The sequence below is a fragment of the Corallococcus sp. EGB genome (assembly GCF_019968905.1).
Taxonomy (GTDB): Bacteria; Myxococcota; Myxococcia; order Myxococcales; family Myxococcaceae; genus Corallococcus.
This window is the reverse complement of record NZ_CP079946.1, coordinates 510,909-626,251: the sequence shown is the minus strand read 5'-3', so window position 1 is coordinate 626,251 and position 115,343 is coordinate 510,909. Positions and strand designations below refer to the sequence as shown.

Here is a 115,343-nt window from a genome sequence, read left to right as displayed (position 1 = left end):
CTTAGGGCCTTCGCGCCCCCGGCCCCATCCGTTCCCCTCGGGGCCCGCCCGGTCCGGCTCCTGGAATTCCGACAAGGCACGGTTCAAAGCGTCTCGACCCGGGGGCGGGCATGCGAAAGAGTCCGCTTCTCTTATGCGCTGCTGCCACCGCCACGCCCCCGCCGCCACCGGGTCCTCCGACCCGCATCCGTTCAGCCTCCCCGGCGCCACCGAGCACTACGCCGCGCCCCGCCCCGTGCGCGCCGAGCACGTGCGCATCGAGCTGGACCTGGACTTCCCCCAGCGCACCCTGTCCGGCACCTGCACCACCCGCGTGTCCGCCGTCCGCGCCGTGTCCACCGTCACCTTCGACGCCGTGGACCTGGACGTCACCGACGCGCGCGTCGACGGCCGCTCCGTCTCCTTCTCCAACTCCGGCGCCCATGTGCGCGTGGAGCTGCCGCGCGCGCTCGACGCGGGCCAGGCGTGCGACATCGCGCTCACCTACCGCGCCCGCCCGCGCCGCGGGCTCTACTTCTGGGGTCCCGACGCGGGCTACCCGGACCGCCCGCTCCAGGCGTGGACGCAGGGGCAGGACACCGACGCGCGCTGCTGGTTCCCCTGCCTGGACGCGCCCGCGCAGAAGGCCACGTCGGAGGTCATCGCCACCTTCCCGGCGCACATGACGTCGCTGTCCAACGGCGCGCTCGTCAGCGACGTCACCACCGGCGGCCGGCGCACGCAGCACCACCGCATGGCGCAGCCGCACGCGCCCTACCTCGTCACGCTGGTGGTGGGCGAGTTCGACGAGGCCACCGACACCGCCGGCACCACGCCGCTGCGCTACCTGTTCCCCAAGGGCCGCCGCGAGGACGCGCTCCGGTGCGTATCGCGCACGCCCCAGATGATCGCCGCGTATGAGTCCCTCACCGGCGAGCCCTTCCCGTGGAGCGGCTACGCGCAGGTGTTCGTCACGGAGTTCATCCTGGGCGGCATGGAGCACACCACCGCCACCACGCTGGTGGACACCGTGCTGCACGACGCGCGGGCGCACCAGGACTACAACCCGGAGCCGCTCATCTCCCACGAGCTGGCGCACCAGTGGTTCGGCGACCTGCTCACCTGCCGCGACTGGCCCCACGGCTGGCTCAACGAGGGCTTCGCCACCTACTTCGAGGTGCTCTGGAAGGAGCGCGGGGACAATCGGGACGAGGCCGACCACCACCGGGCGCTCGACCTGGAGGCCTACCTCTCCGAGACGCGCGAGCGCTACGCGCGCCCCATCGTCGCGCGGAAGTTCCACGCGCCCATGGACCTGTTCGACCGCCACCTCTACGAGAAGGGCGGCCTGGTGCTCCACGAGCTGCGCCGCCGCGTGGGGGATGAGCTCTTCGTGCGCGCCCTGCGCCACTACGTCGCCTCCCACCGCCACGGCGTGGTGGAGACGGTGGACCTGGCGCGCGCCTTCGAGGAGGCCACCGGCCACAACCTGGACCCCGTCTTCGACCAGTACGTCTTCTCCCCCGGCCACCCGGAGCTGAAGGTGGAGGTCCGCTACGAGGCGGACGACGCGCGCCTGCGCATCGCCGTGCGCCAGACGCAGCGCACGGACTCGGGCACGCCCGTCTTCCGCCTGCCGCTGGAGGTGGTCGTCACGGTGAACGGCGAGGACACGCGCCACCGGCTGGACATCACGGACGCGGAGCACCGCTTCCACCTGCCCTGCCCCACCGCGCCCACGCAGGTGCGCGTGGATCCGCGCCGCGACGTGCTGGGCACGCTGGACGTGGACAAGGCCGTGGGGCTGTGGCGCGAGGAGCTGGAGAACGCGCCGGAGGCCCGCGCGAGCACGGAGGCGGCGCACGCGCTGGGGAAGGACGGAGGCCTGAGGTCGGTGGAGGCGCTGGGCCGAGCGCTGAAGGACGTGAAGCGCTTCTGGGCCACCCGCGCCGCGTGCGCGAAGGCGCTGGGCCGCATCCGCACGCCGGAGGCCCGCGCGCTGCTCCTGGGCGCGGTCGCCACGGAGCACCCGCGCGTGCGCCGCGCCGTCGTCGCCGCGCTGGGCGAGTTCCGCCACGACCTGGAGGTGGCCGGGAGCCTGCGCGCGCTGCTGGGGGCCGGGGACCCCAGCTACTTCGTGGAGGCGGAGGCCGCGCGGAGCCTGGGCCGCGTGCGCGCGCCGGACGCGCTGCCCCTGCTGGAGGCCGCGGCCTCGAGGCCGTCGTTCCAGGACGTCATCGGCGCGGCCGCGATGGACGGGCTCTCGGAGACGCAGGACGCGGCGGCGTTCCCGGTGGCCGTGGCGCGCACGGCGTATGGCCAGCCTCCGTTCCTGCGCCGCGCGGCCGTGGGCGCGGTGGCGAAGCTGGCGGAGGTGGCGAACCGCAAGCGCGAGGCGGTGGACCTCTTCGCCCACCTGCTGCGCGACCCGCAGTTCCGCATGCAGCTGGCGGTCTGCGACGCGGCCACCACGCTGGGCGACCGGCGCCTGCTGCCCGCACTGGAGGGCACGACCTTCAGCGACCCGCGCACGCGCCGCTTCGCCCGTGAAGCCGTGCGCGCCCTGCGCGAAGGCGCCCCCCAGGCCCGCGAGGTCGCGTCCCTGCGCGAGGAGCTGGACGCGCTCAAGCAGGAGACGCGCACGCTGCGCGAGAAGCTGGAGGCGCTCACGCTCAACATGCGCCCCGCCGCCCCCGACGCGAAGCCCGCGCGCAAGCGCGCGGCGAAGCGCGCCCGCCCGACGCCTCCCAAGCGCCGGCGCTAGGCCTCCCGCCCTGCCTCCAGGGGGGCTGGCGGCTTCCGGACTTCCGGCTTCCACGCGCCGTTCCGGCCCACAGTGTGTATTTGTAGGCAAAGGGGACGCGCACGGGCGCCAAGACGCGCGCCCGCCAATGCCGGGCAGCCCCCGCTCCCGGCCGCGCCGGCCCACGCAACGGGAAGGTGCGTGCCGGCCCCATCAGGAGCGAGGCATGGCCGGAGGAGCCGCACGGGAGCTGGAAGCCATCTTGGACGCCGCGGTGGACCCCATCATCGCGTGCGGTCCGGACGAGCACATCCTGCATGTCAACGCGGCGACGGAGCGGCTGCTGGGCTGGGACCGCGAGCAGCTGCTGGGCAGGCCCGTCACCGACCTCTTCCCGCTTCGCCTGCACCGCTTCCACGGCCTCAGCCTGCCGCGCTACCTGCTGTCGCGCCGGAGGGCGCTCGGCGGGCGGCCCACGCGCGTCTTCGCCAGGCGGCGCGACGGCGTGGAGCTGCTGGTGGAGATGACCGTGGGCGCTTCCGGCACGGATGGCTGGGAGCGCATCGTGCTCACGCTGCGCCGGCTGCACGAGGTCATTGACTCGCTGGAGGAGCCGGTGGAGCACATCCCCGGCGGCCCGGACGTGGCCTCGCCCCCGGAGACGGCGGACCGGCTCTACCGGCTGCTCGTGGAGAACGCGCCCCTGGGCATCTTCCACTTCGACCGCATGCCCATCATCACCGCGTGCAACGAGCGCTTCGCGGGCGTCATCGGCACGTCGAAGCGCAACCTGGTGGGCCTGAACCTCCTCACGCTCCAGGACGAGCGCATCATGGCCTGCGTGCGCGAGTCCCTGGCCGGCCGGCCCTGCGACTACGAAGGCAACTACCGCTCGGTCACCTCCGGCAAGGAGACGCCCGTGCGCGTGCGCTTCGCCCCCTGCTACGCCGAGGACGGCTCCGTGGAGGGCGGCGTCGGCATCGTGGAGGACATCACCGAGCGCCGCCGTGTGGAGGCCGAGCGCGAGGAGAACCTGGCCCAGCTGGACCTGCTCTTCCGCGGCGCGCCGGTGGGCATCGGCTTCCTGGACACGCGCCTGCGCTACGTGCGCGTCAACGAGACGCTCGCCCGCATCAACGGCATCCCAGCGGAGGCGCACGTCGGCCACACGCTGCCGGAGCTGCTCGGCGAGCCTGGCGCCATCGCGGTGCAGGGGCCCGCGTACGTGCTGCGCACCGGCGAGCCCCTGGTGGACCAGGAGTCCACCTCCGACGACGACCTGGGCGCCCCCGGCCCCCGGCGCTGGTTCCGCGGCAACTTCTATCCCGTGCGCACCCCCGACGGCCGCGTGCTGGGCGTGGGCGTGCTCGTGGAGGACATCACCGAGCGCCGGCGCGCGGAGGAGGAGCGCGCGCAGCTGTACCGCGAGGCCCGCGAGGCCGTCCGCGTGCGCGACGACTTCCTCTCCATCGCGAGCCATGAACTGAAGACGCCGCTGACGCCGCTGAGCCTGCGCCTGGCCACGCTGGAGCGCCGCCTGGAGCGCGGCGAGCAGTTGGAACCCAGCGTGCTGCGCCACGCGCGCCACCAGCTCACGCGCCTCACCGGTCTCATCAACGACCTGCTGGACGCGTCGCGCATCGAGGCCGGCCGGCTGGCGCTGCACCCCGAGGCCACGCGCTTCGACCTGCTGGTGGAGCACATGCTCGGCAGCCTGGAGGCCCAGAAGGGCAACCACACCTTCGAGTTCGAACGTCCCCCGGAGCCCATCTCCGTCCATGGCGACACGTTCCGGCTGGAGCAGGTGGTTTCCAACCTGCTGGAGAACGCGCTCAAGTACAGCCCGGACGGCGGCACCATCCGCGTGCGTCTGTCATTGAGCGACGACCTCGCGTTGCTGTCCGTGACGGACCCGGGCATCGGCATCCCGGAGGACCAGCAGCAGCAGCTCTTCGACCGCTACTTCCGCGCGCGCAACGCGTCCACCCGCTCCTACGGCGGGCTGGGCCTGGGCCTCTACATCAGCCGCGACATCGTGGAGCGCCACGGCGGCCGCATCTGGGTGGAGAGCACGCCGGGACGCGGGTCGACGTTCTACGTCGCGCTGCCGACACTCTCCGCCGCGAGGCCCGCCCTGCCGCAGGTGTGGCCGGATCGCCACCTCCACTGAAGGTGCGCCCGCGCCCTCGCTGAAAGAACTTCAGCCCTGCCCCGCCGCCCCCGCCGGGGGCTCGATGCAAAGGGCTGGAATCCCACGCTTCCCGGCCCTGGCACGCCCCCTGCTCTCCCCCGCTTCACGGGAGGGAAGGCACCCATGGAGAACATGACGATGACGAGCGAGTCGCCGGTCACGCTCGACAACGAGGGATGGCTTGTGCGGGTGAAGGTGGGTGGGCGCATCCAGGAGGTGCGCTGCACGTCGGAGAACCAGGCGCGCTACTTCGCCGCCGTGCTGGCCTTCAACGCGGCCCGCCCCTCGCGCCTGCGCAACTAGCGCGCGAGGCGCCACGGCCCGGCGTCAGGCATCGAGCCGGGCCACACGGCTCAAGCATTGAGCCGCGCGATATCCGTCGACAGCACGTTGGCGAAGGACACCCAGCCCAGATACGGGGCCATGAACCAGGGCGCCTTGCGGTCCACGCGGCTGGCGGCGGCGGTATACGCCGCGATGCTGCCCAGCAGCACCCAGTTCTCCACCGCCGCGGCCTTGAGCTGGCGCTTGCGGAAGAACAGGTGGGACCAGGCGACATTGAGTCCCAGCTGCACGAACCACAGCCCCAGCGCGCGCGAGCGCTGCGCGCCCGCCGGCGAGCCCCAGATGCGCCAGCCAGAGACGGCGATGAGCCCGTAGAGCGCCGTCCACACCGGCCCGAACGCCTGTCGCGGCGGCTGGAACGACGGCTTCTTCAGCCGCTTGTACCAGCGCCCCTCCACGGCCTCGCGGGTGGTGCGCGCGTTGAGGAAGACCGCGCCCGCGGTGAGCGCGCCGAAGGCGCCCAGCGCCACCAGTGATTCACGGTTGAGCGTGGCGTTGCGTTCCAGGCCCTCGGAGCCTCCCAGCTCGCTGAGCTGCATGTCATTCCTCCTGGACGTGATGAAGCCGTGGTGCGAGCCCACAAGCTGTGTCCTCGCGCCACGGCCCGCCAGGTCCGGCCTGCCCGGCTGTCTGCTCAGGGCTGCACGGGAACGGACGCGGACTCCATGGGCGCGCGCGCCTCCGTGGCCACGCCCGCCGCCAGCCAGCCCTTCACCAGCGCCAGGTGTTCGGCCTCCGCGTCCAGCGCCTGCTGGAAGCGGTCCGTCAGCTCCGCCACCAGCAGCGCCTGCGTGGCCTGCCGCAGGTTGGTGCGCGCGTCGGAGATGGCCGCCGGGACCCCCATGGAGATGACCGACGTGAGGTCCGCGGAGGGCGTCATCACCGTGGGGTCCGCGCCCAGCTTCTCCAGGGCCTCCTTCAGGAGCGCGAAGTGGCTCAGCTCGTCCTCGAGGCTCTTCGTGAGCAGCTCACGCGACGGGCCTCCGTCCCAGCTTCCGAAGACGTCCAGCTTGGAGAGCGCGCCCTCGTGGAGCATCCACTGCTCCAGCAGGGACTGGTCCGGGTCGACGAGCGAGCCGCACTGGGTGACGTGCGGCTCCTCGATGGAGGTGATCTCCGTGTAGAGCTGCCGCGCGACGGGGTCCGTGAACGTGGGGCCTACGGTCATGTAGCAGTCGTGCGTCATGAACTCGGACGCGGTGATGGTCATCGCGTGCAGCTTGGACAGCGGATGCGCCGCCTTGCGGTCATACGCGCGGCGCACGTCGTCCAGCGGATGGCGGTGCTCCACGGCGGTGGGGCGGCCCGGGATGATGTCGGTATAGGACTGGGTGAAGTTGTTGGGGTCGCTGCCCTCCAGCCGGTCATAGAGCGCGAAGCTGTGCTTCATGCGCACGGCATCCGCCTCGATGCCGTTCATCAGGATGACGCGCGTCCGGGTGAACGCGTCGTCATCCAACTTGCTATAGGGCCGCCGCACGAGGTCCTTCCAGGTGAAGGCCTGGCGCTCCACGGGGACGCCTCTTTCTTTGAACAGGCCCAGGGCCAAGGGGTGACTCCTTTGGGCTGGGACGGGGCGTTGAAGCGCGGGGATGGAAGTCATCGCCTCGGGTCCCATGGGCTCAAGGTTGGGGGCCTGCCACCATTGGCAACAGGCAGGCGGCCGTACGGCGCGAGGGACTGTGAAGGCTCGCAGGGCCCCTTGCTTCGCGGACCTCTCTGGATCCTCTTGGAGGCGGGTGCGCTTCCATGACGAAGCGCACGTGCCGAGGGGGCGCGTCTCGGAGTAGCGTACCGTCACCGACCTCGCGGGGAGGGGCCGTGGCGGGTGAGACGTGGAAGACCATCCAGGAACGTTGGCGCCATCACGGGCTCCTGATGCTGGGGGTCGCGGTGGCGGCCACCCTCGTCGCGTGGGCGTTCGAGTCGAGCCCCTTGATGGAGGACGCGGAGCACAGCGCGTATGACCACGCGCTGCGCACGTATACGGCCGGGCGCGCCCGGTCCGACCAGGTGGTCGTGGTGGCCATCGACCAGAGCACCATCGATGCCATCAGCCAGGACGCGCAGCTCCAGGCCAACTTCGGCAACTGGCCGTACACGCGCACGCTCTGGGCGCGCGTCGCGCAGGAGCTGAAGGCCGCGGGCGCGAGGGCCGTGCTGTTCGACGCGGTGATGGACGAGCGGGCGTCCGACGAGTCCTCCGACCTGGGCTTCGCGCAGGTGCTGCGCGAGACGGGCCTGCCCTTCTACGTGGGAGTGGTGAGCAGCGGCGCCGCGAAGCCGCTCGTCCGCGCGGACTTCCAGGCCCCCGTGCCGCTGACCGCGCCAGAGGCCCCGCCCCCGGCCGAGCCTCCCGGCGACACGTTCCCGGAGGAGTTCGAGGACGCCCCGGCTCCCGCCACGCCCGCGCTGACGCCCGAGGTCCTGGCGCGGGCGCTCGCCTTCCCGGTGAGCAGGGAGGGAGGGGGGCCGCTGCGCCCGCTCCAGACGGCGTCATCACCGCCCCGCCATCCGGTGCCCCCGACGCCCGCGCTGGTGGGAGCGGTGAACGGGTTCGGGCTGGTGGACACGGAGGCGGATCCGGACGGCTTCATGCGCCGCACGTTCTTCGCGTACACGGACGGCATCAACACCTACACGACGCTGCCGGTGCGCATGATGGCGGACCTGCTGGGCGCGAAGGAGGTCACGTTCTCCGGCCGCACGCTCCGCCTGGGCGGGCGCACGTGGCCCGTGGACGCGGACGGCAGCGCCGCGCTGGACTACGGCGGCGCGCTGCATGAGCGCTTCCAGCTGGTGCCCCTCATCTCCGTGCTGAACGATTGGATCCACCGCGCCCACGGTGAGCGCGTGAAGCTGCCCGCGGACACGTTCCAGGGGAAGGTCGTCGTCATCGGGGGCACGGCGGTAGGCGTCAACGACATCAAGGCCACGCCCTTCTCCGCCACACAGCCGGGCCTCGTGAAGCAGGCCACGGTGGTGGACACGCTGTTGTCGGGGACGTTCATCACCCGCGCGCCCCCGGCCGTGAACCTGGCCCTGACGTTCCTCATGGCGCTGGTGTCCGTGGTGCTGCTGATGACGGCGCGCTGGACGCTGCTGGAGGTGGTCTGGCCGCTGGCGCTGGTGCAGGGGCTGCTCGTGCTCACGGGCCTGCTGCTCAAGACCGCGCACACGCACGTGCTGATGGCGATGCCGGCGCTGGCGGGCGTGGGCGCCAGCGTGGCGGCGCTGGCGTTCAACCACCTGGTGGCCAACCGCGAGACGCAGTTCATCCGGCAGGCGTTCCACCGCTTCATGGAGCCCAAGCTGGTGGAGCAGATGATCCGCTCGCGGCAGCTGCCGCGCCTGGATGGGGAGAACAAGGAGATCACCGCGTTCTTCAGCGACATCCGCGGCTTCTCCACCTTCAGCGAGCGCTTCAAGGAGGACCCGCGCCAGCTGGTGCGCATCCTCAACACGTACCTCACGACGGTGAGCGGGGCGCTGCTGCGCGAGGGCGGGTGCCTGGACAAGTACATCGGCGACGCGGTGGTGTGCCTCTTCGGCGCGCCCATGGCCCAGGAGGACCACGCCGTGCGCGCGTGCCGGGGGGCGTTGGCGGCGAAGGCGGCGGTGGACGCGCTGCGCGAGGACTTCCGCCAGAAGGGGTTCCCGGACGTGTTCACGCGCATCGGCGTGAACAGCGCGGTGAACTTCGTGGGCAACTTCGGCAGCGACCAGCTCTTCAGCTACACGGCCATTGGCGACGGCATGAACCTGGCCGCGCGCCTGGAGGGCGCGAACAAGGCCTACGGGTCCGTCATCATGATTGGCCCACGCACCTACGAGCTGGCGAAGGAGCACATCGAGGTGCGCGAGCTGGACCGGGTGCGCGTGGCGGGCAAGACGGAGGCCGTCACGGTGTACGAGCTGCTCGCGCTCAAGGGCCAGCTGGACGCGGCCACCCGGCACACGGTGGCGCGCTACCACGAGGCCTTGGGGCTGTACCGCGAGGCGCGCTTCGCGGAGGCGGCGGCGGTGCTGGAGGCGGAGGCCGCGCGGTCGCCGGAGGACGGTCCCACGGCGAAGCTGCTGGAGCGCTGCCGCGAGTACCGGGAGGCGCCTCCGGAGAATTTCGACGGCGTCGCGAATCTGGAGAAGTGACGGCGTATCAGGTCAGGGGAGCACGACGATGAGACGATGGACCTGGGGCATCCTGCTGTTGGCGCTGGGGGTGCCGGCGACGGCCGCGTGGGCGGTGAAGAAGGACGAGAAGCTCTACGTGAAGGCACGCAACACGCGCGTGCTCAAGAGCGCCGCGCCCACCGCGGACGTGGTGGCGGTGCTCCAGCCCGGCCAGCAGGTGACGTGGAAGGGCGCGGATCCGAAGAACGCGCAGTGGCACCAGGTGACGGAGCCCGGAGGCAAGGCCGGCTACGTGTTCCAGACGAACCTGTCCACGAAGCCGCCCGACATGGAGCTGGTGGCCAAGGACGGCCAGACGCGCGCCATCGACCCGGCGTCCTTCGTGTCCAGCGGCGCGGCGGTGAAGGCGCTGAGCCCGGGCGCGGAGAAGTACGGCAAGGAGAAGGGCGGCGACTACGCGACCGCCGTGTCCCAGCTCCAGAAGCTGGAGGGCCTGGCGCTCAAGGTCACCCCGGTGGAGATCGACGAGCACGTGCGGCAGGCCGGGTTGTTTCCCGTGGTGGCCCCCAACACGAAGCTGGGTCCCCAGGCGAAGAAGGGGGTGAAGTGATGCGCTCGCGACTGGGAGTGCTGGTGGCGGCGGGCCTGGGCCTCACGTCGTGCGCCCAGGTGACGAAGGGCCTGAAGGCCGCGAACCTGGGCGGTGACGTGAACCGGGTGGTGGCGGCGTCGGAGAAGGTGCAGTCCTGCGACAAGCTGAAGGTCGAGCCGGCCGTCCAGGAGGAGTACGCGCTGGGCAGCGCGCTGGCCATCCACTGGGCCCAGCAGGGCGACGGGCTGATGCTGTCGAACACCGCCGAGGAGGGGCTGAACACCTACGTCAACACGGTGGGCCGCAACCTGGCGATGCAGTCCCCCCGCCCGGAGCTGCGTTGGACGTTCGGCGTGCTCAAGGACGCGAAGAACTTCAACGCCCTGTCCGCGCCCGGGGGCTACGTGTTCGTCACGCGCCGGCTGCTCCAGGGTGTGGACAACGAGGCGCAGCTCGCGGGCGTGCTGGCGCATGAGATTGCGCACGTCGTGCTCAAGCACTCGCTGCACCAGTACGTCTCCGTGAAGGTGAACACCTGCAAGACCGCCGCGGTGACAGGCGCCGTGGTGACGGCGGTGGCTTCGAAGGTGGTGGGCGCGAGCCGGCTGGACGGCCGGCTGGACCTGGACTCGGACACGGGGCTGATGGGGGAGATGGTCGAAGGCACCGTGGAGCTCGCCGGCAAGGGCCACCGCAAGGACGAGGAGCTGGCGGCGGACGCGCTCGCGGTGGAGCTGATGTTGTCCGCGGGCTACGACCCGGGGGAGTACTCGCGGCTGCTCGGACAGACGACCGGGGGCGGCGGACTCTGGGCGAACCACCCCAGCGCGAAGGACCGCCAGGCTCAGATTGCCGACCTCGTCCAGGCGCGGCGGAACGAAGCGGATCCGCTCGCGCGGGTGGACGTGGCGTCGCTCCACCGGCCGGCCCTGCCCGCGGCCTTCGCCATCGTGGGCCCCCCGAAGAAGCCCACGAACCTGGCGAAGGACGCGAAGTAGGCGCCGGGCTTCAGCGCACCGTGGCCTGGCTGAGGGCGCGGTGCACGGACTCCAGGGCCTTGCGCGCCTCCAGCAGCTCGGCGCGCTCGGCGGTGAGGGACGCGACCTGCTGGGCCAGCACGTCGCGCTCGCCCTGGAGCGTCTCCACGGCGCGGCGCAGGGAGGCGGACTCGTCCTTGGCGCCCTCCAGCTCCACCGCGAGGCGCTCCTCTTCCGCGAGGCTGTCGGCCAGGGCCAGCTTGCCCTTGGCCACCACCTGCTCCAGCGCCTCGTGCTCCCGGGCGGCGGCCTGGAGGGCCTGGCGCGCCTCCTGGAGGGAGAGGAGCGCTTCGTCGCGCTCACCTTCCAGCGACGCCAGTTCGCGCTCCAGGTCCGCGAGCAGCTTCACGCGGCCCTCCATCTCCGCGGACAGGCGGCGGGCCTCGTCCATGCGCAGGCGGGCTTCCTCGGTGGCCTTCTCCGCCTGACGGCGGGCGACCTCCAGGTCCTGCGTGAGGGTGAGGTTGAGCGCCTTGATCTTGGTGAGTTCCGCCTGGAGGTGGGTGATGCGCTCCACGGCGCGCTGACCGGCCTCGGCGACGGTGGCGGGCAGCGGCTCCGGGCGCGGGTTCTCGCGCACGGCCTTGAGGCGGGCCTTGAGCTTCTCGCGGCGGGATTCGGAGTCATCCTCGCGAGGAGGCGCGGGCGTCTGGACCTCGACGGGGGCGGGGGCGGCTTCCTGTCGGGCCACCGTCTCGGTGGTGGTGACAGTGGGGGCCTGGACGGCAGCGTACGTCGTCATGGGCTCTGCCTCGGAAGGCATGCGGAGGGCCTGAACGCCCATCCGTCCATCGAACTGTACTCCGGGAGGCGGGCCCGCGAAGGTGACCGGGGCGCCCCGAGGGGCCTCCGCCTGTGCCATCGCCGGAGGCGGCGAGGCGAACGTGACCGGAGGCCCCCGCGTGTCCATGCGAGGGGCCTCGACCGGGGCCTGATGCGTCGCGAACGTGGCGCGAGCGGCTTCCGCGTGCGTCGCCGGGCCGGCGACCGCCGCACGCGCGTCGGCCTGGGGCGGCACCGGCGCGGGAGCGGCTTCCACGGGCGGCGCGGCCGGACGCTCCATGCGGGCCACCTCGGCGCGCAGCGCCTCCGTGTGCGTCACCGAGTGGGCCAGGGGCGCCACGCGCGTCGCGTCCACGTGCGCCGCGGCTTCCGGACGCGCCGTCAGCGCATCCCACCGCGCGGCGGCGGGCGCGGGCGGCTCCAGGTGCGTGGGCGTCGGCTCGGCGCCCAAAGGCTCCCGGCCGAAGGCCTCGACCGCGGACTCCCGCTGCTGCGCGACGGACACGTTCCACGCGGACGCGGCCACGGCCTCCGCCACTTCACGGTGCGACACCGGCGGCACGGCGTCCGCGTCCCAGACGGACTCCTCGGGCGCGGGCGCCTGCGCCACGTTCCAATCGGACGCGGTCTCCTGCGAGTCCGTCTCCAGCCACGGCGCGGGCGGCGCCTCTTCCTCCTCGCGGCGCGCCTCCGGGGACACCAGCGCGGACAGCGCGTGCGACACCGGCGAGAACGAAGGCGCCGTCACCGCCGGCAGTCCCTGCGCGGCCGGGGGCGGCGCGGTGTGCCTGGGCGGTGCGTTGAGCGCGGCCTCCATCGCCTCGGCGGCGGTGGGGCGCGGGCCGGCGCGGCGCTCGATGCGCGAGCGCACCTCGGAGGACAGGTCCGGCGCCTCCGCGGCGGGCGGCGGCGCCTCCGGCGCGGCGGGCTCCGGCTGCGCGGCGGTCCCCGTGGGGTCGGCCGGGTCGAGGGCACCCGTCAGCGCCCCCAGACGGAGGCGCGGCTTCGCGCGGGACACGTTCTGTTCGAAGGCTTTCTTCATGGGGAAATCTCAGCCGGCTTTCGTCGCGGTGCCGGCCTTCACCGCCGCGGCGTGCGCGGCCACCAGGCGCGGCAGCACGTTGTCCAGCATGGCCTGGATGTCGCTGGCCCCCTTGGACGTGGGGTCCGCCACGAAGACCGGGCGGCCCTCGCTGGAGGCCTGCGCGAACTTGGTGCACTGCCGGATGATGGTGGGCAGCAGGTACTCGGGGTAGTGCGTCTGGAGCGCCTCCAGCGCCTCCTTGGCCAGCTTGAAGGTGGCGTTGAAGGAGTTCACCACGATGAACACGTGGTCCAGCACGTGGTTCAGGTCCTCCTCCAGGCTCTGCACCGTTTCGAACAGCAGCTTGAGGCCGTGGAAGGACAGGAAGTCCGCGAGCACCGGCACGAACAGGTCGTTCGCGGCCATCAGCGCGTTCAGGTTGAGCAGACCGAAGGACGGAGGCGCGTCGAAGACGATGAAGTCGTACTGCGCCTCCACGTCCTTGAGCGCGTTGCGCAGCTTGAACTCACGGCCGGCCATGGGCATCAGCGCCAGGTCCACCGTGGACATGCTCAGGTTGGACGGGATGAAGTCCAGGTTGGGCAGGGTGGACTTCTGCACCACCTGCGCGAGCGGCGTCTTGCGCACCAGCACGTCCAGCAGCGTCTTCTCGAAATCCTCGCCCTCGTAGCCCAGGCACTTGGTGGCGTGGCCCTGGCTGTCCAGGTCGATGAGGAGGACCGCGTAGCCCAGCTCCGCCAGGCGCCAGGCGTAGGACGTGGACAGGGACGTCTTGCCGGTGCCGCCCTTGAAGTTGAGGAAGAGCTGCTTGCGCAGGCCCGCGGTGGGCGGGAACTTGTTGAGCGTCGTGCGCAGCTCCCACACGTCCTCCGGGCCGTAGGCGTCCTTGCGCAGCTCCGCGGGGATGCCCTTCGGAGTCACGCCGAGCATCTCGGCCACCTGCTTCGAGCTGTACGTCGGCGCTTCCATGAACGACCCTTCGGATGACGTGTGAGGCCTGGGTGCGTTTGCACCTTGCCTCAAGCGGCGAAGTATTTGTGCCCCCTTCGCACGATGGCCCCTCGGGCCACCAGCAGGGCGACGGCCTCCTGGGCCAGTTCCGCGGGGGCGGACAGCCCGGACGTCAGCTCAGCGAGCGAGCGTCCGCGAACGGCGACCCGCACCTCCTGCAACATCGCCCCACACAGCGCTTCCACGGGAGAGGGGCCGCGCTGGGGAGGAACCGGCGGCGGGGTGGCGGGCGCGGGAGCCCGGGCGGGAGGCGGCGCGCCCATGGCGACCAGCGCGGCCTGCACGGGCGTCCGCCGCGCGGCGGGAGGCGGCACGGGCGCGGCAGGAGGAACAGGGGCCACCGGGCGCGACGGCGGCGCGGAGGGCCCCGAGGCGAAGGACACGGGCCCGCCATTCGCGACCCGGGCGGGCGCCGCGCCCTGCATCGAGACCTGGGCAGGCGCCGGGGCCGCACCACCGTGCATCGCGACGGGGGCGGAGCGCGCACCGCCCCCGGTTGCGACGGCGAGCGCGGGGGCGGCCATGGGGACGGCGGTCCACTGCGAGGTGTTCGCGGCCACGTCCGCGAGCGACACCGGTACGGCGGCGTGCGCGGGAATCGACGGGATGGCCTGCGGCGCCGCGACTGGAGCGCTCGCCTGCTGCGCGGCATTCATCGTCATCGGCTGCACGGCCTGCGCGGGCGCGGAGACAGGCTGAGCGCCCTGCCCCACCGGCTGCGCGGCATTCACCGCGGCGGGCTGAGCCTCCGCGACCGCGGGGGCCGGGCGGGCGGGCTTCACCTCCAGCGTCGCGCGCACGGGCTTCACGGGCAGCGTCGCCAGCCGGCGGATCTCCCGCCGCCGGTGCGCATCATCCAGCGCGACCACCGCGGACACGTCGTGGCCCAGGATGCGCGACAGGCTCTGCGCCGCCGCCTTGCGCACGCGCGCCTCGCCGTCATCCAGCGCGCCCAACAGCAGCGTCCGCGCGTTCTCGCCCCGGCCCGCGCCCAGCGCCAGCGCCGCCAGCGCGCGCACTTCCGGGTCCGCGTCGTGGATGGCGTCCTCGCCCAGCCGCCGCGCCGTCTCCCCCTCCAACCCCAGGGCCAGCAGCGACGCGCGCCGGCGCACCGACCGGTCCGCGTCCTTCATCGCCTGCGCCAGATGAGGCGCCGCGTCCTTCGGCGCCAGCACCAGCAGCGCCTTCAGCGCCGCGATGCGCACCTCCGGCACCGGCGACGACAGGAGCGGCGACACCACCGACGCGCCCTCCTCCCGGCACAGCCCCGCGAACGCCTGCACCAGCGCCACCTGCGCCGTCGGGTCCGTCTCCGCGTGCAGCGCCGCCGCCAGCGCGGGCGCCGCCGCCGGATGCGCCAGCGCCTTCAGCCGCTCCGCCGCCCGCACGCGCGCCGCCGCGTCCGCCGCGGACAGCTCCCGCACGGAGAACCCGAACAGCGTCTCATCCGTGGGGCTGCCGGCGTGCCCCGACAGCTCCGCCATCTGCTCCGCGCTCACCTTCAGCCGGCCCTCGCTCTGCAGCCGCTGCGCCTCGCGCGCCACCGGCGACAGCCCCGACTCCACCACGGCCGCCGGGGCCCGCTGCGGAATGGGCGGCGCGGGCTTCTCCGTCCACGGCACGCTCGGCTCGGAGGCCTTCAGGGGCACCGCCGGACCGCTGAACGGCGCGCGCACCGCGGGCACGTCCCCGCGGAGGATGACCTCGCTGCGCAGCTGCGAGATGAACGACGCCAGGTCGAACCCCAGCTCGTCGTCATCGTCCTGCGCCACCGCGCGCGGCTGGCCCGACGAGTGGATCCGGCTCGCGTCCAGCAGCTTCGCCATCAGCTGGTCGCGCTCCAGCCGCAGCGCCTGGTTGAGCCGCGACAGCTCCTCGCGCTCGGCCTGGGCGCGGGCGCTCTTCACCTCCAGCCCGGCCAGCTCCCGGCGCAGCTCCAGCTCGCGCTGACGCGCCTCCGACAGGTCCTCCTTGAGGTGCGAAAGCTCGTCGCGCGCGGACGCCAGCTCGCCATGCAACTGCTGCGCACGGGCCTCGAAGTAGACGATCTTTTCGAGTGCGCTCTTGAGCAGCGCGTCCGGACGCTCGTCACTCACGACTGGCTCTGGCCTCCCCGCGAAGGCGCTCGGCGGCGCTCCCCGGTTCGCGTCACCGAAGGGACTCCCCGGTTTCCCGGCCTGGCGCCGGGGCAGGCACCTTATGTCAGCCCTACGTGCTACGTAAACCACGGAAACACCAGGGGTTTTCCCCCGCCGGGACACGCCGTGATTGACAACGCCGCCCAGGCCGATTTTTCGGCCTCGCGCTCGCGTGCACGCATGCTCCAATGGCCGGCATGGCTCCTACGCGCATCGACACCGCGGTGACCCGGATGTTGGGGATCCGCTATCCCATCGTCGCAGCCCCCATGTTCCTGGTGTCCAACGCGGCGCTCCTGGAGGCGGCCGGGCGCGCGGGCGCCATCGGGGCGGTGCCGTCGCTCAACTTCCGCACCGCGCAGGCGTACCGGGACTTCCTCCACACGTTCCCCCAGGAGGTGCCCTTCGGCGTGAACCTCATCCTCAAGTGGGCCGAGCGCCTGGAGGAGGACGTGGCCGCGACGGTGGAGCGCAAGGTGCCGCTGGTCATCACCAGCCTGGGCGACCCCACGCCCATCGTGGAGCGCGTGCACGCGTACGGCGGCAAGGTGTGGAGCGACGTGATTTCGCTGCGCCACGCGGAGAAGGCCGTGAAGGCCGGCGTGGACGCGCTCGTCGCCGTGGGCAGCGGCGCGGGCGGCCACGCGGGCAACCTGAGCCCCATGGTGCTGGGGCCGTGGCTCAAGGAGGAGCTGGGCGTGCCGGTGGTGCTCGCGGGCGCGCTGTCCACGGGCCGCCACCTGGCCGCGACGCTCGCGCTGGGCATGGACGGCGCGTACGTGGGCACGCGCTTCCTGGCCACGGAGGAAGCCGGCGCCGCGCCCGACTACAAGCAGGCGCTGGTGGATGCCAACCCCGAGGACCTGGAGTACACGAAGGAAGTGACGGGCGTGCACGGCAACTTCCTCAAGGCCGCGCTGGAGCGCTTCCGCGCGGGCCAGGGCAAGGCGTGGAAGGACACCTGGAGCGCGGGCCAGGGCGTGGCCTTCGTGAAGGACGTGCTGCCCGCCGCCACCGTCGTGGAGCGCATGGTGCGCGAGTACTCCGAAGCCCGCGCCACGCTGCCGTCCGAATCCTGAAGCAGCCCGGGTGACGTGCCCCGCTTCCGGCCCCCTCCGGCCGCAAGCGCGCGGTCTCCCCGGACCCTCGCGAACCGTCTCCCAGCCCACGGAGCAACCCGCCACGTCGGGCGACCTCGCACGGCCTTCCCCTGACGTCATGGGAGGGGCGGAGCCGCGCGCGCCTACCACCCCGGTTCGACGCGCGTCGCACGCGCGAAAAAATCACCTGGAAAGCCTTGCCAAACGCGCGCGCCAGAACGGCGGAAACGGCGGATTGTCGCGGGTTTGCGGGCCCTGTCCGCACGCCCGGAGATGTCAGACCCCACTCGTAATCTGTGTCTCACGAGGTCACGCAAGGCAGCGACTTCTCCCCGGTACCTCTCCGTCTGGAATGCGGGGGGAGAAGCTCCTCTTTCGACAGGTTTTCCACGCCATGGAACAGCGACTGGCAACCCTCATTGGAAACGCGGTGCGAGTGGCCCGGCAGCGGCTGGAGCTGACGCAGGCCGACGTCGCCGAGCGCGTCGGCATCGCCACCGAGGTGTACGGCCGTTTGGAGCGCGGGCACATGCTGCCCAGCGTGCGGACGTTGCGGAAGTTGTGCCTGGTGCTCAACTGCTCGTCGGACGTGTTGCTCGGGTTGAGCGCGACGGCGGCGGTGACGGAGGACGGCGCGCCGCAGCTCGCGGAAGATCCGCCGGAGTACCGCGAGCGTCCCGAGGTGCGGCGCCTCCTGCGCACCGTGCGCAAGCTGGACTCGCCGCGCCTGCGGCTGTTGGGGCAGGTGGCGCACGCGCTGGAGCGCTGAAGGGGCCGCTACTTGGCCGCGGGCTCCGCGTCCACGGACGCGGGGGGCTCGCGGTGGACAGGGGGGGATGAAGTCCCGGCGACGGGCAGCCGGAGGATGAAGCGCGCACCGCCTTCCGCGCGGTTCTCCACATCCAGGGTGCCGCCCGCGCGCGCCACGTAGTCGCGGCAGAGCGCCAGGCCCAGGCCGGTGCCCTTGCCGGGCGGCTTCGTGGTGAAGAAGGGCTCGAAGAGGCGTGGCAGCGCGGCCTCCGGGATGCCCGGCCCGTTGTCCTCCACCTCCACCCGCACGCGGCCGTCCTCCATGCGCGCGCGCAGCACCACGTGCGCGGGCTTGCTGGAGCGGGCGGCCTCCAGCGCGTCCGCGGCGTTGAGCAGCAGGTTCACCAGCACCTGCACCAGGTGGCGGGGCGTGACGCGCGCGGGGGAGAGCCCCGGCGCCACGTCGCGCTCCACCACGCCCAGGCTCCTCAGGCGCACCGAGGCCAGCCGCTGCGCCTCGGCCAGCGTCTCCGCCACGTCGCAGGACTCCGCGCCGTCGGGGGCCTCGCGGGAGAACAGGCGCAGGTCGGTGACGATCTGCTGGATGCGCAGCACGCCCTGCTGCGTCTCCTCCAGCACGCGGCGCACGTCGTCCAGGTCCTCGGGGACGCCTTGCGCCCATTCCTCCTGGAGGTAGTGCAGGTTCGATTTCACGTACGCGAGCGGGTTGTTCACCTCGTGGGCCACGCCCGCGGCCAGCTGCCCCACCACCACCAGCCGCTCCACCTCCGCGCGCTGCCGCTCCACGCGCGCGCGGCGCGACTCGCTCTCCGCCAGCTGGCGCAGGGCCTCCATTCGCTCCAGGTGCGCGTTGCGCTCGGCCGCGCGCAGCTTGCGGAAGGCCTCCGCGCCGTGCGCGGACACCGCGAACACGAAGAGGAGGCTGAAGCACTGGCTGACCATGCCCGTCCACGGCACGTGCGCCCACCCCATCATCAGCAGCACCGCCAGCAGCGTCCCGGCCATGGCGAACCACACCGGGAGCCGCTGCCCTGGGACGAAGACGGTGACGAAGAGGGGCACCGTGTAGAACGAGGGGAACAGCGGGCTCGACTGGCCGCCGGTGAGCTCGATGCATACCGCGAGCGCGGTCAGGCTGACGGTGCCCGCCGCGATGCCGCTGAACGGCGGGCGCAGCCACCCCGCGCCGACGACGCCCCCCAGCACGAGGAACGTGCCGGCCCACGCCAGGTGCACGGCGAGGAAGTCCGCGTGGAAGCGGCCCAGAACCACCGGGTGCGCCAGCGAGCCCAGCGTGATGATCAGCGAGCACCACCAATACGTGCGCCGCCGGACCCGACGACGGGCCCGGACGTCCGCGTCCGCGTCATCCCATGCGCTGGCAGCTGGAGGCTTCACCCCGCGCGGGTCCGCCCGGACGCGCTGCGCGGCGTGCGAGGCGCGAAGTACAGCTTCATGTCGAGTCCTCCCGAGGACGGCGCAGGCGGCGGGATTTCCCCAAGCGAACCCCGTCCCGCCCCCGTTTCTTCGCCTGTCCGGCGCCGGAGGGCAAGATGGGGTCCGGACAGACCGAGCGGAGCCGACATCCGCGGCACTCGGCGCCGCTCCACACCGCCTCGAAGAGGGCGCACGTCCGGTCGATGGTGTCGAAGTCCTCGGTCACGAAGCCCAGCTCGAAGTTGCGGACGTCCTCGCCCTTGGCGCCCAGTCCCGCGCCGGTGAGGTTCGCGCTCCCCAGGTAGACCCACGCACCATCCACCACCACCGCCTTGAAGTGGACGCGCGGGCACACCTTCAGTTCCAGCCCCCCCTTCACCAGCCGCGAGCGGGCGTCGAACGCGGCCCGGAACGGCCGGCTGGGCAGCTCCGCGTGCAACAGCCGCAGCGCCACGCCCCGGGCGGCCAGCCCATCCAGCACCTCCAGGAGCGGCACGAACGCCCCCTTCGAGCGCTCCACGTACATGGCCTTCACGTTGGCGGTGGCCATCCACACCGACTCGCGCGCGTGGGCCAGCTTGCGCAGCACCACCTCCTGGTACAGCGCGCTCCCCGACAGCAGCTCCGCGTCGATGGGTCTCATCATGTCACCCAGCGTCGCACACAGGATTACACCATTCCACCCCCCGCCCCACCTGCTCCGTCGGCCGGTGGATGGAAGGATGCCCCGGCGGCTTGACCGATGACCTGGGGTCATTTAACTCCGGGTCATGGCGGGAGCACTGGCCGCGAAGCGGGAGGTCCCCCTGCGGGCGCGGCGGGACGAGGACAAGGAAGCGCGGCGGCGGGAGCTGCTGGACGCGGCGCGGGCGCTGTTCGAGGCCACGTCGTTCGCCGAGGTGAAGATGGCGGACGTCGCGGCGCGCACGGGCCTGGCGAAGGGGACGGTGTTCCTCTACTTCCCGACGAAGGAGGCGCTGTTCCTGGCGCTCCTGGACGACCTGCTCACCGCGTGGTTCGCGAAGCTGAACGGGCGCCTGGCGGAGGGCGGCGCGTGGACGGGCCCCCAGCTTGCGCGCGCGGTGGCCGGGTCGCTGGAGGGCGAGGAGACCTTCACGCGGCTGTTGGCGCTGGCGCAGACGGTGCTGGAGCAGAACGTGACGGTGGCGCAGGCGCGCGCGTTCAAGGAGCGCGTGCTGGTGGCCATGGGCACGACGTCGGCGCTGCTCCAGGCGCGGCTGCCCTCGCTCACGCCGGCGACGGCGGGCCAGTTCATCCGCCACGTGCACGCGCTGATGACGGGGCTGCGGCAGATGGCGGACATCGCGCCCGTGTCGCGCGAGGTGCTGACGCTGCCGCACATGGCGCCCCTGCGCGTGGACTTCACCGCCGAGCTGACGGCGGCCATCACCACCCTTCTTCGCGGGCTCGAGGTCCGCTGATCCTCTTTCACAGTTTCTAGAAACGGAGCCTTGTCATGCTGGAAGCCGTCGCGTCCCTCCTTCCCCAGGCCTCGGTCGAGGTGGACCGCATCCGCGCGGTGTTCGAGTCGCAGCGCGCGAACCGCTGGAACCTGTCGCGCAGCACCGCCGCGGAGCGCATCGCGCGGCTGCGCAAGCTGCGCGAGGCCATCATCGCGCGGCGCGAGCAGTTGGCGGAGGCCATCCACCAGGACTTCCGCAAGCCGGCGATGGAGGTGGAGCTGACGGAGATCCACCCGACGCTGGAGGAGCTGAACCACACGGTGAAGCACCTGAAGTCGTGGATGAAGCCCAAGCGGGTGGCGACGCCGCTGACGCTCAAGGGCGCGTCCAGCCATGTGCGCTTCGAGGCGAAGGGCGTGGTGGTCATCCTGTCGCCGTGGAACTACCCGTTCCAGCTGCTGGCGGCGCCGCTCATCGCGGCCATCGCCGCTGGCAACGCGGTGATGCTCAAGCCCAGCGAGAAGACGCCGCACACGTCGCGCTTCCTGGCGAAGCTGGTGCGGGACGTGTACCCGGAGAACGAGGTGGCGGTGTTCGAGGGTGGCGCGGAGGTGGCGGAGGCGCTCCTGCAGCACCCGTTCGACCACTTCTTCTTCACGGGCAACCCGAACATCGGCCGCAAGGTGATGGCGGCGGCGACGAAGTTCCTCTCCAGCGTGACGCTGGAGCTGGGCGGCAAGTCGCCGGTCATCATCGACGCGTCGGCGAACCTGAAGGCGGCGGCGGAGGCGCTGGCGTGGGGCAAGTTCGTCAACGCGGGGCAAACGTGCGTGGCGCCGGACTACATCTACGTTCCGGCGTCGAAGCAGCAGGCGTTCCTGGAGGCGCTCAAGGCGGCGCTGACGCGCTTCTACGGTGAGACGGAGGCGGAGCGGCAGGCGAGCCCGGACTTCGCTCGGGTGGTGGACCCGGCGGCGTGGAGGCGGCTCAAGGAGGTGCTCGACCGCACGGTCGCCGCGGGGGCGAAGGTGGAGGCGGGCGGCACGGCGGACGGGCCGTCGCGGTACGTGGCGCCCACCGTGCTGTCCGGGGTGACGACGACGATGCCCATCATGGAGGCCGAAATCTTCGGGCCGCTGTTGCCGGTACTGACCTACGAGCGGCGTGAAGAGGTCTACGCGCACATCAACGAAGGCGGGAAGCCGCTGGCGCTGTACGTGTTCTCGCAGGACTCGCGGATGGTGGAGGAGGTGCTCCAGCACACGACGTCCGGCGGGGTGGTGGTGAACAACGTGCTCATCCACGTGGCGAACCCGAACCTGCCGTTTGGCGGGGTGGGGATGAGCGGCCTGGGGAACTACCACGGGCACTACGGCTTCAAGACGTTCAGCCACGAGCGGGCGGTGATGGTCCAGTGGATGAAGTCGCTGGCTGCGGTGTTCTTCCCGCCGTATCGGGGAAAGGCCCAGGAATGGGCCTCCCGCGCGACCCGGATGCTGGAGTAGGTCCCGGGGTTGGAGAGAGGAACCGGAATGCGCGTGGTGTCAGTGGAGGAGGCCCTGGTCCCGGGAGACCTGCAGGCGGTGTTCGACCGCCTCCAGGCGCGCCGCTGGGAGCTGGCGAAGAGGGGGCCCAAGGAGCGCCTCGCGCGGCTGGAGAAGCTCAAGGCGCTGCTCCTGGAGCGGCGCGAGGAGCTGGCGGACGCGCTGCACGAGGACTTCCACAAGCCGCCCGCGGAGGTGGAGGCGACGGAGATCCTCCCGGTGCTGCTGGAATTGGCGCACGTGCAGAAGCACCTGAAGGCGTGGATGAGGCCGCGCAGGGTGGGGGCGCCGCTGCTGCTCGCGGGCACGAAGAGCGAGGTGCACCCGGAGCCCAAGGGCGTGGTGCTCATCCTGGCGCCATGGAACTACCCGTTCCACCTGCTGGTGTCGCCGCTGGTGGCGGCGGTGGCCGCGGGCAACGCGGTGCTGTGCAAGCCCAGTGAGAAGACGCCGGGCACGGCGCGCTTCCTGGCGCAGCTGCTGCGGGACGTGTTCCCGGAGGATGAGGTGGCGCTGGTGGAGGGCGGGCCGGAGGTGGGCGAGGCGTTGTTGCGGCTGCCGTTCGACCACTTCTTCTTCACGGGTGGGCCGCGCGTGGGCCGGCGGGTGATGGAGGCGGCGGCGAGGCACCTGGCGGGGGTGACGCTGGAGCTGGGCGGGAAGTCGCCGGTCATCGTGGATGCGTCCGCGGACGTGGACGCGGCGGCGGAGCGCATTGTCTGGGGGAAGTTCCTGAACGCGGGGCAGACGTGCATCGCGCCGGACCACGTCTGGGTGCACGCGTCGAAGGAGGAGGCGCTGCTCACGGGGCTGAAGTCCGCGCTGGAGCGCTTCTACGGGAAGACGGAGGAGGCGCGGCGGGCGACGCCGGACTTCTGCCGGATGGTGGATGACGGCGCGTTCAAGCGCGTGTGCCGGCTGCTGGATGAGTCCGTGGCGGGGGGCGCGCGGGTGGTGGCGGGCGGCGGCGTGCACGCGGAGACGCGCTACATCGCGCCGACGGTGCTGGCGGACGTGACGCCGGAGACCGCGGTGATGGACGAGGAGATCTTCGGCCCGCTGCTGCCGGTGCTGCGCTTCGAGTCCCTGGATGAAGTGGTGACGCAGGTGCGCGCGGGCGGCAAGCCCTTGGCGATGTATGTCTTCAGTCAGGAGGAGGCGACGGTGGAGCGCCTGCTGAAGGAGACGAGCGCGGGCGGCACGGTGGTGAACAACGTGGTGTTGCACAACGTGAACCCGCATCTGCCGTTTGGAGGCGTGGGACAGAGCGGCCTGGGCGCGTACCACGGCGAGGCGGGCTTCAAGGCCTTCAGCCACGAGCGCGCGGTGGTGCGCCAGGGCCGCACGTCCTTCACGAACCTGTTCTTTCCGCCGTATCGGGGCAAGGCCCAGCGCCTGGCCCGGCTCGCGAGCAAGCTGTTCGAATAGGCTGACCGCCGAAACAGAGCATCTCTCAGCTCCTGGCACTCCGGCCCTCGCTTTTCTGCGCGGTGAGAGCCGAAGTGTCGGGCCCTTGAAGGAACGACGTACGGTGCGACTGGCGGACAGGTTGAGTCGCTTCGCAAGGACATACAACCCATCCCATCCCCTCGTTGACCTGCCTGGCTGACGACCGACAGGCTAGAGGCCGACTCTGCCTTTCGGGGGGATGAATGCAAAAGCGACCTCGGTCCGGACCAATGCCATGGCATTGCTTCCTGCTGTTGCTGGCAGGGGCGCCATGGGGATGCTCCGGACAGGATGCTCCCTCCCATCCCGACGAGACCTGCCTATCCGCTCCTTGTGGCGGTGAGGATGGCGGCCTCTCAGGGGATGCGGGCGGAGTGCAGTCACCCTCGGCCATCGCCCCCACCGTCCCGACGGACTTCGGCGCATCCATCGAGTTTCTCTACCAAGGCCCGAACCCCGTGCAGGTGGACGTGGACCAAGGAGCCCTGGAGCCGCGCCGCATTGCCGTCATTCGCGGGAAGGTGCTGGGAAGGAATGGACAGCCCATCGAGGCTGCTCGCATCGATGTTCTCGCGCACCCCGAGCAAGGCCATACCCTCACGAATGCCCAAGGTGAGTACTCGCTTGCCGTGAATGGCGGTGGGGCCCTGACGATCGAAGTGGAGAAGCCAGGGTTCCTCCCCGTCCAGCGACAAGTGAATGCGCCATGGCGCGAATTCGTTCCACTCCCAGAGGTGGTGCTGACCGCCCTGGACTCCAACGTCACGGCCATCACGCCGGGAGCCGCGGAGTTCCAGGTCGCGCGGGGCAGCGTGGTGGAGGACAGCGCCGGCAGCCGACAGGCCACCCTGCTGTTCTCACCCGGAACCCAGGCGGAGGTGTTCCTGCGCGATGGGACCCGGGTTCCCCTGACGGGACCGTTTCACGTGCGCGCGACCGAATACACCGTGGGGCCAGAGGGCCCCGCGGCCATGCCCGGCGTGCTGCCCTCCACCAGCGGCTACACCTACGCCGTGGAACTGAGCGTGGACGAAGCGCTGGAGACGGGCGCCACCGAGGTTCGCTTCAGCCCGCCCGTCCAGGGCTACGTGGACAACTTCCTGGCCTTTCCAGCGGGTCTCGTCGTGCCCTCCGGCTACTACGACCGGCGGCAGGGACGCTGGCGCGCCTCGGACAATGGGCGGATCATCGCGCTCGTTGGGAAACGCGACGGGCTCGCTCAAATCGATGCGGATGGGGACGGCGCGCCTGACGACCGCGAGCACCTGACCGCCCTGGGCATCACCGATGCGGAGCGTGCGCGCCTGGCATCCCTGTATGCCGTGGGCAAGAGCCTGTGGCGGGTGCCCGTCACGCACTTCACGCCGTTTGACTACAACTGGCCCTTCGGGCCGCCACCGGATGCGCAAGAGCCCGAGCAGCCCGAGCCACGGCCGGAGACTCCCGAGGCCCAGCCCGACTGTGAGAGCGGCAGCATCATCGAATGCCAGAACCAGACGCTGGGCGAGGTCCTGTCCATTCCCGGGACACCCTTCCAGCTCCACTACCGCAGTGACCGGGCCACGGCCCGCAGCGCCAACCGGGCCCTCCGGATTCCGCTGAGCGGAAGCCACGTCCCCGCGAGCTTGAAGAGCATCGTCCTCATCGTGAACGTCGCGGGACAGTCCTTCGCCCGCGCCTTCCCCGCGCGTCCGAACCAGAGCTATCGCTTCGTATGGGATGGCCTGGATGCCTTTGGCCGGCAGGTCTGGGGAGAGCAGACCGCCCGCATCCGGGTCGGCTATGTCTATGAATTGAGCTACTACCCGAGCCCGGATGATCAATCCCAGGCCTGGGCCCGGTATGGGAATCGAAGCACCCGGTTCGAGGGACCTGACGGCAGGGACATGACGCTGTGGCAGTTCCACACCGCCACGCTCGTCTCCCTGCCGGATTTCAGCCAGCTGGGAGGCTGGAGCCTGGACGCGCATCACGCCTACGACCCGTGGCGCAGCACCCTCTACCCGGGCCAGGGAGGAGCCCTTCCCGGGCGGGAATCCCTGGGCAAGACGCCTCGGGTGCTGGCCACCGCGACGCCGACCTTCAGCGGAGACCACGGACCGGCGAAGCACGCGCGCCTCGCCGCGCCCCAGGGGGTCGCGGTCGCGGCGGACGGGACGGTCTACATCGCGGACACGGGCAACCACCGCGTCCGCCAGGTGAAGCCCCATGGCGTCATCGCCACGGTGGCAGGCAACGGAGTGAAGGGCGCGGCGGGAGACGGCGGCAGGGCGCTCATCGCCAGCCTGGACACTCCCCAGGCGGTGGCCGTTGGGCCGGAGGGAACCCTCTACATCGCGGACACGGGCAACCACCGCATCCGGCGCGTCACTCCGGACGGCATCATCTCCACGGTGGCGGGCACGGGACTCGCGGCGGATGGCGGGGACGGAGGTCCCGCGACCCTGGCGAACCTGAATGCTCCCGCGGGCGTCGCGGTGGGGCCAGACGGCAGCGTCTACCTCGCGGACACGGGCAACCACCGCATCCGGCGCGTCACGCCCGACGGCATCATCTCCACGGTGGCCGGCACGGGAGCCCGTGGCAACGCGGGAGAAGGCGGGCTCGCGACCGGGGCGAACCTGGATACGCCCCGTGCACTGGTCGTGGGCCCCGAAGGCTTCATCTCCTTCGTGGACTCAGGCAACCGCCGCCTGCGCCGTGTCGATACGGAAGGCAGGCTCTTCACGCTGCTCACTTCACCGGACGAGGAGGAGCTGCGCACCGGCAGGACCCGCGGGCGGCAGCTGTACGACGAATCGCCGCGAGGCTGGCTCTGGGGCCTTGCCCTCGGCCCTGACGGCAGCCTCTACACGTCGTCTTCTCACCGATGCCTCCTGCACCGCCTCTTCCCGGATGGAAGTGTCTGGGCCATCAACAACGGCGGATGCGGAGGAGATCCCTTGGAGGAAGGCACCTCCGCGAGCCTCACCGCCCCCAAGGGGCTCGCCTTGGCGCTCGATGGCAGCCTCCTCGTGGCGGACGCGTCCCAGTTCGTCGTCCGCAGGGTGTCGCTGGACGGCGGCCTCTTTGTCTTCGCCGGAGGGGAACCGGAGGCACCGGTCGTCACCTCCCCCGCGCCCCCTCAGTACCCGGTGGGGACCCTGGAGACGCCCTGTGGACAGGTCGATGACCTCGTCCCCTCCCCCGACGGCAGCGAGCTGTATGGCTTTGGTTGGCAGGGCCGGCACCTCTGCACCCTGGAGGCATGGACGCTCGCGGTCCGGTATCGCTTCTCCTACGACGAGGACGCGCGGTTGGTTGCCATCACGGACGGGACTGGCCTCACCACCCGGATTGAACGGGACGCGGCAGGGGCACCGACCGCCATCCTCGCGCCCCACGGTCAGCGCACCGGATTGAAGGTAGGGATTGATGGATGGCTCGCATTCGTCGCCCGGCCGGGCAGGGAGCGCTTGACGTTGACCTACCAGGATGGGGGACTGCTCTCGTCCCTGCGAGACGAGCGCGGCGGGCTGCACCTGTTCGAATACAGTCCGGAAGGCTGGCTGACGAAGGACTCGCAACCTTCGGGAGGATTCAAGGCCCTAACGCGGGCGCAGGAGGAGACGGGCTATTCGGTGACGCTCGCCACCGCGATGGGGCGCACCCGGAAATACTTGCTGGAAGACCTGGAGTCTGGCGTCCAGCGGCGCATCACCACCGCGGCGGATGGGACGGCGTGGACGACGCTGCGTTCACCCAATGGCACCACGGTCTACACCGCACCGGATGGCACGGTCACCACGGTGGTGGAGACGCCGGAGCCCCGCCTGGGCATGCAGTCACCGCTCGTGGCATCGCGCACCGTGAAGCTGCCGAGCGGCTTGACCTCCACGTCCACCCACCAGCGCGAGGTGACCCTCCTGCCCCAGGGAACGCTGATGGACGTGGGGACCCAGACGGACACGATGACGGTGAATGGCCGGGCCACCACCGTCCGCTATGAAGCCTCTGGCCGGAGGCTCCTCTCCACCAGCCCCATGGGCAGGGTGTCCATCCTCACGCTGGACGCACAGGGGCGCCTCTACAAGGCCGAGGCGTCCGGCCTGCTTCCGGTGGAGTTCACCTACGACGAGGAAGGCCGCCCCGGCTCCGTCGTCCAGGGGAGCCGGCGAAGGGCCTTCACGTATGGAGCGGATGGCACGCTGCGCTCGGTGACGGATGGGATGGGCCGCGCCACCGTCCTCACGCGGGACGAGGCTGGCCGCATCACCTCCAGCACGCTTCCTGGAGACCGTGTCACGGGCTTCACCTACGTGACGGGGAACGGGCCCGCTTCCATGACTCCACCGGGGCGGCCCTCCCACGCGTTCCAGTACACGGCGACAGAGGCACTGGCGTCCTATACGCCTCCTGGAGGGAGCGCCTTTTCGTCGGGCTACAGCTACGACCTGGATGACGCCCTCACCGAGTTCCGCCCGCCCGGCGGCACCGTGTCATTCGCCTATGACGCCGCGGGGCGACTCCTCACCCTGAACATCCCGGGCACGCGCGTCACGACTGGCTATGACAGTGCGGGACGTCTCCGCTCGCTCGCGAGCACCTCCGGGGTGGGGCTCGAATTCAGCCACGACGGTCCGCTGGTGACCGGTGTGTCCTGGAAGGGAGCCGTGGCAGGGACGCTCCGGTACAGTCACGACACGGACCTCCGGGTCGCGGCGGTGTCTGTCAATGGCGAGACGCCCGTGGCGTATACCTATGACCTGGATGGACTGCTCGTCTCTGCGGGAGCGCTGACGCTGTCACGGCGCGACGACAGCGGCCTGCTTGAGGGAACACGGCTCGGCTCGGTCTCCACCGTTGAAGCCTCCAACGCCTATGGAGAGCTGGAGTCCTGGTCCGCAGCTTCCGGAGACGCTCCGCTGCTGTCCTACCAACTCGAGCGCGACGTGCCGGGCCGCATCGTCCGGCGGACCGAAACCGAGGGGACCACCGTCCATACGGACGTCTTCACCCATGACGAGGCTGGACGGCTGGCGTCCGTCACTCGCGACGGGGTCCTGCTGGAGACGAACACCTACGATGCCAATGGCAACCGCACTTCCATCCTTCGGGACACGCTGCGAACAGCCACCCATGATCCCCAGGACCGGCTCCTGTCTTTTGGGAACAAGACCTACGGCTACGGACCTGGTGGGGACCTCCAGACGCGCACGGAGGGAACGCGCACCACCCAGTACGCATATGACGCGCTTGGCGCGCTGGTACACGTCGAACTCCCGGAGGGCACGCAGGTCGAGTACGTGCTCGACGCTGCGTCGAGGCGGGTCGGCAAGAGGGTGGATGGCACGCTCATCCAGGGCTTCCTCTACGAGGGGCGGCGGGTCATCGCGGAGCTCGATGGCGCGGGGAATGTCGTCAGCCGATTTGTCCATGCGACGCGGGGGCATGCGCCTGACTTCATGCTCAAGGGAGGCATCACCTACCGCATCCTCACGGACCCACTGGGGAGCCCGCGGCTCGTGGTCGACACCCGGAATGGCGCGGTGGTGCAGCGCATGGAGTACGACGTCTGGGGCAACGTCGTCGCGGACTCGAACCCCGGCTTCCAGCCCTTCGGCTTCGCGGGAGGCCTCTATGACCGGGACACGAAGCTGACCCGCTTCGGGGCGCGGGACTACGACGCCGAGACGGGGCGATGGACGGCCAAGGACCCGATTCGATTCGCGGGCGGGGACTCCAACCTCTATGCCTACGTGGGCAACGATCCGGTCAACCTGATTGACCCAAGTGGGCGTTTCGCGGGTCCTACGCCCGTCGTGACGGTCGCGACAGGCGTGTCCCTCAACTGGGTGGCAGGAGCAGGACTCGCTTTCTCAGGCGGATGGCTCGCGGGTACCTGGCTCAATGAGAACTTCCTGGAGGCGCCCATCCAGGCCTTTCTCTGGAGGCACTTCGGCGACGGCGGGCTGGATGGGGGCATGTGCCATGTCGCCATCAAGCCGCATGGAAACTCTGCCAGCAGCCCACGCACGACGTTTCTCTATCGACTCGCGGATCGAGACACGGGAGAACACTTGAAGTGGGGCGTCAGCCAGAATCCTGAAGGCCGCTACCCTTCGAAGTTCATGAAAGACAAATTTCTCTTCATCGAAGACCAAGGACCGCGCCGACTGATGCTCGACATTGAACGTGACATGGTGGAACTCGATCCCGGACCACTCAACCATGAGCCCTGGGCAGGCAAGGGACTCCCATGATGTACATTGGCGCCGTCTTTGGCGGTCCTGAACTCGCCGACGCCCCCATTGAAAATGCGATCCGTCTGATCGGGAAGGCGCGAGGCCCGATAGAAAAGAGCGATTCCGGAGCATTGGACATCGTCTTCCATGTGCCAGGCTCTCTTCTCAAGCCAGAGTTCACGGGAGTCCGCACGGCAAAATTCTCGCGCAAGGAACGAACGCTCATGCTTCAGATCGCCGTTCCGGATGAACAAGTCCACTCACCGGACATCCATTGGCTACTGGATGAAATACGAGATGCCGTTCGACTTGCTCGCCCCAAGTTCGAGCGGGCCGGAATCGAATACCCGGAACAGGAGCATCTCGCCACCGTGGATAGGATCCAAATGCAACTACTGAAGTAGCTCAGAACGCAACAACCGTCTTCTTCAATACTGAGGTTAGCGATGCCACCCCATAGGACGTCCTGGATTCTCCTGGCGGGAGTCACAGGATGTTTTTTGACTGTGCATGGAATGAACTCGACGAGTCCAGTCCCGCAGGAGGCATTGGTACCCGATGCGTCGCTCAACGCCACTCCTCAATCGCAGTCTATTCAGTCCATTTCCCTATTGACTCGACTGCGCCAGGGCATGCCACGAGCCGAAGCGGAAGCGTTCGGGCAAACCGTCCCCCTGGGTGGATACCCGGCGAAGGTGACCTAGGCTCTCCCACCTCCGCCAGCCGCGAGGTGGAAGGAAAGCAGTGCGAAGACTGGACCCTCAGTGACTCAGTGCTTCGCATCTGCTGCAGACAAATCGGCCCATCGGACGGAGGAACCAGCTGGATGCTCCTGATGGCGATCAAGTCCTTCAATCCCCACGAGAAGTTCGACATCCAAGACGGGTTCCATTGAGAGCTGTCGCTGCCTACGCCTCATCCGAATGCAGGTCGTCGTAGGGCGGATCCGCGTGCTCCCACTGGACGCCCTGCTCGATGAGGTAGCGCGTCATCTCCTCGAGCCGGACCTCCGGGGGCACATCGATGGACAGCAGCTTGGGCTGAAAACCCTCGTAGCTGCATCCGCGCTGCTTCACCCCATCCAGGAAAGGAGTTGCCTTCGGCGACTCAACGTCCTCCAGGATGACCCGCACCGTCCGGTGGCCTGACTTCTCCACGACGCGCAGGAACTCCAGCCGTCCGCCCGCGTCCGGCCGGGCCTCCACCACGTCCAGCCAGGAAACGCGGTACGCGAAGAACGGGCTGTTCTCCAGGCGGTACCTCTCCTGGCCCAGCGGGGTCGCCCAGAGCGTCTCCACGCTCTGGGTGTCCTCGTCCCAGAACCCCACCTTCACCATGCCGGTGGAGTTCGTCACGTCAGCTGCGCAGGCCCGGCGCTTCGTGGCCCGTGCGCGCGACGTACTCCGTGTAGCCGCCGCCGTACTTGTGGATGCCGTCCGGCGTCAGCTCCAACACCCGGTTCGACAGCGCGCCCAGGAAGTGCCGGTCGTGGGACACGAACAACATCGTGCCCTCGTAGCGCGACAGCGCCTTGATCAGCATCTCCTTCGTGCCCATGTCCAGGTGGTTCGTGGGCTCGTCCAGCACCAGGAAGTTCGGCGGGTCGTAGAGCATCTGCGCCATCACCAGACGCGCCTTCTCTCCACCCGACAGCACCCGGCACTTCTTCTCCACCTCGTCGCCGCTGAACCCGAAGCAGCCCGCCAGCGCCCTCAACGAGCCCTGCCCCGCCCGGGGGAACGCGTCCGACAGCTGCTCGAAGACCGTCTTCTCTCCGTCCAGCAGGTCCATCGCGTGCTGCGCGAAGTAGCCCATCTTCACGCTGCCACCCAGCGCCACCGTGCCTTCATCCGGCTGCGTCGTGCCCGTCACCAGCTTCAGCAACGTGGACTTGCCCGCGCCGTTCACGCCCATCACGCACCAGCGCTCCGAACGACGCACCAGGAAGTCCAGGCCGTCGTAGATGGTCCGCTTGCCGTAGCCCTTGCACACGTTCTTCAGGCTCACCACGTCGTCACCCGAGCGCGGCGGCGGCTGGAACTCGAAGAGCACCGTGGTGCGGCGCTTCGGCGGCTCCACCTTTTCAATCTTCTCCAGCTTCTTCACCCGGCTCTGCACCTGCGCCGCGTGCGACGCGCGGGCCTTGAACCGCTCGATGAACTTGATCTCCTTCGCGAGCATCGCCTGCTGCCGCTCGTACTGCGCCTGCTGCTGCGCCTCGTTCTGCGCGCGCTGGCCCTCGTAGAAGTCGTAGTTGCCCGAGTACGTCGTCAGCGAACCGCCGTCGATCTCCACCACCTTCGTCACGATGCGGTTCATGAACTCGCGATCGTGCGACGTCATCAGGAGCGCGCCCTCGTACCCCTTGAGGAAGCCCTCCAGCCAGATGAGCGACTCCAGGTCCAGGTGGTTGGAGGGCTCGTCCAGGAACATCGCGTCCGGCCGCATCAGGAGGATGCGCGCCAGCGCCACGCGCATCTTCCAACCGCCGGACAGCTTGCCCACGTCGCCGTCCATCATCTCCTCGCTGAAGCCCAGGCCCGCGAGGATCTCCCGCGCGCGGCCCTCCAGCGCGTAGCCGCCCAGCTCCTCGAAGCGGCCCTGCACGATGCCATAGCGCTCGACGAGCTTCTCCATGTTGTCCGCCTGGTCCGGATCCCCCATGTCGGCTTCGAGCTGCTTCATCTCCGCCGCCACGGTGCTCACCGGGCCCGCGCCGTCCATGACCTCGGACACGGCGCTGCGGCCGTTCATCTCACCGACGTCCTGGCTGAAGTAGCCAATGGTGACGCCGCGGTCGATGGAGACCTGTCCCTCGTCCGGGTACTCCTGGCCGGTCATCATCCGGAACAGCGTCGTCTTGCCCGCGCCGTTCGGGCCCACCAGGCCCACCTTCTCGCCCTTGTGGAGCGCGGCGGACGCCTCCACGAAGAGGATCTGCTGACCGTGCTGCTTGCCGATGTTGTCGAGACGGATCATGTGCGTACCGAAGAGGCCCGGGGAATCAGGCGGCGCGCCCTTATGCCACGAGCCGCCCGCCAGAGGGATGCTTCCGAACCCCCAACGGCCTCGGAGCCATCCACGCGGCCGGGCAGGCAGGCCCCCGCCCGGGATTCCGCCCGGCTTGGAACCTGGACCGTGACGGTCAGGCGTCCCGGTGCACCGTGCCGGGGGAGAACGCCGGGGTGCAGATGGCCACGTACTCGGCGCCCTCCTCCTCGGGGGTGCTGTAGCGGACCCACTCGCCGGGTTCGCACACCACGGTCTGGCCGGCGTGCACGTCCATCACCCCGCCCTTGTGCTCCACGCGCAGCGTGCCCGCGAGCACCAGGGTGATTTCGCGGAACTCGGGCGTCTGGCCCGGCTCCTCCCACCCGCCCGGGCTGCGCATGTGGGCCACGCTGATGTTGGACGTCTTGGAGTTCACCCGGCCCACGTACTCGTCGATGAGCTTCGGCTTGTTGCCCACCGCCGTCACGCGGATGGGCTTCGGGATGAGCGTGGGCATGCGGAGGCTCCGGGAGGGGACGGGGGGAACAGCAGACATCCCTACCCTACCAGCGCGTGGCGTAGAGTGCCGCCGTGCTGACCGTCGACAACCACCCGCTCCTGGACCTCATCGCCTTCACGTCCTCCTGGGCCGCTCCCCTGGGGGACCTGCCCGCGCCCGACTGGCTGCAGGCCCTGCTGAAGCCCGGCGCCACCGCGCCGCTCCAGAGTGACGACGCGGTCCGGGGCGCCGTGCGGGACCTGCTCCGTCACGGCGGCTACAAGCCCACGGGCCGGGGCAAGCCCGCGTCGGAGTACCTGGTGCGCGCCTCCGGCGACGGCACGCTGGGCACCATCAACGCCGCGGTGGACGCGTGCAATGCCGTATCGCTGCACAGCGGCCTGCCCATCAGCGTCGTGGACCTGGACAAGGCCCGCGAGCCATTCCGCGTCGCCATCGCCATCCAGGGCGACCACTACGTCTTCAACGCCTCCGGGCAGACCATCGACCTGGAGGGCCTGCTGTGCCTCTTCGACGCGCAGGGCCCGTGCGCCAACGCGGTGAAGGATGCCCAGCGCACCAAGACGGACGCCACCACGCGCCGCACGCTCACGCTGCTGTGGGGCACGAAGGAGCTGAAGGGCCACACCGAGCGCGCCTTCACGTGGTACCGCGAGCTGCTGGAGCGCCTGGGCACCACCGCCGAGCGCGTGCGCTGAAGGGCCTTACGCCCGGGACGCATCCCCGGGGGCTTTCAACTCCAACCCGTCCATGATGCGCTGGACCACGTCGCCCGACGGTGGCGTCACGTCCACGGTGAACGCTTCGTCGGGCACCTCCAGGGCCTCCAGCTGGCTGTCGAGCAGCGACGCCGGCATGAAGTGCCCCAGGCGCTGCTGGAGCCGCTCGCGGATGAGGGACGCGGGCGCGTGCAGGTACACCCAGCGCTCGCGCGCGGGGTCCACGGTGAGGCGCTCGCGGTAGAGGCGCTTGAGCCCGGAGAACGCCAGCACCAGGTCCTCGTCCGCGTTCAGCGCCTTCTCCATCCGCGCGTGCAACAGCTCCAGCCACGGCCGCCGGTCCACGTCCGTCAGCGGCGTGCCCGAGGCCATCTTCCGGCGGTTCTCCACCGAGTGCAGGTCGTCCGCGTCCACGAACGTCCACCCCAGCCGCTCCGCGAGCTCCCGGCCCACCGTGGACTTCCCGCTGCCTGACACGCCCATGACGATGACCACCATGCCGTTGCCGCCTCCCTCGGTCTCTCTCGCGCTCCCCCATGCTGCGGCCTTCCCACTCCGGGCGCCACGCGAGAAGTACGTCCGGTAACACACCCGGCAGCCCGGGACGCCCGAGGGTGAGCGTCCGCTGCCCAACGCCATTGGCCCCAAGTCCACCATGCCCTCCACTTCACGACGGAGGGGCCGCTACCCTCGTTCACCATCATGACTTCCGTGGGAGCCCCCTCCAGCCGGGCGCTCGTCCGACTCCTCCTGTCCTGCACCCTCCTGGGTTCGGTGGCGCTGGCCTCCTGCCGCGACCCCGCCGCCGCTTCCGGCACCGCGCTCTTCGTCACCGCGGACTTCGACCCCGCGCTCGACCTCACCCAACTGCGCGTCACCACCACGGTGGCGGACGGCACCCCCGTGCCGGAAGGGCTGCTGCCCGAGGACCCCAGCCGCCTCCTGCGCAGCGGCGAGACGTTCCGCGTCCTCCTCGCGGGCGCCAGCGACGGCACCCAGGCCACCGTCCGCGTGGACGGCCTGCGCGAGGACGGCACCGTCGCCGCCACGGGCGAGACGACCGCCAACGTGCGCGGCGGCTACGAGGTGGAGGCCAGCGTACGTCTGGCCAGCAGCGGCGCTGGCACCTTCTGCCTGGACTGCCCGGACGGCTGCTGCCGCGGCGGGTTCTGCACGGCGCGCACGTTCCGCACCTGCGGCGTGGGCGGCGTCGCCTGCGAGTCCTGCGACGAGAAGCGCGCCGACACCTGCACCCACCGGGGCACCTGCGGCTGCGGCACCGGCAACGTGTGCGGCGCCAACGCCGACAGCTGCAACCAGGGCCGGTGCGTCTGCGGGTCGAGCAGCGCGTGCGGCGCGGGGCAGGCGTGCATCAGCGGCCAGTGCCGCTGCGACCCGTCCACCTGCGGCGGTTGCTGCAACGGCAACACCTGCGTCACCCGCACCGACAAGAACGCGTGCGGCATCAACGGCCAGAACTGCAAGAAGTGCGACAAGCGGTGCAACCCCGACGGCAGCTGCGACTGACGCCGGGCCCTACCGCACCGTGAATGGGCGAGAGCTTCCCGAGTACGGGTGCACGCGCCCGTCCCAGCCGGACTTCCAGTTCCCCTCGTGCACCAGCCGGTAGGTGCCCGGCGGCGTGTCCTTGGAGATGGGCCAGGTGATGCGCACCAGCGAGCACGCGAGCGTGGGCACGCAGTACTCGCGCTGCCAGTGGTACAGCGCCACGCCGTCCCCGTCGTTCGCCACGTCCATCCACGTGCCATCCGGCTGCCGCCGCTGCACGCGCAGGAAGGTGCCCCCCAGCTTCAGGTCGTTGCGCGGGTGGCCGCCCCAGAAGGTGACGCTCGCCGTGTCGCCGCGCGAATACGACGCCTTCGCCTCCTCCGCGACGGAGCCGAAGTCCACCCAGAGCAGCTTGTCGTCGAACACCACGCCGGGCTGCAGCCCCACCACCGCCTTGCGCAGGTCGCGCGGCGTGGGCCCGGGCGGCACGGACGTCCCGTCGCGAAGGGAGGTCGCCAGCCCCGCGAAGGACTGCTGCAGCGCCGCCAGCGTCCACGGGCCGAAGTGCGTGGACGCGCCCTCGTAGTCCTGCTTCGCGTACTCCTCGCGCGTGGCCACGTAGCCCGAGTACGCGTTGGACAGCCCGGCGATGACCACCTCCGTCACGCCCGCGCCCTGGAGGTTCGCGCGCACCGTGTCGCGCAGCCGCCGGCCCGCCATGGTGGTCAACTCGAAGGGCACCGCCACCAGGGCCAGCGGCCCCACCGTCACCAGTTGCAGGGGCAGCACCTCCGGAGACCACGGGTAGGGCCTCATGGTGCCCATCTCCAGGACGATGGGCTTCTCCCCCTGGCAGGGCGTGGTGACCGCGGCGCAGGTGAACTGGCTCCACACGTCGTGCACGGACTCGCACGTGGCCCCTTCCGAACCGAAGCCGGGCCCGTCCTCGGCGCCGGCGATCATGGACAGGCCGATGGCCGCGGGGCAGGTGCGGTGCGCGCTGCCGTCCGCGAACGCGGGCGCGACGTCCACCGCGTCCATCTTCACGTAGGTGTGCCGGTAGTCCACGCCGCCCATCACGGGCATCCCGGCGGTGTCCCACAGGTGCGCGGCGAAGTCGTATTGCTTCTTCGCGGAGATGGCCGCGTCCTCGAAGTCGTTCGCGCCGCCGCCGTTCGTGCCGCCCAGGATGTTGGGCGTGACATCGCCTTCGTTCGAGTTCGCGAACGCCGCGACGAAGGTGTCCGGGCCTCCGGGCGTGCGGCCCCCCTTCTCCACCTCGAAGGTGTGCGACGCGATCCCCTTGTTGTCCCCGCTGATGTACGGGTTCGTGTTGCCAAAGGACGTGCCGTGCACCGCGAACCAGTCGATGAGCCCCAGCTCGCGCCCGTCCGCGGCCGTCATCCGCAGCACCGTCATGCGCGTGTCCACGTTGTCGGGGTAGCGGGCGCGCTCGGCCTCGGGGTTTCGCAGGTAGGCGTCCGGTGAGCGGTTGGCGCTGGCGCCGTGCAGGTCTCCGGAGGACAGGCGCAGCGAGCCCTCGGTCAGGCGGGCGTTGGCGCGGAGGATGGAGTCCGTGATGCCGGAGACGATGGCCTCGAAGTTCTGGGGCACGAAGCCGAAGGTGGTCAGGTTGTAGAGCGTGTAGTGGCTGAAGCCGCCCGGCCCGGAGTGCGTGTGCGTGCCGCTGAGCAGCACGTTCTCGTCGGAGAAGGTGTCGCCCAGCTTCGCGCGCAGCCGCTCCACCACCTGCTGCTTCACCGCCTGGAACACCATGCCCAGGTCCGCGCTGACGAAGGCCACCCGGCGGCCGTTGCAGGGCGACCCGATGACGAACGCGCGCGAGTACAGCCGCATGTGGATGCCCTCTGTCTTCTGGCCCACCTGCCCGTAGCCCATCATCCCCACCTCCGCCGCGGGGCCGGTGATGTCCGAGCGCGCCGAGCCGATGAGGAAGTTCGCGGAGCCCGCGCAGGCGTTCCCCGGCGCCTCCCCAGCCCGCTCCTCCGCGCGCGCCGAGGGCAGCCCCGGACGGGCGCCCGGCCCCAGCGCCAGCACGCAGCCCAGGAGCAACCCGAGCACGGGGGCGAAGCGGGCGTTCAGCGTGCGCATGACATCCTCCATGGCCTCCGGAAGAAGAAGGCCCGGCGGCGGCGGTTCCCAGGGTGCCGCCACCTCCCCTGGGAGGGCAGCGCACACGAGGGCAGGCCGTCCGACGCCCCACACTCGAACACAGGAGCGCGGCGGATTCAGTCCATTTCGCGGCAGCGGACGGACGGCACGCTCCGCCGCACGGATGCGAAACGCGCAGGGCCGGTCAGGCCACGCGAGCAGCCTGCGCGGCGGCGTGCAGGCTGACGCGGAAGGTGGCGCCGTGGCCCGGCGAGGACTCCACGGTGATGGTGCCGCCGAGCGCGCGCACGATGGTGTCGCAGATGGACAGGCCCAGGCCGGTGCCCTGCCCCGGCGCCTTGGTGGTGAAGAAGGGGTCGAAGATGCGGCGCAACAGCTCCGGCGCGATGCCCCGGCCCGTGTCCCGCACGTCCACCACCACCCGGCCGTCCTCGTCCGTGCGGGTGATGAGGCGGATCTCGTGCTCGTCCGTGGAGCCCTCTGGAATCGCGTGCGCGGCGTTGATGACCAGGTTGAGGAACACCTGGAACAGCTTGCCCTCGTTGGCGCGCACCGTCGGCACGACGCCGTACTGCTTCACCAGCCGGGCGCGCGGGCGGATTTCGCTGGCCGCCATCTGCGCGACGGAGTCCAGCACGCGGTGCAGGTCCACCGCCTCCTCGTGCGCGTCGTCCACCCGGGAGAAGACCTTGAGCTGGCGGACGATCTGCCGCATCCGCTCGGAGCCCTCGCGCGCGTCGTCCAGCACCTGCTGGTACTCCAGGAGCTCCTCCGCGCCCAGGGGCCGGGGCATGGGGCCCAGCGCGCGGTGCAGGAACTCCAGGTTGGAGAGCACGTAGGACAGCGGGTTGTTCAACTCGTGCGCGATGCCCGCGGCCAGCATGCCCATGGAGGCCAGCCGGTCCCCCAGCATGAGCTGCGCCTGCATGTGCTTGCGCTCGGTGAAGTCGCGCGCCACCGTCACGCGCGCGGGCACGCCGTCGAAGAGCACGCCCAGCGTCACCAGGTCCGCGCTCACCACCTGCCCGTCGCGGCGCACCAGCGGCACCTCGTGCGAGCGGGCCGCCAGCGCCCCGTCCTGCGCCTCCTCCAGGTGGCGGCGCGCCACCTCCTGGTCCTCGCGCCGCACCAGGCCCAACAGGTGCCGGCCCAGCAGCTCCGCCGGATCCTGGTAGCCCAGGTAGTTGGCCATGGCCGGGTTCACCGTCAGGAGCATCCCGTCCGTCGTGTGCACCACCACGGGGTCCGGGAAGCCCTCGATGAGCAGGTGGAAGCCGGCCTCCGTGCGGCGCAGCGCCGTCTCCGTGCGCATGCGCAGCGCGTCCGTGGTGTGCTGCTCCAGCGCCAGGGACAGCGCGCCGGCCGCGCCGGACAGCAGCTTCACCTCCACGTGCGACCAGGGGCGCGCGTCGTCGCAGTTGTCGAAGCCGATGAAGCCGAACGGCTCGCCATGCACCAGCAGCGGCAGCACCAGCAGCGACTGGATGCCCTGCCCCAGGAGCACCGGCGCGTTGTGCGCGCCGAAGTCCACCGGGCCGCCCTGCACGGGCTCGCCCCGGTGGAGCTGCTCCAGTTGCTGCCGCTCGAAGGCCTGGTCCACCGGCCACGCCTGCGTGTCCGGGTTGTCCAGCTCGCGCGAGACGCCGGGCGCGCACCACTCCGCGCGCTGGGACTGGAGCATCCGGCCGGAGGCGTCGCGGTGGAACTCGAAGACGTAGGCGCGGCTGGCGTTCGCGACGCGGCCCAGCGGCTCCAGGATGGAGTTGTACAAGTCCCCGGCGGACTCTGGAGACAGGAGCCGCCGCTGCACCTCCACCATCGCGCCCAGATAGCGCTCGCGCGTGGCGGCGGCCTCCTCCGCCAGCCGTCGCGGGGTGACGTCCACCAGCGTGCCGAGCACGCCGCCCAGGTGCTCCGGGTCGCCCACCGCGGACAGCTCCACCCAGCGCGGCTGCGTGCCGCCCGCGAGCCGCAGCTCCAGCCGCGTGGGCGTGTCCGTGCGTGAAAGCGCCGTGCGCAGGAGCGCCCGCGCCTGGTCCCGGTCCTCCGGATGGAACAACTCCACCAGCGCGCGGCCCGTCCACGCGAGCACGGGGGCACCGACCAGGCGCTCCCACGCGGGGCTCGCCAGGACGAGCCGGCCCGCGGCGTCCAGCTCGAAGAGCACCTCGCGCAGCAGCGACCCGGCGCGCTGGAAGCGACGCGTGTCCACGAGGTCGCTCGCCACGGACGATTGCCCCGGAGCAACAGCGCTCCCCGTCTCGCGTTGCTCCTGCGACACCGCGGCCTCCTTCATCGCGAATGAAACGGGATGAAACCCGAATTGGAGGGAAACCCACCCGGTGCGTCCGAGCCCGAGCCCTCTCTCCGTCTCATCGCGGCCCGAAGCATAGGGCGCTCGAATGTTTCAAAGTCAATGGACCCGCCTGGGTCTCAAGGGTTTCCCTCGGAGTCTGGAGGCTCCCACCCCCCGGGGATTCCGGAGCGGGGGCGTTGACGGCGGTCGCCGAGCAGGCGTGCAGGCACGCCGCCGACGATGGCCCAGGGGGGCACGTCGCGCGTGACGACGGCGCCCATGCCAATCACCGCGTGGTCGCCCACGGTGACACCGTCGGTGATGCCCGCGTTGGCGCCCACCCAGACGTCCTGGCCGATCACGATGCCCCTGGAGGTGACGGGCTGTTCGCGCACGGGGCGGTCCGGCGCGAGCCCGTGGTCGAAGGCGTAGAGCGTGGCGCCGGTGGCGATGCGGCTGCCCTCGCCGATGCGGATGCCGCACGCGCCGCCATCCAGGCTGACGCGCGCGTTGAGGCTGACGCGCGGCCCCAGCACCACCGGCCCGTGCACGAACGCGTCCGCGCCGATGCTGCACCCCGGCCCGATGCGCACGGTGCGGCCGGGCTCCGCGAAGATGCGCGCCTCCGGGGCGATGAAACAGCCCTCGGCGATTTCGACGGTCTCCAGCGCGCGCAGGCGGTCCTGCACCTGGCGCTGCCAGGCCTCCGCCCACTCGCGGTGGCGCGGCTTGAGGCTGAAGTAGAGCCACGGCATCCACGACAGGCGCAGCTTGTGTTGTTCACGGCGTTGCGCGTCCAGGTCCACGCCGTCCTGACTACCACGGGCCGGGCTTGCGCCGCGGCTCCGGTGTCACGGGGGCTCGGCCTTCACGGGCGGTGCCGTGACGCGCGCCGGCGTCGCGGCGGGCTCCACGGAGAAGCGGCACTGCTCGCGCTCCTTCGCCACGGCCTCCGCGTCCAGGGGCACGGGCGTCAGGCGGCAGAGCATGTCGTCCGGCTCCCACCGGTACGGCTGGCCGTCCAGGCGCACGCGCCCTTCAGCCACGGCGTGCGTGGCCTCCACGAGCGACAGCGTGGACAGGTCGCGCATCAGCGCCTCGAAGCGGCCCTGGCGCTCCGGGGTGGCGAAGCGGAAGCGGCCTCGCGCGACGACGGCCAGGTGGTACCACATGGGACGGAAGGCCACGCCGGACAGGCCCAGGCGCTGGGCCATGGCGAGCAGCACCTCCGTCGTCTCGCGCGACAGGCCCAGGCCGGGCACCTCCTGGCCGGGCAGCTGCGGGCGCGTGTCGCTGAAGCGCGCGCGCGGGTGGCGCAGGGACAGCCAGTTGGCGAAGAGGAAGGTCTCGCCCTGGAGGACGCGCCGCTCCAGCACGGCGTCCGACAGCAGGTGCTCGCGGCCTCCCGCGTGGCCCAGCACCATGATGCGGTCGCCGGTGCCGCCGGTGGAGGCCACCTGCACGCGCAGGCGGCTGTAGCCCAGGCGCTCCACGTACGACAGCAGGCCGTAGCGGAAGAGGGCGTACTCGATGCCCTGCGCGGTGTAGTGCCCCAGCACGCGCGGCTGCACCTCCGGCCCCAGCCGCAGCGGGCCCTCCAGGTCCTCCAGCGAGAAGGGCTCCCAGTCCGGCGCCGTCCCGGCGGTGCTCGCCTTCTCCGGATCCAGCAGGTGCGCGATGCGCTGGAAGCGCGCGCTCAGCGGATCATAGCGCGCGGTGATGCGCTGATGGCCCAGGCCCGCGAGCACCAGCACGGTGCCCGCGAACAGCTTCCAGGACTCCGCGTGGTAGCCGCCGCCGGGCAGCCACACGCTGGCCCTGCCTCGCAGCGCGGCGGCGATGGCCACGTCGCGTTCGCGCGCGCCCTGGAGCGTGATGCCCACGCGCCCGAAGCGGTCTCCGGACAGCACGTCCCCGCCGGCGATGACGAAGGTGATGTCCGAGCGGGGCATGCGCGCAAGCAGGTCCCGCACCTTCTGCACGTAGGTGCCGTCGTCGCAGCCGTCGGGCACGCGCGTCTCGTCCACGCCGGGGGGCAGCGCGCCCCAGTCGCTGCCGGACACGGAGCCGATCCACACCTTCGGCTGGCCGGCGAGGCACGCGGCGGTGCCATCCGGCGGGTGCGCGTCCAGGTCCAGCACGGCCACGGAGCCGTCGAAGCCGGCGGCGCGCAGGTCCGCCACGGCCACCGCGATGTCGTTGACGGTGCAGAAGCCGCCGCCCCTGTCCGGGCGCGCGTGGTGGAAGCCGCCGGCCATGTTGACCACGGGCGTCTGCCGCGCGAGCGCCAGCCGGGCCGCGCCGAGCGTCCCGCCGCACACGAGCCGCACGCTGTCCAGGAGCGCGTCCACCGGGACCTCCGACGGGTCGGTGGCGTAGATGCGCGCGAGGGTCGCGGGGTCGGAGAGGGATTCGAGATAGCGGGCGTCGTGCACGCGCGCGAGCTGCGCGTAGGACACGGGCACGGGGTGGCGCACGTCCGCGGCGCGCACCACGCCGGACTCCAGCAGGTACCAGGTGGTGAAGTCGGTGCCGCGCGGCTCGATGCCCACGGAGGACTCGATGCCGGAGAGCGGCAGGCGGTAGGCCTCGTCGTAGAAGACGTGCACGCGGCCGCGTCCCAGGCCCAGCTTCCAGAGCCACGCCTGAATCATCCGCGCCTCGCGGGCGGCTGGGGGTGGCGGGCGTTCACGGAGAGAAGGGACACGGGAGAAGGGCGCGGGCTGGGAGGGCGGGAGCCCCTTCATCCTGCGAGGGGGCGGGGGGCGCAAGGCTCATTCCACGGGGCGATGGGCCTCCTCGCGCAGGGCGGGGCTGCGGCGGCGCATGAAGCGGGCGGCGACGGTGACAAGGAGGGCCCACGCCAGCCCGGCCACCCAGCCGCCGAGCACGTCCGTGGGGTAGTGCACGCCCAGGTACACGCGGGTGCAGCCCACGAGGCCGGACAGGACCAGGGCGACGACGAGGAGGTACACCTTCACGCGGCGGTGCTCGGAGAACTGGGCCAGCAGCGCGCCCAGCGTGAGGTAGGTGATGGCGGACAGCATGGCGTGTCCGCTGGGGAAGCTGGTGGAGAGCGTCTCCGTGAGGTGGGGCACCACGGAGGGGCGCGGCCGGTTGAAGACGTTCTTGAGCGCCGCGTTGAGCATCCATCCGCCGACGATGGCGAACAGGACGAAGAGGCTGGTGCGGTAGCGGCGGGCCATCGCCAGGAAGCCGCACACGGCCACGGTGATGAGCGACAGCACGGGGAAGCCGCCCAGGGACGTCACGTCGCGCGCGGTCTCCGCGAGCCACCACGGGCCGCGAGGAAGCGCGGGGTCCTCGGGGCGGCGGAGGGAGCGCACGATGCGCTCGTCGATGTCCTGCGTCTCGCCTTCGGTGACCTCGTCGGACAGGTAGACGAAGCCCAGGACGCAGGCGACCACGAGCAACAGCAGCCCCAGCGGCCGCGTCACCATCACGTCCCAACCCGACACCCACCGCCATGGCCCTCGTGACATGGGCGTGACTTAGGCCAGCGGGTGCGGGCCAGGCACGGTCTTTTCGCGGCGAGTGTCGGACAGGCTCCAGGGCGCTCAGGGGCTCTGGATGGACAGGCCCAGGGTCTCGGCGCCGGCGGCCTTCGCGCCGTCCAGCGCGCTGATGAGCCGTGGATACGGGGCCTGTGCGTCGGGCTGGAAGTACAGGCCGCGTTGGCCCTTGGGGCGGGCGTTCAGGAAGGCACGCAGGCGCGGCACGTAGTCCGCTTCGCTCACGGGCTCGCCGTCGATGAGCAGCGAACCGTCCGAGGTGAGGCGCACGAGGCCTGGGGGCAGGTCCTCGGATGACATGGGGTACGCGCCGGGGTCCCCCGCGGAGGGGAGCTGGAGCGCGAACTCGCCGCGCATCAGCGGGGTCACGACCATGAAGATGATCAGCAGCACCAGCACCACGTCCACCAGCGGGGTGACGTTGATGTCCGCCTTCACTCCGCCCCTGCCTCCCACGGCCATTCCCATGCACAGCCTCCGCGCGAGCTCCTGCGAGTCGGACGCCATGGGACCACGGGACCAGGGAGGCGTTGGCCGAGGGCTCCCGGTCGTTCGGTCATGGTTCGGTCATCGGCCGGGCGTGCGCCCCTGGACGCTCCAGCTCCGGAAGCATTGTCACGGGAGTGCGGCCTGTTATCACCCGGGGACGTTCGCACCGGGAGGCACCCGCACATGGCCATCGCCACCATCAGCCCCACCACGGGCAAGACGCTGCGCACCTTCGACGTGCTCTCGTCCGAGCAACTGGAGCGCAAGCTGCAAAAGGCCGCGGACACGTTCCGCGCCTACCGCGAGACGTCCTTCGCCGACCGCGCCCGCTGGATGCGCCGCGCCGCTGAAATCCTCGAAGTCGAGGCCGACCGCTTCGGCCGCATGATGACGGAGGAGATGGGCAAGCCCCTGGAGGCCGCCAAGGCCGAGTCCCGCAAGAGCGCCACCGCGTGCCGCTACTACGTCACCCGCGCGGAGAAGCTCCTGCGCGACACGCCCATCGACGTGGATGGCGACACCGCCTTCGTGCGCTACCAGCCGCTGGGCCCCGTGCTCGCCATCATGCCGTGGAACTTCCCCTTCTGGCAGGTCGTGCGCTTCGCCGCCCCTGCCCTCATGGCCGGCAACGTGGGCCTGCTCAAGCACGCCAGCAACGTGCCCCAGTGCGCCCTCGCGCTGGAAGAAATCTTCCGCACCGCCGGCTTCCCCGAAGGCGCCTTCCAATCCCTGTTCATCGAGACGTCGGAGGTGAACCGCGTCATCGAGGATCCGCGCGTGAAGGCCGTCACGCTCACCGGCAGCGAGGGCGCCGGCCGGGCCGTGGGCGCCGCGGCGGGCCGCGCCATCAAGAAGGTCGTCCTGGAGCTGGGCGGCAGCGACCCGTTCATCGTCATGCCCAGCGCGGACCTGGACAAGGCCGTGCACACCGCCGTGTCCGCGCGCCTCATCAACAACGGCCAGTCCTGCATCGCCGCCAAGCGCTTCATCATCGCCGAGCCCATCGCCCAGGAGTTCGAACGCCGCTTCGTCGAACGCATGAAGACCATGGTGGTCGGCGACCCCATGGATCCGAAGACCGACGTCGGCCCGCTCGCCACGCCCGGCATCCTCGAAGGGCTGCACGCCCAGGTGCAGGAGAGCATCAAGGCCGGCACCCGGCTGCTGCTCGGCGGCAGGCCCCAGGGCGGCCCCGGCAACTTCTACCCGCCCACCGTCCTCGCGGATCCACCGCCCAGGGCCCCCGCCTTCCACGACGAGCTCTTCGGCCCCGTGGCCACCCTGCTGCGCGCCCGCGACCTGGAGCACGCCATCGAGCTGGCCAACGCGACGCCCTTCGGCCTGGGCGCCAGCGTGTGGACCCAGGACCCGAACGAGCAGCGCCGGCTCATCGACGGCATCGAGGCCGGCATGGTGTTCGTCAACGCGCTCGTCGCGTCCGACGCGCGCCTGCCCTTCGGCGGCGTGAAGCACTCCGGCCACGGCCGCGAGCTGGCCGACCTGGGCATCCGCGAGTTCGTCAACGCCAAGACCGTCCGCATCACCGGCCCGTCCGGCGCCCCGCCGCCGTCGAAGCACGCGGGTGAATAGGGGCGCTCAGCGCGTGCGCACCCGGCCATCCACGGGCGCGCCGTGCACCTCTTCCAGCGCGGACGTCACCGCGTCCACCTCCGCGCCCAGCTGCTCCACGCTGAGGCGCAGGCCCGCGCCGGCCACGTCCGCGTCCGCCGCGTCCGCCGAGCGCACCCGCAGCACCTGCGCGTAGAGGTTCTCCAGCGTGTAGGCCAGGCGCGTGTACTCGGCCTCCAGCCGGTCCGCGGCCTTCGTCAGCTCCGCGCGCTGGCGCACCTGCTCATCCAACACCTGCAACGCCGCGCGCAGCCGGTCGCGCACCACCGCGTCCTCCTCCGCGGCCCAGCGCGTCTCCAGCTTCTTGCGCTCGTCCGCCAGCCGCTGCACGTCCTCCGGCGGCGCCACCGTGCGCAGCTCGCGCTCGCGGCGGATGAGCTCGTGGCAGCTCTTGCGCAGGTCCTGCACGGTGCGCTCCGGCGAGCGCACCATCTCCTGCAACACGCCCGGCCCCGCGCTCAGCTCCGCGAGCAGCTTCTCGCAGACGGCGTCCACGCGCGCCAGGCGCGGATCCGCCGGCGCCGGAGTCACCTTCGCCTGCGGCAGCACCGGCGCGGTCGGCTCCTCCACGCGCGTCAGCAGGGGGTTGTTGGCCGCGCGCAGGTGCTTCGCGGCCCCCTTGAAGAAGCCGAGCGCCACGAACAGCAGCCACCAGTACTGGTTCGGGAACCGCACCACCGTGGCCACGCACGCCAGCGCGACGATGAGCTGCCCCACGCCCACCAGCGGGTTGCGTGAGGCCTCTTCCTTCGCCGCCTTCTCCGCGCGCTTCGCCTGGCGGTGCGCCTGCTGTTGGGCGATGTACGCGTCGCGCTTGGCCTGCCGCTCCGCGCGGCGCAGGGCCTCCTTCGACTCGCGCTCCCACTGCTTCTCCCACCGCTGGCGCTCCCGCTCCGCGCCGCGCTCCCACTCCCGCTCCCAGCGGTCCCGCTCCTTCTCGGTGGGCAGGCGGCCCATCCGGCGCACCCACGCCTCCAGGGCCGCGTCCTTGCGCGCGCGCCCTTCCTCGATGGCCGCTTCCAGCCGGCGCAGGCGCTCGGCCGCATCGTGAGGGGACGAGGAGACAGGGGGCGCTTCGCGGTCTCGGGGCACGGGGTGACGCTAACAACTTCCCCGGGGGTTGGGGACTGCCGCGGGAGGCCCCATAAGCGCAGGTGTTGAGCCACTGGCGCGCGGCGGCCGGGCGGACTCGGACGCGCGGTGGTTCGCTGGGAACGGATGCGGTACTGGGAGGGCACGATGACCCTTCCCACCGCCGCCACCCGCCGCTTCCAGTGGTTCAGCCAGGGCGTGCTCCTCTACAGCCTGGGCGTCATCCTCTGGGGCGCGTTCGTGCGCGCCACCGGCTCCGGCGCCGGCTGCGGCGACCACTGGCCGGTCTGCAACGGCGAGGTGCTCCCCCGCGCGCCCTCCCTCCAGACCCTCATCGAGTACACCCACCGGCTCACCAGCGGCCTGGCCACGGTGCTCGCCGTGGCCCTCTACGTGTGGGGCCGCCGCGAGTTCCCCAAGGGCCACCCCGGCCGCCGCGCGGCGTTCTGGGCGCTGGTGTTCATGCTCACCGAAGGGCTGGTGGGCGCGGGCATCGTGCTGCTCAAGTACGTGGCGCAGGACGCGCGCCTGGGCCGCGCGGTGTGGATGGGCCTGCACCTGACCAACACCTTCCTCCTGGTGGGCGCGCAGACGCTGGTGGTGTGGGCGTCCAGGGGCCGCGCGCCCATGGCGTTCCGCGGCCAGGGCACGGTGGGCGCGGTGCTGGGCGCGAGCATCGTGGGCATGCTGGTGCTGGGCATCAGCGGCGCGGTGGCCGCGCTGGGCGACACGCTCTTCCCCGCGTCCAGCCTCACGCACGGCTTCGAGCAGGACCTGTCGGAGACGGCGCACGTGCTCTTGCGCCTGCGCGTGTTCCACCCGGCCATCGCGGTGGGCATGGGCGCGCTGCTGGTGTTCGGCGGCCGCTGGGTGGCGCGGCTGCGGCCCTCGCCGGACGTGCGGCGCGCGTCCGCGTGGCTCACCGGCGTCTACGCCGCGCAGCTGTGCGCGGGCGTCATCAACCTGGTGCTGCTGGCGCCGGTGACGATGCAGCTCATCCACCTGCTGCTCGCGGACTGCGTGTGGATGTGCGTGGTGCGGCTGTGCGCGGCGGGGCTCGCGGAGGACGCGCCGCGCCTGGAGCCCGCCTCCGAGCCTGCGTCCCGCGTGGAGCCGGTGTAGCGCTCAGCCGCGCAGGCCCCGGGGCACCAGCGCGCGCTCCACCGCCTCGAAGAGGCCGCTGACCACGAGCGCCAGCACCGCCGCGGGCACCGCGCCCTCCAGGATGAGCCCCACGTCGTCCAGGCGGATGCCGGTGAGGATGGGCTGCCCGTAGCCGCCCGCGCCCACCAGCGCGCCCAGCGTGGCGGTGCCCACGTTGATGACCGCCGCCGTCTGGATGCCCGCGAGGATGGACGCCGCCGCCATGGGCAGCTCGATGCGCCACAGCCGGGCGCCGGACGGCAGGCCCAGCGCCTCCGCGGACTCGCGCACCTCCCACGGGATGCCCTGAAGCCCCGCCGCCGTGTTCCTCACGATGGGCAGCAGGCTGTAGAGGAACAGCGCCGCGATGGCCGGCTTCGAGCCGATGCCCAACAGCGGAATCATGAACACCAGCAGCGCCAGCGACGGCACCGTCTGGATGACGCTCGACAGGCCCAGCACGCCCTGCCCCAAACGCGGACGGCGCGCGGCCACCACGCCCAGCGGAATGGCCAGCGCGATGGCCGCCGCCAGCGACAGCCCCACCAGGAACAGGTGCTCGCGCGTGCGCTGCCAGAGGCGCGCACCCCGCCCGTCCGTGCGCACCTCCGTCGTCAGGCCCAGCGACGCCTGGAGGAAGTCCGCCGCCACCCGCGCCTCCGGCACTCGCTCCAGCCGCGCGCGGGCGTTGAGCTGGACCATTGTCGCCTCCGACAGCGAGCCCTCCAGCCGGCGCATCGCCTGGACCACTCGGGGCGCGCGCGTCTCCAGGTCCGCGCGGTAGAGGAGCACGGCGTCGTACGCGGGGAAGTGGTGCCGGTCGTCCTCCAGCACGCGCAGCCCGTAGGCGGCCACCTCCGCGTCCGTGGAGTACAGGTCCGTGAGCTGGATGGCGCCGCTCTCCATGCCCCGGTAGGCCAGGTCGTGGTCCAGGCCGCGCACGTCGCGCTGGGGCAGGCCGTACGCGTCGCGCAGCGCGGGCCAGCCGTCGCCCCGCTGCATGAACTCGTTGCTGAAGCCCACGCGCAGCTCCGGGTGCGCCTTCAGGTCGGAGATGCGCCGGATGCCCAGCCGCTCCGCCTCCGCTTCCTTCATGCCCAGCGCGTAGGTGTTGTTGAAGCCCAGCGACGCGCTCATCCGCAGGCCCTCGCCCTCGAGCGCCTGGCGCAGCGCCGCGTCGTCCGGCAGCGCGCGCCCCACGAGCAGCTCCTGCCGCAGCGTGCCGGTGTACTCGGGATAGACGTCCAGCTCGCCCCGGCGCAGCGCCTCCCACAGCACCGTGGTGCCGCCCAGCTCGCGCCGGTGCGAGGCCCGCGCGCCCGCGTCGTTCGCCACCTGCGCCACCATCTCCCCGAGGATGACGGACTCGGTGAACTTCTTGGAGCCCACGCGCACCTGGGGTCCGCCACCGCCAGTGCCCGTGCACGCGACGCCGCACAGCAGCAGCCACGCGAGCGACAGCGCGCGCATCATGCCGGCCTCCCCAGCGGCAGCGGACGCTGTGCCTGGATGAACCGCGTGACGAACGGCTCCGCGGGCCGCGCCTCCAGGTCCTCCAGCGCGCCCTGCTGCACCACCTGGCCCTCGCGCATCAGCACGATGCCGTTGCCCAGGAAGGCCGCCTCCGCCAGGTCGTGCGTGACGAGCACCACCGTCTTGCCCAGCCGCTCGAAGATGCCGCGCAGGTCCGCCTGGAGGTCATGGCGCACCAGCGGATCCAACGCGCCCAGGGGCTCATCCAGCAGCAGCACGTCCGGGTCCAGCATCAGCGCGCGCATCAGCGCCACGCGCTGCCGCTGGCCCCCGGAGAGCTCGCCCGGGAAGCGCTCCAGCGCGTCCGCCGGGAAGCGCGTCAGGTCCATCAACCCGGCCAGCCGCTCGCGGATCCGCGCCTCCGGCCAGCGCAGGTGCCGCGCCATCAGCGTGACGTTGCTCGCGCCGGTGAGGTGCGGGAACAGCCCTCCGCCCTGGAGCGCGTAGCCCACGCGGCGGCGCACGGCGAGCAGCGCGCCCGCGTCCTCCGGCAGGGGCTGCCCGTCGAAGAGCACGCGCCCCGTGTCGGGCCGCAAGAGGCCGTTGAGCAGGCGCAGGAGCGTGGACTTCCCGCAGCCACTGGGACCGATGAGCACCGTGGTGGCCCCCTTCGGCAGGTTCAGGTTCAGCGGGTGCAGGGCCTGCGCGGCACCGAAGCGCTTGGACACCCCTTGCAGTTGGAACACGAACGCCACGTCCCTTCAGCGCGGAGCGAACACGCCGTTGCAGGCGGCCGGAAAGGGGAAGGACGCGCTCGCCGGAAGGCTGCACGCCGCGAACAGGCCCCAGTCGCCCTGGTCCACGCCGCCGGCCCAGACCTGGACATCGCCGCTTCCGTCCGGAGAGGGCGCGGTGAACCGGGCGCAGCGCGTGGCCATGCCCTCCACGTAGCAGTCGCGCAACGCCACCGGACGGGCTCCCGGGAGCGCATCGCGCAGCTCCTCCACGCTCCGGTCGCGCCAGCGCTCCACCTGGTCCGCGCCGGGCCACGCCGGCAGGAAGACGCTCCAGGAGAAGGTGGACCCGGCGCAGCGGATCCTCCCCGCGCGCGTCGTCGAGTCCGCGAGCTCGCAGCCCTCCGGCAGGTACAGCACCCGCCACGGCAGCCGGGGCGGCGTGACGAGCGCGGACGGAGACAGCGTGTCGCCCTCCGGGTTGCCCCGCGTGGCCAGGTACGCGAACAACTCCAGACACCGGCCCAGCCCCGCGCGGACGTCGTCGCGCGCCACGCAGCCCAGCTGCCGCACGTGGCCCGCCAGGGGCGTCACCGCCGTGACGTAGCCGCCCACCGGGCAGCCTCCCTCGCCGTCCGCACCGGAGCACTGCTCGAAGCGCAAGGAGGGGTGCGGCTGTCCGCCGAGCGGCAGCTCGCCCCGGGCCTCCGTGAGGTCCGGGCCCAGCCGTGCGTGGACGCGGGCGCGCCCGGAGTCCACGGCCTGCGCCTCGCTCAGGCCGGGCTGTTCGTGCAGCCACACGGAGAGCGCGCCGCAGCGGTACGTGCGCGACGTGGCGCTGTCCGGGACCGGGACGCAGCCGTCGAAGAGGGTGCGCGCGTCGCCGGCGAAGGGGCCGGCGGGCGTCGCGCCCACGAGCGGGACCGCGGGGGAGGCCGGCACGGACGCGTGACACGCGCCCAGCAGCGCCCCCCATGCCACCCCCACCGCCACGCGTGCCGTGCGCATCTGGAAGGGGATAGGCGCCGGACCTGGCCGAGTCAACCGGCCCGGCGGCCCGGCGCCCACCGCGCTACACACGCGGGCACGGCTACTTCACGTGCTTCATCTGCTTCTCGAGTTCCTTCGCCTGCGTCTCGTTGCCGCGGACCATGCGCTCTTCCTGGCCCAGGAGCGCCAGGAAGGTGGCGTCGTTCTTGTACTCCTTGTGGCCCTCCTCGAGCAGGGACATGCCCTTCTTCTGGTCCTCCGCGATGCGCGTCACGAAGGCCTTGTCGAACTCGGGGCCCTGCTTCGCCTGGAGCGTGTTGATCTCCTCGGTCGTCTTGTCGTGAGCCCGGCCCAGCTTCTCACCGGTGCCCTGCATCTTCTCCTGGTAGCCCTGCTGCACGCCGGAGCCGCCCGTTCCCATCATCTCCTCTGAGGTGATGTTGTTGTCGGTGAGCGCGCTGACCTCGATCTGCTTCTGCTGGGCCCAGTCGCGCAGGCGGCTCTGGCTCTGCTCATGCTCCTCGCGCAGCTTGGTGGCGAACTGCTTGACCTGCGGGTCCGACGCCTGCTGCTCCGCGAGCTGCGCCAGCTTGATCTGCCGGTTGTTGAAGACGGCCAGCTTGCCCACGTACTGCACGCGCTTGGCGGCCGCCTTGCCCACGGCCTTGCCCCGCTCCATCTCGTGCTTCTGCTGCTTGGTCTGGTCCTGGGCATGAGCCGCGGAGCCCATCAGACCCGTCATGACCGCCGCCGCCACCGCCTGCGTCTTCCAGTTCGCCTTGCCCATGGGCCCTGCCTCCCCCGCCTTCAAGCGGATGAATGTTTTGACGTAGGCAAGGTGTGGACACGTTTGCCGGTTGCCAGGGCCGCCTGGCCGAGCGCCCCACCCCAGGGGGCGAGGCCCCATGGATGGAACGGATGAGGCGGCGTCACTCCACGGACAGCAGGCCGCGGACCACCGCGCCGCGCCGCTGCGCCGTGGCCTGGGCCCAGCCGCGCAGCACCAACAGCACCTCCGGGGAGAAGACGGGCGTGTCGAACAGCGTGACGGTGGTGGCCGCCCCGCCCGTCTGCGCCTGCTCGAAGCGCGCGGTGAGCCAGCACGCCCCGGCGCCCGCGTCCTCGGGCACCGCGCGCGACACCTCCAGCTCCAGCAGCGCGGAGGGCGTCAGCCACGCGTCCGCCCAGCGCAGCCGCCGCTCCAGCAGCGCGCCCACCGATTCGCTCGCGGCCGTGGCCTCCGGCGACGAGGGCGCGCCGTCACCCGCGGGCAGATACACCTCGCGCAGGAAGGGCGCCTCACGGGTCAGCGCGTGCGCCGTCGCGCGCAGCCACAGGCGGCAGTCGCGCAGCACGTCCGCGGAGGACACCTCGAAGGCTGGCAGCGGATGGCGGGTCGCGGAGCTCCGGCTGCACTTCTTGCGGTCCGCCTCCACCTCCACGAAGGGGGACACGCGCGCGCATCCCTCCACCACGCCCTCCACCTCCAGCACCAGCCGCTCCAGCCGTGCGCCCCGGCCCAGGCCGCGCCACAGGTCCACGAAGCCCGCCGCCAGCGGCGCCGCGTTCGCGACCGAGTACGGCCGCCACTCCACGCGCTGACACACCACGCGCGCCGACGGCACCCGCGCCCCAGGGGGCCCCAGCCCCAGCGTCAGGTCGTCGCCGCACACCGCCACGCGCGCGGCCAGCACGTGCCGCACCGGGCCCTCCAGCAGCCACACCCGCAGGGCGCCTCGCGGCACCGCGCCCTCCACGTAGCGGGCCCCCAACAGCCACAGCTCGCCCTGGATGAGCACCTCCTCGCCCCGGGGCGCGTGCAGGTTCGGCCTCGAGTCCTGACAGCCCAGGACCCAGGCCCCGCGGCCCTCCTGGACCCAGCGCACCCGAAGGCCCTCCGGCAACGCCTCCAACGCGCGCCGCGTGGCCTCCGCCTCGCTCATTCCCTCCGCCATTGGGCCCCTCGCACCAAACAGCGCTACGGTATTCTTCCGTAATAGCTGTTATCAGGAGCCCGTGTCAGCTCGTATTTCGTGGTTTCCCGTGTGGGTGACAGAGAGCCCACGGGGTTCAGGTGGGGGCGGCGGCGGGAGGACTCAGGGGGTGGGCGGCGGGGGGCCCCGGGCTCCAAAGGCGCGCTCCAGGAGGGCGTCGCTGGAGAGGCCGGGGCTGGCCTTGGCGGCTTCGACGTCCAGGCCCTCGCCGTGGCCGCGGCCCTGGCCCTCGAAGCGGACCTGGGGTCCGTCGAAGGAGGCGCGCTGGGGACAGGAGGGGAGCCTGAGGCCGGCGCGCAGCGTGTCGCACGGGAGGGAGCGCGCGTCCTCGTAGGGAGCGGCGGGGGTGCCTTCGGTGCACAGGTAGCGCACGCGGCCGGAGTCGAAGCGCAGGGAGACGAGGTTCGTGCCCAGCAGGGCCTCCACCTCCGCGCGGGGGCGGACCTCGCTCCACGGGGTGTCGCCGCCTTGCGAGAAGGTGAGCCACGCGTCCCACTTCAGCGGCTTGCGCTGGAGGGCGCGGGAGTCTTCCGGGCGGACGCGCACGGTGCCCCGGAAGGCCTGGCAGTGGGTGGTGTCGCAGACGGCGCGGCCGGGGTGGCGGGTGTCGGCGTGGCGTTCGTTGTGCGCGGCCACGCGGGCCAGGGCGACGCGGGCTTCGCCCTGGAGCGTGACGTCCTCGGCGGCGATGACGCCGGCGGTGTACTGCACGCGCGTGGTGCGGAAGACGAAGTCGGAGCCGCGCCGCGCCTTGAGGGCGCTGGGCGTGGTGGGCACGCCGGGGGGTTGGCGGTACGGAGGGGGCGTGGACCAGGTGAAGACGCCCGCGTAGTCGCGGCCTCCGTCGGGGCCGTCCGGGAAGCGCACGCGCCAGGGGCCGCCCAGGCAGACGGCGGGCCCCTTCGCGGTGAGCGCGTCCAGGCGCGAGAAGTCCGCGGGTGCGGCGCGCGGGGTGCCGTCATCGAGAAAGAAGCCCGCGCCCGCGCAGCGGGCCTCCACGGTCGCGGACGGCAGCAGGCCGAGCACCTGCACGCGCGCGGCGTCCAGCCCCGCCTGCTGGCGCACGCGGGCGAGGAGCGCGGGGAGCTCGTCCACGAAGTGCCGGGGCATCTTGCCGGGCCGCACGAGGACGGCGACGAGGTCCGCGTCCACGGCGGCGATCCACCCGAGCTGGGGGCGGCTCGCGGCGTCGCGCACCGTGCCCGTCTTGGTGGCGACGCCCTTCAGCGCCTTCGACGTGGCGAGGCCACTGAGCGTGCCTTCGTCCACGTTGCCGGTGAGCAGCGCGAGCACGTCCGGCCGCGCCTCCGCGAGCAGCCGGTACGCCTGCGCCATGCCCCACGGGGACAGCCCGTGCGCGGAGCGAAGCCCGATGGCCTCCGTCATGTCCGCGGGCAGGCCGGTGAGCCCCACGGAGGACAGCACGGGGCCCCAGACGCCGAAGTCCCCGGGCGCGCGGCCCGTGGCCTCCCAGTCCAGGAACCAGCCGTTGCAGGAGCGCAGGAGCGCGAGCCGTGCATCCACCTTCGCAGGAAGCCCCGCGCCGCAGGCCCACTCCTGCACGCCCGGGCGCGGCGGGAGCAGCGGAGGCGCGTGGGCCTCTGGAGCACCAGCGGCCGCGCCCTGGACCGGGGGACTCGCTCCGGCAGCCGTGACAGCTCCTCCGGGGTCGCTGGCGCCGCGAGGTGAAGCCCCTGCGTCCGCTCGCGCGAGGGCGGTCCCCGCGGCGTACAGGAACGGCTTGAGCGAGGAGCCATAGGGCACCGCGCGGCGGACATCGCCCTCGGCGAACAGCACCTCTCCCGAGTGCCGGCTCACCACCACCGTGGCCGGCTCCGGCGCGAGCACCGCCACGTCCGCCAGCTCCTCCACCGTCAGGGGCGCGGCCCATCGCGCGCCGTCATGACACTGGCGCAGCCTGCGCGTCAGCGCGGCGGGGAACCCCGCGTGCTCTCCCAGGATGCGCGCCAGTCCCCTCCTCGCTCGCGGCGTGTCCACCGACGGAGCGCTCGCCACCGCCTGCGCCGCGCTCGTCAGGGATTGGTACGGGCCGTCGCGCCAGGCGGGCAGCTCGCCACTCACCGTCAGGGCGAAGGCCTCGTGGAACAGCCGGTCCTCGCTGGACGCGGGACAGGCCCACCACAGCAACTGGTGCGCCAGCTCATGCCGCAGCGCCGTGCGCGTCCTCGCGTCCAGCACGCCGGGCGTGTTCTGCCGCAGCTCCACCACGCCAGGCCGCCCCTGCGCGTTGCGCTCGGGCGCGAGCGACGTGCCCCCCTGGAGTGACACGGTGGCGGGGGCCCTCTTGGGAAGCCCTCCCGCCTGCGCCGCGTACTGCGCCTCCAGCGACGTCCAGGCGGCCTGGGCCTCTCGGCGCAGGTCCGCCTCCGGGGTCACGTCCCCCCGCGTGACGAAGGTGGGCGAGGCCGACAACAACACGGCGACGGCGACGGCCCACCCCATGGGCTACAGGTCGCTCACGGACGTCTTCGAGGGCACCACCTTCAACACGGCTGACGCCGTGCGGCCCCGGATGCGCGCCGAGTACATGTCCTCGATGGTCGCGGGCGGCGCCGCGAACGTGCCCGCGAACTGCGCGCGCATCACGTAGCCCACCGTGCGCGGGCTGTCGCTCCACCACGCCGGCTCCTCGAAGAAGAACGTCGCGTGCGAGGGGTCCAGCTGCCGGCGCTTGAGCGCCTCCGGCGCCAGCGGCAGCGAGTGCGGCGGCCCCCGGAAGACCTTGTCCTCCTGGAGCGGAACGAAGCCCGCCGGCACCGCGTCCTCCACCACGTAGTACGCCGAGCGCGCCCGGTTCTCCCCGCGCGCGTCCAGCTTCAGCTCCACGTAGACCTCCTCGCCCTGCGTCACGGACGCGCCCGCCTCCAGCTTCACCTTCCCGCCCTCGCGCAGCACGTAGTACGCGCGCTCCACGGACATGCCGTTCACGCGCGGCTGCACGTCCTTGAGCGGCGTCGCCGCGGCGGCGCGCAGCGTGGCCACGCCGTCGAAGCCGCCCACGTCCACCGTGCGCGTGCCCGCCGGCAGCGTGGCGACCAGGCCCATGCCGCGCGGCGAGAACCTCACCGGCGCCGACGCGCCCTTCACCTCCGGCGGCGCCATGCCCTTGAAGGCCTTCGCGTCGCGCTCCACCAGCCAGAGCGAGTGCAACAGCGCCGTGCTCCGGTCGAAGGTGGACAGGCCCGGCTCGCTCAGCATCTCCAGGATGCGCTTGCGCGCGCGCGTGATGTCCAGCGTGCCGAACGACGCCGCGTGCGCGGTGATGGCGGTGAGGCCCACGCGCCGCAGCGGGTAGCGGTAGAACGCCTCGGACGTCTCCGCGTCCCCCTTGAGCCCCGCGAGCTTCGCGAAGCCCTCGTTGCTCTCCTTCACCAGCCCCTGGATGCGCTCCTGGAGGCCGGGCTCCTTCATCACGCCCGCCTTCTCCGCGGCCAGCACCGCGAGCGCCAGCGGGTACAAATCCCCCGGCTTCGCGGCCTCCACCAGCGCGCGCACCCGCGCCGCCTGACGCGGCCCCTGCAGGCGCGCCAGCACGTAGGCGCGCGTCGCGTCGTACTCCGGCGGCAGGTTCGCCTGCGCCTCCAGCCACTTCGCGCTCTCCTGGATGCGCGCGTCGTCGCGGTCCACCAGCCCCGCCTCGGACGCGTACGCCAGGCCGTCCAGCGCGATGAGCGTGAGCGGCAGGCTCGGCTCGTTGTAGCCGCCGAACCAGGTGAAGCCGCCGCCCTTCACCGCGAGCCCGAGGATGCGCGCCGTGCCCTGCACGGAGCGGCTGCGCGCCTCCGCCAGCAGCGCCTGCGACTCCGGGTCCAGCTTGTCCAGCGCGCCGGCCTTCTGGAGCACCTGGTACACCGCCACGTTGGGCACCGTCGTGGAGACCAGCTGCTCCAGGCACCCGTATGGATACGTGAGCAGCTCGCGCACGTTGGTGAGCGCCGCGTCCACCGTGGAGGGCTGGAGCACCAGCTCCACGCGCGTCAGCGTGGCCGCCTCCGGCGCCTCCAGCGCCAGCGCGCCGCCGCCCCACGCGCTCACCTGCACCGGATCCTCCACCGCGGCCGGCGCCACGTCGAAGCGCTTCAGGTCGCGCAACGGGTCCTTGCCGCCCGCCACGTCCACCGCGAGCTGCGCCGGACCCGTCTTCGCCGCGCGCAGCGTCACCGGCACCACCTGCTCGCCGCCCTCGCCCAGCTCCAGCTTGCGCTGCAGCGCCTCCGCCTGGAGCGCGCCGCCCGGGCGCAGGCTGACGTCCAACATCTGGCTGCCCTTGGACTTCTCACCCGCGGCCAGCCGCACGGACGCGAGCGCCTCGTCGCCCTCGCGCAGGAACTGCGGCAGCGCCGCGTAGACGTTCAGCCCGCCGCGCGTGGCGAACTCCGCCGTGCCTTCACCGAAGCGGCCGGACGTGTCCGCCGCCACCGCCGTCACCACCCACAGCGTCTGGTTGGAGGGCAGCGTGAAGCGCACCGTCGCGCGCCCGTCGCGGTCCGTCACCACGGCCGGGTCCCAGTGCGCCGTGTCCTTCTCCAGGTCCTTCGCGTTGCGGTTGGGCGGCTTGATGGACGCGAACGCATGGTCGGGCAGCCCCGCCATCTTGCGCGCCAGCTGCTCGCCGTAGCCGTAGCCCTGGAACTCCGCCGAGTAGAAGCTCGTCACGTTGTCGCGCGCCGGCGGGTAGAAGAAGTCGAGCACGCCGGGGCGGAACTCGGACTGGATGGCGTACACGGCCTTGTCCACCACGCCCACGGACAGCTGCGCGGACACGCCGTTGCCGTCGCTGTCGGTGACGCGCACGTCGATGGCCTGCTCCGTGAGCGGCAGCGCCTCCGAGCGGCGCGGCTGCAGCGCCACCGTGAGCGTGCGCTCCTTCGGGACGATGCGGAAGGCCACCGTGCGCTCCTCCCAGCGGCCCGTCGCCGTGGGGTACGCCACGGACGCGTACACCGCGCTGCCGAAGCGCTTCTCCACCGGGAAGTCGTGCACCAGCGTGCGGCCCTTCAGCTGCACCATCGAGGTGCCATACAGGCCCGCGCCCGTCAGCGTCACCCACACCGGCCCCGCGTCCCGGCCGCCCGGCCCCCAGGCGTCCGGCATCAGCGCCACCAGCTTCGCGCTGTCACCCGGCGCCAGCGAGCCGGACAGCGACGCGAGCGTGAGGTTGGGCACCTGCGCCACGGGCTCGTCCGCGCCGCCGATGACGAGCAGCGACTCCTCGCCCGTCCACGCCTCGCCCTTCTTGTCCTTCACCGTCACGCGCGCGAGCACCGTGCCCACGTCGGCCGTGGGCACCTTCTGCCGGGACGTGCCGTCCTGCTGCGTGGTGAAGGCCTGCGTGCCCAGCGTCTTCTCGCTGCCGTCCGCGCGGCGCAGCACGAAGGCCACCTCGCCCGTGGTGACGCCGTAGGGCTTCCCGGACAGCGTGGTGGCGCGCACGGCCAGCTGCGCCTCCGCGCCCTTCCGCACCACCGCGTCCGAGTACCGCGCCAGGCCCAGCACCTCCACCTTCGACAGGAAGAAGGCGGCGGTGCCGTTGGCGAACGTCTCCTGATCATCCCGCGCGCGCACGGTGAGGCTGTAGCGGTACGGCAGCCGCTCCTCGCCCGGCTGGAGCGCGGGCACGGCGACCTCCACCTCGGCCTCGCCGTCCGCGTTGAACGCGCTCGCGCTGGACCACGGGTCGTCCGTGGCCTGGCGCTCCGCGACGGAGGAGTAGAGCCGCTCCGGCACGCTCAGCTTGCCCTCGCTGCTGGAGGCGGTGCCGTACGTCACCGCGCTGCCCTGGCCCCCGCGGCCGGAGTCGTCCACCCACGCGGGCGCGTCCAGCAGGCTGCGGTAGAGGAACACCTCGTACTTCGCGCCCTTGGGCACGCCGCCCGCGTAGCGGCGCGCGCGCACCGTCACGGCCACCGTCTGGCCCGGCACCACCGTCTCCGACCTGGGCTGCACCTCCAGGTAGAACGTGGGCTTCACGTAGTCCTGCACGCGCGCCTCGCCCTGGTGGGGGTGCTCGTCCAGGTCCGCCTCGATGCGCAGCACGCCCGTGCCCAGGTCGTCCGGCACCTTGAGCGTGCCGTTGAACGCGCCGAACTCGTCCACCGCCGCGCGGGTGACGACCTCCCGGCCCTCCTGCGACACCAGCTTCACGCGCACGTCGCGCTTCTTCGGCGTGAAGAGGCGCGCGAGGAACGTGTCCGGCTGGCGCACGAGCCCGCGGAACTTCACCTCATTGCCCGGCTTGTAGATGGGCCTGTCGCTGTAGATGAACACATCCGGCGCCACCGCCAGCGCGGAGTAGAAGTCCGTGTCCACGATGGCCGTGTCCTTCCCGGCCGTCACCGTCGCGATGATGCGCGGCTCCGTCACCGCGAGCGTCACCTCGCCCTTGTCGTCCGTGGTGCCCGAGGGGCCCTTGCCCGCGGGCAGGTACACCTGCACCTGCGCGCCGGCGCGCGGCTGCTGGTCGCGCCCCGCCACGCGCACCAGCACCTGGCCGTCCGTCTGCTTGAGCTGCACGGTGACGTCGCTGACGACGAGCACCACCTGCCCCTCCACCCGGCCCTGCACCAACTGGAGCACGTAGGTGCCCGCGGGCAGCGGCGCGAGCAGCACGCGGCGCTCCTGGAAGCCGCTGCCGCTGTCGCCCGTGTCGAAGCCCGGCACGTTGAAGTCCCGGTTCGCGCCGCCCAGGTCCAGGTTGAGCCACTGGCTGCGCACCACGGAGAAGCCCGGCGGCGTGCCCACCAGCTTCTCCGGCCCTTCGGCCACCTTCGCCAGCGGCGCGCCGGACGAGGACGCGTCCGGCGCGGGCGGCAGCGAGTCCGACACCTCCTGGCGGAAGGCGGGCGACAGCGCCTCCATCAGCGTGATGCCCGGCGAGCGCACCGCGTTGAGGCCACGGCTCAGGCCCCGGCCCGGGTTGAGCAGCGTGGGCGGCGTCTCGTACGCGCGCCGCAGGTCGCCCTGCGCGCGGATGAACGCGTCCAGGTTCGCGGGCTGGAGCACGCGCAGCTCGACGGGGCCCTTGTCCTCGAAGGCGACGTCCACCGCCACCGGCTCACTGCTGCCGTAGGAGCGCGGAACGGTGATGTAGAGCGGCTTGGCCAGCGCCACGCCGGACACCAGGAGCGCGGCCAGCGCCGCGAAACGCACGGAGGTCTTCATGTCCCGAACCCTTCCGACAGCATGACGTCGCCCTGCGCGCGGCCGCGGAAGCCCAGGTACGGCAGGGCCTCCAGGTCGCGGCGGGCTGCTTCGATTTCAGGGGGCGCCGCCTTGGGCAGGGGCGACGAGCGGTCCACGCGCGCCTCGGACGTGTAGCCGTCCATGGCGAGCCCGCTGAACAGCCGCCCCATGTTGACGCCCAGCACCACCGTGGAGGGCGCGCGCAGCCCCGTCACCACCGGGCCCGCGGCGTTGAGCATGTTGGGCGCGCGGCCGTCGCACGCCTTCTGGAGCCGCTCCACCTCCGCCTGGCTCGTGGCCAGCACCACGTGCTTGCACAGCGTGGAGCGCACCAGCGTCCGCGCGCCGCCGGAGAACAGCGCGGAGAGTCCCTCCGCGTCCTTCTCATCACCCCACAGGAGCGCCAGCTCCGGCTCCAGCGACGTGCTGCCGCGCGGCGTCCACACCAGGGCCACCTGACGCGTGCGCGTGCGCGGCGGGCCTTCCTTCTTCCAGAAGGCCTTGAGCTGCGCGGGCTCCAGCGACTCCGGCAGCGTGAGCTGGAACGCGAACAGCACCGGCGTGTCCTCGGGCACGAGCTTCAGCAGGTCGTCGGACAGGGGCTTGCCGTCGGCGGCGCTCGCGTCCGGCCGGAGCTTCCCGGCGATGCCCTTCGCTACCAGCCGGTCACCGTCCACGGCCAGCTGCAGCCGCGTGTCTTCGCCCAGGCCCAACACGTGGGTGAAGAGCTGCGCCTCGCGGCCGTAGGCGTTGGCGTCGAAGCCCACCTCCACGTCCACGCCGTCCTCCGCGTCCAGCTCCGGCAGCGGGCCGCACAGCGCCTGGAGCACCACCACCGGGTGCCGCGAGAGCACCAGCCGGTCCGCCGTGCGCGCCGCCCACACCGTCTGCTCGGCGACGAGCCAGCGCGACAGGTGGAAGCCGCCGTCCGGCACCTGCACCCTACCCTCCGCGTTGCCGGGGCAGCTGTCCGCGACCATCTCCCCGCGCTTCGCCACGGCGTCCAGCGCATCCCACGCCGCCCGCGACGCCTTGCTCGCCTGGGGGACGAGGAGGGCGGGCGTGCCCACGCGCGCGTCGCCGGTGAACCACACCGTGCGGAAGGGCGTGTCCAGGAGCGGCCCGGCGATGACGTCCAGCACCGCGCCCTTGAAGGACGCCTTGAGGTCGGTGCCGGTGGAGCCCAGGAACGCGGCCCAGCCGCCCGTGAAGCCCTGGCCCAGGGGCTTGTCCCACTGAGACTTCAGCCACGCGTTGCGCGCCAGCGCGTCGCGCACCTTCGCGGGCGAGTGCACGTCCACCCAGACGGCGGGCGTGGCCGACGCGCCGGGCACCTCCATCTTCGTGGGCTCGGAGGGCACCTCCGGCATGCCCTCCACGGAGGCGCCCGCGGACGGCGGGCCCTTGGGCTCACCGGACGAGAAGGCGGGGCCGGAGCTGCCCGAGCCGCCGCTCCTGCGGCCGATGACGAAGGCCCCCACGCCCACCCCCACGACGAGGGCGCCGATGAGCGCGATGCGCACGGCGGACGAGGGGCCCTTGCCTCCGCCTCCAGCGGGGGGCGGCGGGCTCACGGGAGACGTCATGACATCCACTCCTTGAAGCGGAAGAAGCCGAGGAAGGCGGCGTTGGCCGGCACGGGGCGCCACTCCAGCGGCGCCTCGGTGGCGAGCGAATCCAGGATGCCGGTGCGCACCCGCGCGCCGGCCTCACCGGGGTGGTAGACGACGCGCGCGGGCGCGTGGGCCCGGTCCTCCGGGCGCACCACGAGCATCAGGTGGAAGACGGGGCCGTCGTCGTGCTCCTGGCGGAAGGCCACCACGTCCCCGGTGCGAAGCTGTTCGCGCGCCTCCACGCCCCGGCCCAGCGGCGCGAAGCTGCGCGTCAGCAGCGTCTCCGCGTCCGCGAAGTCGGAGGGGCTGCCGCGCGTGTCCTTCCACAGCGGAGATGCGAGCCGCTCGGCGGCCACGCGCCGGTACGCCGTGCGGTACGCGTAGCGGATGAGGCCCGCGCAGTCGCGCTGCGCGGGCTGCCACGCCGCGTCCGGGGCCTTCACCTGCGCGAGCGCCACCTGCGCGACCTCGCGTCGGAGCAGCCGCGCGCGCGTCTCGGCGGCGACGGGCTCCGGTGCGATGACCGCGCCTTCACGCGCGGACACGGGGGCCGTCCCGGAGGGCGCGGGCGCGGCGTGCAGCAACAACGTGAGCATCAGGACGCGCATGGCGGAGCCGAGCCGGGAGCGCCGGCCGCTTCAGTAACCGTCGTCTCCCCCGCCGCTGTCGCCATTCTTCTGGAGCTCCTTGAGCGCCTCCTCCAGGTTCGTGGGCCAGCCCTTCCCCTTCGGCTTGGGGTCCGCGGACGGCACGTACACCTCCGCCTGCCCGTCCCCCAGGATGTTCACCCACGCGAGCACGCGCGTCGTGCCCGGCGTCGCCAGCGGGATGCGCACGCGGCGGCGGATTTCGCCCGGGGTGCCCTCGAAGAGCGCCAGGTTGAGCGTGGCCACCGTGTGCGCCTTGTCGCCGCTGGGCCAGTAGTTCGTCGCCACCAGGTACACGCCCTTCGGCGGCGCGCGGTGGATGTAGAGGTACGGGCCGTACGCCGGCTGGTCGAAGTCGCCGCCCTGCTCGTTGAGGAAGAACGTGCCGCCGGACGGGCTCTCCGTGTTCGCCCAGTACACGTGAGCCATGGTTGTCACGTCCAGCGTGTCACCCGCGCTGCTCGCGTCCGTGGGCTCGTAGATGTGCAGGTCCGTGTAGACGCCGTCCGTGTCGCTCGTGAGGATGGCCTTGAGCGGCACCGGAGGCACCTGCGCGTAGCTCGTCGCCTGCGCGCGCGCCGTGCCGCCCTTGTTGGTGGCCATCACCGTCACGACGTTCTTCCCGCTGGCCGCCGGGAACTTGCGGCTGAAGCGCCCCCCTTGCGTGCGCATCAGGTAGCGGTCGCCGTTGATGGACACGACCACAGGGTCCACCGTGGGGTCGCTCACCGTGCCTTCAATCTGGAGCATCCGGTCCACCGTCCACCCGCCGGACGGCGCGCTCAACACCACCTTGGGAACCGTGTCGCCCCGGCCAATGGGCACGCCCTGCTGGCGGGCGGAGACCGGCGGCGCCGTCTGCGTCAGCAGCCCGGCGAGAAGGACGGAGAGCATCGTGGAGCCTGGAACCTGGGGGTGGGGTGCGCGAACCGAGTGTCCGCGAGGGGACACAGCGTGCGGCAAGCTCCCACTTCTTTCAAGCCACCTGCCCACCGCCCCTGCCCGGGAAGCCCCCCCCACCGCGACGCCGGGCGTCGCGGCCTTCGCCTTCCTTCCTCGCGCGTCCGTCTGTCCGCCCTGCTTGCGGGCCCGGACACCCACGGTCACGCGCTGGAAGGTCCTCCCTTCAGCACCCGGACTACTGCGGGCGCTCCCAACCGTGGCGGTTCACGAAGTCCGACACCATGGCGGCCGTCGTGTCGCGGATCTTCTCCACGTCCGCCGCGGACTTGCCCACCGTGTCCTCCATGGGCCAGTCCTCGCGCTTCTGGTCCGCCACCACCGGCGCGTCCGGCAGGCCGCCCAGCGTCACCAGGATCTGCGCGGTCCTGGCCAGCTCCGGCGTCAGCCGCTGCGGCTTCGCGTCGCCCAGGTCCACGCCCATCTCCTTCATGGTGGCGAGCACCTCGGGATGCAGACGCTCGGCCGGCTGCGTCCCCGCGGAGATGGCGCGCGCCTTCGCTGGGTCCGCCAGCAGGTTGAAGAAGGCCGCCGCGATCTGCGAGCGACCCGCGTTGTGCGTACAAGCGAAGATGACCGTGTTCATCGCACCGCCTTTGGAGTGTTGAAAACCGTGAGGTTCCTGGGCTTCCAGGGAAGTATCACATCCTGAGCGCGGAAGAGGACAACGCTCGCCCGCCTCCCGGACGCCGGGGCCAGGACGGGGGATATGGGTAGGATTTGACTCCGCGCGAACCCTTTCCTCGAGCGGAAGTCGGGGAGATGCCTAGGTTGGAGGGGTCATGCAAAGCACCCCTTCCTGGGCCTGGGTTGTCTTCTGGGCGCTGCTCCTGGCGCTGCTGGTGGTGGACCTGCTGGCGCACCGGGGCGGGCGGGGGCAGTCGCGCCGCGCGGCCATCCTGTGGAGCCTGGCGTGGGTGGGGCTGGGGCTGGCCTTCTGCGGCTTCGTGTGGGTGACGCTGGGCAGCGACAAGGGCCACGAGTACCTGGCGGCGTGGCTCATCGAGAAGAGCCTCAGCCTGGACAACGTCTTCGTCTTCCTCGTCATCTTCAGGAGCCTGAGCGTGCCCCAGCGCTACCAGCACGAGGTGCTCTTCCTGGGCATCTTCGGCGCGCTGGTGTTCCGGGCCCTGTTCATCTTCGTGGGCGCGGCGGCGCTGCAGCGCTGGGGCTGGGTGTCCTACGTCTTCGGCGCCATCCTGCTCGTCACCGCGTGGCGCGTGCTGCGCGAGGACCCGTCGAAGCAGGAGGACAGCCGCGTCGTGGGGTGGCTGGCGGAGCGGCTGCCGGTGGCGGACCAGGTGGAGGGGCCCCGCTTCCTGGTGAAGCACCGCGGCCGCAGGATGGCCACGCCGCTGCTGGTGGCGCTGGTGGGCCTGGAGGTGACGGACATCCTGTTCGCGGTGGACTCGGTGCCGGCGGCGTTCTCCGTCACCACCGACACGTTCATCCTCTACAGCTCCAACGCCTTCGCCATCCTGGGGCTGCGCGCGCTGTACCTGGTCATCGCCGGGGCGGTGGGGCAGCTGAAGTACCTGCACTACGGGCTGGCCGGGGTGCTGGCGTTCGCGGGCGCGAAGATGGTGGCGGAGACCTGGGTGCACCTCCCGCCGCTGCTCTCCGTGGCCATCATCGTGGTGATGATTGGCGCGGCGGTGGGCGCGAGCCTCGCCCACCGGCGCTCCGTGCGTCAGGTGGAGGCCTGACGCTCAGGGCGTGGGCAGGCCCGCGGTGCCGGCGGCGTCCAGGGGCCGGGTGAGCAGGTCGTCGAAAGTGGGGTTCGCCGCCTTCGCGATGCGCTCCGCGTGCTTCTTCAGGAGCGCCGCGTTGGCGTCCTTCACGTCCTTGCCCGAGGCCAGCTCCATCTGGGTGATGTACTTGCGCAGCCCGGCGCGGCGCTGCTCCAGTTGCAGCCGCTCCGCCTCGGTGAGCTTCGGATCCTCCAGCTGCGGCGTGATGGCGGCGAGCTGGGCCTCCAACTGCGCGAGGTTCGCCGGATCCGACGGATCCGACGCCTGGGACGCCATCGCCGCGCCCGCGGCCGGCGGCGCCTCGGGCGGCGGGTAGACCACGGTGGTGAGGCTGCGGAACTCCACGGGGGACATGCCCTGCGCCTCCAGGTTCCGCAGGAGCACGGACTGGGCCTTGCCCACCATGCGCAGGGAGGCGCCGGCGGCCTTGAGGATGGCGCTGCGGCTCCCGCTGTTGAGCTCGCTGCCGTGCGCCTGGACGTACTCCAGGGTCTCCTTCTGCAGCACCTCGTAGGCGGGCAGGGTCGCCTCTCGCGCCGCGAGGTAGGCCGCCAGCCGCGCCTCGTCCAGGCGCAGCACCTTGCCCGCGGCAGGCGCCTGGAAGGGATGGCGGGCGTTGAGCTCGGCGACCTTCTGGGCGCGCTCCTGGGTGTTCATCAGCGTCTCCACGCCGCCGCCCATGGCGCGGTCCGCCCAGTACCCTGTCGCGACCAGCCCTCCGCCCACGAGCAGCAGCCCGCCGGCACCCAGCCCCAGCCCGAGGATCCACTTCTTGTTCATGGCGCCGCTCCGCTCTCCTTCCGGCAAGGGCGGGGCCCCCCGCCGCCGGAGCCCCTTTGCTACCCGGGCCGCCCCTCCAGGGCAAGCGCGCCCCGGGAGGCGGCGCCTCACTCCCGGGCAGGCGGCCGGCGCGGCAGCCTCACGAGGAAGGTGGTGCCATCCTGGTGGGTGGAGCGCACGCGCAGCCTCCCGGCATGCGCGTCCACGATGTGCTTCACGATGAAGAGCCCCAGCCCCAGTCCGTGGGCGTTGCGGTGTCCGTCGCGGGCCTCCGCCCGCTTGAGCGGTTCGAACAGGCGCGGCATCAGCTCCGGCGGAATGGGGCGCCCCAGGTTCCTCACCGCGAGCGTCACCGTGTCCTGCTGGCTGCGCAGGCGCACGCGCACCGGGCTGAAGGCGTCGCCATAGGCGAGCGCGTTGTTCACCAGGTTGGTGATGACCTGGGCCAGGCGGTCCGGGTCGCAGGACAGCCGGGCATCGCCCCGTCCGTCCACCTCCAGGCGCCGGTCCGGGTGGGCCTGCTGGACCTCGTCCAGCACCTGGCGCACCAGGTCCAGGAGGTCCACCTCGCGCGGGTCCATGGGGATGCCGCCGCCCAACCGGGCCTGGGTGAAGTCCAGCACGTCGTGCAGCATGCGCTGCGCGCGGTCGGCGCTGGAGAGGATGCGGGCCACGGCCTTCTGGTCGCGCGGGCAGGCGTCCTCGCGCTTCGACAGCGTCGTGGCGGCCATGGTGATGGCGGAGATGGGGTTGCGCAGGTCGTGGCCGACGATGCCGATGAGCAGCTGTTCGAACTCGGCGCGGCGCTTCGCCTCGGCTTCCGCCTCGTGCCGGTCGGTGACGTCCTGCATGGCGCCCACCATGCGCACCGGGCGGCCCTGGAGGTCCTTCACCACGCGGCCCCGGTCCTCGACGAAGGCCCAGGTCCCATCGCCCCGGCGCATCCGGTACTCGGCCAGCCAGTGACCGTCACGGCTGTCGAGCGCCTGCCTGAGCTCCCGCGTCACCCGCTCGCGCTCGTCGGGGTGCAGGCTGGCGGTCCACCACGCCATGTCCATGACGGGCAGCGGCCGGGACGTGTCCAGCCGGAGGATGCGCGGCGCCAGCTCGCTCCAGTGGATCTCCCCGGTCACCAGGTCCCAGTCCCAGATGATGTCGCGGGTGGCCAGGGTGGCCAGCCGGTAGCGCGTCTCCGACGCCCGCAGCTCCTGCTCCGCGCGGCGCCGCTCGGTGATGTCCAGCGACACGCCCGACACGCTCACCACCCGTCCGTCCGGACCGACCACCGGCAGGAGGCGCACCTCGAACCAGACGCCCATGAGGTAGAGCTCCGTGGACATCCGCTCCCCGGCCAGCGCGCGCAGGACGACCTCCAGCACGTCCCGCCGGTCCCGGAACACCTCGAATACGGAGCGCCCCTGCATCCCCTGGGAGGACACGGTCGTGGTCGTCACGCCCTCGCCCTCGAAGAGGGTGAAGACGCCCTGCGTGTCGAAGGCCCACAGCACCACGGGCAATTGGGTGAGCACGCGCTGGAGCTGCTCGCGGGCCTCGTCGCGCTCCTGGCGCAGCGTGCGCGTGGCGGTGATGTCCGTGGACACGCCGCAGAGGGCCCACGACTGGCCCTCCCCCACGCCGGGCAGGGGGAACTTCATCGTGTGGTAGAGGTGCGCCCCGTCGGGCTGGAGCACCTCCTCGTCGAAGACGAGCGGCATCCTCGACGCCAGCACCCGGCGGTCGTTGTAGCGGAAGCGCTCCGCCGTCTCCCGGGGGAACAGCTCCAGGTCCGAGCGCCCCAGCACCGACGCGCGCGCGTGCCCGGAGATGGCTTCAAAGGGAAGGTTGACGAACAGGTACCGCCCGCCCGCGTCCTTCGCGTAGATGGCGGCCGGGGCGTGGTCGAGGATCTCCTGCAGCCGCAGCTCGCGCGAGCGCAGCGCCTGTTCATGCTCGTGGACGTAGCGGGCCACGGCCTCCGTCAGGCTGCGGTCCAGCGCACGCCACAGCCCGCGCAGCTCGTCCGTGCCGAGCGGCCGGGGGGATGCATCCAGCACCTCCAGGATGGCCTCGCGCAGGAGGCCGTACTCCTGCACCAGCGTCTCCACGCGCGCGCCGGCCTGGAAGCGCCGCAGCCCCAGCTCCCGGGCATGGGCCCAGGCCGGCCCGGTGGAGGACCGGGCCTCCAGGGCATCCTGCCGGAGGACGAGCACGAGCGCGTCCACCAGCTTGAGCATCCCCTCCAGCCGCTCCTGGAGTTCCTCGGCCGTGTCCGGGGGAGGGGGCTCCAGCCGGGCGCCCCAGCGCTGGATGATGTCCTCGCGCCTCGCCTCCACGAGGTCCGCGAGCGAGTCTTGCGTGGATGCAACCGGGTTCATGCTGGCGCCCCGGGAGCCCTGGCCGGACGAGACAGGCCGCTTGCTGTCGGAAGAGTGAGCGTCACTGGACCCTTGCTCCCTGGACGTGCACGGAGTGGAGGGAGGATGCGCATGACACGCCGCAAAATGGATGGGGCCTGCGGGCGGAGACGGGGTGGGTTGCCCACCTCTCCAACTGAACCCCGGGACATTGCGGACTCGAGATCCGCTGGGTCCCACCCGTGACCTGGGGGAGACTGCCTCCCGGGTACACGGGAGGCAGCAGGCCATGGCATTCGTGGGACGCAGAACGGGCGGACGCGGCGATGATGTGCTGGCGACGGGGCGGTTGCCCTCGCGGACGTGGACCTGGGTACACGTCCTGGCGGAGGGCCGCTCATGAGCACGTCCAAGCCGGTGGATCCGCTGGAGTCGCTGGCCCGGGGCCCCGTGCGCAGCGCCTGGGAGGTGCTGGAGGCGATGAGCATCCTCATGCGCCGCCGCGATGAAGGCCTGCCGCTGAACCTGCCGCAGGTGACGGTGTTCCTGCGCAGCGGGCGCGAGGTGACGGGGCTCGTCCGGGAGTACGGCGAGTTCCGCCAGGGCCGCGGCGTGCTGCTCACCACCTCCAGCGGCTACGGCTCGCGCGGGGACGCGCTGGACGTGACGTTCGTCCCGGACGGCGTCATCGAGGCGCTCACGCTCCACGACGCCACGGTGCTGGACACGCCCGCGAAGTCGATGCCCGAGTCCTCGCCCATGCACCTGCGGCGGCACCTGCCCGCGATGGCGGACAGGCTGTCCAGCGCCTGGGGCACGAAGGTGGCGGTGGAGCTCGGCACGCCCGCGGACCTGGAGCAGGAGGCCCACATCCAGTCCCTGGCGTGGCTCGTCGAGCGCGCCGGCGAGGTGCTGAGCACGATGGCCGGGCCGCCCGACGTGGGCGCCGCGCTTCGGGAGCAGGTGCGCAAGGTGCGGCTGTTCGTGGGGGACGCGTTCGGGGCGAAGCTCACGGACGGCACGCTGGACCTCACCACGTCGCGTCGTCCTGCCGCGTGGCCGCTGGACTCGGAGCTGAACCAGGCGGTGATGGACACGCTGTCGTAGCGCGGACGCCGCCGGGCGCCGCCCCCTGGGACACGGCGCCGGGCAGCGGCCCCACAGGCCCCGGCGGGCGCGGCGGGCCTCCACCTCCAGGGCCTCGAACTCGCCGCGCCGGGAGGCACCGGCCGGCGGGATGAACAGCGTGCACGCATAGCCCCGCTGCACGAGCAGCGCGTTCACGTCCTGGCCGTCCACGGACACGTACGCGAGCCGCCGCCCGTAGCGGTCCGTGCACGCCTCCGCGTCGCGCAGCCGCACCGTGCGGCCCTCCACGAGCGAGCGGTTGAACGCCGTGGCCTCCTCGCCGAAGCAGTCGTCGTGGCCCCGCGTGGTCTCCGGTGTATCCACGAGCAGGTAGCGGATGCGCTCGCCGTCCTGGAGCACCACGGTGTCGCCGTCGATGACCTTCGCCACCACGCCCGTGCTCGGGCCGCACTCCCCTTCCCCGCCGCCGCAGGCGGACAGCAGGGCGAGCAGCAGCAGCCACCCCACTCCCCGCCTCCTCATGGCGCGCACCTCCGGTTCTCCCGGCCCGGGGTGCCCCGGTCGCCCGCGCCATAGGTCACGCCCGAAGGCGTCGCACAGAAGGCCCCGGCCGCGTCGTTGCCGGTGGCGTCCCGCACGCGTGCATCCAGCTGCGAAGACACGCCAGGGCTCGCGGCGCTCGTGAAGGCCACGGAGTCCAGCACGGTTCCCTGCGCGGACAGCTTGAGGACATGCGCGCCCGCGCCGTTGCCCAGACCGAAGGCGAACGTGCCGAGCACCGAAGGCAACCCGCCATTGCGTGAAGCGTCGTCACTGCGCGCGAGGACCGCGAAGCCTCCGGCCTTCATCGACAGGCACAGCGGGGACTCCAGGACGGAGCTGCCGGATTCGTTGGCGAGCGTCACCCCGTTGAGGTCCACCTCGCGCAGCGCGAGCACCTCCACCCATTCCCCCTGCGCATCCGGGACGGCGGCGGGGTCGGCCATGAACTCGGTGAGCACCAGGGAGCCCACGGTGGGAGTACGGAGCGCTCGGGCCTGGCCCGTCGTCCGGTCGATGCAGGTGGCCTGCGCCGTGCCCGCGTCGCTCGCGGTGCACACGCGGTTGGCCCGCCCCGGCGTGCCCAGGTTGCCCTTGTCACCGTAGGGCTCCGTGGCCGCGCACCAGGACGTGGAGACGTCGTTGTTCTTCGCATCGTCGGTGAGCGGCGCGGACACCTGGGTGGCCACGCCGTCCACGGCCGGGCCATACAGCGCGCTGTCGATGAGCACGTTTCCCGCGCGCACTGCGACCACGCCGCCCGCGTTGCGCAGGTCCACGGAGAACGTGGCCAGCGGCTCCGGCAGGCCGCCATTCACGTCTTGCTCCCGCCTGCGCGCGAGCAGCGCGAACTCTCCAGCGGCGAGCGACAGACACCGCTCCGACTCCAGACGTGTGCCGGATGTGTCCGTCCCCACCGTCAGCCCGTTGAGGTCCAAGGGCACGGTGGCGCGGACCTCCAGCCACTCGCCCACCGTGTCGTCGCCTCTCGGGTTGGCCATCACCTCGGTGATGATCAGCTCCCCCGGACGCGGAGGCTGGACCTCGCGAGGCGAGACCGCGCCCGGTGGCAGGCACGTGGTGACGCGGCCTCCGTCCCCGGAGGGCACTCCGCCATCCGGCAGCACGGGACACGGCGCGTTCGCGACGCCCGGGCTGCCCGGCGCATCGCACCAGCGCGACGGATCGTCATTGTCCTCCGCGTCGGGCACGAGTCGGCCGTCATAGGTCCGGGCAGAACCCGACCTCGCCGGCGCGGTGAGGGACACCACGTCGAGCACGCGCGTCCCGCACCGCAGGCCCAGCAGCCCCGCGCTGTTCCCCAGCGCGCCGAGCGCATCGCCATAAGCCAGGTCCACGTGTTCGGGCAGCGCCCCCTCGCGCACGTCGCCCAGCACGACGAAGCCGCCCGCGTCCACCGGGAGGCCCGTGGTGAAGGTGTAGACCCGCTCCTGTGCCGCCTCATCGCGCGCGGTGAAGAGCGTGACGCCCAGCAGGTCCACGGTCTCGCGGGTGGGGTTGTGGAGCTCCACGTACTCCTTCCCCGTGTCCGCGCCCGCGGGATCGTTGAGGTACTCCGTGATGACCAGGTCCCCCGGCAGCAATGCCTCACACGCCGGAGGCTCCTCCTCCCACATGGGCAGTCCGCACGCCCCCATCCATCCCAGCACCCACCCCAATCCCAACCGCACGCCCCATCCCCGCACTGCCCGAGACACCACACCCCGCTCCCTTCAGAACCGCGTCTCCACTTCCAGCGCGAACAGGTGCCGGGGCGCATGCGGCGGCGTCCGGGCACCTCGCGCGTCCTTCAAATCGACGACCCACGCGTACCGGGCCCGCGTCGTCACGGCGTCCAGCGTCCAGCTCGCATCGAGCGTGGCCCGGAAGGACTGCTCCAGCCGGTTGCGGGTCGACAGGTCCTCGTCCTTCCACACGGCGCGGCCGCGCAGCCTCACGGTTTCGCAAGGCCGGACCTGCGCCTCCACCACCGCGTGCGCGTCCTCCCGCACACCGCGGTTCACCGGATCATCCACGCGGGCATGCGCGTACTGCGCGGCCACGGACACGGCATCGTGGAGCTCCGCCTTCACCCGGGCCGTGAGGCGCAGGAGCGACCCCGAACAGGGCTCCTCCCCCGAGCCGTCGAAGCAATCCCCCGCCACGCCGACGTCCTTGTCCCGGTACTCGCCCCACAATGACGGCTGGAACAGCGCATGCGGCCGCCAGTCCACCCGAGCCGAGGCCCGCAGGTTCACCGTACCAGCGCTCCCCACCACCGCGCCGTCGGAAGGCAGCGTCCACGCATCGACCTCCCCGCGCAGCCGCAGCACGCCCTCCCACCGATGCAGATAGCGCAGACGCGCGCCCACTTCGTTCCGGGCCCGCAAGCCCTCCAACTCATCCGGGCCCGACATGGCCCCCGTGTAGGGATTGGCGAAGCCGCGCCCGTAGGCACGCAGTGACAGCTCCAGTTCGTTCGATGCGCCCGCGACCACCGTGCGCTGTAGCGCGCCGTAACCACCACCTCCGCCCGGCGCCGCATCGAAGGTCCGAGCCGCCTCCACGAAGAGGTCCACGGGGCCCAGGCCCCACGCACCGTCGATGCCCACCGCGCCGAATGCGCCGCCCGCCGGGTAGCCCGCCGTAGAGCGGAAATCGAGCATCGCGCCCTCCACGCTCCACACCGGCCGCGCCCCCCAGGCCGTCATTCCGACCTGCGTCCGCGAGCCCCAGCCCATCGCCACATGGCCACCGCCCGCCCACTCATGGAACACGCCGGGCAGCTTGCGAGACACCACACGGCCCATGGGTGCCCCTGCTCCCGCGAGCCACACCGCTGGCGCCTTGCAGGCCATGCCCTGACACGACGTCCGCTCCATCAGGGCATGCGAGATCAGCGAACGGGACTGGTACGAACCGAAACCCGTCACCGACACCCCCGCGGACGTCCGCACCGTCCCCACCACGCCCCGGAAGCCTTCGTCCCACTGAAAGTCCTGCATCACCTCCGCATCGCGCTCCTCGGGCGCGCAGGCCCCTTCTCCCAGAAAGCACCAGCGCTCCACATCACCCGGCACGCGCACGGTGTCGTCGGGCAGGAAACCCTCCGGTGTGGGCAACCCGGTCGTGTCCAACGTGAGGCGCTGACCGAAGCCCAGCCGGTATGAGCCCACCAGCACGGAAGCCCGCTCGCCCGTCCACTGACCGTGGAACTTGGGCACGACCACCGACACACCGGGCGCCTCCGCCACCAGCGCCCGCCGGTTCGCATCCCGATGCACCGCGCCCAACCGTCGCCGCGTCAGCGAAGTGAGCAGTCCCACGCGCCAGCCCTGGGGACCCGCGACGCGCACCTGGAGCGCCAGTGGAGGCAGCACCGGCTCCGACGCGGCGAATGCCGTCAAAAGCCTCGCATCCCCCGTCACCCGCTCCGGCGCCGAGGTCGTCAGGAAGGGGGCCAGCCGTCGCCGCTCCTCCGGAGTCAGCCCTCCAGAAGCCGCGACCCCATCCACGCGCGCGTACGTCAGTCCCGGCAAGGCATACAGCCCGGCGCGCGACGCATGCGCCGGATCCACGCCCGAGCGCCGCAGCACCAGCAGCGCGGACAGCGTCTCCGCAGTGATGGCGCCGTCCTCCCTCAACGCGAAGAGTGCCTGCTCCCCCGTGTCCTCGGGGTCGACCTCATAGGACGCGGCGAGCACCGTGAAGGGCACCCCCAGCAGGAACAGCCACACGCAGACGAGGACGGAACGCACGCGGCGGGCCCTCTGCACGAGCGGGACCACCCTTCCCTACAGAGAAGTCACGACATGGGGCCCATCCCTTCTCGGGACTCGGGGTCCAGGCGAGGGACGGCGGTCTCGCGTGCGTCACGTGGGCGTGGGCCGGTGCGGCTATGCTGCGGCCACATCTTCGCGAGGCCGGCCCCGTCCGGCCCCAGAAACAGCGCATGGGCTACGTCCACATCCTTCGCCACTTCCCCTCTCCCCAGGAGGGGTTCAACCGCACCGTCCGCATCTACACGCCGGACTCCTACGACGCCTGGCAGACCCACCGCTTCCCGGTGCTCTACATGCACGACGGGCAGAACGTCTTCGCGCATCCGGAGTCCGCCGTCTTCGACACGTGGTGCGCCAACCGCGTCGCGGAGGAGAACGTCCAGGCGGGGCGGATGGAGCCGTGGATCATCGTCGCGGTGGACTCCGGTCCCGGCCGCTTCCAGGAGTACTCGCCGTGGGACGAGCCGCGCAACGGCGTGTCCGCGCGTGGCGAGGCCTACGGGCGCTTCCTCGTGGAGGAGCTCAAGCCATACATCGACCGGACGTACCGCACGCGCCAGGGCAGCGAGTGGACCGGCGCGATGGGCTCGTCGCTGGGCGGGCTCATCTCGCTGTACCTGGGGTGGAAGTTCCCGCAGGTGTTCGGACGCATCGGCGCGCTGTCGCCCACGGTGATGTGGAGCCAGGGCCGCCTGTTCGACGCGTGGCGCGAGCACAGCCGCCGCTGGACGCGCATCTACCTGGACGCGGGCGACTCCGAGTTCATCCACGCAGGCGGCCTGCCGCTGAACTACGGCCAGGGTACGCGCGACTTCTTCCAGCACCTCAAGCGCCTGGGCTACGCGGACCACGAGGTGTCACTCGTGCTGGAGCCCGGCGGGGAGCACCACGAGAAGGACTGGCAGCGCCGGCTTCCGGCCGCCATGCAGTGGCTGCTCGGGTGAGTCTTCTTCCGTGACGCGCCGGCCCCGCTCGGTGCCGCCCGAACAGCGGCAGGTCTACGTGCAGGTCGTGGAAGGCCTGCTCCAGCACGGCCTGAGAGGTCAGGTGTCCCCCCGCCTGCGGGAACGGCTGAAGCAGGCGGGCGTGGACCTCGACCGGCCGCTGTTGCCGCTCTACCCCGTGCCGCTCTGGGCGCGGTGCCTGGAGATCATCGTCGAAGAGGTGTACCCGGGCCTGCCTCTGGCGGAGGGTTATGCCCGGCTCGCCCGGGCGCACGTGGAGGGCTACGGGGCCACGTTGCTGGGGCGCGGGGTGATGGGCGTGGTGCGCATGCTGGGCCCCCGGCGCGTGGTGCACCGCATTCCAGAGGTGCTGCGCGCCACGGACAACTACACGGAGGTGACGCTCGTGGAGCGCGGCCCCGCGCACTTCGAGCTGCACTTCAACTCGAGCCTCAGGGGGCCCGGCTACGCGGAGGCCCTCTTCGAGTCCCTGCTGGCAGTGGGCGGCGCGAAGGCGCCTCGCGCGACGAAGCTGTACGACGACGGGGAGCGCACCGAGTACGCGCTCACCTGGGAGCAGGAGCCGTGAGGCTCACGTCGCCTGGATGAAGCGCACCGCCTCCCGCATGGATTCCATGTCCGGGTGGCGCGTGAGGTACATCTCCTCGCCCAGGAGCGAGTGGTAGATGGGCGGCAGCTCGCGGTGCACGAGCAGGGAGCTGCCCAGGCGCTCCACGATCTGCTGATGCGTGTGGCGGTAGCGGCGCGCGTGACGGCGGGCGCTATGACAGACGTGGTGGCGCGGCGTGTACTGGAAGTCCGCCACCGGGTCGCCCGTCACGACGCGGGCATAGAGCCGGTACACGTCGATGTCGCACGTGTAGTTCATCATGTCCGTCATGAAGCCGCCGGGCGGGCGGAGGTTGGCCTCCAGCACGACGAAGCGGCCATCAGGCAGGCGGAAGAACTCCAGGTGGAACCAGCGCTCGCGCAGGCCGAACGCTGCGACGACCTGACGGCCCAGCACGTCGAGCGCGGCGGGGATGTGCTGAAGGCTCCAGAAGGAGATGTCGCGCTGTTCGGTGACGGTCTCCATGCCGCCATCGCTGTACTCGTGGCTGAGGTTGAAGACGATGACGCCGTGGCGGTCCACGATGCCGTCGTAGGTGACGATGGTGCCGCGCACGAAGGGCTGCGCGACATAGGACGTGGGCAGCGGGTGGGCGAGCGCCGCGTCCACCTCCGCGTCGCTGGCGACCTTGAAGGTATGGGCAGCGCCCACGCCCACGTCGGGCTTGAGCACGAGCGGGTAGCCCACGCGGGCGGCGAAGGTCTTCACCTGCTCCGCGTCGCGCACGCGCAGCAGGTCCGGGTGGGGGACGCCGGAGGCATGGAAGACCTCGGCCATGCCGGACTTGGAGCGCAGCTTGAGGATGTCCGAGGGCTGGAGGCCGGACACGTGGAAGTCCTCGCGCAGGCGGGCTTCGACTTCCAGCCAGGACTCGTTGAGGGACTCGATGCGGTCGATGCGGCCATGGCGCCAGGTGAGGTAGCCGGTGGCGCGCAGCAGGGCGTCCGAGTCATTGAGGCTGGGGACGAAGAAGTATTCGCGCAGGGCTTCGCGCAGTTCGTGGCGCAGGGACTCGTAGGGAGTGTCGCCGATGCCCAGGACGGTCACGCCACGCTCGCGCAGCGCGGTGGCGAAGTGGAAGTACTGGGAGGGGAAGTGAGGGGAGATGAAGACGAAGTTCATGGCTCCTGGCGGGCGAGTCCTCCGCTGGGGAGGGACCATAGCGGCCCCGCCCGCGCCCTAGAAGCCCGGTGGGGAACAGTGTCTACCAGCGGGGCTCGCGCGGGAGGCCCGGAGTGGGAACACTCGCGTCATGGCGGAGGATTCGTAACCGTCCGGCCAACGACGTGCCGTGAGGGATTGCCGGGGTAGCGGGGCGCGGCGGACGCTGCTGGGCATGGCGAAGCAGGTGGAGAAGCCGGAGTGGGCGCGCATCGCGGAGGCCTTTGAGGCGAGCGGGCAGACGCAGCGGGAGTTCGCGTTGGCGCACGGCATGCGGCTGAGCACGTTGCAGTCGTGGGTGTACCGGCATCGGCGGTCCGCTCCATCGCGAGCGGAAGCCGTGCGGCTGTTGCCGGTGCGAGTGGCGAGCGCCCCCGCGGCGCCGGAGTCCCTGGTGGTGGTGGCCACGAGCGGAGCGCGGGTGCGATTCGCGGTAGGTACCGACGTCGGTTACGTGGCCCGGCTCGTCGCCGCGTTGGGGCGCTGAAGCGATGTTCGCCCTGCCTGCGTCGGTGCGCGTGGTGCTGGCGATGGAGCCGGTGGACATGCGCAAGTCGATTGACGGCCTCATGGCGCTGGTGCGCACGGCATGGGGCGAGGACGTCTACTCGGGGCACCTCTTCGCCTTCGTCTCCAGGCGGGGCGACCGCATCAAGGTACTGACGTGGAGCCGGGGCGGCTTCGTGCTGCTGTACAAGCGGCTGGAGACGGGCCGCTTCCGGCTGCCGCCGGTGGACGCGGGCGCGCAGGCGGTGACGCTGGACGCCACGCAGTTGGCCATGCTGCTGGACGGCATCGACGTGGCCCAGGTGAGGCGCCAGCCCGCCTGGACGCCTCCCGGGCGTCCGGGCACCTGACGTGCCCGGCCCGGGACACGGCGCGGCGGCGGGGTGTTGAAGCCCGGTGCCCCGTGAGCTTCCCCAAGACCACTTCTGCCCCTGGCGCGAAGAGGCCGAAGAGCTCAAGGAGCGCCTGACGTCGCTGGAGGCGAAGATGGCGGCGCTGGAGCGTCACGTCTTCGGCAGGAGGACGGAGAAGCTGCCGACGGTGGCCGCCGAGTTGCGTGGAGCCACGGACTCGACGGCGGCCCAGGCCGAGGCCGCGAAAGAGAAGCGGCAAGAGAGAGCCGCCCGCAAGGCCGAGGGGGCCCCGGCGCGGGAGATTCGCCACGCGGTGCCGGCCGAGGAGCGCCACTGCCCGGCGTGCGGCAGCGAGGACTTGAGGCCCCTGGGCAAGGGCAAAACCTCGGTGGTGTACGAGTACGTGCCCGCCCGCTTCGAGAAGCAGGTGCACGTGCAGGAGGTGCTGGCGTGCGCGTGCGGCCGGGGCGTCGTCACCGCCCCGCCTCCGGCCCGGGTGGTGGACAGGGGCGAGTACGGCCCGGGCTTCCTCTCCCACGTGGTGACGTCCAAGTGCGCGGACGCCATGCCCCTGCACCGGCTGGCCCAGCGGGTGGAGAGAGGCGGCGTGCCCATGAGTCGCAGCACGCTGACGGACCTCTTCCACCAGGCCGCCTCGGTGCTGCTTCCTCTTTCGCAGCACCTCCTGCAGTGCATTGCGTCCGCGGACGTGGTGTGGGCCGACGAGACGCCCATGCGCGTGCTGGACGTGAAGAAGACACGCCAGGGCTACCTCTGGACCTTCCTCACCCAGACGCCCACGGGCGAGTGGCTCATCGGCTACCGCTTCAGCCTCGGCCGGGCCAGCACGACGCCCGAGGACGTGCTGGGCGGCACCCGGGGCGCCCTCGTCGTGGATGCCTATACCGGCTACAACGCGGTGACGCTGCCCGAAGGGCGCGTCCGCGTCGGGTGTTGGGCGCATGTGCGGCGTCGCTTCTTCGACGCGCTGCCCACCGCGCCCGAGGCCCGCGAGGCCTTGGACTTCATTCTGGCCCTCTACCGGGTGGAGGCGCTGGCCCGCGACGCGGGCGTCGTGCGCACGGACGCGCACCAAGCGCTGCGCCAGCAGCAAAGTCTCCCCGTCCTCACTGCGCTGCGTGCGTGGATGGAATCCCAGGCCCCACGCCACCTGCCCAGGGGCCCCATGGGCCAGGCCCTTTCCTACGCGCTCAAGCAGTGGGACGCCCTGGCGCGTTTCGTCTCTGACGCGCGTCTGCCCTTGGACAACAACCGCTCCGAGGCGGCGCTGCGCAAGGCCGCCCTGGGCCGGAAGAATTTCCTCTTCGTCGGCCACGAGGCCGCAGGGCAGAACCTCGCCGGCCTCTACGCTCTCGTCGCCACCTGCGAGGCCAACCAGGTCAATCCCGAGGCCTACCTCGCGGATGTCCTGTTGCGCGTCCAGACGCACCCGTACTCGCGCATCGGTGAGTTGCTACCTCACGAGTGGATGCGGCGACGCGCCGCTGACCCGCCCGAGTCACCCCTCCAGCCCAGTCCCTGACCAACTCGCTCCTCGCGGCGCTCGCTGAGCACGGTCGTGGTCCGTCTTCAATCCTTCCGGCACGTCACTGGCCGGACGGTTACGAGGATTCCAAGCAGTTCGCACGGGCGAGGGAGGCGATGGGAAGGCACACCATCCCGGAGCTCATCGACCTGTTGGAGAGCGAGGACGTCCGCACACGCTTCCTGGCGGAGATGTGCCTGAGGGACGCGACGTCCACCTGACTCCACTTCCAGCCCGCGGGTCCGCGGGCCGAAAGGGAGGCAGCAATGCAGGAGTGGCGCGACTGGTGGGCCGCGCGGAGGGACACGTTCAAGAAGCGCTGAGGCGACCGGAGCGGCTGAGTTCCTTGGGACACCGGAGACGCCCCTCGCCCCTGACCAGCCCGGTCCGCCCTTTAGTCAGGGCCTGTTGGACGACCTGATGTCCTCACCAGTGCGAGCAGTGGTCACGTGTCAACCACCCGTCCCACCCAAGGCCTCAAGAGCTCATTAAAGCCTTGGTCGCTAAGCCTTCCCTTTCCGACTCTCCACCACAGTCCTGACTCCAGCAAGACCCTCAGAGGGATGGATGGGAATGCTCTCTTGAAATACGAAACAATCGCACTGTGAGAGACCCCACCCTCAAGCATGCTTCCCAGCAGTTCTGCGAGTTCCACAGGGGTCAGCAGCTTTTCTTTCACGCGAAGCGCGTTCAAAACCTCCTCGTCGTTCATTGGGTAAACTCCACAACCACCTTGTCAACATCGTTAAGCAACACCCGCACTTTGTTGAACCCTGCCTTCAGAGACATCTTTCCCGTAAATGTCCCAGATTGTGCAGCATCCTCTGGCGACAGCAATCCTCTCTCGGCCAGCTTGAACGCCCTGAATTTATCTCCCATATCCGCGGAGTTGATCCATGTCCCTCGCACCCCTTTGACTCGCTCACCGAAGGCGGCAAGAGCCTCCCGGAACATTTGACCACCACTCGGAGTTCCAGGAGCCTTCTTGATCCATAGATCAACAAAGCCGTCTTCTCCAAGCTGCGCCATGACACCGCCCCCTCCCTGTACATGAGCAGTAAACTCTGTCACGCCTTTGGCAACGTCTTTTACTGCTCCCTTCGAAAGGAGAGATGTTCCTTTCGAGACAACGCCGCCAACGGTGGACGCCATTCCGTAGATTGCCGCACCCGCCAACAATGTATGGCCACCAGCCTTTGCGATTCCCGAGGCGCACTGTCCAAAACCGCCAGAAGTGCATCCAGGCTTCACCTTGTTGACGCTCTCCCCCGCGTCCACGAATGGGATGAAGTGATTGACAGTCAGAGAGGTCGCGGCGAACGAGCTGACGGGAGCATAGTGATCGTAGGTCTGAGAAGCCTCAAGCAGGTTACCGAGGTGCCAGTTCGCACCCGCCCTGGCGAGGTGGCATGTCACATCGATGCCGCAGGAGAACTTCTCAGAGTTCAGCGCTCCCGAGACAGTGTTCAGCAAGGACGTCACGCTGGAACGGTAGGGCGCGGAACTCTCGCCCACGTCATTCGTGTAGTGCCCCGACGGCACCAGCTTCGCGTCATCCAGGGACGTCACGCTAGAGCACATCTCATAACCGAGTCTTCGGGTGAAGCCACCTGAGGAGAAGGATGACGCAGCCGAGCTGGACGAAGCCGAGGAAGTTCTCGGCTTTCCGCTCCCAGCGCGTTGCGATGCGGCGCCAGCGCTTGAGCCACGCGAAGAGGCGCTCGACCTTCCAGCGTCGCTTGTAGCGCCGCAACATGCGGCCATCCTGATGGCGTCGGCTGTTCTTCCTCTTCGGCGCGATGAGTTCGATGCCGCGCTCTTGCTTCAAGCGCAGTTGCAGGGCACGCCCATCCCACGCCTTGTCGGTAATCAGTCGGGGAGGAAGGCTCTCCACGAAAGCAGCGTCGAGAGTTCCTTCGGTGAGCACACTGTCGAATCGGTTTCCGCCTGCAATATGGACAGCGAGTGGAAGACCATCGCCGTCTGCAAGCGCCATGAGTTTCGTGGTGTTCCCCGCACGGCTCCTGCCGACGCAGGCCCCCCTTTTTTCGCCGGCACGTAGGTGCCGTCGATGAAGCCCTCCACGTCCTCGATGCCGCCGCGTTGCTCGAGGTCTCGTCTCAGCGCCGCGAGAATGCGCGGGAGCACGCCCGCTTCCACCCAGCGCTGAAAGCGCCGGTGGCAGGTCTGGTACGGAGGAAAGCGGCGAGGCAGGTCCGCCCACGGCGCCCCCGTCCGAAGCACCCAGAGCACGCCGTCCAGGACCTGCCGGGCTGAAGCCCACGGACGCCCACCCCGCTTGCCTGGGGGGCGGCGCTCGCCTTCAGGAATGAGCGGCTCGATGGCGCTCCACTGCTCGTTGGTCAACAGCATTCCAACGGTAGATCAAACCGCTGGCCTCCCGTCGAGTGCTCCGAGCACGGTTATGAGATGTGCTCTAGATCCCAAAGCCTGTGCTTGGCTCAGGACTCAGTCGGTGCGTAATGAAGGTCGATACACCGAGCCTTCCTGGCGCCTCCCAGGAACACGGGAAGTTGTCAGCAAGACATGAGCCAATGCCCGAAGCTGCGTTGTTCCGAGCGCCGTCCCGGCCCTACAGGCTGGACTGTAGATGCCCATCTCGTTTCGTGGACGCCACCGTTCCCGCATCTCTGACGCTCGATGGACAGGGAAGGCGCGGCGCGCCTGCGACGCACGGCTTCACGCAGTTCGCATGCAGAGCTGGGTGGAGGACGACTGCGGTGCGTCCACGAACGAGCGACAGTCAAGTCTCCGCGGAGCCTGGACCCGATGCCTTTGGCCAGGTCCTGCCCAGTTCGGAGGCAGCCTCCACGCACGAGCCAGTCGCGGTCATGGCTTGCCGCGCAGTAGTCTGAAGAAGCATTGAGACGATGCTCGTGCTCGACCTGAACAAGCACGACATGTGACACCCGGGCCCCAATAGGGAGTCACTGGGGCGGAGGGTTCCAGCGCAACCGTCCGCACCTCGGCCAGCGACGACACCTCCGCCCCGGAACCACTCACAGGGCGGAGCACAGCAACACCGCGGTGCCTCAGCTCTTCGTCAGCGGGCGGTACCGGATGCGGTGCGGCTCCAGCGCGTCCGGGCCCAGGCGCTTCTTCTTGTCCGCTTCGTAGTCCTCGAAGTTGCCCTCGAAGAAGAACGCCTTGCTGTCACCCTCGAACGCCAGGATGTGCGTGGCGATGCGGTCCAGGAACCAGCGGTCGTGGCTGATGACCACCGCGCAGCCCGCGAAGCTCAAGAGCGCGTCCTCCAGGCTGCGCAGCGTCTCCACGTCCAGGTCGTTCGTGGGCTCGTCCAACAAGAGCAGGTTGCCGCCCTCCTTCAGCATCTTCGCCAGGTGCACGCGGTTGCGCTCGCCGCCGGACAGGTCCTTCACCCGCTTCTGCTGGTCCTGCCCCTTGAACGCGAAGCCCGCCAGGTACGCGCGGCTGGGCATCTGGCCCGCGCGGCCCAGGTCCAGGTGATCCAGGCCACCACTCACCTCCTGGAACACCGTGTTTTCACCGTTCAGCGCGTCGCGGCTCTGGTCCACGTAGGCCATCTTCACGGTCTCGCCCACGCGCAACTCGCCCGCGTCCGGCTTCTCCGCGCCCGTCAGCATCCGGAACAGCGTCGTCTTGCCCGCGCCGTTCGGACCAATCACGCCCACGATGCCGCCCGGCGGCAGCTTGAAGCTCAGGTCGTCGATGAGCAGCCGGTCCCCGTACGCCTTGCGCAGCCCCTTCGCCTCCACCACCAGACCGCCCAGCTTCTCGCCCGGGGGAATCACCACCTCGCCCGTCGGCTCGCGCTTCTCCTGAGACTGGTTGAGCAGGTCCTCGTACGCCGCGATGCGCGCCTTGCTCTTCGCCTGACGCGCCTTCGGAGACGCCCGCACCCACTCCAGCTCGCGCTTGAGCGTCTTCTGACGGTGGCTCTCCGACTTCTCCTCCAGCTCCAGCCGCTTCTGCTTCTGGTCCAGCCAGCTGGAGTAGTTCCCCTTCCAGGGCACCCCCTCGCCGCGGTCCAGCTCCAGAATCCACTCCGCCACGTTGTCCAGGAAGTACCGGTCGTGCGTGATGCACACGATGGTCCCCGTGTATGCCTTCAGCGCCTGCTCCAGCCACGCGACGCTCTCCGCGTCCAGGTGGTTGGTGGGCTCGTCCAGGAGCAGCAGGTCCGGCTTCTCCAGCAGGATGCGGCAGAGCGCCACGCGGCGCTTCTCACCGCCGGACAGCTTCGTCACATCCGCGTCGCCCGGCGGCAGCCGCAGGGCGTCCATCGCCATCTCCAGCGTGCGGTCCAGCTCCCAGCCGTTCGTCGCGTCGATGAAGTCCTGCAGCTTCGCCTGCTCGGCGAGCAGCTTCTCCATCGCCGCGTCGTCCATGGGCTCCGCGAACTTCGCGCTCACCTCATTGAAGCGGTCCAGCGCCTGACGGATCTCCTTCAGGCCCAGCTCCACGTTCCCCTTCACGTCCAGCTTCGGGTCGAGCTGCGGCTCCTGCGCCAGGTAGCCCACCTTCACCGTGGGGTCCGGCTTCGCGATGCCGAAGAACTCCGTGTCCACCCCCGCCATGATGCGCAGGAGCGTGGACTTGCCGGAGCCGTTGGGGCCAATCACGCCAATCTTCGCGCCCGGAAAGAAGGACAGGTAGATGCCTTTGAGGATGTCCTTGCCGTTCTTGACCTTGCGCAGGTCCTGCATCGTGAAGATGAAATTCTGGGCCATGGCGGAAGGCCTCCTGGGATTCGCCGGAAAGACGTGAGCGGGGCCAGCGGATAGCAGGGAGCCCCATCCGGCTCAAGGCGCCTGCACCCGCCCCGTGTCCGGTTGGACGGGACGCGTCACGCGTCCAGGAGCGAAAACGCCTGCACGCTGACCAGCGAACCCATTTCGAAGGTGTTAGAGGAAGCGCCCCATGTCCGAGCCCATGCCCCCCGCCCTGGAGCTGAAGGGCCTCTCCAAGGCCTACGGAAAGTTCACCGCCCTCCACGCCGTGGACCTCAGCATCCGCCCCGGTGAAATCTTCGCCCTGCTGGGCCCCAACGGCGCCGGAAAGACGACCCTCATCGGCAGTGTGTGCGGCCTGGTGAAGAAGTCCGCCGGCACCGTGAAGGTCTTCGGCAAGGACCTGGACCAGGACCCCAACGGGCCCCGCTACCAGGTGGGCCTCGTCCCGCAGGAGATCAACTTCGACCCGTTCTTCTCCGTCGCCGAGTCCCTGCGCATCCAGCTGGGCTACTACGGCCAGCCCCGCGACGACGCGCGCGTCGATGAGGTCCTCACCGCCCTGAACCTCCAGGCCAAGAAGGACTCGCTCACGCGCGCCCTGTCCGGCGGCATGAAGCGCCGGCTGCTCATCGCCAAGGCGCTGGTGCACAAGCCCAAGCTCGTGTTCCTGGACGAGCCCACCGCCGGCGTGGACGTGGAGCTGCGCCGCGACCTGTGGACATACGTGAAGAAGATCGCCAGCGAGGGCACCACCATCGTCCTCACCACGCACTACCTCGAAGAGGCCGAGGAGCTGGCGGACCGCGTGGGCATCATCAACGAGGGCCGCCTCCTCATGACCGAGGACAAGGCCGCGCTGCTGCGCCGCTTCGGCGAGAAGCGCCTCGTCGTCACCTTCTCCGAACCCCAGGCCGCCATGCCCGCCGCGGGCACGCGCTTCTCCGCGAACCTCTCCGCTGACGGCCGCACGCTCACCTACGTGGAGCGCGACAACTGCGCGCCCTCCGGTGAGCTGCTCCGCTCGCTCTACGCGGACGGGCTGCCCATCGCGGAGGTGGAGACGCGCCGCTCGCGACTGGAAGACGTGCTCATTGAAATCCTTCGCGGCCGCCCCTCGCAGGCCGCCTGAACCCCGCTCCTTCGAAAAAACACCCCATGAACGTCCTCGGGATGCAGACGCTGTTCGCGAAGGAGGTCCGGCGCTTCATGCGCGTGCCGGGCCAGACCGTCCTGTCGCCCCTCATCAGCACCACGCTGTACTTCATCGTCTTCGGCTACTCGATTTCGGGCCGCGTCCACGAGGTGGAGGGCCACCCATACCTGCACTTCATCGTGCCGGGCCTCGTGTTCCTGGGCATCGCCAACAACGCGTTCCTCAACAGCTCCTCGTCGCTGTTCATCACCAAGATTCAGGGCACGGTGGTGGACCTGCTGGTGGCGCCGCTGGGCCCCGGTGAGCTGATGGTGGGCTTCATCGGCGGCGCCATGGTGCGCGGCCTGGTGGTGGGCCTGCTCACGTGGATTGTCGCGGCGGTGTTCTCCGGCTTCAGCCTGGAGCACCCGCTGGCCACGCTCTACTTCCTCCTGCTGGCCAGCTACGTGTTCAGCGTGCTGGGCATGCTCGCCGCCGTCTGGGCGGAGAAGTTCGAGCAGATCAACTTCTTCCCCACCTTCGTGATGCTGCCCCTCACGTTCCTGGGCGGCGTCTTCTACTCGGTGCGCGAGCTGCCCTCGCCGTGGAACCACATCAGCCTCTTCAACCCCATGGTCTACATGGTGGAGGGGCTGCGCTACGGCATGCTCGGCAGCAGCCTGTTTTCACCCTGGGTGGGTGGCGGCATCCTCGCCCTCACCGCCGCCGTCGCCACCGCCGTCACGTACGCGGTCCTTCGCTCCGGGTACAAGATGAAGGCCTAGACGTCAGTAGCCCGCCTGCCACCTCCACGGGTAGGAAGGCGGGCTGCTTCCCGGCTGACAGGTCCTTGGTCTTTTTGGAAGTCGGCTGTTTCCCGCCCGGTGAGAAAGAGAGGTATCCTCTCGGACACCCATGGCGGTGGTCTTCGGGAAATACGAGCTGCTTCGAAAAATCGCGTCGGGCGGAATGGGACAGGTGTTCCTCGCCCGGGAGCACGGGACGGGCTTCGAGCGCCTTGTCGTCCTCAAGCTCATCTTGCCGCACCTGGCCGAGGACGAAGAGTTCCTGGAGATGTTCCTGGAGGAGGCGCGGCTGGTGGCGCGGCTCTCCCACCCGAACCTCATCACCATCCTGGACCTCACGGAGATTGAGGGCCGGCACTGCCTGGCCATGGAGTACGTGCAGGGCGAGGACGTGCGGCGCCTGGACCGCTTCGCGCGCAAGCAGGAGCGCCCGCTGCCGGTGGGACTGGTGGTGCGCATCATCGCGGACGCGGCGGCGGGGCTGTCCTACGCGCACGGTGCGCGTGACGGGCACGGCCAGCCGCTGAAGCTGGTGCACCGCGACGTGTCTCCGCAGAACGTGCTCGTCGGGTTCGACGGGGGCGTGAAGGTCATCGACTTCGGCGTGGCGAAGGCGGCCACCAGCGGACAGCAGACGGCGACGGGCGTGCTCAAGGGCAAGTACCCGTACATGTCGCCGGAGCAGGCCAACGGCATGGCGGTGGACGGCCGGAGCGACCAGTTCGCGCTCGGTGTCGTGATGTGGGAGCTGCTCACCGGCAAGCGCCTCTTCAAGGGCGACACGGACCTGATGACGCTGCGGCTGGTGCGCGACTGCCAGGTGCCGCCGCCGTCGCAGCTCACCCCCAAGGTGCCGCCGGGCCTGGACGAAATCGTGCTCAAGGCCCTGGCGCCCACGCCGGACGGCCGCTACGCGGACTGCGCCGCGTTCCGGCTGGCGCTGGAGGACTGGGCGCTCAACCTGCGGCTGCCGTCCAGCAGCGCGCACCTGGCCGCGTACCTGCGGGAGCTGTACGCGGAGCGCATCGCCGCGGAGGCGGACCCCGCGAAGCTGGACCAGCTGGCCGAGGACGTGGACCTGGACTCGCAGTCCAACTCCTCGCGGGACGGGATGCCCACGTCGGGTGCGCGAGGACAGGCCGCGTCGCGCGCGTCGAAGCTGGTGGGGCCGCCGTCCCGTCCGCCCACGCGCGTGGAGCCGGAGAAGACGCGCAACACCGCGGCCCTGATGCCGGAGCCTCCGAAGCGCCGTCCGTGGCTGCCCTTCGTCGTGGGCGGCGTGGCGCTGGTGGCGGGTGGCGCGGCGGTGGTGCTGATGCGCGGCTCCGGCGCGGTGACGCCGCCTCCCGTCATGGCCACACGGGCGCCCGAGGACATGCAGGGCCACACGCCGGCGCCCGCGCGTCCCACGGCGCCGGCGGACACCGCGCCCCAGCCGGTGCGCCTGACGGTGACGAGCGAGCCGCCCGGCGCCTCGGTGCAGGTGGCGGGCGAGGAGCGCGGCCTCACACCGATGGCGCTGCCGCTGGTGCCCGGCGAGCCGTCGGTGGCGGTGACGCTCGCGCTCAATGGCTATGAGCCGGTGACGCGGCAGGTGTCCGCGGCGGACGCGCCGTCGGTGGTGGTGGCGCTCCAGAAGCGGGCGCCTCGGCCATCCACGCAGCCCAAGAAGCCACCGTCCGGCTCATCGCTGGGCATCAAGACGGGCCGCTGAGGCGCCCCACCGTGCCGCCGGTCCGGCGGACAAGCACTGCCCGGGTGAAGCGCGCGGACACGCATGCGTGCGCCTCGCCCGCTCCGGGCAGCCCGGTCCACCCCGGGACTCACCCCGAGACAGCGATGCGGGCGCGGCGGCGGAACTTCCAGTAGGCGCCGAGCGCCAGGCCCAGGAAGGCCACCAGGCCGAGGGGCACGGCGACGAAGAGCCTCTTCTGGTTCAGCGCCTGGAGGCGCGCCTCGAGGCTCAGCACCTGGTTGGAGTCGCCGATGGCGCGGGCCCGTCGCGCCTGTTCGCGGGCGCCGTCCTCATCGCCCAGGTCCAGGAGGATGGCGCCGAGCAGCGCGTGGCCGTCCCCGTCTTCGGGCCGCAGCTCGGTGAAGCGCACCGCATGCGTCCGGGCGGTCACGAGGTCATGCTTCCCGTAGGCGAACAGCGCGAGCGCCTTCTGGGCCTCGAAGTCATTGGGGTCCTTCTGGATTCGCTCGGACATCATGCTCCGGGCCCCGTCGAGCTCGGCCAGCTGGCGCCGCAAGCCATCCCGCAGGGTCAGGGCCTCGGTGCGGGACTCCCCGTCGATGCCCAGCTCCAGCGCACGCTCCACGGCGCGAAGGGCCTCCTCGTATTGGCCCTGCAGGATGTGCATGCGCCCCAGCAGGAAGTGCGTCTGGGGATTCTCCGGAGCCTCCTTGAGGAGCCGCTGGACGTGCTCCCGCGCCTCGATGAAGTTGAGACTCGTGGGGTTCAGCGCGGCGTCGGCCTGGTCGTGCACGGCCTGGAGCTCGGCGCTGTAGCGCGGGGGCTCTTTCGTCTCGGGAGCCTGGAAGCAGAAGAAGAGAGCCAGAGCCAACGCGTGCATGGGGTCCTCACAGGGCGCACCCCGGGTGTAGCACAAGCACGCTCCGGGTTCGGGGCCCGTCGAGCATCAGGAACGCCGCGCGCGCGACTCCGCCGCGACCACGACGACGTAGCCGTCCGGGTCCTTCACCCAGAACTCCCAGCGGCGCGAGTTCAGGTTCACGTGCGGCGCCTCCACCCACTCCACCTTCAGCGCCCGCGCCGCATCCACGCACGCGTCGAAGTCCGTGGTCTCGAACCACAGCAGCACGCCGTGTCCCCTCGGCGCCGAGTCCGGCCCCATCAGGTTCGCGTGCTCATCCAGGTCCCACGCGTGCAACTGGAGCACGAGCTCGCCGTTGTTCAGCAGCATCTCGTACTCAGGGCCGCCGTGCCCGCTCTCGCAGCCGAGCACCTCCTGGTACCACCGGCTGCTCGCTTCGACGTCGCGCACCGCGATGAGGGGCTGCGCGCGGACGTGGCCCGTGCGGCGGGGTTTGCTCGGCATGGGGGCTCCGGAAGGCCAGGCGTGAAGGAGGACGGGGCACGCGCGGCCCCGTCCCCCTGGTGAGGCACTACCGCTTGAAGTGGGCCGCGACGACGCTCGCCACCGCGGCGGTCAGCTTCTTGCCCGTGGGGATGTGCAGGAACTCATTGGGCCCGTGCGCGTTGCTGCCCGGCCCCAGCAGGCCCGTGATGAGGAACTGCGCCTCCGGGAAGCGCTCGCCCAGCATGCCCATGAACGGGATGGTGCCGCCCTCGCCCATGGCCATGGCCGGCTTGCCGAAGCACGCCTTGGACGCGGACTCCACCGCGCTCGACAGCCAGCCCGCGAGCGGCGGCGCGTCCCAGCCCACCGACGCCTTGTCGCCCTCGAAGGACACCTTCGCGCCGTACGGCGGATCCTTCTCCAGCGTCTCCTTCAGCGCCTTCGCGGCCGCCTTCGGGTCCACGCGCGGCGGGATGCGCATGGACAGCTTCCACGTGGTGTAGGGGCGCAGCACGTTGCCCGCGCTCGCGAGCGCCGGCACGCCCTCCACGCCCGTCAGCGCCAGCGCCGGGCGCCAGGTGCGGTTGAGCACCAGCTCCGCGCCGTCCGTCGTCACCGGGCGCGCGCCCTCCACCCAGGGGAACTTCGTGTAGAGCTCGTCGCCCATCGTCTCCGCGGCGGCCTTCGCCTGCTGGCGCCGGCCCTCGGGGATCTCCGTGTGCAGCTCCTTCACCTTGATGTGGCCCGTGGCCTCGTCCTCCACGCGCGACAGCAGCATCCGCATGATGCGCATGGAAGACGCCACCACGCCCGTCGCGTCACCGGAGTGCACGCCCTCCGTGAGGATGTCCACGCGCAGGTTGCCGGCCACCATGCCGCGCAGGCTGGTGGTCATCCACAGCTGCTCATAGTTCGCGCAGCCCGAGTCCAGGCACACCACCAGCGACGGCTTGCCGATGCGCGGCGCGAGCGCCTCGATGTACGCGGGCAGGTCGTAGCTGCCGCTCTCCTCGCACGCCTCGATGAGGATGGCGCAGCGGGCATGCGGCACGCCCTGCTCCTTGAGCAGCCGCAGCGCGGACAGTGACGCGAACGCGGAGTAGCCGTCATCCGCGCCGCCGCGGCCGAAGAGCTTGTCGCCCTCGCGCACGGGGGTCCACGGCGTCAGGCCCTCACGCCAGCCGGTCATCTCCGGCTGCTTGTCCAGGTGGCCGTACAAGAGCACGGTGTCGTCGCCGCGCGTGCCCGGCACCTCCATGTAGATGACCGGCGTGCGGTCCTTGCCGTCCGCTGTCTTCAGCCGCACCACCTCCACCGTCAGCCCGGGCAGGTGCTTGGCCTGCGCGCGGCACCAGTCCGCGATGAGCTGGACGGCCTGCTCCATGTGGCCGGACTTCACCCAGTCCGGGTCGAAGGCGGGCGACTTGTTGGGGATGCGGATGTAGCGCTCCAGCGCCGGGAGGATCTCCTGCTCCCAGATGCGCTCGGACGAGGCGAGGGCTTGGTCGACGTTCATGGCGGCGCCATGCTGCCCACCCCGGCGCGCCCTGTCGATGGAAAGCCCCGGGTTCGGCGGGTCGCCCCACCCGGCCCCGGACCTCCCCGCCTGCCCGGCACGCGGCCTGCCGTCCTGCGTCAGGCCGCGTGCGAGCCCCGCTTCACGCGGGGTTCAAGGCTGGATTTCGCGAACGCTCAGCCACTTGAAGTCCACGTCCGTGGCGTTGTCCCAGCGGAACACCGCGATGGGGCCTCCCCACGTGATGGGCGCGGCGGGCACGGCGCCGCCGCAGTGCTGGGCGTCGCCGCCCCACCTGCCGGCGTCCGTGTAGTCGTAGACCTTCTTCCACGTCACCTTGTCCGCGTTCTCGTTGACGTACATCTCCAGCTTCACGGCGGTCTGGCCACTGACGGTGATGTTGCGCATGACGGCCTTGAAGCCCACCCAGCGGCCCTTGAGGGAGGAGGTGGCGGTGACGTAGGGCGTCTGATCGTAGGAGACGTGCCAGGTCTCCTTCTCCCAGCGGGCGCGGCCGTCGTAGTGCAGGCCGCCCTTGTAGCTGCTGCCCTCGCAGCCGGAGTATTTGTCGTTGTGCTTCCCGCCGCGCGCGTACCACGCGAAGTTGTCCTTCGCGTCCGCCACCGCGTTGACCTTCACGAAGCCGGTCATCTCGATGTTCTTCCAGTCGTTGGGCGCCTGCATGTAGCCGCGGCTCGCGAGCACGTCCCGGTCGTAGGTGGGGATCTTCCGGTCGTCGTAGCCCGTGGACGTGAAGACGCTCATCCGCACCTGCTTGTCCTTCATCTTCCAGGAGCCGTCGCTGTTGCGGGTGATGGTGTTCTGCGGGTCGAAGCGGGAGTCCGCCAGCGCGTTGTCCGCCAGCGTCCACGACTCGCCGCCGGACTTCGTCGGGTAGAGCATGGTGACGCCGAAGCGGTCCGCGCCGGCCGTGGGCGTGGCGGCGCCGGCGATGGCGGCCCACTCGGCGATGCTGGCCCAGGTGTTGACGGAGTTGCCGTTGACGGTGACGCGCACATAGCGGGCGTTGCGCGCGGAGAAGCTGTAGCGCTCGAAGTTGGCGGTGGTGCCGGACGACTTCGTGGACACGGCCGTGGACCAGGTGGCGCCGTCCGTGGACGTGGCCAGGACGAAGGTGTTGGTCCGCTCGTTGCCCCGGTGCCAGGCGATGTCCACCGCGGATAGCGACTTCACGCTGCCCAGGTCGCCCTGGAGCCACTGCCCCACGCCGTCGCTGGACCAGCGCGTGGTGAGGTTGCCGTCAATGGTGGCGGACGGCCTGTTGCCGTCATCTCCACTGGCGGTGACGGCGGTGAAGCCCGACGCGGCGAGCGCCTGCGATGAAGTCCCGAACAGCGCGAGCATGCTCGCGGTGGTGATGTAATGCTTCCACGATGTTGGATGGGATTGAGACACGGTGCTTCCTCCTGGGGAGGGCGTCTACCGGCCCACCCCGGAGGGCATTCCCTGTCGTTGCATGTTTCACGGACAGGAAATGCGACAGCCCGCCACCTCCGCTTCCGGAGTGGCGGGCCGCGCGTGAAACCATGTCTGCCTTTGCGTGTGAGATTGCGACTCGCCGTCTGGAATGGCTACTCGCGCAGCCTCACCACCGCCGCGGAGGGGCCTTCCAGGCGCACGACGTTGCCGGTGAGCGGGGACGCCTCCACGGCGCCGCCGTAGCGCGGGTTCTCACTCCACGTGACGATGCCCGCACTCGCGTGCGGGGGAAGCGAGTGCACCAGCGCGCCCCGCAGGTTCACGAAGATGAGCAGCGTGTCCCCTTCCGCGCGGCGCTCCAGCACGAGCGCGTCCGGGCCCAGGGCTCGGGCGTCGTGCGTGCCCTGGCGGCTGGTGAGCACGGGCTCCGTGGCGCGCAGGCGCAACAGCTCCTTGTAGAGCGTGTGCACGCCCGCGGCCTCCGCGTTGTCCAGCTCGCTCCAGTCCAGCGTGGAGCGGGTGAAGGTGTCGCGGGCCTGCGGGTCGGGCACCTCCTCGGCCTTGAAGCGCGAGAAGCCGGCGAACTCCTTGCGGCGCCCTTCGGTGACGAGCCTGCCCAGCTCGGCGTGGTGGTCCGTGAAGTAGAGGAACGGCGTGCGCGCGTTCCACTCCTGTCCCATGAAGAGCAGCGGCGTGAAGGGCGACAGGAGCAGGAGCGTGCTCATGGCGCGGTAGGCGGCCGGGGACACGTCCTCCGACAGGCGGTTGCCGAAGGGCCGGTTGCCCACCTGGTCATGGTTCTGGATGCAGTGGACGAAGTGCCACGGCGCCAGGCCCTTCGGGTCCGTGCCGCGCGCGTGGCCCAGGTTGCTGGACTTCTGGCCCGTGTAGAACCAGCCCTGGCGCAGCGTCGTGGCCAGGTCCTCGGCGCTGCCCGTGTAGTCCTGGTAGTAGCCCTCGTGGTCGCCCGCGAAGGCGCGCCGGAGCTGGTGGTGCAGGTCATCCGCCCAGACGGCGTCCAGGCCGTAGCCGCCGTCCGACGGGGGCGTGACGAGCTTGCGTTCATTGCGCTCGTCCTCCGCGATGACGACGACGCGGCGGCCGGAGGCGGAGGCGTGGGCGCGCTCGACGATTTCGGCGAGCAGGTGCGGCTGGCCGTCATCCACCAGGGCGTGCGCCGCGTCCAGGCGCAGGCCGTCCGCGTGGTAGTCGCGGATCCACATCTCCACGTTGGAGAGCACCAGCGAGCGCACGAAGCGGCTGCCCTCGCTGTCGTAGTTCACCGCGTCGCCCCAGGGCGTGTGGTGCTTGCCGGTGAAGTAGTGCGGCGAGTACGCGCGCAGGTAGTTCCCGTCCGGTCCGAAGTGGTTGTAGACGGCGTCGAGGAGCACCGCGAGCCCGTGCGCGTGCGCCGCGTCGATGAGCTTGCGCAGCCCCCTGGGGCCGCCGTAGGTGGCCTGCGGCGCGAAGAGGTCCACGCCGTCGTAGCCCCAGTTGCGCGCGCCCGGGAAGCTGGCCACGGGCAGCAGCTCCAGCGTGTTGACGCCCAACTCGCGCAGGTGGGCGAGCTTCGGGATGAGCGCCTCGAAGGTGCCCTCCGGCGTCGCGGTGCCCACGTGCACTTCGTAGATGACCAGGCCTCGCGGATCCGGGCCCTTCCAGTGCGCGTCCGTCCAGCCATGGTCGGTGCCCACCACTTCGGAAGGACCGTGCACGCCCTTGGGTTGGGAGCGGGACCAGGGGTCCGGGAACGGCTCGGCGCCGTCCACGCTGAGCTTGTAGCGCGCGCCCTCGCCCAGGTCCGGCAGCGCGCCGCCGAAGCAGCCCTCCGCCTCCGGTTGGAGCGGCACCTTGCGCAGGACGCGGTCCTCCGCGTCGTACAGGACCACGTCCACGCCCTGGTGGCCGGGCGCCCAGACGCGCCAGCGCACCGAGGAGCCCTCCACCCACGCCCCCAGCCGGGGCGCCTGGGACCGCGCTTCAGTCGTATGAGCCATGTCGGGTCCCTGTTAATGCGCGGACGCGGTCCCGGGGAGCACCCCGTGCACCCAAGCCCCACCGCTGTTCACGGGCCGACCTCTGGGCGTGCACGAGTGCGGACCGGCGGACGGAGGCCGCACGCCGGTGTCCGTGGACTCGCGCCCTCCTGGACCCCTCACGTCGTGTTGCCAGCCCGGAATCCACAAGGTAGCGTTACAGGCATATTTTTCCATATTGACAGATTATTCTTTATTTAATTGTTTAACATGATAACGATTTGGTTCCAGGAGAGCCCCTTCTCACCCGGGCACTTGGCATGGCGCTTCAGCGAAGCCCCTGGTCTGCCCCATGGGTATGGGTCGCGGTGGTGATGATGGGCTGCTCCACGCCGAACCCGGATGTCCGGGTCCGTGAGCTGCCGGATGGCCAGCTCCAGGTCACCGGTCCGCTCGCGGGGCCCTTCCCGTCGATGGAGGAACTCGCCGGGAGCGCCTGTGAGATTCTCACCCGGCAGCCTGGGGCGTCGTCGGGCGATTACGGGATGGAGTATTGCGCACTGGTCTACTACTCGGGCGCGGAAGACGCGTACTACCTCAGCCACCTGTCCGACATCCACGGCACGGGCGTGGGCCGCACGAAGTCATGCCGGGTCCCCACGCGGCTGGATGATCCACGGCACCTGGACGCCGTCATCCTGGGCAGGGGCCACAACCATCCGCACAACCGGCGGTTCTCCCAGGCAGACCTGGGTGACGAGCGCCGGTGGGTTCCCACGCGGATCGCCGATTCGAGGACCGGCAAGGTGCTCCGGCGGCAGCTCCTGCTTTTCTACCGGGAGAAGGCTGGCGAGTGCCGCGCCTACAAATACGACTACACGGACCGCGAGGTGGCCGCGCTTCGCGGCGGGGGCTGGGTGCCCATCGGCGCGGTCCGCGACGAGTTGGGCAACATCGAACTCTACGAAGGACAGGACTGGACGCCATGAATGGACCCAGGCGACCTCGGCGTCTTGCTCTGCTTGTCCTGGGAATGGCCGCCTGTGCCCTGCTCCAGGGCTGCGGTTACTTCGGCTACTACAAGTACGAGCGCCCCGAGCGCGTCCCTCGCGAGCAGGGAGAGCGCATCCGCGACCCGCTGACCTTCGAGACGACGAACGAGTTGGACGGGCCGACCCTGGCCGCGTTCCAGGTCGCGCTGGCGGACTTCATGCCCCCAGGAGCGAAGGCCACCGGCAACGACGAAAGGCTGGTCCGCTGCCTCAATCGCCGGGATGTCTACGACGTCAGGATCCAGAAGGTGAATGACGACCTGTACGTCATCCACTTCGCCCCCAACCTTGGCCGCTGCGACATGCCGCCCGAGGCCGTGCTGCTGGATGGGGACGCGACCTACCTCATCGACGGAAGGGGCCGGATCCTCGACATCCGGTAGGCTCGCTTGTCGCGCCCGGGTGCCTCCCGGATGATGGGGCGTCCCCACCCTCCTGGAGCTCCCCGCGATGTCCCCCCGTTCCGGCGTCGACCCCTCCGCCTCCCCCGAAGGCCCGTCCATCGAGGAGCGCGTGGCCGCGCTGGAGGTGCTGTCGCCCAGGCACATCGACGCGCGCCTGGGCGACCTGGGCTACCGGGGCCAGCCCGAGGCCCGCCGCGCGGCCTCCGTGCTCGCCTACCGGCACCTGCGCCGCATCCGCCGGCTGTACCTGGAGGGGCTGGAGCCGGAGCCCGGCACCCGGGAGAACGCCCTCTTCCTCGGCCCCACCGGCTCCGGCAAGACGTTCCTCGTGGAGCTCCTGTTCCGCGAAATCCTGGGCGTGCCCACCGTGCTCGCGGACGCCACCCAGTTCTCCGAAACGGGCTACGTGGGCGACGACGTCAGCACCCTGCTGTCCCGGCTCTATGAAGCCGCCGAGCGCGACGCGGCGTGGGCCTCCTGCGGCGTCATCTGCATGGACGAGTTCGACAAGCTCGCCACCAGCCGCTCCGACAGCCGCTTCTCCGGCCAGCAGACCACCAAGGACGTGAGCGGCTTCGGCGTGCAGCGCAGCCTGCTGCACCTGCTGTCCGCGCCGCAGGCCACCTTCCCGCCGGACTTCGGCTTCACCAGCCGCATCCGCGCCGAGTCCCTGGACATGGGCTGCATCACCTTCATCGCCTGCGGCGCGTTCAGCGGCTTCCGGGGCACCGCGGAGACCCTGGCCCACGTGGAGCGCGTGGGCTTCGGCCGCGAACCCGGCAGGGGCGGCCAGAAGGACCTGGAGTCCATCGCCACGCGCATCACGGACGAGCACCTGGAGAACACCACCGCGTTCTCCCGCTACGGCTTCATCCCGGAGCTCATCGGCCGCTTCAACCGGCTGGTGTCCTTCAGCCCGCTGGACGCGGCCACGCTGGGAGACATCCTCCAGCACAACGTGCTGCGCACCTGGGAGCGCGAGTTCGCCCACGAGGGGCTGGAGCTCACCGTGGACCCCGCCGTGAGGGAATGGGTGGTCGCCCGCGCCCTCAAGCGCGAGACGGGCGCGCGCGGCCTGCGCACCGTCCTGGCCCCCGTGCTGGAGCACGCCGCCTACGAGCACTTCGGCCATGGGAAGGCCGCCACCGTGCGCCTGGTGCTGAAGGACGACGCCGTGCACGCCCTGCGCGACTGACGTGAGGGCAGCCGACGTGCCGGGGCCCGGTCCGCGCGGACACAGGAGCGTCGTCCAGCCGGGCCCGTCCTTCACCCGCGAATCGGACGCCTTACGGTTGAGGCACACGAAAAGCCCGCGGAGGCGGCCCCATGGCACACATCAATCAGGAAATTCCCCGGGAGGAGTGGGCGAGCTACCTCGCCGGCATCAGCAGGAAGGACGCCACCCAGTGGGTGCGCGTGGAGTCCATCGACTCGGAGACCGGCGACCAGCCCCTGGCGGACCGCCTGCCCCTGGTGGACATCACCCTGGAGACCAAGGGGAGCGACTCCGGCGCCGTGCAGATCATCGTGGGCCGCGAGGGCGAGGAGGTCACCCACCGCATCCTCGAACCGGACCGCCTCTACGCGGAGCTGGATGACCAGACGAAGGCGCTGGAGTGCCTGGAGATTGGAGAGAAGGGCGGCAAGACGCTCATCTTCTTCGAGCGCCCCACCGACGCCGAGCAGGTCTCCGCCCGCTTCTAGCGAAACGGCGCGGGGCCGACGGGCGCGTCCTTCGCAGACGCTCCCACCGGCCCCGGGCCCTTCAAACGGTGAGGCTCACGCTCACGGGTACAGCGCGCGGGCGCCCTGCTTGTCCAGGGTGGTCAGCACGAGGTCGCCCGTCTGGGTGCCGTTGCACTGCGGGTAGTGCATGACGGAGGCGCGGTCGTAGGTGGAGGTCAGCGCACGCCACTGGTTGTCCTCGTAGCAGCCGCTCGCCGTGGAGCGGGTGTGCTCATGACGGAAGCCCAGCGTGTGGCCCAGCTCGTGGCGCAGCACGCCCGTCAGGGTCCACGCGCCCAGGCTGCCGAAGGCGCTGCTGTCGATGAGGACGTTGCGGCCGGAGCGGCTGGAGTTCGGGAAGAACGCGCGCGCCACGTAGGACTGGCCGGACACCGGACGGATGTCGAAGAGCACGCCCGTCTGGGACGCGGTGCAGGACGCGTCGTACTGGGACAGGTAGGTGAAGTTGACGCTCGCGGTGGCCTCCCAGGCCGCCGTCGCGCTCGCCATCGCGTTCACGACCTTGGTCTTGTTGCTGCCGAAGCTGTCGCTGATGCAGTACGTCAGGTTCATCTTCTGCGTGCTGCTCCACTTGATGTCGCCGCCGATGTAGTACACGGCCAGGCCGTCCTGGGACTTGCCCAGCTGCGACTCAACGACGTTGTGGAAGTAGGCCGCCAGCTCCTCCTCGGACTCCAGCGCCTCGTCGCCGTTGACGATGTACTTCCCGCCTTCCCACGGCTCCCGGTAGGCCTGGGCCTTGAACTCATCCCAGGTGGGCTTCACGTCGGACTCCTGCGCGGACTCGGGGCCACCGCACGCGCCGAGCATCAGCGACACACCGGCCAGCATCGCAACAGAGCGGAACTTGAGCATCGGGGAACTCTTCCTGTGTGCTTCGGGGGATGCGCGACCACCGCCTGGCCTTCCCGCCAGCTGCGGGCCGCGCGCCGGGCCATTCAGCAACTGCCGGGCCAACCGCGGCTCCCCAGGCGAAAACAAGAAACGCGAGGATGTCTGGAGCGCCCCCGCTCCAGACCTCCTCGCGTCAACCGTCAACTCACGTGACAGCACCCCAGGTAAATACCTTGAAACACGAAGGTTTCACCCCTGGAGCCTCACTGTCTGAGAAAGGAACAGTGAGGTGTCCTGGTTCCGTACAGGCCCGCTGCGCAGTTTTCCTGGGAATCCCTAGAGGATGGCGCGGCGCACCTTCCAATAGGTTTCCTTGGCCATGCGGAAGGCGCTGGAGTCTGCGGGCAGCAGGGTGCGCAGCAGCTCCGCGGACCCCAGCTGGAGGGGGCGCACGCAGTGGGCATCCAGCTGGTGGCGCAGGTAGCCCACCATGTCGCGGCTCTTGTACTCGTTGAAGTAGCTGCGCAGCTCCGCCTCCGTGCGGGCCTTGCCGTTGTCCGCGTACTTGGCCACGTAGGGGCTGAAGTCCGGGTAGAGGCTGCCCTTGCCGAAGCCGCCGTGCACGGTGGTCTTCATGAAGTTGCCGATGAGCAGGTCGTCGAACACCTGGTACTTCACGGCGGTCATCAGCGAGCCGCGGGGCGCCTCGAAGGTGATGCCCTTGTGGAAGCGGCGCTTGTTGAACTCGATGACGTGCTCCTGGCCTCCCACGCGGAAGCGGAGGAAGTCCATCACGGTGCCCAGGTGCTCGACGGCGCGGAAGTACTGCTCCAGCTGCTTCACCTCGTCCGCCTCCAGGCGCTCGCTCCAGTCGTCCCCGTACTCCTTCGGGTCCACCGGCTTGATGACGCGCTCCTTGGGGTTGATGGAGGTGGAGGCGTCGTTGGTGAAGTCCTGGCGCAGGAAGGCCGGGAGCATCTCGCAGGTGGTGGACTGGAAGCCCCGCGCGTAGTCCGGCAGCGTGGTGGTGTACTCGGAAGCCCAGACGCTGTCGCCGCGCTGGTACTTGTGCATGGAGCTGAAGGGGACGAAGTAGCGCACGCCGTACATCTCCGCCATGCGCGCAATCGTCTGTCCCACGGGTGTCTTCGCCGCCGCGTACGGGAGGATGCGGCGCCCGTCCTCGGTGAAGAAGTTCATCATGTCCGCGTCGCCGTAGCCGGACAGGGCCAGCAGGTACGTCTCGCTGTACTCCTTGATGACCCGGCGAACGAAGCGGCCCTGGCCGCGGTCGCCGGAGTCGTTGAGGTTGACGATGAGCCGGCCGCCCACCTCCGCCAGCAGCACCGCGTCCTGGTTCACGTCCGGGATGCACATCACGCGGATGCGCGGCGACAGGCGCGTCCACTCCCGGTCCTGGAGGACCTGGACCTTGAAGCCCGCCTCGCGCAGGTCGTCGCGGATCCGTCCGCCCACGTGGTTGGGGACGAGCAGGGTGCGCTCGCGCAGCTTCTCCAGCGAGGCCATGCTCAGGTGATCCGGGTGGCCGTGGGACAGCCACACGTAGGGGCAGGCCAGGATGGACTGGCGCTGCTCCTCGGGAATCTCGTGGGACAGCGTCCAGCTGCCGAAGTACGCGTCCCCGTCCGTCCAGGGGTCGGTCACCAGCACCGGCCCGTTGTCGTGGCAGATGAGTGTGGCGTTGCCAATCGTCTCGAAACCCAGCTCCATTGCGCGCCCCCTTGTGCCCTCACGCCGCTCCCATTGCGCGTGTGGACGAGAAGGTGGCACCCGGCTGTGGGCCTACAAGCGAGGGAACGCGGCTTCCACGCCTGGCAGGCCGCTCTCCGCGCCTGCGGCCCAGGAAAGGGCTTTCCCTTGTCAGGCGGTTCGCGGCGGACGGAAAGACCGCGACGGATCCTCACGGGCGACGGGGCTGCCCACGCGGTGCAGGCCGTGTCGACGCGCGGTCCGAAATGGATCCACTCGGATTCCGGCCGTCCCACCCGAGGGGGCGGGGCGGCCTTCGTGAGACGCGGGGCCAGAGGGCCCTGCCCTCAGCGGCGGCGGGACACGAGCGAGAGGATCTGCGAGCCGTAGCGCTCCGTGAGCGCGGGGCCCACGCCGTGGATGGACATCAGCTCCGCGCCGCTGGAGGGCCGGGCGCTGGCGATGGCGTCCAGCACGCGGTCGGTGAGGATGCGGAAGGCAGGCACCTTGCGCTTGCGGGCCTCGGTGAGGCGCCACTCCTTGAGGGACGCCACCAGCGCGGGGGATGCCGGAGGCGCCGAGAAGTCCGGCTCCCGGGGCGCCTTGCGGGACGCGTTCCACGATGCCCGGGGGCCCGGAGACGCTTCAGGCGTGGCGCGCGCCTTCCAGCCACTCCGAGCCGACGGGGGCGCGTCCGTGGGGAAGGTCTCCTGGGAGAAGTCCGCGTCGTCGGAGGCGCCGCGCGAGGCCCACGCATCCGCGGCACCCTTGCGCCCCTGGCCGCGTCCCCGGGGCGAGGCCTCGGCGCGCTTGCGGGACGTGCGCTTCGTGCCGCCGGAGGCCGTGCGGCCCTTGCGCTTCTTGGAGGGCACCTCGCGCGCCTGGGGGAGCACCACCTGGCCGGGGGCGATGACGCGGGCGCGGCGGCCGGCGTCCGTGAGGGCCAGCCGCTGGAACTGGATGACCTGGCCGTCCTTGTCGAACGAGTCCGAGTCCAGGCGCACCAGCCCCGCGCGCACCAGTCCTCCCACGAGGCGCTCGAAGTCGCGGCGGTGGAGCTGCTCCCCGAAGAGCTCCCGGTGGAGCCGTCCGGTGGCCTGGCCGTCGCGCGCGTGGAGGGCCTCCAGGATGCGGCCCAGCGCGTGCGCCTCCAGGGCGGAGGGCTCCTCGAAGCGGACCACCTCGCAGGACTCGGGGGCGCAGACGTCGCACAGGCCGCAGGCGGCGCCGGAGTCCTGCACGTCGCCGAAGTGCGCGACCAGGTGGCGCATGCGGCAGTCATGCGCCTCCGCGTACCGGCCCATCTGCTCCAGGTGGAGCTGCTTGCGCTCGCGCTGCGCGATGTACGCCACGGCCCAGCCCGCGCGGCCGCGCCGCACGTCCTCGTCCGGGGTCATCTCCACGCCGCCGTGGATCCACAGCTGCTCCAGGGCCTTGTCGAAGAGCTCCGGGTCGCCGCGCACGCGGGCCTGGATGGTGGCCTTGGGCTCGAACTCGTTGGAGGTGGCCTGGTAGATGCGCTCCAGGACCGAGGGGTCCGGGTAGTCGCGGCGGTGGAAGAACTCGTGGGTGCGCCGGTCCACGAAGGCGTGGAGCAGCACCGCGCGCGAGTCCTTGCCGTCACGGCCCGCGCGCCCCAGCTCCTGGTAGTAGCCCTCCAGGCTCGCGGGCAGCGCCGCGTGGATGACGGTGCGCACGTCCGGCTTGTCGATGCCCATGCCGAACGCCGTCGTGGCGACGATGACCTCCAGGTGCCCCTTGAGGAAGGCGGCCTGGATGCGGTCGCGCTCCTGGGGCTGGAGGCCCGCGTGGTACGGCGCGGTGTGGAAGTCGTGCGCCAGCAGGTCCGCGTACTGCTCCGCGTGCTTGCGTGTGGACGCGTAGACGATGGCGGGCCGGTGCGCCGGGTTCTTGAGCAGCGACAGGATGGCGTCGCCGCGAGCCCCCGGGTTGAGCTCTCGAACCTCGATGGCGATGTTGGTGCGCCGGAAGCCGTGGATGAACGTGTGCGCGGCGCCGCCCCGCGAGCCGCGCAGGCCCAGCTGCTGGACGATGTCCTTCTGCACGTCCGGCGTGGCGGTGGCGGTGAGGGCCACCACGGGGGCGGGGCGCAACAGCGGCAGGCGCGAGCCCAGCAGGCGGTAGTCCGGACGGAAGTCATGGCCCCACTGCGAGATGCAGTGCGCCTCATCGATGGCGATGAGCGAGGGCGTGCGGCGGGCCAGCAGCTCCACGAAGCCGGGGACACCCAGGCGCTCGGGTGCGATGAAGAGGAAGTCCAGGCGGCCTTCGAGGTATTCGGCGCAGACCTGACGGGAAGTGGCCCGGTCGCGTCCGGAGTGGATGCGGTCCGCGGCGAAGCCCAGCGACTGGAGCCGCAGCACCTGGTCCTCCATCAGCGCGATGAGCGGGCTGACGACCACGGTGGTGCCCGCGCGAGCCAGGCCCGGCAGCTGGTAGCAGAGCGACTTGCCCGCGCCCGTGGGCATCACCAGCAGCAGGTCCTCGCCGGACGTGGCCGCGCGGCAGACCTCTTCCTGGTACGGGCGGAAGTCGGAGAAGCCGAAGGCCTCCTTGAGGAGGCCGCGCAGCTTGTCCGGGGGCGTGGGCGCACGATGCACGCGCTCCGGCCGGGCGCCGCCCATGTTCACGGCCTGGGGCTGACGCTTCGCCCGGCCAAAGCCCTCGGAGGAGGCCTGCACGAAGGCGGTGCGCACCTCCGCGGAGGGAATCGTGGGAGGACGCTCCTGGACGCGATGCGGTTCGGCTCCGCCGTGGACGTTGGCTCCGCCATGGGTCCCGTGGGCGGAAGAAGGCCCTGCCGCGCCGGCACGGAGCCCCTCGGACACGCCGGCGTCATCGCGCGCGGTGTTGGCGCGGGCCGCGTTCTGGACGGTGGCGACCGCGGCCTCACGGGTCCGGAAGAGCTCCTCGGCGGGCGCCTTCGCGGGATGCGGCCGGGTGCCCTCGAAGCGCCCGGCCGCGGGCGCGACCTCATTCCGTGCCGCGCCTCCCACGGCCGCCGGCACGGGCGGCAGTGACGTGGGCGCCTGGCCCACGACCTCCCGCACATACGCCTCGATGCCGCTCATGAACGCATCCAGCGCGCCCTGGCCGCGCTCGATGCGCTGGAGCCACGCCTCCCACTGCCCCGTCATCACCGGGGACTTCACGTCCGGGTGCACCACCTCGATGAGATGGATGCCCTTCTCCGTGGCCACCAGGCGCTTGCCCTCGCGGATCAGGTACTCGCGCTCGAGCAGCAGCTCGATGGTCGCGGCGCGCGTGGCGGGCGTGCCCAGCCCCGTGTCGCGCATCGCGTCCACCAGCTCCTTCTCATCCAGCGTGCGGCCGGCGGACTCCATCGCCGTGAGCAGCGTGGCCTCCGTGAAGCGCGGCGGCGGACGCGTGCGCTTCTTCACCGCCTCCACGTCCTCCACCGCCTGCGCCTGCCCCCGAGCGAGCCCCGCCGGCAGGTCCTGCGGCTCGTCGTCCGGCTCCTCCTCCTTGTCCTTGTCCGCGCCCTTCTTGCCCTCGGCCTTGAGGCGCGGCGGCTTCTGCCCGCCCCCCACGTCCAGGACCTTCCAGCCCACCTTCTCCACCTGCGTGCCGGCGCTGTGGAAGCGGTCCACCACGGGCCCTGCGTCCCCCTTGGACGTCACCGCGGTGATGACCGTGGTCACCTTCCAGACGTGGTCCTCGTGCCACGCCTGGAGCAGGCGCCGGCACACCAGGTCATAGAGGCGCTGCTCGTCCGGAGACAGCCGCACGCCGGACGCCGGCATGGGCGTGGGGATGATGGCGTGGTGGTCCGTCACCTTCGCGTCATCCACGTAGCGCTTGCCCAGCGGGCGCTCGCCCGTGCCAGGCGCCAGGTCCTCCTGGTACGGGGCCTCGATGGCGCGCACCACCTCCGGCAGCGTGTCCGCCACCGTCTGCGACAGGTGCCGGCTCGCCGTGCGCGGGTAGCTCAAGAGCTTGTGCTTCTCATAGAGCGCCTGCGCGACCTCCAACGTGCGCTGCGCGCTGAAGCCGTACAGCCGGTTCGCGTGGCGCTGGAGCTCCGTCAAGTCGTAGAGCAGCGGCGGCGGCATCCGCTTGGTCTCCGCGTCCAGCGACTCCACCACCGCGCTGCCACCGCGCACGCGGTCGATGACGCGGCCCGCCTCCACGCCGTCCGCGTCCAGCCGGCGCGCCTCGCGCACGGAGTCATGGCCCGGCGGAATCACCGGCTTGCCGTCCGGCCCCGAGCGGAACCACGTGCCCTGGTAGCGGGCCCCCACGGGCGCGCCCCTGCCGCGCGGAGAGAAGGTGGCCACGACCTCCAGGTAGTCCCGGGGCACGAAGTCGCGGATGGCCAGCTCGCGCTCCACCACCATGGCCAGCGTGGGCGTCTGCACGCGCCCCACGGACAGCATGCTGCCGTAGGTGCCGCTGGCCAGCGTGTAGAGGCGCGACAGGTTCATGCCCACGAGCCAGTCCGCGCGGCTGCGCCCCATGGCGGCGTCCGCCAGCGGCGCGTACTCCTTGCCGTCCTTGAGGTGCTGGAAGCCGTCGCGGATGGCGCGCTCGGTGAGCGACGACACCCACAGCCGCCGCACCGGCTTGCGGCACCCGGCGGCGGCGTAGATGTAGCGGAAGATGAGCTCGCCCTCGCGCCCGGCGTCCGTGGCGCACACCACCGTGGACACCTCCGGCGCGTTCATCACGCGGCGGACCACCTCGAACTGGTCCTTCGTGGAGGACGACACCACCAGCGGCCAGTCCCCCGGCAGCATGGGCAGCTGCGAGCGGTGCCACTTCTTCCATTCCGGGCGAATCTCATGCGGCTGGGCCAGCCCCACCAGGTGGCCGATGGCCCACGTCACGACGTAGCCGTTGCCGCGCAGGAAGCCTTCGCCGCGCTCGGTGGCGCCCAGCACCCGGGCGATGTCGCGCGCCACGGCGGGCTTCTCCGCCACCACCGCGAGGATGGAGCCCCGCCCGCCGCGAGCCGGCCCACCGTCCACGCTCCCGTCCCTCGACACCGTCCTGTCCCATCCGGGCGACTCGCCCATCTCATCCCACCTCATGGCCTGTCCCCTCCCCGCCCCGGCCGCCCACCCGCGGGGTCGGGCCCCCCACGTCGTGCGTCCCTCCCCTTCCCTATCGCGAGAGGCTGACATGGCCAGGGGTCCCCTGTCCCGCTCCGTCACGCCTGCATGCCCTCCGAGGGGGCCGGCGCGGCGGACGGGAGGCGGGGACCGCCCGCATCAAAACGGAAATCGCCCCGGCGCCAGCAGGCACCGGGGCGACTTCGCACCACGTCCCAGGTCTTCCCAGCTCAGTGCACCGGCGCGGGCCGCGAGGCCGTCGGCAGCTCCGGACGCACGGGAGGAGGAGGCAGGCCGGGGACCTGGCGGGACGCCGCCAGGACGGGCATGCGCTTCGCCACGTTGCTGGTGATGAGCCGCATGTTCCGGCCGCCCCGGGTGATGAACGTGTAGCCCCAGTTCAGCATCACGAAGAGGCGGTTGCGGTAGCCGATGAGGTAGGCGATGTGCACGCCCGCCCAGACGAGCCACGCGGGCAGCCCCTTCATGCGCCACTTGTCGTAGAGCACGCCCACCGCGAAGCCGCGGCCAATCACCGCGAAGCTGCCCTTGTCGTGGTAGCGGAACGCGCGCGGCGGCTTGCCCGCCAGACGGCAGAGGACGGTCTTCGCCACGTGCCGCCCCATCTGCATCGCCGCCGGCGCGATGCCCGGCACGGGCTTGCCCTGCTGCTCCACCGCCGCCACGTCGCCAATCACATACACGTCCGGCAGGCCCGGCGCCGTGAGCAACGGCGTCACCCGCACCCGCCCCGCCCGGTCCAGCGGCACCCCCAGCGAGCGCACCAGCGGCGACGCCGCCACCCCCGCGCCCCACAGCACCGTCTTCGTGGCGATGTGCTCGTCACCCACCGTGACGCCCTCGTCGTCGATTTCCGTCACCATGGCCCCGGTGCGCACGTCGACGTGCAGCTCCTCCAGGTCCAGCTTCGCCTCCTCGGACAGCTCCTCCGGATAGGCGTTCAGCACGCGCGGCAGGCCCTCCAGCAGGATGACCCGCGCCTCGCGCGTGTCGATGTGCCGGAAGTCCCTCCGCAGCCCGTGCCGCGTCATGTACGAGAGCGCCCCCGCCAGCTCCACGCCCGTGGGCCCCGCGCCGATGATGACGAAGGTCATCCACTGACGCTGGCGCACCGGGTCGGGCTCGCGCTCCGCCGCCTCGAAGGCCGTCAGGATGCGCTCGCGGATCCGCACCGCGTCGTCCAGCGTCTTCAGGCCCGGCGCCACCTGCGCCCACTCCGGGTGCTTGAAGTACGAGTGCGACGCGCCCGTGGCCACCACCAGCGAGTCGTAGGGAATCTCCCCGCCCTCCACGACGAGCACCTTGCGGTGTACGTCCACCGACTTCGCCTCGGCCAGCAGCACCTCCGTATTGCGCGCGTGCAGGATGCTGCGGATGGGCGCGGAGATATCCGCGGTGTTCAGCACGGACGTCGCCACCTGGTAGAGGAGCGGCTGGAAGAGATGGTGGTTGTAGCGGTCCACCACCGTCACCCGCACGTTGCGCGCCTTGCCCAGGGCCTTCGCGGCCTGAAGCCCGCCGAAGCCCGCCCCTACGATGACCACGTGATGCCTGCTGTCCTGGTCGCGTTCCATGGCGGACAAGGTGCGGACGCATGACGCGCCCGGCCACCACCGCATGCCCGCTGCCTGCCCGGCGGCTCCTGTATGGCCGCCCGGCCGCACGACAGCCAGGCGCGCGAGGGCAGCCCCCCGCGCGCGTGACGCACGCCGCTCAGTCCGCCCGGGCGGTGCCCTTCGTCTGGTGCCAGGCGGCGAGCACCTCCCTCTCCCGCTCCTCGGACAGGCCCGAGCGCAGCTTCTCCTGGCGGTCCTTGGGCAGCGCATGGAACCAGGTCAGCGTGTCGCGCGCGGTGTCCGCGAGCGGGCGGGTGACGAGCCCCGCCTGGATGGCCTTGGCGATGCTCGCCGCGCCGATGCCGCTCTCCGGTCCGGTGCGCGGCACCCACGCGGGCATGTCCCCGAAGGCCGTCACCTTCTGCTGCTCCAGGAACGCGGCGTCCACCCAGGTGAAGCGCGCGTCGCTCCCGGTCGCCTCGCGCAGGGTCTCCAGCATGCCCTTCATCTTCATGGGCTGCACCGGGCCGGTGACGTTGAAGATGCCCTGGGTGCGGCGCTCCACGTTCCGGATGATGAACGCGGCCAGGTCGCGCGCGTCGATGACCTGCACCGGATCCTCACCGTCGCCGGGGGCCAGCACCTCGCCGCCCTTCGCCACGCGCAGCGGCCAGTAGGTGAAGCGGTCCGAGCCGTCATCCGGCCCCACGATGAGACCGGGGCGGATGTTGAGCGTGCGGCCGGGCATCGCCGCCTCCGCGGCCCTCTCGCAGAGCGCCTTGAGCGGGCCGTAGCTCAGGTCGTCAATCTCCTCCTTCGTCTCGTCCGGAATGGTGCCCACGGCGTCGGACTCGTTGAGGTCCTTCTTCGTCATCTCCTTGTAGACGGACACGCTGGAGATGAAGACGTACTGCCCCACGTTGGGCGCGAGCAGCTCCGCGGACGCCTTCACGATGCGCGGCACGTAGCCGGACGTGTCGATGACCGCGTCCCACTTGCGGCCCTGGAGCGCCTTCAGGCCCTCGCCCTTGTTCGGGTCGCGGTCGCCCTGGAGCTTCTCCACGTCCGGGAAGAGGCCGGGGTTGGACTTGCCGCGGTTGAAGAGCGTGAGCGTGTGGCCGCGCGCCTGCGCCGCCTGCACCAGCGCGGGGCCCAGGAACCGGGTGCCGCCCAGGATGAGGATGTTCAGGGGCCTGCCCGGGGCATCACCGCCCTTGTCGTCACCGGCCCTGGTGGACGACGCACAGCCCAACACCTGGACCGCGCCGAGCGCGGCCGCTGCTTGAATCACGCCTCTTCGGGACAGCTTCATGCCGTGGTTCCTCCGGGTAGGGACGTCTGCGGGATGGTCTCAGCGGCGCGCGTGCGTTGCTGGCGCGCCAGGTACAGGGCCACCGCGAGCCACAGCGCCGCCACGGGCACGGCCGCCAGCGACAGGCCCGCCATGCCCAGGCCCAGCGCCTCGAGCCCGCCCTGCAGCCACGCGCTCAGCGTGTCGCTGCCGCGGTACACCACCGTGTCGATGAAGCTCTTGGACTTGTAGCGGGCCTCGCGGTCCACCGTGGTGAAGAGGATTTCGCGCGACGGGCGCTCCAGCGCGTAGTGGCTCGCGCCCCGCAGCGACTTCACCGCGATGAGCACCCCCAGCACCGGCGCGAACGCGAGCACGCCAAAGCCCAGCAGCGTGAGCACCGGCGCCACCGCCATGGCCACGCCCAACCCCAGACGGGAGATGACCCGCCCGGTGACGAGCGTCTGGATGCCCAGCGTCAGCACCTGCACCCAGAAGTCGATGTCCGCGAACGCCGCCGTGCGCGCCGCCGCGTCCTTCGCCAGCGACGCGACCAGCTGCACCTCCTGGTAGTACAGGAACGTGGAGGTCGCCGCGTACAGCAGCACCTGCAAGCCCAGCGCGAGCAGGAACGGCGACGTCACCAGCAGCCGCAAGCCCGCGAGCATCCCGCCGCCCACCGGCCCCTCGCGCGTTGCGGGCTGGTGCTGCACGTCCCGTGCCCAGTGGCCCAGGCGGCGCACGCACTGCGCGCTCACCTCCAGCATCACCGCGGACACGAGGATGAGGTTCACCGGCCCCACGGGCTCCGCCAGCCGGCCCACCAGGAACGGGCCGGCAATCATCCCCGTGGTGCCGCCCGCGGCGATGAAGCCGAAGAGCCGCTTGCCCTGGTCGCTGGCGAACACGTCCGCCATGAAGCTCCAGAAGATGGAGACGACGAACAGGTTGTAGACGCTCAACCAGACGTAGAAGGCGCGCGCCACCGTCTCCTTCGCCACGCCCCACTTGAGCAGCGCGAAGAAGGCCACCAGGTTGAAGAGGAAGAAGCGGTAGACGCGCGGCACCACCACCCGCCGGGGGTAGCGCGCCACCAGCGCGGAGAAGGCCGGCACCGCCAGCAGCATCACGACGAAGGTGACGCTGAAGAGCCAGGGCAGGTGCTTCACGTCCCCCGCGGTGCCCATCTCGTTGCGGATGGGCCGCAGGATGGCGTAGCCGCACATCAACGTGAAGAAGTAGACGAACGCCCCGAGGACCGCCCCCACCTCCTCGTCCCGGACGTCCACGAAGCGCTTGAGCATGATGGCGGCGCCCTCAACGCCACGGCAGGCAGGCTATTCCCTGCCTGCCAGCCTGTGGAGGAAAGAGGCTATTTCGCCGCGAGGATCTCCCGCACGGTGGCCTCCACGCGAGGCAGGGCCTCCTCGATTTCGGCGACCGAGGTGGCGCCCACGGAGAGGCGGAACCAGCCGGTGTCCGCCGCCAGGCCGAACGCCTGGAAGGGCACCATGGCGAAGCGGGCCTTCTCCAGCAGGCGCTTGCGGATGGCGTCATTGGTGGTGAGCCCGTCCCTGCCCACCACGTCGAAGCGCACGGAGAGGTAGATGGCGCCCTGCGGCGCGATGGCCTCCACCGGCAGGCCCGCGTCCTTCATGCGCTGGAAGCCCTTGTAGAGGGCCTCCAGGCGCTCGTCGACGCGCTGGCGCATCGTCTTGAGGAAGGACTCGGTGGCCTGCGTGTCGTCCAGGTAGCGCGCGGTGGCCAGCTGCTCGGCCTTGGGGGCCCAGGCGCCCACGTGGCCCAGCACGTCGCGCATGCGGGAGATGAGGGTGGGCGCGCCCACGCCCCAGCCCACGCGCACGCCGGTGGCGGCGAAGGCCTTGCTGATGCCGTCCACGAACACGGTGTACGGCGCCATCTCCGGCACCAGCTCCACGGGGGTGACGTGCTTCTTGCCGAAGCTCAGCACCCAGTAGATGTGGTCGTACATCAGGATGAGGGGCTTCTGGCCGCGGCCCTCGCGCGCGCGGTTCTCCTCCACGATGCGCTGGCAGATGGCGCGCAGGGCCTCCGGGTCCAGCATGGTGCCGGTGGGGTTGAGCGGGCTGCACAGGCACAACAGGCGCGCCGTGGACAGGTGCGGCTCCAGCTGCGCCAGCGTGGGCATGAAGCCCGCCGCCGCGTCCGTGGTCACCACCACGCCCCTGGCGCCCAGCATGTGGGCGTAGTGGTTGTTGTTCCACGACGGCACCGGGTAGACGACGACGTCCCCCGGGTCGAGCACCGCGCGGAAGATGGCGTAGATGACGGGCCGCGCGCCGCCCGCGATGGTGATGCCCTCCAGCGGGTACTTCAGCCCGAGGGAGCGCTCGTAGAAGCGCTGCACGGCCTGGCGCAGGTCCAGCACGCCGTCGGACGGCGGGTAGTTCGTCTCACCGCCCTGGAGCGCGGCGCCAATCTGGTCGCGCAGGCCGTCCGGGATGGGGAACTCCTTCGGGTTGAAGTCCCCCACGGTGAGGTTGCACACCTTGCTGCCCTTGGCCACGAGCTCGCGAATCTCCGCCGCGATGCGGAGGATTTCGCTGCCCACGAGCCCACGCACCAGGGTGCTCACGGTGGTGTCGTCGCGAGAGGGACGCGGGAGGGAGGTCAGGTCGATGGCCATGGGGTGGAGCTCTCCAGTGCACGAAGGGGGGCCAGGGGGACGCGGCCCGGCGGACCCTATACGCAACGGGGCCGCGAGGTCGCATCTTCCATGGTCGTGGGGCGGGCTGTATGCGAAGGCTCGGGGAGTCCCCGGGTGACGGGATTCGACGGGAGGAACCGGATGCGACTGCGACCAGGCGGGTATGTGCTGGGAATGACCTTGGGGCTGCTGGTCCAGGGCTGCCAGAAGCAGGAGCCCCCGACCGTCCCCATGGAAGTGCCGGCGGTTCCCCCGCCCGCCAACGCCGTGCCCCGCGAAGGGCCGGCGGCCACGGCGCCGGTGGTGCACCACGTCCTGGACGTGAAGGCGGCGGGCCCGGCGCCGGCCTCGGCGGCTGTCGCGCCGGACGCGGGCGGAAGCACCGGGGCCGGCGAGGCGGCATGGACGACGGCGACGGTGCAGAAGCCGCGCGGGGAGCCTCCGTCCATCACGCTGCGCGCGGTCCGCACCGGGACGCACGCGGACTACGACCGCACGGTGTTCGAGTTCGACGGACCGCGCCTGCCGGGCTACCAGCTGGGGTACGTGAAGACGCCGGTGCAGCAGTGCGGCTCCGGCGACGACGTGGCGCTGCCGGGAGAGGCCGCGCTGGAGGCACGCTTCACGCCGGCGAGGGCCCATGACGACCAGGGACAGGCCACGGTGGCGCAGCGCACGCTCAAGCCCGCGCTGCCGTCCGTGCTGCAGCTGGAGCGCGTGTGTGACTTCGAGGGCGAGGTGACGTGGGTGCTGGGCACCGCGCGCCGCGCCCCGTTCCGCGTGATGGAGCTGACCAACCCCACGCGCCTCGTGCTGGACGTCCAGCACTGAGGCGCAAGGGAGGCGGCTACTTCTTCGGCGGCTGCTGGCGCTTCTTCGCGATGAGTTCGCGGGCTTCCTTTTCGGAGTCCGCGAAGTCCACGTCCACCGTCCACTTGCCGGTGAAGTACAGCGCGAGCATCAACGCCTTCGCGCCCGCACGCTGGAGCGGGCCCGTGCCCAGGTAGACGTGACCGCGGAACCACTCGGCCTTCGCCTGCGCCACCAGCAGCTCGCGTGCGTCCTTCTCGATGCTGGCGTTGGACACGTCGGAGATGACGAACACCGGTCCGCTCTTCGACACCTCCTGGCAGATCTCCAGCACCTTCTTCGAGTCCTCCAGCTTCGAAGGCCCGTTGAACTTCATCACCAACAGGTCCGGCTCCTCGAAGTACGCGCGATGCGCTCCGAACTCCCACTCACGATGTTTCGCCACGCGGTTCGTGCCTCGTCCAGATCAAGAATTGCTCAGTCCCGATAGCATCGATAGCGATGATTTCCAAGGAGACTGCGGGAACCCGCCCAGAGTGAAGAGAGGGCGCCTCCGGGTGACATCCCACCGCTCAGCTCGGGTCGTGCGCGACGTCCGTCCTGGGTGACCCGGGTCGCGAGCGGGCGCGATACGCGGAAGGCGTGACGCCGAAGCGAGCGCGGAAGCGGCGCACGAACTCCGACAGATCCCCGAAGCCACACGCGAAGGCGATGTCCGCGATGCGCCCGCCATCAATCCGCAGGCGCTCGGCGGCGAGTGTCAGGCGACGGCCCAGGATGTAGCTGTAGGGGCTCTCTCCCACCACCTTGCGGAAGGTGCGCAGCAGGTGGTGGCGCCCCATGCCCAGCTCCTCCGCGAGCCCCCCCAGGGACACGGGCTCCACGAGCCGGGCCTCCAGCCAGCGGAGCGCGTCCGCCACGCGGCGCTCCTCGGTGGCGGTGATGGGCCGGGCGCGTCCCTCGTGGATGCCGCTCAGCGCGGCACCAGCCATGCGCAGCGCCAGCTCCTCCGCGCCGCGCGGGCCAGGCTGTTCCGCCAGCGCCTGGACGTCCGCGATGAGCGGCGCGAGCCGCTGGAGCGGTGGCAGCCGGTGCGCGGGGAAGTCCGTTCGCGTGACTCCCGCCAGGTCCCGCGCCACCTCTTCCATGAGCGAGGGCTCGAAGGAGAAGGCGATGCAGCGGTCGCCCACGCCGTGCTCGTGGCCACAGCAGAAGGACGCGTGCTGTTCCCCCAGCAGCAGCGAGCCGGGCGTCAGCAGCACCCGGCCGTTGCGGGAGCGGTAGGTGAAGTGCCCCGACAGGACGGCGGAGACGGACACCCAGGCGTGCTGTTCCTCGAAGACAGGGTCCTTGGGACCGGAGCGGCAGACGATGTCCCGCACTCGCCACCCCGCCCCGGAGGCGAGCGGGCGCACCGTGGTCAGGTCCACTTTCCCCAAGTCGGCCACGGCCCATCCTTCCATCGTGTCCCCACACATCCAAACGGGGTGACCGAATCATGGCGGTGGAGGCAACGGCAGTCACGCGGGAGCTCATCTGGCGGCGCGTGATGGATGAGCTGGGGTTCGAGCATGCACGGGTGCGGCGCGGCCCGGAGGGCACGGAGCTCTCCGGATTGCTCCTCGTCGCGGAAGAGGGAGCGCCGCTGCGGGCGGAGTACTCGATCGTCTGCGATGGTGCCTGGCGCACGCGCCGGGTGAGCGTGACGCAGTCGTGGCGTGGCGAGCACCGGACGCTCACGCTGGAGCATGACGGAGCAGGCCTCTGGCGGAAGAACGGTCAGGTGGCGGAGGAGCTGAAGGGCTGCACGGACGTGGACCTGGGCCTGACTCCGTCCACCAATACCTTGCCCATCAACCGGCTGCGGCTTGGCGAGGGCGCCAGGGCGGAGATCCTCGCGGCGTGGGTGCGGTTTCCGTCGCTGGAGGTGCTCCCCGCGCGGCAGGGCTACACGCGCACGGGCCCCGCGCGCTACCGCTACGAGAACCTGGGGGGCGACTTCACCGCGATGATGGACGTGGACGCGGACGGGCTGCCCATCGACTACGGCGACATCTGGCGCAGGCTCGCGGAAGCGCCCGCGTCTCCGCTGTCCGCGAAGCAGGCGTTCGTGGAGGCCCTGCTCAGCCCGGGCCCTTCGAGCGAGCTGGGCGACGCGGCGGACACCTTCGGATGGTTGGTGGGAGGCTGGGAGGGGACCATCCAGGACCACGACGCGGACGGAAGCGTTCGCGAGAGCCCGGGCGAGTGGTGGTTCCACTGGGTGCTGGACGGACGCGCCCTGCAGGACGTGTTCATCGTGCCGTCGCGACGTGCGCCCGCGCGGCCGGGCCCCGGGGCCAACAAGCGCTACGGCACGACGGTGCGCTCGTTCGACCGGGCCGAGGGGAGGTGGCAGATCACCTGGGTCAGCCCGACGGGCGGAGTCATCAACCGGCTGGCCGGGGGACGGGACGGAGAGCGGCTCGTCCTATTGGGCGAGCACCACGGGAGGCCCCTCCGCTGGAGCTTCTCCGACATCGGGCCGGACCGCTTCACCTGGCGCGGAGAGGTGCGCGAGGCTGACGGGACATGGAAGCTCCAGTCGCGCTTCGACATGCGCCGCATCGCCTGAAGCGGCGCTGCGTACCGCGATGACGCGCTTGCGTTCCGCGAGGACGTCACCACGAGGCCAGACGCGGCGTCCTCCCCCAGTGTTCACTATCGGCATGTGAATTGCTCACCGCCCTGACCGTCGCGGACTTCCGGCGGCCTTCGCCGGTCCGCGGCCTGAGGGGGAAACAAACATGTCTGACGTCGTCTACCGGTCGTTCATCGCCAAGGCATACAGCGCGGATCGCACCCAACTCGCCATCAGTGCCAGCACGGACAACAACAACGTCACCGTCCAGAACCTCGACTACACCAACGACCTCCAGTTGTGGGAGGTGCGCTCCGCGCGCAATGGCGACGCCTTCGCGTTGATCAACAAGCGGACGGGGCGGGCCATCAGCCGCGCCTCGAATGAGCAGGGCACCAGCCTGGTGACGGTCGGGGTGGAGCAAATCGACACCAATGACCTGGCGGTGTGGCGCAACGAAGGGAATGAGACCTTCAATCCCCTCAACTCCTTCGCGGACTGGGAGCAGAAGATCAACATCCCGGGGGACGGGCCCTACCGTGCCGGTCAGCAGCTGATCACCTGGGAGTGGGATGGCGGCTCCGACAACGAGAAGTGGGCCCAGGTGAAGGACTCGCGGCAGGTGCGCATCAAGTCCATCAGCTTCGACATGGGGCTCGCCGCCATCGAGGACTACTCACCGGTGGTGGCGGGGACGCAGACGGTGACGAACATCACGGGGACGGAGCAGGAGCAGAAGCTCTCGTTCAAGTTCGTCGAGGGCCACCGTTACTCGTTCACCCATGAGCGGGGACTCACGGTCAGCGAGGAGATCGAATTCAAGGCGGGCCTCCCCATCCTGGGACAGGCCAAGGTGACCATCAAGGCCGAGGGCACCTGGAAGTACACCCAGGAGGAGGAGAGCACCGACGAGCACGAGGTGTCCGTCGAGGTTCCCGTGAAGATTCCGGCGCGCAGCAGCATCCGCGTCTCCGTGCTCATGCTCCAGGCCCGCGTTGCGGTGCCCTACTCCGCGCAGATTGAAACCGTGTACGCGGACGGGACGGTCCGGACCGCCGACACGGGCGGCCTCTTCGGCGGCGTGAACACCTACAACCTCGTCACCAAGTACGAGGACCTGGGCACCGTCGACCAGAGCGCCACCCGCCGCCTGCTGCGCCGGTTCTAGCGGCGCGCCTCGTCTGGCGAGGCGAGCAGGTCAGGCAGAGGGCGGGGCCTGGAGTGACGGGGCCCCGCCGCGCAGCTGGGACGCCGCGCGGTCCAGACGTCCGAGCAACGCCGCATGCCGGGCCCGGGCCTCCGCGCCGCCCGCGCGCAACGCCATGGCGAGCACCTGCGGCAGGTTGAGCGCGGCGCCCGCACGAAGCCGCTGCTGATACTGCTCGGCCCAGTCCGTGGGGATGCGCAGCGACCAGTTGCGCGGATCCACGGAGCCGGGCGCGTTGTACGTGTCCGGCATGCCCAGCAGGTCCGCGAAGAACACCATCACGCTGCGCGCACGGCTGGCGAACAGGTCCGCGAACTTCGCCTGCGCGAGCAGCCCCGGGTCCTGCGCCAGCTGACGCGAGAAGGCCTCACGTCCCTCCGCTTCGGGATGCAGGCGCTCCGCGAGGTAGTCCGCCTGGGCGCGCAGCGTGTGCCTCCACTGCCATTCGGAGACCAGCCGCCAGAGCGACTTCGTGTCGTGGTTGCCCACCATCACCCAGTCCTCGGGGGCCACGTTCTCGCTGCGGTACACGTCCGCCGGGTTGCTCAGGTCCGCCTTCTGCGTGACGCGGAAGCGGCCCAGGCCATCGCGGGCCATCACCCGTGACAGC

General features: G+C 71.0%; 87 protein-coding genes and 3 pseudogenes (1 of these 90 only partly in view). 35 read left to right on the top strand and 55 right to left on the bottom strand.

Features of this window, described 5'->3' with window-relative positions:
* The first annotated feature begins 133 nt into the window (after positions 1-133).
* From KYK13_RS02640 to KYK13_RS02630, 3 genes are all read left to right on the top strand, one after another.
* Positions 134-2,743, top strand: coding sequence for a M1 family aminopeptidase (locus tag KYK13_RS02640; protein WP_223641697.1), 2,610 nt, complete (start codon positions 134-136; stop codon positions 2,741-2,743).
* Between the two features lie 205 nt (positions 2,744-2,948).
* Positions 2,949-4,892 (top strand): PAS domain S-box protein, encoded by a 1,944-nt coding sequence (locus tag KYK13_RS02635; RefSeq protein ID WP_223641696.1) that lies wholly within the window; start codon positions 2,949-2,951, stop codon positions 4,890-4,892.
* Positions 4,893-5,036: 144 nt separating this feature from the next.
* Complete coding sequence (locus KYK13_RS02630) at positions 5,037-5,216, top strand: hypothetical protein (RefSeq protein WP_223646971.1); 180 nt, start codon at positions 5,037-5,039, stop codon at positions 5,214-5,216.
* Positions 5,217-5,266: 50 nt separating this feature from the next.
* On the opposite strand, the gene KYK13_RS02625 is transcribed toward KYK13_RS02630, so the two are convergent.
* Both KYK13_RS02625 and KYK13_RS02620 read right to left on the bottom strand, forming a co-directional pair.
* Positions 5,267-5,797, bottom strand: a complete 531-nt coding sequence (locus tag KYK13_RS02625) for a TspO/MBR family protein (RefSeq protein WP_223641694.1) — start codon at positions 5,795-5,797, stop codon at positions 5,267-5,269.
* Between the two features lie 95 nt (positions 5,798-5,892).
* Positions 5,893-6,807 (bottom strand): hypothetical protein, encoded by a 915-nt coding sequence (locus KYK13_RS02620; protein WP_223641692.1) that lies wholly within the window; start codon positions 6,805-6,807, stop codon positions 5,893-5,895.
* A 272-nt stretch (positions 6,808-7,079) separates the two neighbouring features.
* Between KYK13_RS02620 and KYK13_RS02615 the strand changes: the two genes are divergently transcribed.
* Genes KYK13_RS02615 through KYK13_RS02605 form a run of 3 tightly spaced genes read left to right on the top strand, consistent with a single transcriptional unit; the run spans position 7,080 to position 10,979 of the window.
* On the top strand, positions 7,080-9,407 hold the full coding sequence (locus tag KYK13_RS02615; RefSeq protein ID WP_223641691.1) for a CHASE2 domain-containing protein: 2,328 nt from the start codon (positions 7,080-7,082) through the stop codon (positions 9,405-9,407).
* Positions 9,408-9,435: 28 nt separating this feature from the next.
* Positions 9,436-9,999 (top strand): SH3 domain-containing protein, encoded by a 564-nt coding sequence (locus KYK13_RS02610; protein WP_223641690.1) that lies wholly within the window; start codon positions 9,436-9,438, stop codon positions 9,997-9,999.
* Positions 9,999-10,979, top strand: coding sequence for a M48 family metallopeptidase (locus KYK13_RS02605; RefSeq protein ID WP_223641689.1), 981 nt, complete (start codon positions 9,999-10,001; stop codon positions 10,977-10,979). The genes KYK13_RS02610 and KYK13_RS02605 overlap by 1 nt, the downstream gene beginning before the upstream one ends.
* Before the next feature lie 10 nt (positions 10,980-10,989).
* Here KYK13_RS02605 and KYK13_RS02600 read toward each other — a convergent pair whose 3' ends face one another.
* From KYK13_RS02600 to KYK13_RS02590, 3 genes are read right to left on the bottom strand one after another with little or no spacing between them, the layout of a single operon-like run.
* Positions 10,990-12,843, bottom strand: a complete 1,854-nt coding sequence (locus KYK13_RS02600) for a hypothetical protein (RefSeq protein ID WP_223641688.1) — start codon at positions 12,841-12,843, stop codon at positions 10,990-10,992.
* Between the two features lie 9 nt (positions 12,844-12,852).
* Positions 12,853-13,815: a ParA family protein gene (locus KYK13_RS02595; protein WP_223641687.1), complete on the bottom strand. Its 963-nt coding sequence runs from the start codon at positions 13,813-13,815 to the stop codon at positions 12,853-12,855.
* A gap of 50 nt (positions 13,816-13,865) precedes the next feature.
* On the bottom strand, positions 13,866-15,953 hold the full coding sequence (locus KYK13_RS02590) for a HEAT repeat domain-containing protein (protein ID WP_223641686.1): 2,088 nt from the start codon (positions 15,951-15,953) through the stop codon (positions 13,866-13,868).
* Between the two features lie 239 nt (positions 15,954-16,192).
* Here KYK13_RS02590 and KYK13_RS02585 point away from each other — a divergent pair, with 239 nt between their 5' ends.
* Both KYK13_RS02585 and KYK13_RS02580 read left to right on the top strand, forming a co-directional pair.
* Positions 16,193-17,074, top strand: coding sequence for a nitronate monooxygenase family protein (locus tag KYK13_RS02585; protein WP_223641685.1), 882 nt, complete (start codon positions 16,193-16,195; stop codon positions 17,072-17,074).
* A 415-nt stretch (positions 17,075-17,489) separates the two neighbouring features.
* A complete protein-coding gene (locus KYK13_RS02580; protein WP_223641683.1) occupies positions 17,490-17,864 on the top strand; it encodes a helix-turn-helix transcriptional regulator in 375 nt (124 codons plus the stop codon).
* Positions 17,865-17,872: 8 nt separating this feature from the next.
* Here the strand turns inward: KYK13_RS02580 and KYK13_RS02575 are convergent, their stop codons facing one another.
* Positions 17,873-19,264 (bottom strand): sensor histidine kinase, encoded by a 1,392-nt coding sequence (locus KYK13_RS02575; RefSeq protein ID WP_223641681.1) that lies wholly within the window; start codon positions 19,262-19,264, stop codon positions 17,873-17,875.
* A 55-nt stretch (positions 19,265-19,319) separates the two neighbouring features.
* Complete coding sequence (locus KYK13_RS02570; RefSeq protein WP_223646497.1) at positions 19,320-19,946, bottom strand: phospholipase D-like domain-containing protein; 627 nt, start codon at positions 19,944-19,946, stop codon at positions 19,320-19,322.
* 127 nt (positions 19,947-20,073) lie between these two features.
* Here KYK13_RS02570 and KYK13_RS02565 point away from each other — a divergent pair, with 127 nt between their 5' ends.
* The 6 genes and pseudogenes from KYK13_RS02565 (at position 20,074) to KYK13_RS02545 (ending at position 30,348) form a co-directional block, all read left to right on the top strand.
* A complete protein-coding gene (locus KYK13_RS02565; protein ID WP_223641679.1) occupies positions 20,074-20,745 on the top strand; it encodes a TetR/AcrR family transcriptional regulator in 672 nt (223 codons plus the stop codon).
* A 35-nt stretch (positions 20,746-20,780) separates the two neighbouring features.
* Positions 20,781-22,232, top strand: coding sequence for an aldehyde dehydrogenase family protein (locus KYK13_RS02560; RefSeq protein WP_223641677.1), 1,452 nt, complete (start codon positions 20,781-20,783; stop codon positions 22,230-22,232).
* A gap of 27 nt (positions 22,233-22,259) precedes the next feature.
* Complete coding sequence (locus tag KYK13_RS02555; protein WP_223641675.1) at positions 22,260-23,699, top strand: aldehyde dehydrogenase family protein; 1,440 nt, start codon at positions 22,260-22,262, stop codon at positions 23,697-23,699.
* A 224-nt stretch (positions 23,700-23,923) separates the two neighbouring features.
* Positions 23,924-24,421, top strand: a pseudogene (locus KYK13_RS39175) (carboxypeptidase-like regulatory domain-containing protein); the annotation flags it as partial.
* Between the two features lie 36 nt (positions 24,422-24,457).
* Complete coding sequence (locus KYK13_RS02550; RefSeq protein ID WP_223641673.1) at positions 24,458-29,962, top strand: RHS repeat-associated core domain-containing protein; 5,505 nt, start codon at positions 24,458-24,460, stop codon at positions 29,960-29,962.
* Positions 29,959-30,348, top strand: a complete 390-nt coding sequence (locus KYK13_RS02545; RefSeq protein ID WP_223641671.1) for a hypothetical protein — start codon at positions 29,959-29,961, stop codon at positions 30,346-30,348. The genes KYK13_RS02550 and KYK13_RS02545 overlap by 4 nt, the downstream gene beginning before the upstream one ends.
* 504 nt (positions 30,349-30,852) lie before the next feature.
* On the opposite strand, the gene KYK13_RS02540 is transcribed toward KYK13_RS02545, so the two are convergent.
* From KYK13_RS02540 to KYK13_RS02530, 3 genes are all read right to left on the bottom strand, one after another.
* Positions 30,853-31,299: a DUF4265 domain-containing protein gene (locus KYK13_RS02540; RefSeq protein ID WP_223641669.1), complete on the bottom strand. Its 447-nt coding sequence runs from the start codon at positions 31,297-31,299 to the stop codon at positions 30,853-30,855.
* A gap of 1 nt (position 31,300) precedes the next feature.
* Positions 31,301-32,923, bottom strand: coding sequence for an ABC-F family ATP-binding cassette domain-containing protein (locus tag KYK13_RS02535; RefSeq protein WP_223641667.1), 1,623 nt, complete (start codon positions 32,921-32,923; stop codon positions 31,301-31,303).
* A gap of 166 nt (positions 32,924-33,089) precedes the next feature.
* Positions 33,090-33,452 carry a cupin domain-containing protein gene (locus KYK13_RS02530; RefSeq protein WP_223641666.1) on the bottom strand — a complete coding sequence of 121 codons (363 nt, stop codon included), beginning with the start codon at positions 33,450-33,452 and terminating at the stop codon, positions 33,090-33,092.
* Between the two features lie 74 nt (positions 33,453-33,526).
* Here KYK13_RS02530 and KYK13_RS02525 point away from each other — a divergent pair, with 74 nt between their 5' ends.
* Positions 33,527-34,153: a phenylalanine--tRNA ligase beta subunit-related protein gene (locus KYK13_RS02525; protein WP_223641665.1), complete on the top strand. Its 627-nt coding sequence runs from the start codon at positions 33,527-33,529 to the stop codon at positions 34,151-34,153.
* 6 nt (positions 34,154-34,159) lie between these two features.
* Here KYK13_RS02525 and KYK13_RS02520 read toward each other — a convergent pair whose 3' ends face one another.
* A complete protein-coding gene (locus KYK13_RS02520; protein ID WP_223641664.1) occupies positions 34,160-34,672 on the bottom strand; it encodes a gluconokinase in 513 nt (170 codons plus the stop codon).
* Positions 34,673-34,876: 204 nt separating this feature from the next.
* On the opposite strand from KYK13_RS02520, the gene KYK13_RS02515 reads away from it, so the two are divergent.
* Positions 34,877-35,701, top strand: coding sequence for a Gmad2 immunoglobulin-like domain-containing protein (locus KYK13_RS02515; protein WP_223641663.1), 825 nt, complete (start codon positions 34,877-34,879; stop codon positions 35,699-35,701).
* Positions 35,702-35,710: 9 nt separating this feature from the next.
* On the opposite strand, the gene KYK13_RS02510 is transcribed toward KYK13_RS02515, so the two are convergent.
* The 6 genes from KYK13_RS02510 to KYK13_RS02485 all read right to left on the bottom strand — a co-directional run bounded on the left by KYK13_RS02510 (position 35,711) and on the right by KYK13_RS02485 (position 44,113).
* Positions 35,711-37,795 (bottom strand): neutral/alkaline ceramidase, encoded by a 2,085-nt coding sequence (locus KYK13_RS02510; RefSeq protein ID WP_223641662.1) that lies wholly within the window; start codon positions 37,793-37,795, stop codon positions 35,711-35,713.
* A 205-nt stretch (positions 37,796-38,000) separates the two neighbouring features.
* Positions 38,001-40,097: an ATP-binding protein gene (locus tag KYK13_RS02505; protein ID WP_223641661.1), complete on the bottom strand. Its 2,097-nt coding sequence runs from the start codon at positions 40,095-40,097 to the stop codon at positions 38,001-38,003.
* Positions 40,098-40,249: 152 nt separating this feature from the next.
* The gene (locus KYK13_RS02500) at positions 40,250-40,918 is read right to left on the bottom strand and encodes an acyltransferase (RefSeq protein ID WP_223641660.1); all 669 of its coding nucleotides are present in this window, start codon (positions 40,916-40,918) and stop codon (positions 40,250-40,252) included.
* 45 nt (positions 40,919-40,963) lie between these two features.
* The gene (locus KYK13_RS02495; protein ID WP_223641658.1) at positions 40,964-42,766 is read right to left on the bottom strand and encodes a histone deacetylase; all 1,803 of its coding nucleotides are present in this window, start codon (positions 42,764-42,766) and stop codon (positions 40,964-40,966) included.
* A gap of 120 nt (positions 42,767-42,886) precedes the next feature.
* Positions 42,887-43,615 carry a phosphatase PAP2 family protein gene (locus tag KYK13_RS02490; protein ID WP_223641656.1) on the bottom strand — a complete coding sequence of 243 codons (729 nt, stop codon included), beginning with the start codon at positions 43,613-43,615 and terminating at the stop codon, positions 42,887-42,889.
* Positions 43,616-43,690: 75 nt separating this feature from the next.
* Positions 43,691-44,113, bottom strand: coding sequence for a biopolymer transporter ExbD (locus KYK13_RS02485; protein ID WP_223641654.1), 423 nt, complete (start codon positions 44,111-44,113; stop codon positions 43,691-43,693).
* A gap of 204 nt (positions 44,114-44,317) precedes the next feature.
* On the opposite strand from KYK13_RS02485, the gene KYK13_RS02480 reads away from it, so the two are divergent.
* Positions 44,318-45,724, top strand: coding sequence for an NAD-dependent succinate-semialdehyde dehydrogenase (locus KYK13_RS02480; RefSeq protein ID WP_223641652.1), 1,407 nt, complete (start codon positions 44,318-44,320; stop codon positions 45,722-45,724).
* Positions 45,725-45,730: 6 nt separating this feature from the next.
* On the opposite strand, the gene KYK13_RS02475 is transcribed toward KYK13_RS02480, so the two are convergent.
* The gene (locus KYK13_RS02475) at positions 45,731-46,855 is read right to left on the bottom strand and encodes an MICOS complex subunit MIC60 (protein WP_223641650.1); all 1,125 of its coding nucleotides are present in this window, start codon (positions 46,853-46,855) and stop codon (positions 45,731-45,733) included.
* 147 nt (positions 46,856-47,002) lie between these two features.
* On the opposite strand from KYK13_RS02475, the gene KYK13_RS02470 reads away from it, so the two are divergent.
* Entirely contained in the window at positions 47,003-47,977 is a 975-nt protein-coding gene (locus KYK13_RS02470; RefSeq protein WP_223641648.1) for a COX15/CtaA family protein, read from the top strand.
* Positions 47,978-47,980: 3 nt separating this feature from the next.
* Here the strand turns inward: KYK13_RS02470 and KYK13_RS02465 are convergent, their stop codons facing one another.
* From KYK13_RS02465 to KYK13_RS02415, 11 genes are all read right to left on the bottom strand, one after another.
* Positions 47,981-49,468: a glycine betaine ABC transporter substrate-binding protein gene (locus KYK13_RS02465; protein WP_223646496.1), complete on the bottom strand. Its 1,488-nt coding sequence runs from the start codon at positions 49,466-49,468 to the stop codon at positions 47,981-47,983.
* Positions 49,468-50,217 carry an ATP-binding cassette domain-containing protein gene (locus KYK13_RS02460; RefSeq protein WP_223646495.1) on the bottom strand — a complete coding sequence of 250 codons (750 nt, stop codon included), beginning with the start codon at positions 50,215-50,217 and terminating at the stop codon, positions 49,468-49,470. The genes KYK13_RS02465 and KYK13_RS02460 overlap by 1 nt, the downstream gene beginning before the upstream one ends.
* 15 nt (positions 50,218-50,232) lie before the next feature.
* Complete coding sequence (locus KYK13_RS02455) at positions 50,233-51,213, bottom strand: hypothetical protein (RefSeq protein ID WP_223641646.1); 981 nt, start codon at positions 51,211-51,213, stop codon at positions 50,233-50,235.
* An 82-nt stretch (positions 51,214-51,295) separates the two neighbouring features.
* Complete coding sequence (locus KYK13_RS02450; protein ID WP_223641644.1) at positions 51,296-51,982, bottom strand: DUF4142 domain-containing protein; 687 nt, start codon at positions 51,980-51,982, stop codon at positions 51,296-51,298.
* A gap of 142 nt (positions 51,983-52,124) precedes the next feature.
* A complete protein-coding gene (locus KYK13_RS02445) occupies positions 52,125-53,138 on the bottom strand; it encodes a hypothetical protein (RefSeq protein WP_223641642.1) in 1,014 nt (337 codons plus the stop codon).
* A gap of 153 nt (positions 53,139-53,291) precedes the next feature.
* Positions 53,292-55,652 carry a hypothetical protein gene (locus KYK13_RS02440; protein WP_223641640.1) on the bottom strand — a complete coding sequence of 787 codons (2,361 nt, stop codon included), beginning with the start codon at positions 55,650-55,652 and terminating at the stop codon, positions 53,292-53,294.
* 3 nt (positions 55,653-55,655) lie between these two features.
* The gene (locus KYK13_RS02435; protein WP_223641638.1) at positions 55,656-60,371 is read right to left on the bottom strand and encodes an MG2 domain-containing protein; all 4,716 of its coding nucleotides are present in this window, start codon (positions 60,369-60,371) and stop codon (positions 55,656-55,658) included.
* Positions 60,368-61,978 (bottom strand): hypothetical protein, encoded by a 1,611-nt coding sequence (locus KYK13_RS02430; RefSeq protein WP_223641637.1) that lies wholly within the window; start codon positions 61,976-61,978, stop codon positions 60,368-60,370. The genes KYK13_RS02435 and KYK13_RS02430 overlap by 4 nt, the downstream gene beginning before the upstream one ends.
* Positions 61,975-62,613 carry a DUF1175 family protein gene (locus KYK13_RS02425; RefSeq protein WP_223641636.1) on the bottom strand — a complete coding sequence of 213 codons (639 nt, stop codon included), beginning with the start codon at positions 62,611-62,613 and terminating at the stop codon, positions 61,975-61,977. The genes KYK13_RS02430 and KYK13_RS02425 overlap by 4 nt, the downstream gene beginning before the upstream one ends.
* 30 nt (positions 62,614-62,643) lie before the next feature.
* Positions 62,644-63,546, bottom strand: a complete 903-nt coding sequence (locus tag KYK13_RS02420) for a DUF2135 domain-containing protein (RefSeq protein ID WP_223641635.1) — start codon at positions 63,544-63,546, stop codon at positions 62,644-62,646.
* Between the two features lie 244 nt (positions 63,547-63,790).
* Complete coding sequence (locus KYK13_RS02415; RefSeq protein ID WP_223641634.1) at positions 63,791-64,198, bottom strand: low molecular weight phosphatase family protein; 408 nt, start codon at positions 64,196-64,198, stop codon at positions 63,791-63,793.
* A 196-nt stretch (positions 64,199-64,394) separates the two neighbouring features.
* On the opposite strand from KYK13_RS02415, the gene KYK13_RS02410 reads away from it, so the two are divergent.
* Positions 64,395-65,318: a TerC/Alx family metal homeostasis membrane protein gene (locus KYK13_RS02410; RefSeq protein ID WP_223641633.1), complete on the top strand. Its 924-nt coding sequence runs from the start codon at positions 64,395-64,397 to the stop codon at positions 65,316-65,318.
* A gap of 3 nt (positions 65,319-65,321) precedes the next feature.
* On the opposite strand, the gene KYK13_RS02405 is transcribed toward KYK13_RS02410, so the two are convergent.
* The gene (locus KYK13_RS02405) at positions 65,322-66,143 is read right to left on the bottom strand and encodes a hypothetical protein (protein WP_223641632.1); all 822 of its coding nucleotides are present in this window, start codon (positions 66,141-66,143) and stop codon (positions 65,322-65,324) included.
* 107 nt (positions 66,144-66,250) lie between these two features.
* A complete protein-coding gene (locus KYK13_RS02400; protein WP_223646494.1) occupies positions 66,251-68,518 on the bottom strand; it encodes a PAS domain-containing sensor histidine kinase in 2,268 nt (755 codons plus the stop codon).
* A gap of 378 nt (positions 68,519-68,896) precedes the next feature.
* On the opposite strand from KYK13_RS02400, the gene KYK13_RS02395 reads away from it, so the two are divergent.
* Positions 68,897-69,604 carry a hypothetical protein gene (locus tag KYK13_RS02395; protein WP_223646969.1) on the top strand — a complete coding sequence of 236 codons (708 nt, stop codon included), beginning with the start codon at positions 68,897-68,899 and terminating at the stop codon, positions 69,602-69,604.
* Between the two features lie 63 nt (positions 69,605-69,667).
* Here the strand turns inward: KYK13_RS02395 and KYK13_RS02390 are convergent.
* The 3 genes and pseudogenes from KYK13_RS02390 to KYK13_RS02380 all read right to left on the bottom strand — a co-directional run.
* Positions 69,668-70,108, bottom strand: a pseudogene (locus KYK13_RS02390) (thermonuclease family protein); the annotation flags it as partial.
* The gene (locus KYK13_RS02385; protein WP_370645271.1) at positions 70,105-71,844 is read right to left on the bottom strand and encodes a lamin tail domain-containing protein; all 1,740 of its coding nucleotides are present in this window, start codon (positions 71,842-71,844) and stop codon (positions 70,105-70,107) included. The gene KYK13_RS02385 and the pseudogene KYK13_RS02390, both read right to left, overlap by 4 nt.
* 15 nt (positions 71,845-71,859) lie before the next feature.
* Positions 71,860-73,884 carry a hypothetical protein gene (locus KYK13_RS02380; protein ID WP_223641630.1) on the bottom strand — a complete coding sequence of 675 codons (2,025 nt, stop codon included), beginning with the start codon at positions 73,882-73,884 and terminating at the stop codon, positions 71,860-71,862.
* Positions 73,885-74,078: 194 nt separating this feature from the next.
* On the opposite strand from KYK13_RS02380, the gene KYK13_RS02375 reads away from it, so the two are divergent.
* Positions 74,079-74,852 (top strand): alpha/beta hydrolase, encoded by a 774-nt coding sequence (locus KYK13_RS02375; protein WP_223641628.1) that lies wholly within the window; start codon positions 74,079-74,081, stop codon positions 74,850-74,852.
* Between the two features lie 10 nt (positions 74,853-74,862).
* The gene (locus KYK13_RS02370) at positions 74,863-75,441 is read left to right on the top strand and encodes a DUF2378 family protein (protein WP_223641626.1); all 579 of its coding nucleotides are present in this window, start codon (positions 74,863-74,865) and stop codon (positions 75,439-75,441) included.
* Between the two features lie 3 nt (positions 75,442-75,444).
* Here the strand turns inward: KYK13_RS02370 and KYK13_RS02365 are convergent, their stop codons facing one another.
* Positions 75,445-76,605, bottom strand: coding sequence for an acetyl-CoA carboxylase biotin carboxylase subunit family protein (locus KYK13_RS02365; protein ID WP_223641624.1), 1,161 nt, complete (start codon positions 76,603-76,605; stop codon positions 75,445-75,447).
* Between the two features lie 214 nt (positions 76,606-76,819).
* Here KYK13_RS02365 and KYK13_RS02360 point away from each other — a divergent pair, with 214 nt between their 5' ends.
* The 3 genes from KYK13_RS02360 to KYK13_RS02350 are packed head-to-tail and all read left to right on the top strand — an operon-like array spanning position 76,820 to position 79,047.
* The gene (locus KYK13_RS02360; RefSeq protein WP_223634902.1) at positions 76,820-77,131 is read left to right on the top strand and encodes an IS66 family insertion sequence element accessory protein TnpB; all 312 of its coding nucleotides are present in this window, start codon (positions 76,820-76,822) and stop codon (positions 77,129-77,131) included.
* 4 nt (positions 77,132-77,135) lie between these two features.
* Entirely contained in the window at positions 77,136-77,501 is a 366-nt protein-coding gene (tnpB, locus tag KYK13_RS02355) for an IS66 family insertion sequence element accessory protein TnpB (RefSeq protein ID WP_223634903.1), read from the top strand.
* A 46-nt stretch (positions 77,502-77,547) separates the two neighbouring features.
* A complete protein-coding gene (locus tag KYK13_RS02350) occupies positions 77,548-79,047 on the top strand; it encodes an IS66 family transposase (RefSeq protein WP_223634905.1) in 1,500 nt (499 codons plus the stop codon).
* A gap of 448 nt (positions 79,048-79,495) precedes the next feature.
* On the opposite strand, the gene KYK13_RS02345 is transcribed toward KYK13_RS02350, so the two are convergent.
* From KYK13_RS02345 to ettA, 5 genes and pseudogenes are all read right to left on the bottom strand, one after another.
* Positions 79,496-79,762 (bottom strand): hypothetical protein, encoded by a 267-nt coding sequence (locus tag KYK13_RS02345; RefSeq protein ID WP_223641622.1) that lies wholly within the window; start codon positions 79,760-79,762, stop codon positions 79,496-79,498.
* Positions 79,759-80,619, bottom strand: coding sequence for a hypothetical protein (locus KYK13_RS02340; protein ID WP_223641620.1), 861 nt, complete (start codon positions 80,617-80,619; stop codon positions 79,759-79,761). Before KYK13_RS02340 ends, KYK13_RS02345 begins: the two co-directional genes overlap by 4 nt.
* Positions 80,620-80,632: 13 nt before the next feature.
* Entirely contained in the window at positions 80,633-81,046 is a 414-nt protein-coding gene (locus KYK13_RS38775; protein WP_255654165.1) for an IS5 family transposase, read from the bottom strand.
* A gap of 149 nt (positions 81,047-81,195) precedes the next feature.
* A pseudogene (locus tag KYK13_RS02330) lies at positions 81,196-81,423 on the bottom strand (transposase); the annotation flags it as partial.
* A gap of 680 nt (positions 81,424-82,103) precedes the next feature.
* Entirely contained in the window at positions 82,104-83,783 is a 1,680-nt protein-coding gene (gene ettA, locus KYK13_RS02325; RefSeq protein ID WP_223641616.1) for an energy-dependent translational throttle protein EttA, read from the bottom strand.
* 190 nt (positions 83,784-83,973) lie between these two features.
* On the opposite strand from ettA, the gene KYK13_RS02320 reads away from it, so the two are divergent.
* The 3 genes from KYK13_RS02320 to KYK13_RS02310 all read left to right on the top strand — a co-directional run bounded on the left by KYK13_RS02320 (position 83,974) and on the right by KYK13_RS02310 (position 87,438).
* Positions 83,974-84,915 carry an ABC transporter ATP-binding protein gene (locus KYK13_RS02320; protein WP_223641614.1) on the top strand — a complete coding sequence of 314 codons (942 nt, stop codon included), beginning with the start codon at positions 83,974-83,976 and terminating at the stop codon, positions 84,913-84,915.
* Between the two features lie 26 nt (positions 84,916-84,941).
* Positions 84,942-85,703 (top strand): ABC transporter permease, encoded by a 762-nt coding sequence (locus KYK13_RS02315; RefSeq protein ID WP_223641612.1) that lies wholly within the window; start codon positions 84,942-84,944, stop codon positions 85,701-85,703.
* 130 nt (positions 85,704-85,833) lie between these two features.
* Positions 85,834-87,438, top strand: coding sequence for a serine/threonine-protein kinase (locus KYK13_RS02310; RefSeq protein ID WP_223641611.1), 1,605 nt, complete (start codon positions 85,834-85,836; stop codon positions 87,436-87,438).
* Between the two features lie 109 nt (positions 87,439-87,547).
* On the opposite strand, the gene KYK13_RS02305 is transcribed toward KYK13_RS02310, so the two are convergent.
* The 5 genes from KYK13_RS02305 to treZ all read right to left on the bottom strand — a co-directional run bounded on the left by KYK13_RS02305 (position 87,548) and on the right by treZ (position 93,721).
* Positions 87,548-88,300, bottom strand: a complete 753-nt coding sequence (locus KYK13_RS02305) for a tetratricopeptide repeat protein (RefSeq protein ID WP_223641610.1) — start codon at positions 88,298-88,300, stop codon at positions 87,548-87,550.
* 66 nt (positions 88,301-88,366) lie between these two features.
* Positions 88,367-88,786 (bottom strand): VOC family protein, encoded by a 420-nt coding sequence (locus KYK13_RS02300; RefSeq protein WP_223641609.1) that lies wholly within the window; start codon positions 88,784-88,786, stop codon positions 88,367-88,369.
* A 67-nt stretch (positions 88,787-88,853) separates the two neighbouring features.
* Positions 88,854-90,284 (bottom strand): M20 family metallopeptidase, encoded by a 1,431-nt coding sequence (locus tag KYK13_RS02295; RefSeq protein ID WP_223641608.1) that lies wholly within the window; start codon positions 90,282-90,284, stop codon positions 88,854-88,856.
* Between the two features lie 153 nt (positions 90,285-90,437).
* A complete protein-coding gene (locus KYK13_RS02290) occupies positions 90,438-91,700 on the bottom strand; it encodes a discoidin domain-containing protein (RefSeq protein ID WP_223641607.1) in 1,263 nt (420 codons plus the stop codon).
* A gap of 176 nt (positions 91,701-91,876) precedes the next feature.
* A complete protein-coding gene (gene treZ, locus KYK13_RS02285) occupies positions 91,877-93,721 on the bottom strand; it encodes a malto-oligosyltrehalose trehalohydrolase (protein ID WP_223641606.1) in 1,845 nt (614 codons plus the stop codon).
* Between the two features lie 299 nt (positions 93,722-94,020).
* On the opposite strand from treZ, the gene KYK13_RS02280 reads away from it, so the two are divergent.
* From KYK13_RS02280 to KYK13_RS02265, 4 genes are all read left to right on the top strand, one after another.
* On the top strand, positions 94,021-94,689 hold the full coding sequence (locus KYK13_RS02280) for a hypothetical protein (RefSeq protein ID WP_223641605.1): 669 nt from the start codon (positions 94,021-94,023) through the stop codon (positions 94,687-94,689).
* Positions 94,690-94,733: 44 nt separating this feature from the next.
* Positions 94,734-95,135 (top strand): hypothetical protein, encoded by a 402-nt coding sequence (locus tag KYK13_RS02275; protein WP_223641603.1) that lies wholly within the window; start codon positions 94,734-94,736, stop codon positions 95,133-95,135.
* Positions 95,136-95,202: 67 nt separating this feature from the next.
* Complete coding sequence (locus KYK13_RS02270) at positions 95,203-96,351, top strand: AAA family ATPase (RefSeq protein ID WP_223641601.1); 1,149 nt, start codon at positions 95,203-95,205, stop codon at positions 96,349-96,351.
* Positions 96,352-96,482: 131 nt separating this feature from the next.
* On the top strand, positions 96,483-96,860 hold the full coding sequence (locus KYK13_RS02265) for a DUF5335 family protein (protein WP_223641598.1): 378 nt from the start codon (positions 96,483-96,485) through the stop codon (positions 96,858-96,860).
* A gap of 81 nt (positions 96,861-96,941) precedes the next feature.
* Here the strand turns inward: KYK13_RS02265 and KYK13_RS02260 are convergent, their stop codons facing one another.
* From KYK13_RS02260 to KYK13_RS02230, 7 genes are all read right to left on the bottom strand, one after another.
* Entirely contained in the window at positions 96,942-97,757 is an 816-nt protein-coding gene (locus KYK13_RS02260; RefSeq protein WP_223641596.1) for a M57 family metalloprotease, read from the bottom strand.
* 315 nt (positions 97,758-98,072) lie between these two features.
* Positions 98,073-99,467, bottom strand: coding sequence for an MBL fold metallo-hydrolase (locus tag KYK13_RS02255; RefSeq protein ID WP_223641594.1), 1,395 nt, complete (start codon positions 99,465-99,467; stop codon positions 98,073-98,075).
* Between the two features lie 326 nt (positions 99,468-99,793).
* Entirely contained in the window at positions 99,794-104,518 is a 4,725-nt protein-coding gene (locus tag KYK13_RS02250) for a DNA topoisomerase 3 (RefSeq protein ID WP_223641592.1), read from the bottom strand.
* 251 nt (positions 104,519-104,769) lie between these two features.
* On the bottom strand, positions 104,770-106,104 hold the full coding sequence (locus tag KYK13_RS02245; RefSeq protein ID WP_255654163.1) for an NAD(P)/FAD-dependent oxidoreductase: 1,335 nt from the start codon (positions 106,102-106,104) through the stop codon (positions 104,770-104,772).
* Between the two features lie 169 nt (positions 106,105-106,273).
* The gene (locus KYK13_RS02240) at positions 106,274-107,428 is read right to left on the bottom strand and encodes an NAD-dependent epimerase/dehydratase family protein (protein WP_223641589.1); all 1,155 of its coding nucleotides are present in this window, start codon (positions 107,426-107,428) and stop codon (positions 106,274-106,276) included.
* Entirely contained in the window at positions 107,425-108,711 is a 1,287-nt protein-coding gene (locus KYK13_RS02235; RefSeq protein WP_223641586.1) for an NTP/NDP exchange transporter, read from the bottom strand. Before KYK13_RS02235 ends, KYK13_RS02240 begins: the two co-directional genes overlap by 4 nt.
* A 68-nt stretch (positions 108,712-108,779) precedes the next feature.
* Positions 108,780-110,075, bottom strand: coding sequence for a pyridoxal phosphate-dependent aminotransferase (locus KYK13_RS02230; protein WP_223641583.1), 1,296 nt, complete (start codon positions 110,073-110,075; stop codon positions 108,780-108,782).
* 162 nt (positions 110,076-110,237) lie between these two features.
* Here KYK13_RS02230 and KYK13_RS02225 point away from each other — a divergent pair, with 162 nt between their 5' ends.
* Positions 110,238-110,927 (top strand): hypothetical protein, encoded by a 690-nt coding sequence (locus KYK13_RS02225; protein ID WP_223641580.1) that lies wholly within the window; start codon positions 110,238-110,240, stop codon positions 110,925-110,927.
* A 16-nt stretch (positions 110,928-110,943) separates the two neighbouring features.
* On the opposite strand, the gene KYK13_RS02220 is transcribed toward KYK13_RS02225, so the two are convergent.
* Complete coding sequence (locus KYK13_RS02220) at positions 110,944-111,351, bottom strand: hypothetical protein (protein WP_223641577.1); 408 nt, start codon at positions 111,349-111,351, stop codon at positions 110,944-110,946.
* Positions 111,352-111,478: 127 nt separating this feature from the next.
* Entirely contained in the window at positions 111,479-112,354 is an 876-nt protein-coding gene (locus tag KYK13_RS02215) for an AraC family transcriptional regulator (RefSeq protein WP_223641574.1), read from the bottom strand.
* A gap of 50 nt (positions 112,355-112,404) precedes the next feature.
* Between KYK13_RS02215 and KYK13_RS02210 the strand changes: the two genes are divergently transcribed.
* Both KYK13_RS02210 and KYK13_RS02205 read left to right on the top strand, forming a co-directional pair.
* On the top strand, positions 112,405-113,520 hold the full coding sequence (locus tag KYK13_RS02210; protein ID WP_223641571.1) for a putative glycolipid-binding domain-containing protein: 1,116 nt from the start codon (positions 112,405-112,407) through the stop codon (positions 113,518-113,520).
* A gap of 172 nt (positions 113,521-113,692) precedes the next feature.
* Entirely contained in the window at positions 113,693-114,694 is a 1,002-nt protein-coding gene (locus tag KYK13_RS02205) for an ETX/MTX2 family pore-forming toxin (RefSeq protein WP_223641569.1), read from the top strand.
* Positions 114,695-114,724: 30 nt separating this feature from the next.
* Here the strand turns inward: KYK13_RS02205 and KYK13_RS02200 are convergent, their stop codons facing one another.
* Positions 114,725-115,343 carry the end of a 4-alpha-glucanotransferase gene (locus KYK13_RS02200; RefSeq protein WP_223641567.1) on the bottom strand. 1,361 nt of this gene lie beyond the right edge of the window, so only the last 619 of its 1,980 coding nucleotides appear in the window; its start codon lies off the right edge, out of view; it ends in the stop codon at positions 114,725-114,727.

Coding starts and splice junctions, on each gene's coding strand:
- KYK13_RS02640 (WP_223641697.1), top strand. CDS start 134: ATGCGCTGCTGCCACCGCCACGCCCCCGCCGCCACCGGGTCCTCCGAC.
- KYK13_RS02635 (WP_223641696.1), top strand. CDS start 2,949: ATGGCCGGAGGAGCCGCACGGGAGCTGGAAGCCATCTTGGACGCCGCG.
- KYK13_RS02630 (WP_223646971.1), top strand. CDS start 5,037: ATGGAGAACATGACGATGACGAGCGAGTCGCCGGTCACGCTCGACAAC.
- KYK13_RS02625 (WP_223641694.1), bottom strand. CDS start 5,797: ATGCAGCTCAGCGAGCTGGGAGGCTCCGAGGGCCTGGAACGCAACGCC.
- KYK13_RS02610 (WP_223641690.1), top strand. CDS start 9,436: ATGAGACGATGGACCTGGGGCATCCTGCTGTTGGCGCTGGGGGTGCCG.
- KYK13_RS02605 (WP_223641689.1), top strand. CDS start 9,999: ATGCGCTCGCGACTGGGAGTGCTGGTGGCGGCGGGCCTGGGCCTCACG.
- KYK13_RS02600 (WP_223641688.1), bottom strand. CDS start 12,843: ATGAAGAAAGCCTTCGAACAGAACGTGTCCCGCGCGAAGCCGCGCCTC.
- KYK13_RS02595 (WP_223641687.1), bottom strand. CDS start 13,815: ATGGAAGCGCCGACGTACAGCTCGAAGCAGGTGGCCGAGATGCTCGGC.
- KYK13_RS02585 (WP_223641685.1), top strand. CDS start 16,193: ATGGCTCCTACGCGCATCGACACCGCGGTGACCCGGATGTTGGGGATC.
- KYK13_RS02580 (WP_223641683.1), top strand. CDS start 17,490: ATGGAACAGCGACTGGCAACCCTCATTGGAAACGCGGTGCGAGTGGCC.
- KYK13_RS02570 (WP_223646497.1), bottom strand. CDS start 19,946: ATGAGACCCATCGACGCGGAGCTGCTGTCGGGGAGCGCGCTGTACCAG.
- KYK13_RS02565 (WP_223641679.1), top strand. CDS start 20,074: ATGGCGGGAGCACTGGCCGCGAAGCGGGAGGTCCCCCTGCGGGCGCGG.
- KYK13_RS02560 (WP_223641677.1), top strand. CDS start 20,781: ATGCTGGAAGCCGTCGCGTCCCTCCTTCCCCAGGCCTCGGTCGAGGTG.
- KYK13_RS02555 (WP_223641675.1), top strand. CDS start 22,260: ATGCGCGTGGTGTCAGTGGAGGAGGCCCTGGTCCCGGGAGACCTGCAG.
- KYK13_RS02545 (WP_223641671.1), top strand. CDS start 29,959: ATGATGTACATTGGCGCCGTCTTTGGCGGTCCTGAACTCGCCGACGCC.
- KYK13_RS02535 (WP_223641667.1), bottom strand. CDS start 32,923: ATGATCCGTCTCGACAACATCGGCAAGCAGCACGGTCAGCAGATCCTC.
- KYK13_RS02530 (WP_223641666.1), bottom strand. CDS start 33,452: ATGCCCACGCTCATCCCGAAGCCCATCCGCGTGACGGCGGTGGGCAAC.
- KYK13_RS02520 (WP_223641664.1), bottom strand. CDS start 34,672: ATGGTGGTCATCGTCATGGGCGTGTCAGGCAGCGGGAAGTCCACGGTG.
- KYK13_RS02515 (WP_223641663.1), top strand. CDS start 34,877: ATGACTTCCGTGGGAGCCCCCTCCAGCCGGGCGCTCGTCCGACTCCTC.
- KYK13_RS02510 (WP_223641662.1), bottom strand. CDS start 37,795: ATGCGCACGCTGAACGCCCGCTTCGCCCCCGTGCTCGGGTTGCTCCTG.
- KYK13_RS02495 (WP_223641658.1), bottom strand. CDS start 42,766: ATGATTCAGGCGTGGCTCTGGAAGCTGGGCCTGGGACGCGGCCGCGTG.
- KYK13_RS02490 (WP_223641656.1), bottom strand. CDS start 43,615: ATGTCACGAGGGCCATGGCGGTGGGTGTCGGGTTGGGACGTGATGGTG.
- KYK13_RS02485 (WP_223641654.1), bottom strand. CDS start 44,113: ATGGGAATGGCCGTGGGAGGCAGGGGCGGAGTGAAGGCGGACATCAAC.
- KYK13_RS02480 (WP_223641652.1), top strand. CDS start 44,318: ATGGCCATCGCCACCATCAGCCCCACCACGGGCAAGACGCTGCGCACC.
- KYK13_RS02470 (WP_223641648.1), top strand. CDS start 47,003: ATGACCCTTCCCACCGCCGCCACCCGCCGCTTCCAGTGGTTCAGCCAG.
- KYK13_RS02465 (WP_223646496.1), bottom strand. CDS start 49,468: ATGCGCGCGCTGTCGCTCGCGTGGCTGCTGCTGTGCGGCGTCGCGTGC.
- KYK13_RS02455 (WP_223641646.1), bottom strand. CDS start 51,213: ATGCGCACGGCACGCGTGGCGGTGGGGGTGGCATGGGGGGCGCTGCTG.
- KYK13_RS02450 (WP_223641644.1), bottom strand. CDS start 51,982: ATGGGCAAGGCGAACTGGAAGACGCAGGCGGTGGCGGCGGCGGTCATG.
- KYK13_RS02445 (WP_223641642.1), bottom strand. CDS start 53,138: ATGAGCGAGGCGGAGGCCACGCGGCGCGCGTTGGAGGCGTTGCCGGAG.
- KYK13_RS02440 (WP_223641640.1), bottom strand. CDS start 55,652: ATGGGGTGGGCCGTCGCCGTCGCCGTGTTGTTGTCGGCCTCGCCCACC.
- KYK13_RS02435 (WP_223641638.1), bottom strand. CDS start 60,371: ATGAAGACCTCCGTGCGTTTCGCGGCGCTGGCCGCGCTCCTGGTGTCC.
- KYK13_RS02430 (WP_223641637.1), bottom strand. CDS start 61,978: ATGACGTCTCCCGTGAGCCCGCCGCCCCCCGCTGGAGGCGGAGGCAAG.
- KYK13_RS02425 (WP_223641636.1), bottom strand. CDS start 62,613: ATGCGCGTCCTGATGCTCACGTTGTTGCTGCACGCCGCGCCCGCGCCC.
- KYK13_RS02420 (WP_223641635.1), bottom strand. CDS start 63,546: ATGCTCTCCGTCCTTCTCGCCGGGCTGCTGACGCAGACGGCGCCGCCG.
- KYK13_RS02415 (WP_223641634.1), bottom strand. CDS start 64,198: ATGAACACGGTCATCTTCGCTTGTACGCACAACGCGGGTCGCTCGCAG.
- KYK13_RS02410 (WP_223641633.1), top strand. CDS start 64,395: ATGCAAAGCACCCCTTCCTGGGCCTGGGTTGTCTTCTGGGCGCTGCTC.
- KYK13_RS02405 (WP_223641632.1), bottom strand. CDS start 66,143: ATGAACAAGAAGTGGATCCTCGGGCTGGGGCTGGGTGCCGGCGGGCTG.
- KYK13_RS02400 (WP_223646494.1), bottom strand. CDS start 68,518: ATGAACCCGGTTGCATCCACGCAAGACTCGCTCGCGGACCTCGTGGAG.
- KYK13_RS02395 (WP_223646969.1), top strand. CDS start 68,897: ATGAGCACGTCCAAGCCGGTGGATCCGCTGGAGTCGCTGGCCCGGGGC.
- KYK13_RS02375 (WP_223641628.1), top strand. CDS start 74,079: ATGGGCTACGTCCACATCCTTCGCCACTTCCCCTCTCCCCAGGAGGGG.
- KYK13_RS02365 (WP_223641624.1), bottom strand. CDS start 76,605: ATGAACTTCGTCTTCATCTCCCCTCACTTCCCCTCCCAGTACTTCCAC.
- KYK13_RS02360 (WP_223634902.1), top strand. CDS start 76,820: ATGGCGAAGCAGGTGGAGAAGCCGGAGTGGGCGCGCATCGCGGAGGCC.
- tnpB (WP_223634903.1), top strand. CDS start 77,136: ATGTTCGCCCTGCCTGCGTCGGTGCGCGTGGTGCTGGCGATGGAGCCG.
- KYK13_RS02345 (WP_223641622.1), bottom strand. CDS start 79,762: ATGAACGACGAGGAGGTTTTGAACGCGCTTCGCGTGAAAGAAAAGCTG.
- KYK13_RS38775 (WP_255654165.1), bottom strand. CDS start 81,046: ATGGCGCTTGCAGACGGCGATGGTCTTCCACTCGCTGTCCATATTGCA.
- ettA (WP_223641616.1), bottom strand. CDS start 83,783: ATGGCCCAGAATTTCATCTTCACGATGCAGGACCTGCGCAAGGTCAAG.
- KYK13_RS02320 (WP_223641614.1), top strand. CDS start 83,974: ATGTCCGAGCCCATGCCCCCCGCCCTGGAGCTGAAGGGCCTCTCCAAG.
- KYK13_RS02315 (WP_223641612.1), top strand. CDS start 84,942: ATGAACGTCCTCGGGATGCAGACGCTGTTCGCGAAGGAGGTCCGGCGC.
- KYK13_RS02310 (WP_223641611.1), top strand. CDS start 85,834: ATGGCGGTGGTCTTCGGGAAATACGAGCTGCTTCGAAAAATCGCGTCG.
- KYK13_RS02305 (WP_223641610.1), bottom strand. CDS start 88,300: ATGCACGCGTTGGCTCTGGCTCTCTTCTTCTGCTTCCAGGCTCCCGAG.
- KYK13_RS02300 (WP_223641609.1), bottom strand. CDS start 88,786: ATGCCGAGCAAACCCCGCCGCACGGGCCACGTCCGCGCGCAGCCCCTC.
- KYK13_RS02295 (WP_223641608.1), bottom strand. CDS start 90,284: ATGAACGTCGACCAAGCCCTCGCCTCGTCCGAGCGCATCTGGGAGCAG.
- treZ (WP_223641606.1), bottom strand. CDS start 93,721: ATGGCTCATACGACTGAAGCGCGGTCCCAGGCGCCCCGGCTGGGGGCG.
- KYK13_RS02280 (WP_223641605.1), top strand. CDS start 94,021: ATGGCGCTTCAGCGAAGCCCCTGGTCTGCCCCATGGGTATGGGTCGCG.
- KYK13_RS02275 (WP_223641603.1), top strand. CDS start 94,734: ATGGCCGCCTGTGCCCTGCTCCAGGGCTGCGGTTACTTCGGCTACTAC.
- KYK13_RS02270 (WP_223641601.1), top strand. CDS start 95,203: ATGTCCCCCCGTTCCGGCGTCGACCCCTCCGCCTCCCCCGAAGGCCCG.
- KYK13_RS02265 (WP_223641598.1), top strand. CDS start 96,483: ATGGCACACATCAATCAGGAAATTCCCCGGGAGGAGTGGGCGAGCTAC.
- KYK13_RS02260 (WP_223641596.1), bottom strand. CDS start 97,757: ATGCTCAAGTTCCGCTCTGTTGCGATGCTGGCCGGTGTGTCGCTGATG.
- KYK13_RS02255 (WP_223641594.1), bottom strand. CDS start 99,467: ATGGAGCTGGGTTTCGAGACGATTGGCAACGCCACACTCATCTGCCAC.
- KYK13_RS02250 (WP_223641592.1), bottom strand. CDS start 104,518: ATGAGGTGGGATGAGATGGGCGAGTCGCCCGGATGGGACAGGACGGTG.
- KYK13_RS02240 (WP_223641589.1), bottom strand. CDS start 107,428: ATGAAGCTGTCCCGAAGAGGCGTGATTCAAGCAGCGGCCGCGCTCGGC.
- KYK13_RS02235 (WP_223641586.1), bottom strand. CDS start 108,711: ATGCTCAAGCGCTTCGTGGACGTCCGGGACGAGGAGGTGGGGGCGGTC.
- KYK13_RS02230 (WP_223641583.1), bottom strand. CDS start 110,075: ATGGCCATCGACCTGACCTCCCTCCCGCGTCCCTCTCGCGACGACACC.
- KYK13_RS02225 (WP_223641580.1), top strand. CDS start 110,238: ATGCGACTGCGACCAGGCGGGTATGTGCTGGGAATGACCTTGGGGCTG.
- KYK13_RS02210 (WP_223641571.1), top strand. CDS start 112,405: ATGGCGGTGGAGGCAACGGCAGTCACGCGGGAGCTCATCTGGCGGCGC.
- KYK13_RS02205 (WP_223641569.1), top strand. CDS start 113,693: ATGTCTGACGTCGTCTACCGGTCGTTCATCGCCAAGGCATACAGCGCG.